Source organism: Paenibacillus diazotrophicus (assembly GCF_042610465.1).
Map to the genome: position 1 here is coordinate 115,344 of NZ_JBGJZN010000007.1, position 115,343 is coordinate 230,686.

101 protein-coding genes, 1 other RNA gene and 1 other annotated feature (2 of these 103 cut by a window edge) are annotated in these 115,343 nt (G+C 50.7%); of the genes, 93 read left to right on the forward strand and 9 right to left on the reverse strand.

Translation table 11 applies throughout. The features are described 5' to 3' along the window. The 3 genes from mtaB to ACAN54_RS23200 all read left to right on the forward strand — a co-directional run. On the forward strand, positions 1–306 hold the 3' end of the coding sequence (mtaB, locus tag ACAN54_RS23190; RefSeq protein WP_379161110.1) for a tRNA (N(6)-L-threonylcarbamoyladenosine(37)-C(2))-methylthiotransferase MtaB. It extends 1,038 nt beyond the left edge of the window; 306 of the gene's 1,344 nt are visible here — the last part of the coding sequence; its start codon lies off the left edge, out of view; it ends in the stop codon at positions 304–306. A 209-nt stretch (positions 307–515) separates the two neighbouring features. Continuing rightward, positions 516–953: an NUDIX hydrolase gene (locus ACAN54_RS23195; RefSeq protein ID WP_379161112.1), complete on the forward strand. Its 438-nt coding sequence runs from the start codon at positions 516–518 to the stop codon at positions 951–953. Between the two features lie 129 nt (positions 954–1,082). Then, the gene (locus tag ACAN54_RS23200; RefSeq protein WP_379161114.1) at positions 1,083–3,326 is read left to right on the forward strand and encodes an Ig-like domain-containing protein; all 2,244 of its coding nucleotides are present in this window, start codon (positions 1,083–1,085) and stop codon (positions 3,324–3,326) included. A gap of 164 nt (positions 3,327–3,490) precedes the next feature. Here the strand turns inward: ACAN54_RS23200 and ACAN54_RS23205 are convergent, their stop codons facing one another. Next, positions 3,491–4,480, reverse strand: a complete 990-nt coding sequence (locus ACAN54_RS23205; RefSeq protein WP_379161116.1) for a Na/Pi cotransporter family protein — start codon at positions 4,478–4,480, stop codon at positions 3,491–3,493. 98 nt (positions 4,481–4,578) lie between these two features. Here ACAN54_RS23205 and ACAN54_RS23210 point away from each other — a divergent pair, with 98 nt between their 5' ends. The 30 genes from ACAN54_RS23210 to rnpB all read left to right on the forward strand — a co-directional run bounded on the left by ACAN54_RS23210 (position 4,579) and on the right by rnpB (position 42,824). After that, positions 4,579–5,976, forward strand: coding sequence for a class I SAM-dependent rRNA methyltransferase (locus ACAN54_RS23210; RefSeq protein ID WP_379161118.1), 1,398 nt, complete (start codon positions 4,579–4,581; stop codon positions 5,974–5,976). 234 nt (positions 5,977–6,210) lie between these two features. After that, positions 6,211–9,747, forward strand: coding sequence for a helicase-exonuclease AddAB subunit AddB (gene addB, locus ACAN54_RS23215; protein ID WP_379161121.1), 3,537 nt, complete (start codon positions 6,211–6,213; stop codon positions 9,745–9,747). Further along, a complete protein-coding gene (locus tag ACAN54_RS23220; protein WP_379161124.1) occupies positions 9,744–13,913 on the forward strand; it encodes a UvrD-helicase domain-containing protein in 4,170 nt (1,389 codons plus the stop codon). Before addB ends, ACAN54_RS23220 begins: the two co-directional genes overlap by 4 nt. Before the next feature lie 89 nt (positions 13,914–14,002). Further along, the gene (locus tag ACAN54_RS23225; RefSeq protein ID WP_379161126.1) at positions 14,003–15,184 is read left to right on the forward strand and encodes an exonuclease SbcCD subunit D; all 1,182 of its coding nucleotides are present in this window, start codon (positions 14,003–14,005) and stop codon (positions 15,182–15,184) included. 1 nt (position 15,185) lies between these two features. Further along, entirely contained in the window at positions 15,186–18,869 is a 3,684-nt protein-coding gene (locus ACAN54_RS23230) for an AAA family ATPase (RefSeq protein WP_379161128.1), read from the forward strand. A gap of 575 nt (positions 18,870–19,444) precedes the next feature. After that, positions 19,445–19,804 carry a histidine triad nucleotide-binding protein gene (locus ACAN54_RS23235; RefSeq protein WP_379161130.1) on the forward strand — a complete coding sequence of 120 codons (360 nt, stop codon included), beginning with the start codon at positions 19,445–19,447 and terminating at the stop codon, positions 19,802–19,804. 141 nt (positions 19,805–19,945) lie between these two features. Then, positions 19,946–20,119: a 30S ribosomal protein S21 gene (rpsU, locus tag ACAN54_RS23240; protein ID WP_005547957.1), complete on the forward strand. Its 174-nt coding sequence runs from the start codon at positions 19,946–19,948 to the stop codon at positions 20,117–20,119. 15 nt (positions 20,120–20,134) lie between these two features. Continuing rightward, the gene (locus ACAN54_RS23245; protein WP_379161132.1) at positions 20,135–20,578 is read left to right on the forward strand and encodes a GatB/YqeY domain-containing protein; all 444 of its coding nucleotides are present in this window, start codon (positions 20,135–20,137) and stop codon (positions 20,576–20,578) included. Positions 20,579–20,839: 261 nt separating this feature from the next. Further along, positions 20,840–22,165: an NfeD family protein gene (locus tag ACAN54_RS23250; RefSeq protein ID WP_379161590.1), complete on the forward strand. Its 1,326-nt coding sequence runs from the start codon at positions 20,840–20,842 to the stop codon at positions 22,163–22,165. Positions 22,166–22,204: 39 nt separating this feature from the next. Beyond that, a complete protein-coding gene (floA, locus tag ACAN54_RS23255; protein ID WP_379161134.1) occupies positions 22,205–23,206 on the forward strand; it encodes a flotillin-like protein FloA in 1,002 nt (333 codons plus the stop codon). A gap of 15 nt (positions 23,207–23,221) precedes the next feature. Next, positions 23,222–23,800, forward strand: a complete 579-nt coding sequence (locus tag ACAN54_RS23260) for a hypothetical protein (protein WP_379161136.1) — start codon at positions 23,222–23,224, stop codon at positions 23,798–23,800. 182 nt (positions 23,801–23,982) lie between these two features. After that, a complete protein-coding gene (yqfC, locus tag ACAN54_RS23265) occupies positions 23,983–24,276 on the forward strand; it encodes a sporulation protein YqfC (RefSeq protein WP_379161138.1) in 294 nt (97 codons plus the stop codon). After that, positions 24,273–25,454: a sporulation protein YqfD gene (gene yqfD, locus ACAN54_RS23270; protein WP_379161140.1), complete on the forward strand. Its 1,182-nt coding sequence runs from the start codon at positions 24,273–24,275 to the stop codon at positions 25,452–25,454. The genes yqfC and yqfD overlap by 4 nt, the downstream gene beginning before the upstream one ends. Before the next feature lie 15 nt (positions 25,455–25,469). Beyond that, positions 25,470–26,441, forward strand: a complete 972-nt coding sequence (locus tag ACAN54_RS23275) for a PhoH family protein (RefSeq protein WP_379161142.1) — start codon at positions 25,470–25,472, stop codon at positions 26,439–26,441. 17 nt (positions 26,442–26,458) lie between these two features. Beyond that, positions 26,459–28,714, forward strand: a complete 2,256-nt coding sequence (locus tag ACAN54_RS23280; protein ID WP_379161144.1) for an HD family phosphohydrolase — start codon at positions 26,459–26,461, stop codon at positions 28,712–28,714. Next, positions 28,711–29,208 (forward strand): rRNA maturation RNase YbeY, encoded by a 498-nt coding sequence (gene ybeY / locus ACAN54_RS23285; RefSeq protein WP_379161146.1) that lies wholly within the window; start codon positions 28,711–28,713, stop codon positions 29,206–29,208. The genes ACAN54_RS23280 and ybeY overlap by 4 nt, the downstream gene beginning before the upstream one ends. Next, positions 29,208–29,603 carry a diacylglycerol kinase family protein gene (locus ACAN54_RS23290; RefSeq protein WP_379161148.1) on the forward strand — a complete coding sequence of 132 codons (396 nt, stop codon included), beginning with the start codon at positions 29,208–29,210 and terminating at the stop codon, positions 29,601–29,603. The genes ybeY and ACAN54_RS23290 overlap by 1 nt, the downstream gene beginning before the upstream one ends. A 164-nt stretch (positions 29,604–29,767) precedes the next feature. Continuing rightward, positions 29,768–30,217: a cytidine deaminase gene (gene cdd / locus ACAN54_RS23295; protein WP_379161592.1), complete on the forward strand. Its 450-nt coding sequence runs from the start codon at positions 29,768–29,770 to the stop codon at positions 30,215–30,217. 284 nt (positions 30,218–30,501) lie between these two features. Beyond that, positions 30,502–31,395, forward strand: coding sequence for a GTPase Era (era, locus tag ACAN54_RS23300; protein WP_074112500.1), 894 nt, complete (start codon positions 30,502–30,504; stop codon positions 31,393–31,395). A gap of 118 nt (positions 31,396–31,513) precedes the next feature. Next, positions 31,514–31,657 carry a YqzL family protein gene (locus ACAN54_RS23305; protein ID WP_074085694.1) on the forward strand — a complete coding sequence of 48 codons (144 nt, stop codon included), beginning with the start codon at positions 31,514–31,516 and terminating at the stop codon, positions 31,655–31,657. Between the two features lie 36 nt (positions 31,658–31,693). Continuing rightward, on the forward strand, positions 31,694–32,449 hold the full coding sequence (gene recO, locus ACAN54_RS23310) for a DNA repair protein RecO (RefSeq protein WP_379161151.1): 756 nt from the start codon (positions 31,694–31,696) through the stop codon (positions 32,447–32,449). A 437-nt stretch (positions 32,450–32,886) separates the two neighbouring features. After that, positions 32,887–33,774: a glycine--tRNA ligase subunit alpha gene (gene glyQ / locus ACAN54_RS23315; RefSeq protein WP_074112497.1), complete on the forward strand. Its 888-nt coding sequence runs from the start codon at positions 32,887–32,889 to the stop codon at positions 33,772–33,774. After that, positions 33,767–35,845, forward strand: a complete 2,079-nt coding sequence (gene glyS / locus ACAN54_RS23320) for a glycine--tRNA ligase subunit beta (protein WP_379161153.1) — start codon at positions 33,767–33,769, stop codon at positions 35,843–35,845. The genes glyQ and glyS overlap by 8 nt, the downstream gene beginning before the upstream one ends. A 200-nt stretch (positions 35,846–36,045) precedes the next feature. Then, on the forward strand, positions 36,046–36,525 hold the full coding sequence (locus tag ACAN54_RS23325) for a YaiI/YqxD family protein (RefSeq protein WP_379161155.1): 480 nt from the start codon (positions 36,046–36,048) through the stop codon (positions 36,523–36,525). Between the two features lie 24 nt (positions 36,526–36,549). Next, entirely contained in the window at positions 36,550–38,385 is a 1,836-nt protein-coding gene (gene dnaG, locus ACAN54_RS23330) for a DNA primase (protein ID WP_379161157.1), read from the forward strand. Between the two features lie 40 nt (positions 38,386–38,425). Further along, complete coding sequence (rpoD, locus tag ACAN54_RS23335) at positions 38,426–39,559, forward strand: RNA polymerase sigma factor RpoD (RefSeq protein WP_036683799.1); 1,134 nt, start codon at positions 38,426–38,428, stop codon at positions 39,557–39,559. Positions 39,560–39,606: 47 nt separating this feature from the next. Then, on the forward strand, positions 39,607–40,485 hold the full coding sequence (locus tag ACAN54_RS23340) for a hypothetical protein (protein ID WP_379161160.1): 879 nt from the start codon (positions 39,607–39,609) through the stop codon (positions 40,483–40,485). Beyond that, positions 40,482–41,258 (forward strand): tRNA (adenine(22)-N(1))-methyltransferase, encoded by a 777-nt coding sequence (locus tag ACAN54_RS23345; RefSeq protein WP_379161162.1) that lies wholly within the window; start codon positions 40,482–40,484, stop codon positions 41,256–41,258. The genes ACAN54_RS23340 and ACAN54_RS23345 overlap by 4 nt, the downstream gene beginning before the upstream one ends. Next, a complete protein-coding gene (locus ACAN54_RS23350; protein ID WP_379161164.1) occupies positions 41,234–42,349 on the forward strand; it encodes a Nif3-like dinuclear metal center hexameric protein in 1,116 nt (371 codons plus the stop codon). Before ACAN54_RS23345 ends, ACAN54_RS23350 begins: the two co-directional genes overlap by 25 nt. Positions 42,350–42,410: 61 nt before the next feature. Continuing rightward, an RNA gene (gene rnpB, locus ACAN54_RS23355) (RNase P RNA component class A) lies at positions 42,411–42,824 on the forward strand. Between the two features lie 115 nt (positions 42,825–42,939). Here rnpB and ACAN54_RS23360 read toward each other — a convergent pair. Further along, the gene (locus ACAN54_RS23360; protein ID WP_379161166.1) at positions 42,940–44,175 is read right to left on the reverse strand and encodes an aminotransferase-like domain-containing protein; all 1,236 of its coding nucleotides are present in this window, start codon (positions 44,173–44,175) and stop codon (positions 42,940–42,942) included. Between the two features lie 97 nt (positions 44,176–44,272). Between ACAN54_RS23360 and pdxR the strand changes: the two genes are divergently transcribed. Further along, complete coding sequence (gene pdxR / locus ACAN54_RS23365; RefSeq protein WP_379161168.1) at positions 44,273–45,712, forward strand: MocR-like pyridoxine biosynthesis transcription factor PdxR; 1,440 nt, start codon at positions 44,273–44,275, stop codon at positions 45,710–45,712. Here pdxR and ACAN54_RS23370 read toward each other — a convergent pair. Further along, complete coding sequence (locus ACAN54_RS23370) at positions 45,709–47,592, reverse strand: S8 family peptidase (RefSeq protein ID WP_379161170.1); 1,884 nt, start codon at positions 47,590–47,592, stop codon at positions 45,709–45,711. The genes pdxR and ACAN54_RS23370 overlap by 4 nt on opposite strands. A 210-nt stretch (positions 47,593–47,802) precedes the next feature. Between ACAN54_RS23370 and ACAN54_RS23375 the strand changes: the two genes are divergently transcribed. The 6 genes from ACAN54_RS23375 to thiI all read left to right on the forward strand — a co-directional run bounded on the left by ACAN54_RS23375 (position 47,803) and on the right by thiI (position 52,590). Further along, positions 47,803–48,300, forward strand: coding sequence for a YpuI family protein (locus ACAN54_RS23375; protein ID WP_379161172.1), 498 nt, complete (start codon positions 47,803–47,805; stop codon positions 48,298–48,300). Positions 48,301–48,464: 164 nt separating this feature from the next. Further along, entirely contained in the window at positions 48,465–48,689 is a 225-nt protein-coding gene (locus ACAN54_RS23380; RefSeq protein WP_379161594.1) for a DUF1540 domain-containing protein, read from the forward strand. Between the two features lie 12 nt (positions 48,690–48,701). Beyond that, entirely contained in the window at positions 48,702–49,103 is a 402-nt protein-coding gene (locus ACAN54_RS23385; RefSeq protein ID WP_379161174.1) for a hypothetical protein, read from the forward strand. A 186-nt stretch (positions 49,104–49,289) separates the two neighbouring features. Beyond that, entirely contained in the window at positions 49,290–50,000 is a 711-nt protein-coding gene (locus tag ACAN54_RS23390) for a lytic transglycosylase domain-containing protein (RefSeq protein WP_379161596.1), read from the forward strand. A 136-nt stretch (positions 50,001–50,136) separates the two neighbouring features. Next, positions 50,137–51,288: a cysteine desulfurase family protein gene (locus tag ACAN54_RS23395; protein WP_379161176.1), complete on the forward strand. Its 1,152-nt coding sequence runs from the start codon at positions 50,137–50,139 to the stop codon at positions 51,286–51,288. Positions 51,289–51,336: 48 nt separating this feature from the next. Then, a complete protein-coding gene (thiI, locus tag ACAN54_RS23400) occupies positions 51,337–52,590 on the forward strand; it encodes a tRNA uracil 4-sulfurtransferase ThiI (protein WP_379161598.1) in 1,254 nt (417 codons plus the stop codon). On the opposite strand, the gene ACAN54_RS23405 is transcribed toward thiI, so the two are convergent. Then, positions 52,587–53,267: a TerC family protein gene (locus ACAN54_RS23405; RefSeq protein ID WP_379161179.1), complete on the reverse strand. Its 681-nt coding sequence runs from the start codon at positions 53,265–53,267 to the stop codon at positions 52,587–52,589. The genes thiI and ACAN54_RS23405 overlap by 4 nt on opposite strands. A 195-nt stretch (positions 53,268–53,462) precedes the next feature. Between ACAN54_RS23405 and ACAN54_RS23410 the strand changes: the two genes are divergently transcribed. The 6 genes from ACAN54_RS23410 (at position 53,463) to ACAN54_RS23435 (ending at position 59,113) form a co-directional block, all read left to right on the forward strand. Beyond that, complete coding sequence (locus ACAN54_RS23410; RefSeq protein WP_379161181.1) at positions 53,463–54,122, forward strand: TerC family protein; 660 nt, start codon at positions 53,463–53,465, stop codon at positions 54,120–54,122. 205 nt (positions 54,123–54,327) lie between these two features. Beyond that, positions 54,328–54,840 (forward strand): hypothetical protein, encoded by a 513-nt coding sequence (locus ACAN54_RS23415; RefSeq protein ID WP_379161183.1) that lies wholly within the window; start codon positions 54,328–54,330, stop codon positions 54,838–54,840. A gap of 251 nt (positions 54,841–55,091) precedes the next feature. Beyond that, on the forward strand, positions 55,092–56,936 hold the full coding sequence (gene typA / locus ACAN54_RS23420; protein ID WP_379161185.1) for a translational GTPase TypA: 1,845 nt from the start codon (positions 55,092–55,094) through the stop codon (positions 56,934–56,936). A gap of 196 nt (positions 56,937–57,132) precedes the next feature. Further along, a complete protein-coding gene (locus tag ACAN54_RS23425) occupies positions 57,133–57,432 on the forward strand; it encodes a YlaH-like family protein (protein ID WP_379161187.1) in 300 nt (99 codons plus the stop codon). Between the two features lie 81 nt (positions 57,433–57,513). Next, entirely contained in the window at positions 57,514–58,587 is a 1,074-nt protein-coding gene (locus tag ACAN54_RS23430; RefSeq protein WP_379161189.1) for an LCP family protein, read from the forward strand. A 70-nt stretch (positions 58,588–58,657) separates the two neighbouring features. Further along, positions 58,658–59,113, forward strand: coding sequence for a pyridoxamine 5'-phosphate oxidase family protein (locus ACAN54_RS23435; RefSeq protein ID WP_379161191.1), 456 nt, complete (start codon positions 58,658–58,660; stop codon positions 59,111–59,113). Positions 59,114–59,161: 48 nt separating this feature from the next. Here ACAN54_RS23435 and ACAN54_RS23440 read toward each other — a convergent pair whose 3' ends face one another. After that, positions 59,162–59,752 carry a YhcN/YlaJ family sporulation lipoprotein gene (locus ACAN54_RS23440; RefSeq protein WP_379161193.1) on the reverse strand — a complete coding sequence of 197 codons (591 nt, stop codon included), beginning with the start codon at positions 59,750–59,752 and terminating at the stop codon, positions 59,162–59,164. Between the two features lie 105 nt (positions 59,753–59,857). Here ACAN54_RS23440 and ACAN54_RS23445 point away from each other — a divergent pair, with 105 nt between their 5' ends. From ACAN54_RS23445 to ACAN54_RS23455, 3 genes are all read left to right on the forward strand, one after another. After that, entirely contained in the window at positions 59,858–61,189 is a 1,332-nt protein-coding gene (locus ACAN54_RS23445; RefSeq protein ID WP_379161195.1) for a PhoH family protein, read from the forward strand. Between the two features lie 12 nt (positions 61,190–61,201). Further along, positions 61,202–61,492, forward strand: a complete 291-nt coding sequence (locus tag ACAN54_RS23450; protein WP_379161198.1) for a hypothetical protein — start codon at positions 61,202–61,204, stop codon at positions 61,490–61,492. A gap of 184 nt (positions 61,493–61,676) precedes the next feature. Next, positions 61,677–62,909: an extracellular solute-binding protein gene (locus ACAN54_RS23455; RefSeq protein ID WP_379161200.1), complete on the forward strand. Its 1,233-nt coding sequence runs from the start codon at positions 61,677–61,679 to the stop codon at positions 62,907–62,909. Here the strand turns inward: ACAN54_RS23455 and ACAN54_RS23460 are convergent. After that, the gene (locus ACAN54_RS23460) at positions 62,901–64,037 is read right to left on the reverse strand and encodes a coiled-coil domain-containing protein (RefSeq protein WP_379161202.1); all 1,137 of its coding nucleotides are present in this window, start codon (positions 64,035–64,037) and stop codon (positions 62,901–62,903) included. The genes ACAN54_RS23455 and ACAN54_RS23460 overlap by 9 nt on opposite strands. Positions 64,038–64,213: 176 nt before the next feature. Next, positions 64,214–64,450, reverse strand: coding sequence for a DUF2626 family protein (locus ACAN54_RS23465; protein ID WP_074112261.1), 237 nt, complete (start codon positions 64,448–64,450; stop codon positions 64,214–64,216). Positions 64,451–64,796: 346 nt separating this feature from the next. On the opposite strand from ACAN54_RS23465, the gene ACAN54_RS23470 reads away from it, so the two are divergent. The 21 genes from ACAN54_RS23470 (at position 64,797) to murG (ending at position 90,024) form a co-directional block, all read left to right on the forward strand. Beyond that, positions 64,797–65,447 (forward strand): RsfA family transcriptional regulator, encoded by a 651-nt coding sequence (locus ACAN54_RS23470; protein ID WP_379161204.1) that lies wholly within the window; start codon positions 64,797–64,799, stop codon positions 65,445–65,447. A gap of 104 nt (positions 65,448–65,551) precedes the next feature. Next, positions 65,552–66,568, forward strand: coding sequence for a ketopantoate reductase family protein (locus ACAN54_RS23475; protein ID WP_379161206.1), 1,017 nt, complete (start codon positions 65,552–65,554; stop codon positions 66,566–66,568). Positions 66,569–66,580: 12 nt separating this feature from the next. Next, the gene (locus tag ACAN54_RS23480; RefSeq protein ID WP_379161600.1) at positions 66,581–66,961 is read left to right on the forward strand and encodes a DUF3397 domain-containing protein; all 381 of its coding nucleotides are present in this window, start codon (positions 66,581–66,583) and stop codon (positions 66,959–66,961) included. Positions 66,962–67,111: 150 nt separating this feature from the next. Then, positions 67,112–68,836 carry a peptide ABC transporter substrate-binding protein gene (locus ACAN54_RS23485; protein WP_379161208.1) on the forward strand — a complete coding sequence of 575 codons (1,725 nt, stop codon included), beginning with the start codon at positions 67,112–67,114 and terminating at the stop codon, positions 68,834–68,836. A 222-nt stretch (positions 68,837–69,058) separates the two neighbouring features. Then, a complete protein-coding gene (locus ACAN54_RS23490) occupies positions 69,059–69,991 on the forward strand; it encodes an ABC transporter permease (protein WP_379161602.1) in 933 nt (310 codons plus the stop codon). Between the two features lie 21 nt (positions 69,992–70,012). Continuing rightward, positions 70,013–70,942 (forward strand): ABC transporter permease, encoded by a 930-nt coding sequence (locus tag ACAN54_RS23495; RefSeq protein ID WP_379161604.1) that lies wholly within the window; start codon positions 70,013–70,015, stop codon positions 70,940–70,942. Positions 70,943–70,954: 12 nt separating this feature from the next. Continuing rightward, the gene (locus ACAN54_RS23500) at positions 70,955–71,950 is read left to right on the forward strand and encodes an ABC transporter ATP-binding protein (RefSeq protein ID WP_379161210.1); all 996 of its coding nucleotides are present in this window, start codon (positions 70,955–70,957) and stop codon (positions 71,948–71,950) included. After that, entirely contained in the window at positions 71,947–72,867 is a 921-nt protein-coding gene (locus ACAN54_RS23505; RefSeq protein ID WP_379161212.1) for an ABC transporter ATP-binding protein, read from the forward strand. Before ACAN54_RS23500 ends, ACAN54_RS23505 begins: the two co-directional genes overlap by 4 nt. 217 nt (positions 72,868–73,084) lie before the next feature. Then, positions 73,085–74,716: a bacillithiol biosynthesis cysteine-adding enzyme BshC gene (bshC, locus tag ACAN54_RS23510; protein ID WP_379161214.1), complete on the forward strand. Its 1,632-nt coding sequence runs from the start codon at positions 73,085–73,087 to the stop codon at positions 74,714–74,716. A gap of 46 nt (positions 74,717–74,762) precedes the next feature. Further along, the gene (locus tag ACAN54_RS23515) at positions 74,763–76,034 is read left to right on the forward strand and encodes an adenosylhomocysteinase (RefSeq protein WP_379161217.1); all 1,272 of its coding nucleotides are present in this window, start codon (positions 74,763–74,765) and stop codon (positions 76,032–76,034) included. 227 nt (positions 76,035–76,261) lie between these two features. Further along, positions 76,262–76,699 carry a division/cell wall cluster transcriptional repressor MraZ gene (gene mraZ, locus ACAN54_RS23520; protein WP_020427850.1) on the forward strand — a complete coding sequence of 146 codons (438 nt, stop codon included), beginning with the start codon at positions 76,262–76,264 and terminating at the stop codon, positions 76,697–76,699. Between the two features lie 39 nt (positions 76,700–76,738). Further along, positions 76,739–77,692: a 16S rRNA (cytosine(1402)-N(4))-methyltransferase RsmH gene (gene rsmH, locus ACAN54_RS23525; protein WP_379161220.1), complete on the forward strand. Its 954-nt coding sequence runs from the start codon at positions 76,739–76,741 to the stop codon at positions 77,690–77,692. A gap of 23 nt (positions 77,693–77,715) precedes the next feature. Continuing rightward, positions 77,716–78,108 carry a cell division protein FtsL gene (locus tag ACAN54_RS23530; RefSeq protein WP_379161222.1) on the forward strand — a complete coding sequence of 131 codons (393 nt, stop codon included), beginning with the start codon at positions 77,716–77,718 and terminating at the stop codon, positions 78,106–78,108. 47 nt (positions 78,109–78,155) lie between these two features. Then, positions 78,156–80,384, forward strand: coding sequence for a penicillin-binding transpeptidase domain-containing protein (locus ACAN54_RS23535; RefSeq protein ID WP_379161224.1), 2,229 nt, complete (start codon positions 78,156–78,158; stop codon positions 80,382–80,384). Positions 80,385–80,477: 93 nt separating this feature from the next. Beyond that, positions 80,478–82,406 carry a stage V sporulation protein D gene (locus ACAN54_RS23540; protein ID WP_379161226.1) on the forward strand — a complete coding sequence of 643 codons (1,929 nt, stop codon included), beginning with the start codon at positions 80,478–80,480 and terminating at the stop codon, positions 82,404–82,406. A 48-nt stretch (positions 82,407–82,454) separates the two neighbouring features. Beyond that, the gene (locus ACAN54_RS23545; protein WP_379161606.1) at positions 82,455–83,942 is read left to right on the forward strand and encodes a UDP-N-acetylmuramoyl-L-alanyl-D-glutamate--2,6-diaminopimelate ligase; all 1,488 of its coding nucleotides are present in this window, start codon (positions 82,455–82,457) and stop codon (positions 83,940–83,942) included. Then, positions 83,939–85,354, forward strand: coding sequence for a UDP-N-acetylmuramoyl-tripeptide--D-alanyl-D-alanine ligase (locus ACAN54_RS23550; RefSeq protein ID WP_379161229.1), 1,416 nt, complete (start codon positions 83,939–83,941; stop codon positions 85,352–85,354). Before ACAN54_RS23545 ends, ACAN54_RS23550 begins: the two co-directional genes overlap by 4 nt. A 14-nt stretch (positions 85,355–85,368) precedes the next feature. Next, a complete protein-coding gene (mraY, locus tag ACAN54_RS23555) occupies positions 85,369–86,334 on the forward strand; it encodes a phospho-N-acetylmuramoyl-pentapeptide-transferase (RefSeq protein ID WP_379161231.1) in 966 nt (321 codons plus the stop codon). A 3-nt stretch (positions 86,335–86,337) separates the two neighbouring features. Further along, positions 86,338–87,756 carry a UDP-N-acetylmuramoyl-L-alanine--D-glutamate ligase gene (gene murD, locus ACAN54_RS23560; protein WP_379161233.1) on the forward strand — a complete coding sequence of 473 codons (1,419 nt, stop codon included), beginning with the start codon at positions 86,338–86,340 and terminating at the stop codon, positions 87,754–87,756. A gap of 49 nt (positions 87,757–87,805) precedes the next feature. Beyond that, positions 87,806–88,903, forward strand: coding sequence for a stage V sporulation protein E (gene spoVE, locus ACAN54_RS23565; RefSeq protein ID WP_379161236.1), 1,098 nt, complete (start codon positions 87,806–87,808; stop codon positions 88,901–88,903). Between the two features lie 5 nt (positions 88,904–88,908). Then, positions 88,909–90,024, forward strand: coding sequence for an undecaprenyldiphospho-muramoylpentapeptide beta-N-acetylglucosaminyltransferase (murG, locus tag ACAN54_RS23570; protein ID WP_379161238.1), 1,116 nt, complete (start codon positions 88,909–88,911; stop codon positions 90,022–90,024). Between the two features lie 8 nt (positions 90,025–90,032). On the opposite strand, the gene ACAN54_RS23575 is transcribed toward murG, so the two are convergent. Beyond that, positions 90,033–90,245 (reverse strand): hypothetical protein, encoded by a 213-nt coding sequence (locus ACAN54_RS23575; RefSeq protein ID WP_379161240.1) that lies wholly within the window; start codon positions 90,243–90,245, stop codon positions 90,033–90,035. Here ACAN54_RS23575 and murA point away from each other — a divergent pair. The 17 genes from murA (at position 90,245) to ACAN54_RS23660 (ending at position 108,532) form a co-directional block, all read left to right on the forward strand. Next, a complete protein-coding gene (gene murA, locus ACAN54_RS23580; protein ID WP_379161242.1) occupies positions 90,245–91,528 on the forward strand; it encodes a UDP-N-acetylglucosamine 1-carboxyvinyltransferase in 1,284 nt (427 codons plus the stop codon). The two genes, ACAN54_RS23575 and murA, sit on opposite strands and share 1 nt — an antisense overlap. Positions 91,529–91,593: 65 nt before the next feature. Continuing rightward, on the forward strand, positions 91,594–92,358 hold the full coding sequence (locus ACAN54_RS23585; RefSeq protein ID WP_379161245.1) for a cell division protein FtsQ/DivIB: 765 nt from the start codon (positions 91,594–91,596) through the stop codon (positions 92,356–92,358). Between the two features lie 344 nt (positions 92,359–92,702). Then, entirely contained in the window at positions 92,703–93,968 is a 1,266-nt protein-coding gene (gene ftsA, locus ACAN54_RS23590; protein WP_379161247.1) for a cell division protein FtsA, read from the forward strand. Positions 93,969–94,031: 63 nt separating this feature from the next. Further along, positions 94,032–95,141 carry a cell division protein FtsZ gene (gene ftsZ / locus ACAN54_RS23595; protein WP_379161249.1) on the forward strand — a complete coding sequence of 370 codons (1,110 nt, stop codon included), beginning with the start codon at positions 94,032–94,034 and terminating at the stop codon, positions 95,139–95,141. 115 nt (positions 95,142–95,256) lie between these two features. Then, positions 95,257–96,165, forward strand: coding sequence for an Rpn family recombination-promoting nuclease/putative transposase (locus tag ACAN54_RS23600; RefSeq protein ID WP_379161251.1), 909 nt, complete (start codon positions 95,257–95,259; stop codon positions 96,163–96,165). Positions 96,166–96,419: 254 nt separating this feature from the next. After that, positions 96,420–97,376, forward strand: a complete 957-nt coding sequence (gene spoIIGA / locus ACAN54_RS23605) for a sigma-E processing peptidase SpoIIGA (protein ID WP_379161253.1) — start codon at positions 96,420–96,422, stop codon at positions 97,374–97,376. Between the two features lie 114 nt (positions 97,377–97,490). Continuing rightward, a complete protein-coding gene (sigE, locus tag ACAN54_RS23610; RefSeq protein ID WP_379161254.1) occupies positions 97,491–98,210 on the forward strand; it encodes an RNA polymerase sporulation sigma factor SigE in 720 nt (239 codons plus the stop codon). A 78-nt stretch (positions 98,211–98,288) separates the two neighbouring features. Then, positions 98,289–99,071: an RNA polymerase sporulation sigma factor SigG gene (gene sigG / locus ACAN54_RS23615; protein WP_019909334.1), complete on the forward strand. Its 783-nt coding sequence runs from the start codon at positions 98,289–98,291 to the stop codon at positions 99,069–99,071. A gap of 204 nt (positions 99,072–99,275) precedes the next feature. After that, on the forward strand, positions 99,276–99,587 hold the full coding sequence (locus ACAN54_RS23620; RefSeq protein WP_379161608.1) for a YlmC/YmxH family sporulation protein: 312 nt from the start codon (positions 99,276–99,278) through the stop codon (positions 99,585–99,587). Between the two features lie 166 nt (positions 99,588–99,753). Next, positions 99,754–100,611, forward strand: a complete 858-nt coding sequence (pgeF, locus tag ACAN54_RS23625) for a peptidoglycan editing factor PgeF (RefSeq protein ID WP_379161610.1) — start codon at positions 99,754–99,756, stop codon at positions 100,609–100,611. 2 nt (positions 100,612–100,613) lie between these two features. Then, on the forward strand, positions 100,614–101,306 hold the full coding sequence (locus tag ACAN54_RS23630; RefSeq protein WP_379161256.1) for a YggS family pyridoxal phosphate-dependent enzyme: 693 nt from the start codon (positions 100,614–100,616) through the stop codon (positions 101,304–101,306). Next, the gene (locus ACAN54_RS23635) at positions 101,306–101,749 is read left to right on the forward strand and encodes a cell division protein SepF (protein WP_379161261.1); all 444 of its coding nucleotides are present in this window, start codon (positions 101,306–101,308) and stop codon (positions 101,747–101,749) included. The genes ACAN54_RS23630 and ACAN54_RS23635 overlap by 1 nt, the downstream gene beginning before the upstream one ends. Positions 101,750–101,756: 7 nt before the next feature. Next, on the forward strand, positions 101,757–102,023 hold the full coding sequence (locus ACAN54_RS23640; RefSeq protein WP_379161264.1) for a YggT family protein: 267 nt from the start codon (positions 101,757–101,759) through the stop codon (positions 102,021–102,023). Positions 102,024–102,032: 9 nt separating this feature from the next. After that, on the forward strand, positions 102,033–102,815 hold the full coding sequence (locus ACAN54_RS23645) for a YlmH family RNA-binding protein (protein WP_379161266.1): 783 nt from the start codon (positions 102,033–102,035) through the stop codon (positions 102,813–102,815). Positions 102,816–103,137: 322 nt separating this feature from the next. Next, entirely contained in the window at positions 103,138–103,623 is a 486-nt protein-coding gene (locus ACAN54_RS23650; RefSeq protein WP_074085638.1) for a DivIVA domain-containing protein, read from the forward strand. Between the two features lie 125 nt (positions 103,624–103,748). Continuing rightward, positions 103,749–104,026, forward strand: a binding site (T-box leader). Positions 104,027–104,840: 814 nt separating this feature from the next. Then, the gene (gene ileS / locus ACAN54_RS23655; protein ID WP_379161268.1) at positions 104,841–107,933 is read left to right on the forward strand and encodes an isoleucine--tRNA ligase; all 3,093 of its coding nucleotides are present in this window, start codon (positions 104,841–104,843) and stop codon (positions 107,931–107,933) included. A 167-nt stretch (positions 107,934–108,100) separates the two neighbouring features. After that, positions 108,101–108,532 (forward strand): DUF5665 domain-containing protein, encoded by a 432-nt coding sequence (locus ACAN54_RS23660; RefSeq protein WP_379161271.1) that lies wholly within the window; start codon positions 108,101–108,103, stop codon positions 108,530–108,532. 41 nt (positions 108,533–108,573) lie between these two features. Here the strand turns inward: ACAN54_RS23660 and ACAN54_RS23665 are convergent, their stop codons facing one another. Continuing rightward, on the reverse strand, positions 108,574–109,302 hold the full coding sequence (locus ACAN54_RS23665; RefSeq protein WP_379161272.1) for a TraR/DksA C4-type zinc finger protein: 729 nt from the start codon (positions 109,300–109,302) through the stop codon (positions 108,574–108,576). Positions 109,303–109,544: 242 nt separating this feature from the next. Here ACAN54_RS23665 and lspA point away from each other — a divergent pair, with 242 nt between their 5' ends. From lspA to pyrC, 6 genes are all read left to right on the forward strand, one after another. Then, positions 109,545–110,048 carry a signal peptidase II gene (gene lspA, locus ACAN54_RS23670; RefSeq protein ID WP_379161612.1) on the forward strand — a complete coding sequence of 168 codons (504 nt, stop codon included), beginning with the start codon at positions 109,545–109,547 and terminating at the stop codon, positions 110,046–110,048. Further along, positions 110,041–111,015 carry an RluA family pseudouridine synthase gene (locus tag ACAN54_RS23675; RefSeq protein ID WP_379161274.1) on the forward strand — a complete coding sequence of 325 codons (975 nt, stop codon included), beginning with the start codon at positions 110,041–110,043 and terminating at the stop codon, positions 111,013–111,015. The genes lspA and ACAN54_RS23675 overlap by 8 nt, the downstream gene beginning before the upstream one ends. A 129-nt stretch (positions 111,016–111,144) precedes the next feature. Next, the gene (locus ACAN54_RS23680; protein ID WP_379161276.1) at positions 111,145–112,398 is read left to right on the forward strand and encodes an LL-diaminopimelate aminotransferase; all 1,254 of its coding nucleotides are present in this window, start codon (positions 111,145–111,147) and stop codon (positions 112,396–112,398) included. A 999-nt stretch (positions 112,399–113,397) separates the two neighbouring features. After that, positions 113,398–113,979, forward strand: a complete 582-nt coding sequence (gene pyrR / locus ACAN54_RS23685) for a bifunctional pyr operon transcriptional regulator/uracil phosphoribosyltransferase PyrR (protein ID WP_379161614.1) — start codon at positions 113,398–113,400, stop codon at positions 113,977–113,979. A gap of 2 nt (positions 113,980–113,981) precedes the next feature. Continuing rightward, the gene (locus ACAN54_RS23690) at positions 113,982–114,890 is read left to right on the forward strand and encodes an aspartate carbamoyltransferase catalytic subunit (protein WP_379161277.1); all 909 of its coding nucleotides are present in this window, start codon (positions 113,982–113,984) and stop codon (positions 114,888–114,890) included. Positions 114,891–114,993: 103 nt separating this feature from the next. Beyond that, positions 114,994–115,343: the beginning of a dihydroorotase gene (gene pyrC / locus ACAN54_RS23695; protein ID WP_379161616.1), read on the forward strand. The gene runs 931 nt beyond the window's last position; the window shows 350 of its 1,281 coding nt (coding positions 1–350); it begins with the start codon at positions 114,994–114,996; its stop codon lies beyond the right edge, outside the window.

Consider the following 115,343-nt stretch of genomic DNA (forward strand, 5'->3'; position numbering starts at 1 on the left):
GATGAAGAGATCAAGAATGTTCGCGTTCAGCAGCTGATTGACCTCTCTGAAGACATGCAGCTGGCTTACGCCCGCCAATTCGTAGGCAAGACGGTCTCCGTCATCGCCGAGAGATCGGCCAAAGATGCACCGGGCCGCAGCACCCAGCACGGCTTCAGCGATAACTACCTTCAGGTGTTCTTCGGCGGCGATGATTCGCTGCAGGGAGAGCTCTGCCAGGTGAAGATTACGGAAGCCGGAGTGAATGAGTGCAAGGGCGAGCTTGTCAGCGTGAACCGGAGCGGTCTGCACCAGATCGTGCAGTAAGATTAGCTGCGCAGCTTAACTCTACGCCCCACTTTGTGGGGCTGTTTTGCTATTTGGGTAATAAAGTCAGAGGGGCTTACGAAGTGAGTTTTGCCTGGAGAGTAATCGATGAGGTACCGCTGGCAAAACTAAGTTTACGCTTACGAAGTGAGTTTTGCGCGGAGAGTAATCGATGAAGTACCGCTGGCAAAACTTTTAGGAGGATGAATATGGCGCACAAGCAGATTTCAGCGGGCGGGGTAGTGTTCCGGACAGGTGCTGCTGGTCTTGAAATTCAGCTTATTGTGGACCGCTACGGCAAAATTTCGCTGCCCAAAGGGAAGATGGAGCCAGGAGAGACCGTGGAGGAGACGGCACTGCGTGAGATTTGTGAGGAGACAGGGACGGTCGGAGTGATCAGAGCGCCGATTGATGTCATTAAATATTCTTTTAAGCATGCGGTTCACGGTATAGTGAACAAGGAGGTTCATTACTTTCTTGTAGAATCTGTAGGCGGTGTAACCAAGGCGCAGACGGAAGAGATTAATGCAGTGGAGTGGCATGAGCCGGCGGCCGCATGGATCCGTGGAACCGGCAATTCATACACCAATAATATTCATATTTTACGCAAAGCCTTGTCTCTGCTGAATGTGAAAATGAATAGTTAGAAAGTCCTGAATTTGGCTGAAACTGAAAATAAACTGAAGATAAGGTAAAGACTCAGGCACTAATTGTCGATATAGTGGAAGAGTGTGGAAAATAGATACCGATAATTTCAATGCCTAAGGAGAGAACAAATGACTGTGTACAGGAAAATGACGAAAATGCTCTTTACTATGATCTTGCTGATTGTTGTAGCTTTTCCGGTAAACGTCTTTGCAGCAACTGGCGACACCACTTCTATTGAATTCGACAGTTCTGCAAAAGTAGAGCTTACCGTAGGCCAGACACCGAAGCAGCTTAAGGTATATGCCAACGTGGAAGGCTCCTCCTCCAAAAAAGATGTGACGGCTGCGGCCAAATGGAGTTCCTCTAATAGTAACGTAGTAAATGTATCCACCACCGGGCTACTGACAGCTGCAGACACCGGTACTGCAATCATAACTGCAATCTACAACAACTCTGTAGCTACCATTGAGGTATCTGTAAGCTATCCTTTTAAGGATTTAACACTGGAGCGCAGCTTCGATGGCATCTATAAGCTGGGTGACAGTGAAAGTTTACTGACGGTCAAGGCCAAAGTCACTGGCGGAGAATCAGCCACTTCTGTGAAAGATGTGACTGCCGATGCGGACTGGACCAGCTCCAGTACCAATGTGCTGACCATTGATGATGGTAAGATCACTCTTAAAGGTGAAGGGACTTCAACCATCACAGCTAAATACAAAGGATTGACTGCCACCTTCAAAGCCGTGGTACAACTGCCTTATTCGGCAATTATCCTGAAGGCGAAAGACACGGCTGTGAAAGAGCTGGAACTGCTGGTTGGGGATTCTCCGGTTCAATTAACCGCGATGACCAAAACATCGGAGAGCAGCCCCGAGATTAATATTGCTAAAGATGCCACCTGGACAACCTCTAATGAGAGTATTGCGAAGGTGGATGCCGGGAAGATTACAGTTCTGGGAACCGGTAAGGCTGTCATTACGGCAAGCTACCTGGGTGTTTCCAAATCGGTGGATGTCTATGTGCGTGCGCCTTATGAAGCGCTGCTCCTGACGCCGGATAGCGATCAATTCCTCTTCCTTGGAGAAAGCCTGAAGGTTAAATCTTCTGTACGGAATGCTGTGAATTCAACAGTCAATCAATCTGTAAATACGGTGTGGAGCTCCGACAACCTGCTGACAGCAACGGTTATAGCCGATACAGTGGCTTCAGATGATGCCGTAGCTACCATTACTGCCAAAGCAGTGGGAACTACAGTCATCAAAGGTGAATACCTTGGCGTAAGCAAATCGTTCAAGCTGACTGTATACCCTAGTCTTACAGATTTGACAGTAGAAAAAACCGAGCAGGAGCTATACACTGCGGACACTGCAAGCCTGCCAAAGGTTAGCGGAACGAAATACGATGGAACGAAGCTCGACATCAGTGATCAAATCGAGTGGACATCCGCTAACGGAGATATCGCTCTGGTCAAGGACGGCAAGCTTGTCGGTGGTAAAGCCGGCACGGTAACCCTGACTGGCAAGATTAAGGAAAATGCGGCAGTAGCATCTTCCTCAGCTGTCCGGGGTAAGAGTGTGGAACTGAAAGTGACCGTTCTGAATAAAGTGCTCGTGCTGATCGGGCCTGAGGATCCAATTGGACTGGTCATTGGTGAAGAGGATCCGCTGCCTGCTGTTCAGGCAGTGCTTGAGAACGGGGACGAGCTGGATGTCACTTCGGCGATCAAGTGGGAGCTTAGCGGCAGCAATGCTGTGATCAAGCAATCCGCAACGGGCAAAACCCTCAAGGGATTGGCGAAAGGCTCTGCAACTTTGAAGGGAACCTATTCGAATAAGACGATCAGCATCCCGGTGACTATTGAACAGAAAGTCGTGAAGCTGCTTGTAGAACCAAGCACACTTGAAATGAATATTAAAGCTTCTAAATCGATTAAAGTGACCGGAACCTTCTCGAACGGAAAAACAGCTAACTTCTCTAGCGCTATGAATTGGGTATCCTCCAATCCAGGTGTGGCTACAGTGAAAGGCTCATCTGTAAAAGCTGTCAGCGAAGGTACAGCGACCCTCACCGGTTCCTACCAGGGAATTACGGCAACGGTCAAAATCACCGTGGTTCCTAAGCTGACCAAGCTTACCGTTAGTGAAACCAAGCTGAATCTGGCACCGGGTGTTTCCAAGCCGGTGGTAGTAACTGCTTTGTATGATACAGGTAAGACTGTTATTGTTACTGGGAATACCGTTTGGACTAGCTCTAATTCTTCTGTGGCTAAGGTAAATGATTCCGGATTGATTACCGGAGTGGGTAAAGGGACAACCTCTATTAAAGGTAAGTTCAACAATAAAACAGTAACGGTATCTATTACAGTAAAATAGTAAGCATATCCGGTTGAATCTGATCATCGGATGTCTAACATCAAGACCTGTTAATCCGCCTATATGAGGGGTTACAGGTCTTTTTTTCTTGAAGCATGAACTAGCATTAGAACTGTAAGGCTGATTGAAGTATAATGGTACAGCGATAATGCCTTTTCGGACGGCTATACCTGCAGCCGTTTCTCCAGCCGGGTCCATACCGGCAGGTAGCACAGCGGCAGCACGCCAAGTGAACAGACGACATTGAAGATCGTCTGAGCATGGGCAAGCTGGGCGGCAGGACTGCCGCCCATCCAGGCAGACAAGGATTGCAACGGCTGAATGAAGGGCAGGAACAGCAGGGCGCCGCCCACATTTAGCATGACATGTGATCCGGCGACGAACTTGCCGGAAGCCGAACCGCCGATAGCGGCGATTACGGCGGTGACGCAGGTGCCGATGTTGGCACCCAGCACAACAGCGATGCCCAGCTCTGGCGGCATTACGCCGGAGCTGGCAAGGCCCATGGCCATACCGATGACCGCCGCGCTGCTGTGCAGCATCGCGGTCAGGCAGGCTCCGGCGGCCAGGCCCCAGAGCGCACTGGTAGCCGCATGGTCCAGGAACCAGCGGAACAGGCCGCTGGCCTGCAACGCGGGTCCGATAGACTGCATGACCGCAATGCCCCAGAGGACCATTGCGAACCCGGCCATTGCCAGGCAGATGAATTGCAGAGGTACGGCAATCCTGCGACTGGATTCCGCTATCCGTGAGCCTTGGGAGGGCAGCTCGCCGAGCATGACGGCAGCCGCCCATAGACAGAGCGACACGATAAGCAGCGGAGTGGCCATCGTACTGATCTGCAGGCCGATCAGCTCTGTTGTCAGGCAGGTACCAATGTTACTGCCCAGAATGATGCCCAGCGTCCGGGCATAAGTCAGCAGCCCGGCATTCACCATGCCGATGGTGAGCACTGTTACAGCGGTGCTGCTCTGCAGCAGCGCCGACAACAGGCTGCTTGCAATCAGGCCTTTTAGGGGCGTAGAGGTTGCTTGGTGCAGACTTCTCGTAAGCAGAGGGCCGGCGAGCCTCGCCAGTGCAGCTTCCATCAGCTTCATGCCGGCGAGAAAAATCACAAGACCATATAGGACAGGGAACAGCAGATCACGGATCATAGGGACAAGCTCCTTTGAACGGGGTTGTACACCAATATATGAATGCAGTGAAGTGGACATGTATACTAATCATTAACAAGAACAGGGAGTTGAAGGTATTGGCATCAGTTATACTGGAACGCAGCCGTAAAAAAAGACTGGAACAAGGTCATCCGTGGGTCTATGCAAGTGAAGTGGCATCCGTGGACGGAGATCCGCAGGCTGGCGGCTTGGTGGATGTGCTTAATCATCAAGGAAGATTCCTTGGAACAGGGTACTACAATCCTGCTTCGCAGATTCGGGTAAGAGTTCTAACACAGGGTCCGCTGGCCGCAATGGATATCCCTTTTTTTGCCGGACGGTTTGCGGATTGTCTGCGCCACAGAGAACGGTTTCTGCCGGGAGCGGATGCATACCGCCTGGTGTATGGGGAAGCGGATTTCCTCCCCGGTCTCATCATTGACCGCTTTGGTGATGTCCTGGTGGTGCAGCTGCTGACACTGGGCATGGACAAGTGCCGCGACCAGATCGTACAGGCGCTCGTAGAAGTTGTGGCACCGCGAGGTATTTATGAGCGCAGTGATGTGAGTGTCCGCGAGCTTGAAGGACTGGAACAGAGAACCGGCATACTGTACGGAGAGTGCCCGCGTCATATAACGGTTAGCGAGAACGGCCTCAAAGTGATTGTAGATATAGAAGAAGGGCAGAAGACAGGATACTTTTTTGACCAGCGGGAGAACCGGGCTTCCATTGCCCCGTTGATCCAGGGCTGGGGTGGACGCAGTGGTATTACTTTGCAGCAGGTTGCAGCAGAAGACGGATCCCTCCAGACTCTTCCGGTTAACAAAAGCGGCAAACCGGTTACCTTCCCTTATTGGGATGGTGCAACAGTACTGGAGTGCTTCGCGCATACTGGCAGCTTCACTCTTCATGCTTGCAAATACGGTGCCAAGAAGGTTACCTGCCTTGACGTATCCGCCCATGCGATCGAGAGCGCCAAAGCCAACGTAGAGCTAAATGGTTTCACCGACCGGGTGGAATTTGTGGTCGACGATGCTTTTGCTTTCCTGCGCAACCAGGTCAAAGGCCTGGAAGAACGCTCTGAGCGGGCCACCGGTAAAAGTGATGCCAATCCTGGCACTAAAGCTGCGGCTAAAGCGGATACCGCCAAACCGATGACAGCCGGGGGAGGGCGGACGTGGGATGTCGTTATTCTGGACCCGCCTGCTTTTGCCAAGACCAAAAGTGCGGTGGCAGGCGCCTGCCGCGGTTACAAGGATATCAACCTGCACGGCATGAAGCTGGTCAACGAGGGCGGCTACCTCGTAACGGCAAGCTGCTCCTATCACATGCAGCCGCAGCTGTTTCTGGACACCATCGCGGAGGCCGCCAAGGATGCCGGTAAAGTGCTGCGTCTGATTGAGTGGCGGGCTGCAGGCAAGGACCATCCGCAAATTCTCGGTGTGGAAGAAGGCCACTACTTGAAATTTGCCATTTTTGAAGTGCGCAGCAAATAGATCTGCATACAAAGAGTCCCTCCCCTGCCGGAGGGGCTCTTTTTGCAATATGAGAATCCAGAAAATGATAGATTGAGATATGCAAAGAATGGCAAACGTATGTTCTAGATGGAAGAGATGTGCTATAATGTTGGGACGGATTCATCTGAATTTTCACCTATAAAACTAGTGAATGATTGTATAGCATTTTTAATTATCCATACTATTTCTCTGCCACGGAAGGGGTCTACTGTGATGACAGTACACTTTTTGATTGGCCGCTCAGGCAGCGGCAAGACTACGAAGATATGGGAGGATGTCTCCTCCCGCCTCGAAGCAGACCCGCTGGGCCCTCCGATGATTGTGCTGGTGCCGGAGCAGGGCTCATTTGGCGCGGAGCAGGGATTGTTGAAGACGGGAAAGACGAAAGGAAGTATTCGTGCCCAGACACTGAGCTTCTCGCGGCTGGCGTACCGAGTGAAGCAGGAGACCGGAGGCAGTGCCAGTCTGCCTATCAGTGAGGAAGGCAAGAAGATGCTGATCTACAAGATCATCAGCCGCCATAAGGAAGAGTTAAAGCTGTTTGGTCAATCAAGCGACAGACCGGGTTTTGTAGAGCGGCTTAGCCAATTACACACGGAACTGAAACGCTGTTGCCTGGGCACTGCTGATCTGGAGGAGCAGATCGGCCGGATGAGAGATTCGATAGGACGAAGTCCCATTCTCGCAAGCAAGCTGGATGATGTGCATATGGTGTTCCGCGAGTTGGAACAGGAAATGTCCCAGCTGTACATGGATGACGAGGACCGGCTGGCTGAGCTGGCTGAACATATTCAGGATTCTACTTATATTCGCGGTGCGGAAATCTGGGTGGACGGTTTTCACGGCTTCACAACGCAGGAATTTGCCGTGCTGCGGGAGCTGATGCAATATGCCGCAAAAGTTACGGTTGCTCTGACACTTGACCGGATCTACCCTTCGGGGATACAGCCTCATGAGCTTGAGCTGTTTCATCCATCAGCTGTAACCTGTATCAAGCTGCGCGGAATGGCAGAGGAGATGGGTCTGACGGTATGGGATGAACTGCTGGCACCGCCGGTGCTGCCGCGTTTTGCCGGAAGTCCGGCTCTAGCCCATTTGGAGAAGGGGTTTGGCCGGCGAATCCGCTGGAGCGGTGCGGCTTCAGAGGTGGATGATGCCATTACCCTTACTGCGGCAGCATCGCGTAGAGCCGAAGTAGAAGGAAGTCTCAGGGAGATACTTCGTCTTGCCCGTGAGGAAGGTGCCGAATATAAGGAGATGGCAGTATTCATGCGCAATATTGCCGATTATGAGCAGCTTGTGGTTCCCCTGTTCCAGGACTACGGAATCCCCTTCTTCCTTGACCAAAAGATGAATGAGCTGCATCATCCGTTAATAGAATTTATCCGCTCTTCGTTTGATGTGGTGCGCAGACGTTGGCGGTATGAAGATGTGTTCCGCTGTGTGAAGACGGAGCTGCTGCTGCCGATGGACAACAGTGTGACGCGCGCAGATATGGATGCACTGGAGAATTATGTGCTGGCATGCGGTATTCAAGGCCACCGCTGGACGAATGGCCGGTCCTGGAAAGGCATTCCGAGTCTTTCGCTGGAAGGCGAGAGAATTGTGGATGAAGCACTGCTGGCAAGAATGGAAGCCTGCCGGGAGGTCATTACAGGTCCGCTTCAGGCTTTTGAGAAAAGGGTCAAAACAAGCCACAGCGGTCTGGAACTGTGCAAGGCGGTATATTTTCTTCTGCAGGATACGGATGCCGCACGCAAGCTGGAACAGATGAGTGCCAGAGCATTGGAGCTGGGGCGTCCTGAAGCGGCCCGTGAGCATACCCAGCTATGGGGAGCGGTGCTGGACCTGCTGGATCAGATTGCCGAGATGATGGGCAATGAAAGAATGGAGTTTGAGGTTTTTGCCGGGGTACTGGAGACGGGGCTGGCCGAACTGAAAATGGGACTGGTGCCTCCTGCGCTGGATCAGGTGCTGGTGGGGAATATGGACCGCACACGGGTATCTGGAGTGAAATACGCCTTTTTACTGGGATTCAATGAAGGGGTTGTTCCCGCCCAGTTCAAGGAAGACGGCATCCTCTCGGAAGGGGAACGACTGCTGCTGGAGAATGCAGGAATGGAGCTTGCTTCCGGTTCTTCCCGCAAGCTGCTGGACGAGCGTTTTCTGATTTACAATACACTCACAACGGCAAGCCGCAAGCTTTGGATCAGTTATGCGACAGCGGATGAAGAAGGCAAAGCCCTCCTGCCCTCCGAAATGATCCGACATCTGCATGGCATGTTTCCAGGGGCACTGCACGAGCGGTTTGTTTCTGGATTTCCTGCAGCTTCGGCAGGAGCGGCAGATGAAATCGGGACGGTAGAAGCGCTTGAAGCACTGCATATGGGCTTTGTGGGTCAGCCGGAGCAGACACTGCGCATGCTGATTTTGCAGCTTCGGCAGTGGCGGCAGGGCGTTAAGATTCCAGCACTCTGGTGGGATGTCTATAACTGGTTTATGGATGATGTGAATCACCGGCCAGAGCTGGAACGGCTGCTTGGATCCCTGTTCTACCGCAATGAAGGAATCCGGCTGAAGCGGAGAACCAGTCTGCACTTGTACGGAGGAACGACAGTGAGGGGGAGTGTGTCGCGTATGGAGAAATTCGTCGCCTGCGCCTTCTCGCATTTCGCTTCCTACGGGCTGAGGCTGAAAGAACGCCAGCTCTATAAGCTACAAGCCCCGGATATCGGGCAGCTGTTCCATGCTGCTCTCAGCGATATGGCTGTACGGCTGCAGAAGCAGGGGCGCAGCTGGGGCAGTATGACGGCAGAGGAATGCCGCCGGGAGGCAGGAGAGACTGTGGACCGGCTCTCTCCGCTTCTTCAAGGGGAAATCCTGATGAGCAGCAAACGCTACGGATATATTTCCCGTAAGCTTAAGAACATTGTAGGGCGCGCCTCCGTGATCCTTGGGGAACATGCCAGACGGGGCAGCTTTGAGCCAGTGGGGCTTGAGCTTGATTTTGGTCCGGGCAAGGACCTGCCGCCGCTTAGAATCACTCTGCCCAACGGCTGTGTGATGGAGGTGGTGGGCCGGATTGACCGTGTGGATATGGCTGAGGGTGAGCAAGGCATTCTGCTGCGGGTGATCGACTATAAATCCAGCCAGAAGGACCTCAAGCTGCACGAGGTCTATTACGGGCTGTCGCTACAGATGCTGACCTACCTGGATGTTCTGCTCACCTATTCGGAGCAATGGCTCGGGAAGACTGCTCTTCCGGCCGGAACGCTCTATTTCCATGTGCATGATCCGCTGCTGACTTCAGCGAACGGCATGAACCGCGAGCAGGCAGAGCAGGAGCTGATGAAGCGTTTCAAAATGAAAGGGCTGCTGACGGCGGACCGTGAAGTTGTCTCGCTTATGGATACTACGCTGGACAAGGGACATTCCTCGATTGTACCGGTGGCACTGAAGAGCGATGGAAGCTTTTACAGCAGCGCTTCGGTCGCTACTCCTGAGCAATGGGGACATCTGCTGTCCTCGGTACGCAGCACGATCACTGATATCGGGACACGTATTACCGAAGGCGATGTGGCGATTCAGCCTTACCGGATACAGCAGGAAACAGCCTGCACTTTCTGTTCCTACCGGCCGGTATGCCAGTTCGATGAGGCTGTGGAAGGCAATGCTTACAACATTCTTGGCAAGCCGGGCAAAGAAGCAATCTGGGACCTGCTGTCCCGCGAAGGAGGAGATAAGCCATGATTCGAAAAGCTGAAATAGAGCCCAAACCGGAAGGAAGCCTGTGGAGCGACGATCAGTGGCGTGCCATTGCGGAGAGTGGTGATGATATCCTGGTCGCGGCGGCGGCAGGCTCCGGCAAGACCGCAGTCCTGGTCGAACGGATTATCCGCAAGATCAGCAGCGAAGAGAACGGGTTCAGCGTGGACCGGCTTCTGGTGGCCACTTTCACAAAGGCAGCCGCTGCTGAGATGCGTCAGCGTATCCGCGAGGCACTGGAACGGAAGCTGGAGGAGGAGGACTCAGGGGATGAGGCAGGAAGCCAGGGCAATGAGCATCTGCGCCGCCAGCTTGCTCTGCTCGGCAAAGCTTCGATTACGACGCTGCATTCCTTTTGTCTGGAGGTCATACGGCGTTACTACCAGCTTATTCCCATTGATCCCGGGTTCCGGATTCTGAATGAGCATGAAGCAGAGATGATGCGCCAGGAATTGCTGGAGGAGCTGCTGGAAGAGAAATATGGAGAAGTGACCGAGGATGGGGAAGATACTGTTTTTGTTCGGCTGGCTGACTGGTTCAGTGGAGAGCGCAGTGATGATGCGGTGCATGCTCTGGTGCAGCGGCTGCATGATTTTGCGCGCAGCCATCCCTGGCCGGCGGAGTGGCTGCGGAGTACTGCGGCGGATTTCTCCCTGCCGGACACGGAAGCTTTAAGCCGCACGCCATGGGTGCAGAGCATTCTGGCGGAAGCGAAGCTGACGCTGGATGGGGCTGCGAGCCAGCTCCGCAGGGGCCGGGAGATTGCGCTGCAGCCTGGAGGCCCCGCTCCGTATGCCGATAATCTGGCTGCGGATCTGGAAATGGTGCGGTCGCTGCAGGAAGCCCTGGAATTCCGTCCTTGGGCCGAGCTGTATGATATTTTTATGGAAATATCGTTTGGAAAGCTGAAGGCCTGCAAGAAGGATTCGACTGATCCCGGGCTCCAGGAGACCGTTAAGGAGCTCCGGGACAATGTGAAGAAGAGCCTGCTGGAACTGCAGAAATCCCTCTTTGGGCGTCCCGCCGAGGCTTTTCTGGGTGAACTGCATGAGGCCGCCCCGCTAATGCGGGAGCTTGCGGAGACAGTCATCGAATTCGGTGAACGTTACCGGATCGAGAAAGCAGGCCGGGGCATGGTCGATTTCAGTGACCTGGAGCATTACTGTCTGAAAATCCTGCGCCACGAGGATTCTGTACCCGGTCATTCTGTGCCCTCAGATGCGGCGATGGAGTACCGCGACCAGTTCGACGAAGTGTTGCTGGATGAATATCAGGATACGAACAGCGTTCAGGAAGAAATTGTGCGGCTGATCTCCCGCGAATCCCCGGGCAACCGCTTTATGGTTGGAGATATGAAGCAGAGTATTTACCGTTTCCGTCTGGCGGAGCCGGGACTTTTTCTGGATAAATACCGGAAATTTGGCTCAGCCACAGACAACAGAGGCGATGGCATAGCTGGGAGCGGGGAGAATTCCGGGGATGATGAATTCCCAGATTCAGGAACGACAAGGGGCGGCTCTGTAATCGATCTGGCCCGTAATTTCCGCAGCCGTCTGGAGGTAGTCCATGCCGTGAATATGATTTTCCGGCAGATTATGGACAGTAAGGTTGCTGAAATAAGCTACGATGAGCGCGCGGAGCTGGTCTATGGGGCGAATTTCCCGGGGGCTGAGGAAAAAGGGCCGGATCTCTATTTTGCTCCTGAACTTTTGCTGATCGACCGGGGGGCATCGCCGTCTGTCCGTTCAGAGGAGCCGGCTGATGACGGGGAGCTTCCCGCTCAGGAGAATGAAGCTATTGAGAGTGAAACTGCACAGCTTGAGGCAAGGGCCATTGTCCGCCGCATCTCGCAGATGACAGGGATGAGTGGCGGTGAGCCGCTGCTGATTTATGATAAAGCAAGGAAGATTATGCGTCCGGTTGTATATGGCGATATTGTAATTTTGCTGCGGTCCGCGCGAATCTGGACACCTCTGATGATTGAGGAGCTGCGTATGGAAGGCATTCCTGCGTATGGCGACCAGAACAAAGGCTATTTTCAGGCAACCGAAGTTGAAATTGCCCTGTCGCTGCTGCAGATTGTGGACAATCCCCGTCAGGATATCCCTCTGGCCGGTGTGCTCCGGTCACCTGTGGTGAATCTGCGCGAAGAGGAGCTGGCTCTCATACGTCTCTGCAGTAATGGTTCGTTTTTTGATGCTGTACTTGCGGCTGCCGGTGAAGAGGATATAACAGACTCATATTCAAAGTCATTACATGCGGATATACAGCAGACAGTTGGACTCGCAGAGACTGTTCAAGCTGAGAGTGCTGCTTCTAACGAAGGAAGCCCGTCAGGAAGCGGCCGATTAGCGGAGAATACGGCAACCGATGGAGGAATACCGGAAATATCTGTGCAGCTTCAGATGAAGCTGCGAGCGTTTCTGAAGCGGCTTGAGGGCTGGAGAAATGCCGCCCGGGAGGGCAGTCTCAGTACATTAATCTGGCGGATCTATGGAGAGAGCGGCTATTTGGAATGGGTAGGCGGCCTGCCTGGAGGCTTTCAGCGTCAGAATAATCTGACGGCGCTGTATGACCGGGCTGTACAATTTGAAAATGACACTTCTGCACGAGGGTTGTTTCGCTTTCTGGTGTTCATTAACCGGCTGCGCGAAAACGGCGGGGACTTGGGAGTGGCTGGAGGAACGGGCGAAGAGACCGGTGGAGTAAGAATTATGACCATCCACAAATCCAAGGGTCTTGAGTTCCCGGTAGTGTTTCTGGCAGGAATGGCGAAGCCGTTCAACCGTCAGGATTTGTATTCCCCGTTCCTGATGCATAAAGAGCTTGGATTCGGCCCGCGTTTTGTAGAGCGGGAGACCAGGGTCAGCTATCCTACACTTCCTTATCTGGCCATTAACCGCCGTTCCCGGCTGGAACTCTTGGCAGAGGAGATGCGTGTGCTCTATGTTGGATTAACCCGGCCTCGTGACAAAATGATCCTTGTCGGCACCGTAAGGGATCTATCGCGTACCCTTGCAGGCTGGAGCAGTGTGCAGGCACGTGAAGAGTTGCTGCTTGAAGATCATTTGCTGGCCAGGGGCCGCAGCTATTTGGATTGGGTGGGACCGGCATTAATCCGCCATCCAGGCGCAGCTATTCTTCGCAAGCTGGCAGGAACAGAGGGAGCAGTATCTGCTGTACTGCATGGTGATTTATCCAATTGGAGCATCTCGGCGGTGAATGCTTCAGAACTCAGTTCCGGCTCATTTGGTGTAGCTGGAGCAGCGGATCCGAACGAAGAAAGGCAGACGATGCTCGAAGCCTTAAAGCGCGGCAACCGTGTGGCAGTTAAGAGTACGAGCAGAGAAGCTGATATTTCAGCAAGGCTGAAGTGGGCTTATCCCCATGCCTCCGCGTCCCGGATTCCTGCCAAAACTTCAGTCACCGAACTGAAATCGATGCTGTCCATGCAGGAGCAGCCTTCTTATGACCTGCTTGAAGAATCACGGGCCCAGGCTTCAGGGAACAGCCTGGCGCGTGGGGTGGCAGGATCGGATAGTCTCCATCTGCAGCGCCCGAAATTTATGGAGAAACGGGGCCTGTCGCCTTCCGAGCGGGGAACGGCCTATCATACGGTCATGCAGCATATTCCGTTGGAAGAGAATGTAGACCGTACTGTTCTGGAAGCCACAATAGCACGTCTTACCCGGCTTGCCATCCTCACAGACGAGCAGGCTCAGGCTGTCGATCTTGGTGACATTGAGGCGTTCTATATGGGTGAATTGGGCCGGAGGCTGATTGGGGCTCCCTGGAAAAGAAGAGAACAGCCTTTCAGCTATATGGTTCCGGCGGGCGAGGCTTACCAAGGACTTACATTTATTAATGATGCCGCTCCGGGACTTGAAGCTGTTGAAGAAACCCCGGATTCGGCAGAATCCGTTCTAATTCAGGGAGTCATCGACTGTCTTTTCCGGGAGGAGGGACGGCTGATTCTGCTGGATTATAAGACGGACGCTGTTCTGGAACATGAGGGCGGACTTGATTCGCTTAAAGAGAAATACCGTTTTCAGCTGGAACTCTACAGCAAGGCGCTGCTTGATATTCTCGGGGAGCCGGTCAGCGAGATTTGGCTGTACTTTTTTGACGGCGGACATGCTGTGAAGCTATGAATCCAGCGGAATTATTAACATTGAAACTATAAATCTATCAATCTATCAATCAAGAGGCACCGCATGTGGGCGGGGAAAAGAGGGTGACAATGCGCATATTGCATACGGGAGACTGGCATCTGGGGCGGACGCTGGAAGGAAGAAGCCGGCAGAAGGAGCAGGAGCAGTTCATCGATGAACTGGTGGAGATTGCGGATGCCTCCCAGGCGGATCTGATACTGATGGCAGGGGATGTCTATGATTCTGTGAATCCACCGGCAGCAGCCGAGCAGCTCTTCTACGATGCGGCCGCCAGACTTACGGCTAATGGACGGCCGCTTGTAGTCATTTCCGGCAATCATGATCAGCCTGAGCGTGTGGCATCCGTGTCGCCGCTTGTCCGCAGACAGGGCATCACACTTGTGGGCCTGCCTACCTCGGAACCGGTGACCGTTCATGCCGTGCGCACAGGCGAGATTGCCAAAATCGCAGCGCTGCCTTATCCCTCCGAAGCCCGGCTCGGCGAGCTTCTCGCCGGTGATGCGGGGGAAGATGAGCTTCGTCTTGCTTACAGTGCCAGGGTCGGCAGGCTGATGAAGCTGCTGGGCCGTGAATTCTCACCGAAGACAGTCAATCTGGCCATGAGTCATATCTATGTGCTGGGCGGAGTGGAGAGTGATTCAGAGCGGCCCATCCAGGTTGGCGGGGCTTATACCGTTGATCCTTCCGCGCTGTCATGCGGCGCACAATATACAGCGCTCGGCCATCTTCACCGCGCCCAGCGTGTGAAAGGCGACGGCATGATCCGTTACAGCGGATCGCCTCTGGCCTACAGCTTCTCTGAAGCAGGTCAGGCGAAGTCCGTGGCTTTGCTGGAGATCGCGCCTGGCGGGGAGCCTTCCTTTGAGGAGATCTATCTGCGCTGTGGCCGTCCTCTGGTGAACTGGAAGTCTTCCGGGGGGTTGCAGGAAGTCTACAACTGGCTGGATGAAGGCCGGGATGCAAATGCCTTTATTGATCTGGAGCTCCGCCTCACGAAAGCGATGTCGCTGAATGATATTCAGCGGCTGCGCAAATCCCGTGAGGGGATTATACATATCCGCCCGGTGTATCCGCAGATGGAGCAGGAGCTTGAGGAGATGGCCCGCTCGCGCATGCCCGTGCAGGAGCTGTTCCGCAGATTCTATCAGCGGCAGACCGGCGGGGCAGAGCCTGAGGACAGCCTGATTGAATTGTTCCTGGAGTTGGCGGAAGAAGAACGGCGCGAGCCTGCAGAAGGGGAGGAGAACTGAAGTGAAGCCAATTCTACTAAAAGTAGCCGGGTTGCAAAGCTATAGAGAGCAGCAGGAGATTGATTTTGCGAGTCTGACCGAGACCGGGCTGTTCGGTATTTTTGGGCCGACGGGAAGCGGTAAATCCAGTCTGCTGGACGCGATCACACTGGCCATGTATGGCAAAGTGGAACGTGCAGTGAATGGGACACAGGGAATTATGAATCATTCTGAGGACCAGCTCAGCGTGGCATTTACTTTTGAGCTTACCTCCTCTGCCGGCCCCCGCCGTTACAGGGTTGAACGTAAGTTCAAGCGGACAGGTGACCAGTCGGTAAGCAATACCATCAGCCGCTTTATTGAGGTTAACGCTGACGGCGATCATGTGATGGCTGACAAGCTGGCAGATGTTACACGCTGCGTGGAGGAACATATTGGACTTAAAATGGATGATTTCACCCGTGCTGTGGTGCTGCCGCAGGGGAAATTTGCCGAGTTCCTGTCACTGCGCGGCGTGGATCGCAGGCAAATGCTCCAGCGTCTTTTTCATCTGGAGCAGTATGGTGACGGACTGGCGCTTAAGCTTAGCCGCAGGGTCAAGGAGAACGAGGCCGCGCTGCGGGCGCTGGAGGCGGAGCAGCAGGGGCTGGGAAGTGCAGGCAAGGCGGATGTTGAGGCTGCTGCACAGCGCCTGCAGGAAGCAGTCCGCCAGGCGGCAGATTGCCGCAAGCGGCTGGATGAGGCAACGCAGCGGGCGGAACGCTATGCCCGCATCCGTGAGCTGCAGGAGGAGCGTTCCCGCCGCGAGGGACAGCGGCAGGCTCTGCTTGCGCAGGAGGCGGAGATTCTCCTGCTGGAGCAGAAGCTCGGCAAGGCTGACGAAGCCGAGAAGATGCTGCCCGCGCTGAAGGCCTGGCGCAGCGCGGAAGAGGCCTGGAAGAGCCGGCTGGCCCATGCGGAGGGCCAGGAGGCTCAGGCCGCCGCAGCCGAGCAGCAGGCGGCGGCGCATGCAGCAGCGGAAGCGGCGGCGCAGGCCGCGCTTTCCGCAGAAGAGCCCGCCCTCCGGCAGGGGGCGGACACCTACCGCCGCGCGCTCGAGCTGGAAGCTGAGCTTAGCGGTCTGCGGCGCGAGCGCACAGCGCTGCTGGAGCGCCGCGATGAGACTTCCCGCGGGCTCGCTGCCCGGCGGGAGAGCATGGCCCGGGAGCGTGAGCTTTTGGCCAAGGGCCAAAAGCGCCAGCACGAGCTGCAGCAGAGCCTGCAGCCGCTCGCGGTCCGCTCCCAGGAGCGGCAGTCGCTGCAGGAAGCCATGCAGCGTCTGCAGGGCCTGCGTTCCGCCTCCTCCCAGCGGGAGACGGCGGAACGGGAACGCGCCGAGCGCGCCGCGGTGCTCGCGGCGGCGGAGGCGCGGCTCGCCGCCGCCGGGGAACGGCGGCGCTCGCTTGAGGCGCAGCGCGGCACGGGCATCGCCGCCGCTGCGCTGCACCTGCAGGAGCTGCGCGCCGGAGAGGCCGCAGCGGGAGCCGCCGCCGATCAGCTGGAGCTTCACGGAAGCACGCTTGCGGCGGCGCTTAAGGGCCAAGAGCGGCACCGGCTCTCTCTGTCGCTCGCCAGTGAACTGCTGGACGGGCAGCCGTGTCCTGTCTGCGGCAGCCCGCACCACCCCGCACCTGCGCTGGCAGAGGACAGCGCCGAGCGGGAAGAACTGGAGCATCAGCTCGAGCAATCCCGCGCCTTAGGCAGACGGGCGCTTGAAGTGCGTCTTCAATTCCGCAGCCTGCTGGAGCAGGATATGATCTGGCTGGAACAGGTATATGGCGAAGGGGCGGCAGAGTCTTTCGCAGCACCCGCCGCTGCGGGCTTGGAGGAGGGCAGCGTAGCCAACCCTGCTCAGTCTAAGACTCCGGCTTCAACGGATCACCTGGCAGCTCCTTCTTCTTCGGATCCAGCTATAGCCCCGGCTCGAGCGGAACACCCGATAGGTCTGTCGTCTTCGGATCCAGCTAAGACCCCGGCTCCAACGAATCACCTAGCAGCCTTGTCTTCTTCCGATCCAACTATAGCCTCGGGTCCATCGGAACGCCCAACAAGTATTTCTTCTTCGAATTCAGCTGCGGTTCCGGACTCTGCCGGTGACTCCGCCGCTTCTGTATCATTCCGTACCAGTACAGTTCCGGGTGAGCAGGTTTTGTCCGGACTGGAGACAGGTTATTCTGAGCGTAAAGTCCGCTCCGGCGAGCTTCGCCGCATTGCGGCAGAGTGGCAGCGCGCCTGGCAGGATCAGCAGCAGCTGACCCACAAGGAAGCAGCGGCGGCGGAAGCTGAAGCCGCTTGGCTGCAAGGGATTACAGTCAAGACAGCAGATCTGGCCCGGCAGCTGGAGGATCTCAATAACGAATGGACGAGGCTCTTTCCGGAGCTTGCACCGGATGATGCGGAGCATGCCTACCGGGAAATGCTGAAGAAGGATGAGCAGGCTGAGGAAATCAGGGGACGGCTGGAGATCAGCGTCAAGTTCCTGGACGACAAGAGTGCCTCTGTCCAGATGCTGCAAGAGGAAATAGCCTCCCTGGATAAAGAGCTGGCCCAGTGGAACGCACAGCTGGAAGGCAAAGAGTCGCTGGAGCGCGAGAAAGAGCAACGCCTTCTTCAGTGGACTGACGGCCGCTCTGCTGGTGCTTTGCTGGCGGGATGTGAGAAGCGGCTTCAGGAGCTGCAGGCGGGGCTGGATAGCAGTAAGCAAGCTCACCGGGCAGCAGCCGATCAGGCACAGCATGCGGTGAAGGAAGCCGCAATCAGCCGCCAGGCGGCTGAGTCTGCCCGGGAGCATTATACGGCGGCTGACACGCATTGGAAGGATAGTCTGAACGCCTCGCTGTTTGCTTCAGCCTCTGAGGTGGAAGTTGCCGCGCTCACTCCTGAGGACCGGATGGAAGCTGGTGCACGTGTACGGGCTCACCGTGATGGGGAGGCTGAAGTTACACTGCAGCTGCGGAACATCGCAGAGAAGCTGGAAGGTGCGGTCTTAAGCGCAGAAGAATGGCAGGAGAGCCAGGCAGCCCTGCACAGCTGCAAGGAGGAAGATGAGGCCGCTTTACAGGGCCGTGCTCGTGCTGAACGTGACCTGGAGGACTTGCAGCATCGCCACATCCGCTGGGTGGAGCTGGAAGGGAGACGGGCGGAGCATGCTGCGCTTCAAGACCAGCTTTCCAAGCTGCAGACTGTCCTGCGGGGAAATGCCTTTGTAGAATATATAGCAGAGGAACAACTGATGCAGGTATGCCAGGCTGCTTCACAGCGGCTTCGTTTCCTGAGCAAGCAGCGCTATGCGCTTGAGGTGGATTCTGGCGGCGGGTTTGTGATCCGGGATGACGGAAATGGCGGCGTTAGACGACCGGTATCCACTTTATCCGGCGGAGAAACGTTCCTGACCTCTTTGTCCCTGGCACTGGCGCTTTCGGCGCAGATTCAGCTTAGGGGGCAATATCCGCTGCAATTCTTTTTCCTGGACGAGGGTTTCGGCACCTTGGACCCGGACCTGCTCGACACTGTCATCACATCGCTCGAAAGACTGCATAACGACCAGCTCTCCGTTGGGATCATTAGCCATGTTCCCGAGCTGAGGGCACGTCTGCCCCGCAAGCTGGTTATTGTTCCGGCAGAGCAGGGAGGCGGGGGATCGCGGATTCTTTTGGAAAAAATGTAATCCTTCACATACAATGTGATGATCGTCACAGATACAGTATCATCCCCTTGTTATAATACAGCTAAGCCGACATCATTTTGAAACACCTCGGCGGACGTATGACCGGGAGCTAACCTCCTTTTCATACGTCCGCCGCCGAATCAGCTTTCTAAGCTGATAGGGTGTTTCTTTTTTTTTGCCTTTTTTCATGCGGATTTCTTGGTTTGCCGAAAGCTTGTCATGCTTATATATTTTTCAAGAGCTAATCATCACCCTGTATCTATAACAGTAAGGTGGATCATCTTCATATCTTTCAATCAGTTATCCCCTGTCCGTTTAGATGTCTACATCGCAATCTGAATATTCTATTGCCTACCCCTTCTCCTTCCCATCTCTTACCCTTTCGCATTCTTACACAGCACGATCTCCGTTTCCACACCTCCTCCGGCGGCTGCCTTTCCCTATCCGTAATTATCCTGTATGATAAGAGACATATAATGATGATGCCGCGAAGCAAGCCATTCCCGAGCACGGATTAGTACAAGCCGGATTAACTTGCTGGCTTTTCACCAACACTAATAGGAGGAAACGTCCCCATGGAAACCGTGTTTAGCAAAATTATTGAAGGTTCGATACCATCCAATAAGGTATTCGAAAATGATCGGATTCTGGCATTTTATGATATTGAGCCTGCAGCTCCGGTACATGTGCTGATTATTCCGAAGAAATTCATAGCTTCCATGAATGACGTTGCACCTGAAGACCTGCCGCTGATCGGTGAGATTCACGCTGTGGCGCAGCAGATTGCTGTTAAGCTTGGAATTGCAGACAGCGGATACCGTCTGATTAACAATTGCGGACCGGACAGCGGACAGGCCGTGCCTCATCTTCACTATCACTTGCTTGGCGGGGCCAAATTAGGCGCTCTTGTCGGAAATTCGGCATCCCACGCCTGACAGATTTTAAATACGGAAGTACCCGGCCGAAAAAAAGAATAACACGAAGGTTGACACCTTATTTCGCTTTGACCTATAATGAAATTTGATGAACCGTGTTGTTATGCTCTTGGACGGTCTGGTCGGAGGGAGGGAAAACTGGTGTCTGAAACGAAAGTTCGCAAAAACGAGACAATTGATGCTGCACTTCGTCGCTTTAAACGTTCCATTGCTAAAGATGGTGTCTTGGCTGAGGTGAAGAAACGCAAGCATTATGAAAAGCCAAGCGTAAAGCGCAAGAAGAAGTCTGAGGCTGCTCGTAAGAGAAAGTTTTAGGAGGATTACCCACGCATGAATCTTAGCGAACGATTAAACGAAGATATGAAGCAAGCGATGAAGAGTAAGGACAAGTTCACACTCTCCACGATTCGAATGGTTCGTTCTACAATAAAGTATCTTGAAATAGATTTGAAGAGAACATTAGACGACAGCGAAGTGCTTGATATCCTAAGTCGTGAAATCAAACAGCGCAAAGATGCCCTCCAAGAATTTGAATCAGCGGGTCGCGACGAGCTTGCCGCGAGTACGAAGGCAGAAATCGAGATTATCATGAAATACCTTCCTGATCAGCTTTCCGAAGAAGAAATTAAAGTAATTGTACAGCAGACCATCCAGGAAACCGGTGCTTCTTCGAAAAGTGAAATGGGTAAGGTGATGAGCGCACTGATGCCTAAGGTAAAAGGTCGCGCCGATGGTAAACTCGTGAACCAGGCGGTTCTGCAATTTCTGCAATAATATAACGCTAGCACCCCTTTCTTAAGGGGTGTTTTTCATTTTCAGGGAAGTAAGCATTTTTGTTTAATAGGATTGCGTTAGGGACACGGTATAGGCATAGACTTATATCGTGTCCCTTTTTAGCGTTGTTTTGAAACGCAGATGACTAACAGGCGTACTAAGCACTATAAACTGGAATTTTGTGAAAGAGGAGGTAAGCCCTTGGACAGATTTCGTAAAATCGTGATGTCCAGTATTTCCGTTCTCCTATTGTTGCTGCTGATGATACCCATAGCGGGTGCGGCGAGCGCAGACAAGGCAACACCGCGTTCACCGTCAGGAACTGCACCGGCGTCCAAAAACGGGCCTGTATTTATCATTCCGGTAGATCAGGAGATTGAGCGGGGGCTGCAGAGCTTTCTGGAGCGGGGATTTCAGGAGGCTGCGAATTACGGCGCTGTGCTGATTCTGCTGGAAATTGACACGCCAGGCGGACTTGTGGATTCGGCAGAACAGATCGGCACGATGGTACGCGACAGTGAAATTCCGACGGCAGCTTATATTAGGGGGGATGCCGCTTCGGCAGGCAGCTATATTGCGCTCAACGCTGGAAGCATCATTATGAAGCCAGGCAGTATGATCGGCGCGGCTTCCCTGGTAGACGGCAGAGGGAATAGTGTGGATGACGCCAAGCTGGTGTCCTACTGGAAGGCTAAAATGGTTGGTGCCGCTGAACTGAATGGGCGTGATCCGGAAATAGCCGCCGGGATGATGGATAAGAATATTGTCGTCAACAAGCCCGAGCTGGGCGTGAAGAAGGAACTGGGCCAGATTATCGCACTGAGCAGCGATGAAGCGCTCAAAGCCGGTTACGCTGATAGCATCGCCGGTACACCTGAAGAAGCAATCACCTCACTGGGCTATTCAACAGACGACATCTTTCGCGTGGAGCATACAGGTGCGGAGAAAATGTCGCATTTTCTGACCAATCCGATTGTGATGACGCTTCTGCTCTTCATCGGAATTGCGGGGGTTGTCATCGAGATGCTGGTTCCGGGCTTTGGGGTTCCCGGGATTGTCGGCACACTGGCCTTTGCGCTGTATTTCTTCGGCAATTATGTGGCGGGCTTTGCGGGTGCCGAGACATGGCTGTTATTCATTCTGGGGCTTGTGATGCTGGTTCTGGAGCTGTTTGTTCCGAGCTTTGGCATACTGGGTATCCTCGGCTCTGTACTCCTCGTAGCGGGCGTAGTTAGGGCTGCATACAGCTATACTCATGCGTTATTCAGCCTGGGCATTGCTTTTGCGGCAGCGGCAGTCGTTATTATCATTGTAGCTGTCGTGTTCAAGGATCGGGGTATATGGAACCGATTTATTCTGAAAGACAGTCTCACCAAAGAGCAGGGATTTGTGCCTGTGCTGGAGAAACTTAGTTTGGTTGGAGCCTCCGGCGTCAGTATTACGCCGCTTCGTCCGGCTGGAACGGTGAATCTGAATGGGGAGCGGGTGGATGTGGTTACTGAGGGCTCTTTTATTGCCGCGGGCGCTTCCATCACGGTGATTAAGGTCGAGGGCGGACGTGTGGTTGTGAAGGAAGCCGAGAAGTGAGAATTATGAAATTACATTTTAACGGGGGTTGAAAGAGGTATGATTGAAGCGTCTACTATTACTATTTTGCTGATCGCGGTTGTTGTCATTATTGTGCTGAGTGTGTTTTTCAGCTTTTTCCCGGTCATGCTATGGGTTTCAGCTTGGGCTGCGGGTGTTCGAATCAGTATTATTACCCTTGTGGCGATGAGACTGCGGCGGGTTACGCCAAGCCGGATTGTTAATCCGCTGATCAAGGCGACCAAGGCCGGGCTTGGCGTGAATATCAATCAGCTCGAAAGCCATTACCTGGCAGGCGGGAACGTTGACCGGGTTGTGAATGCACTAATCGCTGCACAGCGCGCAGACATTCCATTGGAATTCACGCGTGCCGCTGCGATCGATTTGGCTGGACGTGATGTGCTGCTGGCAGTACAGATGAGCGTTAATCCGCGTGTCATTGAGACTCCGATTGTAGCCGCTGTTGCCAAGAATGGTATCGAGGTTAAGGTAAAAGCGAGAGTAACCGTACGCGCCAATATTGACCGTCTCGTCGGTGGTGCAGGCGAAGAAACCATTATCGCCCGTGTTGGTGAGGGGATTGTTACCACAGTCGGTTCAAGTGATTCCCATAAGGATGTACTGGAGAATCCAGATTCCATCTCCCGTACTGTATTATCCAAGGGGCTGGATTCGGGGACGGCTTTTGAAATTCTGTCCATAGATATCGCGGATATTGATGTGGGCAAGAACATCGGTGCCTATCTGCAGACCGAACAGGCTGAAGCAGACAAACGGATCGCCCAGGCCAAAGCAGAAGAGCGCAGAGCAATGGCTGTCGCCCATGAGCAGGAAATGAAGGCCCGCGTCGTCGAGATGAAGGCGCTTGTAGTCGAGTCCGAGTCCAAAGTGCCGCTGGCTATGGCGGAAGCGCTACGCTCAGGCAAGCTTGGAGTAATGGATTATATGAATCTCAAAAATATCGAAGCTGACACGCAAATGCGCGGTTCGCTAGGCAAATTAAACGATGGTGAAGACAACAGCCGTCCAACCAATAAATAAGGGGTTGAGAGTCCCATGGGCAGCTTGATTTATGTAGTGGCGATTATCATCATTGGAATCATTTCGAGTCTGAATAAGGCGGGGAAAAAGAAGGGTTCCGCTGTTCCGCGCGGAGGGATGCCTACATTTGGCGGCGGCGGAGGGAATCCGCTGCAGCCCTCCCGGCGAACGCAGGGCAGACTTGGAAATGAGCGTAGCGGTTTTCCTGAACCTAGGGCAGATTCCACTACCCTAAGCCGTCCTTCATCTTCTTACCCGGAAACGGGGTATGATGCTTCTCCGGCATGGCCGGAATCTGCTGAATCACCATCTCCCGATTACCAGACCGGGGAAGGGGTTTCCTTAGAGTATATCCCGGAAGACAGCGTGCAGATCCGTGCAGAACGCATGGAGCGTGAGCTGAAGCGCCTGGAATCGCAATTTGGCGGGAACGGCGCCACCCCAAACACCGGGAGCGCTGGGACACGGCCAGAAGCCGCCCAGGAGATTGGTCGGGAATTCACTGCAGACCGTAAGGCCCTGCGGGAAGGTCTCTTATGGGCGGAAATACTGGGCCCGCCGCGGTCACGTCAGCCCCGCACTTTTCGCAGATAATCTGTACGGACCACAAACTGTATATGTCAACGCTTCACTAAGCTTCGGGTTCCGATCAGGAATCCGGAGCTTTTTTTGCCAACCTAAGCATGTACAAGGGCTACACTTCGCCAGTTCTTCTCATAAACAAAAGCGATCCCGCATAAGGTGTACAGAAGGCAGGAAGGGGGAGAAGTCTACTTATGACCCGTATTGGCCGCAGGCTGCGGGGATGGACAAACGGGGTGCTGGATCTTCCGCAGGATGTACTGCAGGAGCTGCCCCGTATCACCCTGATCGGCAATAAAGAACTGTATATCGAAAACCACCGCGGCGTGCTGCATTTTTCCTCCGGGCAGTTGAAGCTGGCGTTAGTAAACGGTTCGCTGGAGATTTCCGGCGAGGGGCTGATGATTCGTAATATTCTGGGCCAGGAGCTGACCGTAGAGGGGATTATCGGAGAAATCAGATATAAGGGAAGCGAGGAGAAATCATGAAGGAACCGCCTCTGTCATCACTGCGGGGGTTCGTTACACTGCATGTGACGGGACCGCAGGTGGAAAAGTTTATCAACGCAGTAACCGAAGCAGACATTGTGATCTGGAACGTCAGGCCTGCCGACAACGGTGCTACCCTAAATCTGCTGCTGGATGATTTTTTTGTCCTTCGGCCGCTCTTGAAAAAGACAGGCTGCCGTTCGCGGATCATAGCCCGAAATGGACTGCCTTTCCGGGCGGCCAGATTGTGGAAACGGAAGTTTTTTGCCGCAGGTATACTCCTGTTTGGAATTAGTCTTCTGCTGCTGTCCTCGATGATATGGACCATCCGCATAGAAGGCAACAACAGGATTGCCTCCGAGGATATCCTGCAGGCCGCACGTCAGGAGGGGGTATACCCTTTCCAGTGGATATGGCGCATGGATGATCCGGACAAGCTCTCTAAGGCACTGACTTCAGAGCTCCCAGGCGTCTCCTGGGTAGGCGTACAGCGGACAGGGACTAGCGTCAAAATCCAGATTGTCGAGTCTGACCAGCCGGAGAACAAGCCTTTGCTCAGTCCGCGTCATCTGGTCAGCAGGACCGATGCAGTGGTCAGTGAAATCTACGCGGAGCAGGGCAGGCCTGTAGTAAGCCGCAACATGCGTGTGAAAAAGGGCCAGATATTAATCTCCGGTACGCTTGGTGATGAAGAAAACATGCAATCTGTGGTTGCCAAAGGCGAGGTGAAGGGGCTCGTCTGGCACGAATATAATATAGAAGTGCCGCTGAAAAGGACAGGAAGCTCATTTACAGGGGAACGGAAGGACCGCACCTATCTGGTGCTTGGCAAATGGGCGATTCAGCTGTGGGGCTACGGGGTATCAGGCTTTACTGAATCACGTACGCTCACGGAGCATGATCCGCTGACATGGCGGTCATTCCAGCTGCCGCTGGGACTGATGACTGAGAAGGAGATGGAGGTGCGCAGCACGGCTGAGACGCTGACACCCGAAGCTGCGCGGTTAGAGGGAATAACCCGGGCGAAGAATGATATTTTGGCCCGTTACGGCACAGACAGCACCATAAAAAGTCAAAAAATTTTGCATGAGAAGAAAGACAATGGTAAAGTTTATATGAAAGTGCTCTTTGAAGTGGAAGAGAGAATTACGGAAGAACTTCCGCTAGTAAACAACTGAGGAGAATGAGGCTACTTGTCAGAACAGACTGCAAGCATTCGTATATCTTTGCAAAATGCGGGAGAAGCGCAATCCCTGTTCGGCCCGCAGGATGGTTTTCTGAAAATTATCGAAAGTGAAATTCCTGCCGTTATTGACTCGCGTGAAGCTGAAATTACGATTCGCGGAGCGGAACGGGAAGTGGACATGCTGGGACAACTGCTTACTGTACTGCTCTCGCTGATTCGCAGCGGCTACATACTCAGTGAACGGGATATTCAGTATGCGGTGGAGCTGGCCAAGGATTTCCGTGCCGACCAGCTGCTTGATTTGTTCAAGGGTGAAATCACGACAACCTTCCGCGGCAAGCCTATCCGTGTCAAAACCATTGGTCAGAAGCATTACGTAACTACCATCAAAAAGCGGGACATCGTCTTCGGCATCGGGCCTGCAGGTACCGGCAAAACCTATCTTGCCGTTGTGCTGGCCGTTACAGCGCTGAAGGAAGGTTCCGTCAAACGTATAGTTCTAACTCGTCCGGCTGTGGAAGCTGGCGAGAGCCTGGGTTTCCTCCCTGGTGATCTGCAGGAGAAGGTGGATCCCTATCTCCGTCCGCTTTACGACGCGCTGTACGACGTTATGGGTCCTGATCAGGTCGCCAAGGCGCTTGAACGCGGCCTGATTGAGATTGCTCCGCTTGCTTACATGCGCGGACGCACGCTTGATGATTCTTTTATCATTCTAGACGAAGCCCAGAATACCACCCCGGAACAAATGAAAATGTTCCTGACCCGCCTTGGATTCGGCTCCAAGATGGTGATTACGGGGGATGTCACCCAGATCGACTTGCCGCGCGGCAAGAAATCCGGTCTGATTGAAGCCAAAGCCATTTTATCCGGCATTGATGAGCTGGGTTTTGTCTATTTTGCTGAACAGGACGTTGTCCGGCATTCCCTGGTACAGAAAATTATCGTCGCCTATGAACGCTCTGCCGAAAACCTCGAATAAAAAAGGGGACTGTCTTCATGGCCTCAAAGCAACCATCAAAATTAAGCGGATTTGTATACAGCAATAATGGCTGGAAGTATAGCGCGGCAACGCGCTATGCTCTTTTCCTGTTATTGGGGCTTGTTTTCTACTTCAGCCTATCCCCTGACCTGGTACCTAAGAAATATGATATCAAAGAGGGAACCCGCAGCGCCAAAGAGATCACTGCACCCAAACAAATCCTAGACACCAAAGCCAAGCTGAAAGCCCAGGAAGAAGCGGCTGAGAACGTAACCAACCGTTATGCGATCATTCCGATGAGAGCGGACAATCTAGTAACCTCTCTGCTTGACCGGATAGACCGCCTGAATCAGGATGATCTTATCTCGCAGTCCGACAAAACGGCAATTTACCGCGAGGAGATTCCTCAGCGGGCGAATGATTTTATACTGAACTTTGTGACCTCCAGCCGTAATTCCGGTGCCTATTCTGAGCATTTGCTGGATGAAATGCAGTCGGTGATTAAGGATCAGACCTATGTTATCCCGGAAGAGACGTTTATCAAGATTCCGCGTCTGACCTCGCAGGATATTATCGAGATGAAGCCGGTCGCCAGGGATATCGTTACCAAGCTGATGAATGACCAGATTACCGATGCCCAGACCGCACGTGCCAAAGTGGCTGAGCAGGTCAGTGTCAGCTCGCTGAGTCAGCGCACGGCCCGTGAGGTTGTACAGGAACTGGTACGGCTCGTCATTACAAGTAACAAGTTCTATGATGAGGATGCGACCAAAGAAGCCAAGGTACAGGCCCGGGAGAATACACCTGATGTGTTCATCGAGCAAGGCGATGTGCTTGTGGCAAAAGGGGAGCTGATCACTCCCGAGTTATATGCACTTCTGGATGATAACGGTCTGCTGAGCAATGAGGTTAATTACTGGCCGCAATTCGGTCTGCTGCTGCTGGCGGCAATGCTGTCCTTCGGCCTGCTGACATTCATCCGTTATACCGGAGGCACCTCAGGCTTTAAGTATAATAATTCCCAGCTGCTGATGCTGGTGCTGGTATTTATCATTACGATTATTACCATGAAGCTGGCTGCGTTTCTGCAGACGGATGTCCGTTCTTATGTCGGTTTTCTGGCCCCGGTTGCTATTGGTGCAATGCTGATCACCATGCTGCTGGATATGACCTTGGCCTATTTTTGTTCCATTTTATTCAGTGTACTCGCTAGTATTATTCTGAATGTACAGCAGAACACTGTATTTGATTTCACTTTCGGGTTCTTTGCACTTATTGTTTGTTATGTGGCCATCTTCGCTACCCACCGTGCAGGACAGCGTTCCACGCTCCTAAAAGGCGGGATCATGGTATCACTATTCGGCTGCCTGACGGTGTTTATGCTTACCCTGCTTGGCGGAGGAGGCTGGAATCAGACGCAGACTCTCTATGCCATCGGCTTTTCTTTTGCCGGCGGTCTGCTGACTGCAGTACTGGTTATTGGTCTGATGCCCTTCTTCGAGGCGACCTTTGGCATTCTGTCAGCGCTGAAGCTTGTGGAGTTGTCGAATCCGAATCACCCTCTGCTGCGCAAGCTGCTTACCGAAACGCCGGGTACCTATCATCATAGTGTGATGGTCGGCAATCTCTCTGAAGCTGCTGCGGAAGCGATTGGTGCGGACGGACTACTCTGCAGGGTCGGATCCTATTATCACGATGTGGGTAAGACCAAACGGCCGTTTTATTTCATCGAGAACCAGAACAATATGGAGAATCCACATGATTCGATTGAGCCGATGCTCAGTAAGTCGATCATTGTGTCGCATGCCCGGGATGGGGTGGAAATGCAGAAAGAGTACAAGCTGCCCAAGCCTATCCGCGATATTGCCGAGCAGCATCATGGCACGACATTCCTGCATTATTTTTATCATAAGGCACTTAAGCTTGCTGAAGAAAAAGGGGTAGAGCCCGATTTCACCGAAGATGACTTCAGATACCCCGGACCGAAAGCGCAGTCCAAAGAATCCGCGGTGGTCGGAATCGCAGACAGTGTGGAAGCCGCCGTCCGTTCGCTCCGCAAACCCACAGTGGTGCAGGTAGAGACGATGATTGAGAAAATCATCAAAAGCCGTCTGGATGATCATCAGTTCGATGAATGCGACCTGACGATCAAAGAGTTAGACATTATCGCACGGACGCTGAAAGAGACGATAATGGGGATTTTTCACTCGCGGATCGAATATCCCGAGGATGTGAAGAAACCGAAAAAAGAGGAAGGGGCCGTAACCACATGAGCCTAGCAATCGTTTGGAACAACGAACAGGATGAGCATCTAATAAGCGATGAGCTGATTGCCCTGCTGGAGAGTATTTTGCAAAAGGCAGGTCAAATGGAAGGGATTGACGAAGGCGAAGTGGACCTCACTTTTGTCAATAATGAGCGTATCCACGAATTGAATATGGAGTACAGGGGGATAGACCGTCCGACGGATGTACTCTCCTTTGCCATGAACGAGACCGGAGAAGACGAGCCGGAGATTATATATGCTTCACAGGATGATGGAGAAGGAGAAGAAGTTCCCTATGTTCTGGGCGACATCATTATCTCCGTGACCCGGGCGCAGGAGCAGGCGCAGGAATATGGACATTCCCTGGAACGCGAGCTGGGCTTCCTGTTTGTCCACGGCTTCCTGCATCTACTGGGTTATGATCATCAGGATGCGGCTTCGGAAGCTGAAATGATGTCCAAGCAGGAGCAGGTGCTGGCACAGGTCGGGTTGACCCGCTAATGGTCAAGAATACGGCGGTGGGCCACAAAAAGTTCTGGCACTCCTTTCGGTTTGCTGCGCATGGCATTGCTTCAGCGTTCCGATCCGAGCTGAATATGAAGGTGCACAGCACTTTAGCTGTGCTGGTGCTTGTTGCTGCTGTCATTTTCAGGCTTCCCCTGTCCAGCTGGATGCTGCTGTTGCTTGTGATTACGCTCGTCCTGACTGCTGAATTGCTGAATACCGCTATTGAAGCGACGATTGATCTGGTTTCCCCGGAGATTCATCCCTTGGCTAAAAAGGCGAAGGATACCGCCGCAGGTGCTGTATTGCTGACGGCAGTCTTTGCTGTCATCGCTGGGATCTATGTATTTTATCATCCTGTGATGGACTGGATCACCGGACTTATGTCATAATCAGTGTACAACTAAAGCTTATGGGAGAGGCGGACCCGCGTTTTGCGCTCCGTCTTTCATTGTCTTCACCCATGGGAATTCATGCGGTGTAGCTTCACATAATCAGACGGAAGTTTCAAGTATCAGAACTTCATGATTTGTACGAAGTGAATTCAAGGGAGCATATGCTTACACAAATCCTTAGGAGGACAACTATGGAATCTGCCCTACTCTTACAAGAAGCGATCAAAGCACGGGCCAATGCCTATATCCCCTACTCCCGTTTCGGTGTCGGTGCGGCATTGCTGGACCAGGACGGCCACGTTCATCATGGCTGCAATGTGGAGAATGCCGCATACGGGCCGACGAACTGTGCCGAACGGACTGCGCTTTTCCGCGCCATAGCGGACGGCCATAAGGCCGGAAGCTTCAAGGCGATCGCAGTCATTGCTGATACAGACGGACCCGTATCACCTTGCGGCGTCTGCCGCCAAGTCATGGTAGAGTTATGCCCTCCGGATATGAAGGTCATTCTCGGCAACCTGAGGGGGGATATTCAGGAGACTACTGTCCGGGATTTACTCCCAGGCGCGTTTGGACCATCCGATCTGGAGCAGGGTCAAGCTCCTGAGTAAGCTGAAGTCGAAGTTTGATACAGGGACTCACTAAGTTAAACAGCCTTTTATATGCGAATTCTAAATGTATAAAGTACAACATCACAGTTAAGCGTGTTCCCGCAGGGAACGAAAGCGCTCAGTCCTCTATTCCTCCTTCCCATGTGCCACAAAGCCACTCCTTCGCCCAATTCCGGGTGTCCAGAGGGCCGGGGCCCTTGGGGTCCCCCTTGGCTAAGGGGGATTTAGGGGGATCGAAACACCCTTAGAGGGATCAAGAAGGAAGTAGGAAGGAAGAAGATTATATGAAATTCAAATCAGGCTTTGTTGCCATTATCGGCAGACCGAACGTAGGCAAATCGACACTCATGAATCAGGTGATTGGACAGAAGATCGCCATCATGTCGGACAAGCCGCAGACAACCCGAAACAAAATTCACGGGGTATACACTGCTAACAATTCGCAGATTGTATTCCTGGACACGCCGGGTATCCATAAAAGACAGTCCAAGCTGGGTGATTACATGAACCAGACGGCGATGAGCACGCTGCATGAGGTGGAAGCCGTACTGTTCCTGGTGGATGCTTCCGAAGGTATGGGCGGCGGTGACCGCTATATCGCCGAGCAGCTGAACGGAATCAAGACACCGGTCATTCTTGTGATGAACAAAATTGATAAGATCGAGCCCGAAGCGCTGCTTCCGCTGATCACCGAATACAACAAGCTGCATGAATTCGCTGAAATTGTACCGATCTCTGCCAAGCTTGGCAGCAACGTAAATACGCTGCTAGACCAGGTAGCGAAATATCTGCCGGAAGGCCCGCAGTATTATCCCGATGACCAGATTACCGACCATCCGGAACAGTTCGTCTGTGCGGAATTGATCCGTGAGAAAATTCTGCATCTGACCCGCGAAGAGGTGCCGCATTCCATTGCGGTTGCTATTGAGGACATGCGTGTTGAATCCAATGGTGTTGTCCATGTTTCGGCTGTTATTTTTGTGGAGCGGGATTCCCAGAAAGGGATTATTATTGGCAAGCAGGGTGCGCTATTGAAAGAGGTTGGCCGACGGGCCCGTACGGATATTGAGAACCTGCTGGGTTCGAAGATTTTTTTGGAGCTGTGGGTAAAAGTGAAAAAAGACTGGCGTAACCAGGACCGCGTTCTGCGTGATTTGGGCTTCCACAAAGATCTTTAATATCCGTATTTGCGGCTTTCTGAAATACACCTGGCAGGAATTGCAAGGATAGATCCTGGCCCATCGCACATCCTATTTCTGAAGAGACATCGTGTTTCCGAAGAAAGGATGAATACGAATGCGAGACTTTTCGTGGAAGTATTTTGCAATGACTGGAGATGTCGATGCTTATCTGTTGTACAAAGAAGCCGCAGATCCGCTCAGTGGCAGCATAGAGCTGCCTGCGGAGGAAGAGAAGGTCCTGGATGAAGAAGCGCAATAAGGACTGGTTGCTTGCCGAGTGGTTGGGGGAAGAGGCATGCTATACAGGGTGGAAGGGATCGTCATCCGCAGCATGGACTACGGCGAGGGGAACGCGATTATTACGCTTTGCACCGAGAACGCCGGCAAAGTAGGCGTTCTTGTGCGCGGGGCCAAAAAGGTCAAAAGCCGTCATGCTGCCTTGATCCAGTTGTTCACTGCCGGGGAATTTGTATTTTTTCGCAACAATGGGGGACTCGGCACACTGAATGCCGGAGAAATTACACAGTCCCACCATCCGCTTCGCGAGGATCTGGTCAAGGCGGCTTATGCTTCATACGCCTGCGAGCTGCTTGACCGTGTGCTCCATGATGAGGAGACCGGCAGCTTCTGGTACCGGCAGCTCTCTGCCTGCCTGAATGCGCTCGAGGAAGACAAGGAGCCTGGCATCATTACTAATGTCTTTGAAATGAAAATCCTGCAGGCAGCAGGCTACGGTCCACAGCTGGACCATTGTATCGTCTGCGGCTTGGACAAGCCTGATGAGGAATTGCGGGTAAGCCCCCGCTTCGGCGGGGTACTCTGCCGCAGCTGCAGGCATAATGATCCTCCGGCTATGGAGGTCTCCCCCCGTGCTCTCAAGCTGCTGCGTTTATTTGCTGCCCTTGATCTGACAAGGCTTGGCAGCGTAGATGTGAAGGAAGAGACGAGGGCTGAACTCAAAAAGATCATGCGGGCCTTTATGGATCATCAGCTGGGGCTGAAGCTGAAGTCACAGAATTTCCTGGACCAGCTGGATCGATACCATATTTGACGAATTGCAAAAAATCCGTTACTATAGGTTCAGTTTCTTTTATAGTTGTGCCGTTATAGCTCCTAACATGGAGAAACGTGCATTGATCGGGAAAGTAATGAACATCATTGTCGCTTAAGCGAGCCGGGGATAGTGGAAGCCTGGCGGGACAACGTTCATGAACATGGCACCCGGGAGTACGCAAGCGGCTTGAATGAAAGTGGATTTCGTCGTTATCGATGAGATCAAGTAGGGTGGAACCGCGGGAGTAACTTCAAGCTCTCGTCCCTATGTCTGTATATCAGGCATGGGGGCGGGAGCTTTTTTGCCTTGTGGTAAGGGTGCGAATGGCATCCGGCAACACACAAGGATAGGACTTAGCCGCCTCCATCGCACATCAGGCAAATGAACCATGGCAAGAGGCGCAGTTAAACTTGTGAAGCGAAGGAGTCGGTAGTATGAATTTTCAGCAGATGATTTTGACGCTGCAGCAGTTCTGGTCTGCACAGAACTGTATTCTCGTCCAGCCGTATGATACGGAAAAAGGGGCAGGAACCATGAATCCCATGACCTTCCTGCGTTCGCTCGGACCGGAGCCGTGGAAGGTAGCTTATGTGGAGCCTTCACGCCGCCCGTCAGACGGACGTTACGGGGAGAACCCGAACCGCCTGTATCAGCATCACCAGTTCCAGGTGATCATCAAGCCGTCCCCGGACAATATCCAGGAGCTGTATCTCGACAGTCTGAAGGCGCTTGGGGTAGACCCGCTTTTACATGACATCCGGTTTGTCGAAGACAACTGGGAGAATCCATCCCTGGGCTGCGCGGGTCTCGGTTGGGAAGTGTGGCTGGATGGTATGGAAATCACACAATTTACGTATTTCCAGCAAGTCGGCGGTATTGAGACCAGTCCGGTAGCTGTCGAAATCACTTACGGTATGGAACGTCTGGCTTCCTATATTCAGGACAAGGAAAATGTATTTGATCTGGAATGGGTAGATGGCATGACCTATGGCGATGTATTCCACCAGCCGGAAGTGGAGCATTCTACCTATACCTTTGAAGTATCCGATGTCAAAATGCTGTTCACACTCTTCAACACGTATGAAGAGGAAGCACGCAGAGCCATGGAGAAGCACCTTGTGTTCCCGGCTTACGATTATGTGCTGAAATGCTCGCACACTTTCAACCTTCTGGATGCGCGCGGAGCGATCAGTGTGACCGAACGTACGGGCTTTATTACTAGAGTCCGCAATCTTGCCCGCACCGTAGCGGCAACATATCTGGAGGAACGCGAGAAGCTAGGCTTCCCGCTGCTGAAGAAAGAAGGTGCTGACCTTGTCTAAGGATATATTGTTTGAGATCGGACTTGAAGAGGTTCCTGCCCGCTTCATCCGTGCTGCGATGGAACAGCTGCAGGATAGAACCTCTAAATGGCTGGAAGCTTCGCGCATCTCCCATGGCGGAGTAAGCGCCTATGCCACGCCGCGCCGTCTTACAGTTCTGGTGAAGGATGCGGCGGAAAGACAAGAGGATGTAAGTGAAGAAGTGAAGGGCCCTTCCCGCAAAATCGCGCTGGATGCAAACGGCGATTGGAGTAAGGCTGCACTCGGCTTTGCCCGCAGCCAAGGGGTTTCACCGGAACAGTTCACGTTTAAAGAGCTGGCTGGAGTGGAATATATCTATGCTACCAAGAACAGTGACGGGGTGAACACCTCCTCCCTGTTATCTGAAGGACTAAGTGGTATTGTAAACTCGATGACCTTCCCGAAAAATATGCGCTGGGGGGCGTATGATTTCAAATTTGTCCGTCCAATCCGCTGGCTTGTAGCTTTATTCGGCCAAGAGATTGTGGATCTTGAAATTACCGGCGTCAAAGCCGGAAATGTAAGCCGTGGACACCGGTTCCTGGGAACCGAAGCGGTCATCGCTGAGCCGGCACAGTATGTGGAAACTATGCGCAGCCAGCATGTACTGGTAGATGTGAAGGAACGCGAAGAGCTGATTTTGAACCAGATCAACAAGCTTGCTGAAGAAAAGAACTGGACCATAGCGGTCAAAGAGGATCTGCTGGAGGAAGTATTGTTCCTGGTGGAAACTCCGACCGTGCTGTTTGGCACCTTTGACGCTTCATTCTTGAACATTCCGCAGGATGTGCTGATCACCTCGATGCGTGAGCATCAGCGTTATTTCCCGGTGTTCGATGCAGCGGGTGCACTTCTGCCTTTCTTCGTTACCGTTCGCAACGGCAATGCACAGTCGCTGGACGTGATCGCCAAAGGTAATGAGAAGGTGCTGCGTGCACGCCTGTCGGATGCGAAGTTCTTTTATGAAGAGGACCAGAAGCTGCAGATCAGCGATGCGCTAGCTAAGCTTGAGAATATCGTGTATCACGAAGAGCTGGGCAGCGTAGGTGATAAGGTTCGCCGGATTCGTGCAGTAGCTGACCGGCTGGCGGCTAAGCTGGGGCTATCCGATAGTACGGCTGCTGAAGTTAGCCGGACTGCTGATATTTGCAAATTCGATCTGGTTACCCAAATGGTTAATGAGTTTTCGGAACTGCAGGGAACCATGGGTGAGGATTATGCGCGCAAGGCCGGGGAACCTGAAGCGGTTGCCAAAGGGATCTTCGAGCACTATCAGCCGCGGTTCGCAGGAGATGCGGTCCCTGCTTCGGAAGTGGGAATGGTTGTCAGTCTTGCGGATAAAATAGACACCATTGTCGGCTGCTTCTCCATCGGCATTATCCCGACAGGCTCACAGGACCCTTATGCCCTTCGCCGTCAGGCGGCAGGTATTGTGCAGATTGTTCTTGAGCATAAGCTTACCATCTCTTTACAGGATATTTTTGACGCAGCGGTGGAAGTGCATGAAAGTTTACGGACAGAGAAACATTTAACCCCGGACCTGCGTATTAATCTTTACGAGTTCTTCGGACTGCGCGTAAAACGCTTGTTATCCGACAACGTTCGCTATGATGTTGTGGATGCAGTGATTGCGGCAGGCTTCGATGATATCGTGGCTGTAGTAGGCAGAAGCCGTGCGCTTATGGATACTGTAAATGATCAGGCGGATTTCAAAATTACTGTGGATTCACTGACACGGGTGAGCAATTTGGCAACCAAAGCGGCTCCAGGCAGTACCGTAGAACCTTCTTTACTGAAGGAAGAGGCAGAGCAGAAGCTGTATGAAACCTGGCAGGCTATTCACACACCTTATCAGGAGGCTCTGAAAGCCAGAGATGCAGCGGAAGCGCTGCGGATTCTGTCGGGTCTGAAGGATGCGGTTACCGGATTTTTTGATTCTGTAATGGTCATGGCCGAAGACGAGCAGATTCGTACGAACCGTTTGGCTCTGCTGGCCGGAATTGATGCGGATTCCAAAGCCTTTGCCGACTTTGGCAAGCTGGTGTGGTAGTCACTTTCTGAGCAGACCCTGATGTCTGTATCCGACCCCAAAATGTACAACTTTGTGCAGTTATGGTATAGATCGATGGTTTGGGGTATAAATATACGGAACGGTGCCAATGCGTAAGTTGTCATTCGTTCCGTATTTATGCTTTTCAAAGAAGGATTTCTGTCCGGCAAAGCGTATATATATTAAACGGGAAATTGGTGATGTTCATGGAAGGTTCCCAGGAAAGAAAGATCGTAGTCGACGGGGATGCTTGTCCGGTGAAGCAAGAAATTATTACGGTCGCCCGGAGGTTCGGTATCCCGGTAATCATGGTCTCTTCCTACGATCATGTGCTTAAGGGCGAAGCAGGCGTTTCAATCGTTCAAGTGGACCGGGGAGCAGACAGCGCCGACCTGTACATCGCCAATCATATTTCTGCAGGAGACATTGTTGTTACCCAGGATTATGGCCTTGCTGCACTGGCGCTTGGCAAACGTTGCCGGGTATTGTCTAACCGTGGGCAGGAATATGAAGATTCCACAATGGATTTTATGCTGGAGGGCAGGCATGCCAGAGCCGTGGAGCGCAGAAGGGGCCATTATTCCAAGGGACCTAAAGCGATCACTGCGGAAGAAAAAAATTATTTTCAACATAAACTGACAAAACTTTTAACAATTTTGCAGGAGAATGTACAGCTATAGCGAATTATATTTACTTGTTAAGAGATGAAGGTGGTTGAAGTGGCTAGCGGACAAGGTAATATTCCGGAAGAGGTTATCGAGAATGTGCTTGCACGGCATGACATTGTCGATACAGTCGGTAAGGTTGTCCATTTGTCCAAGCAGGGGAAATATTTATGGGGCCTCTGCCCGTTTCATTCGGAGAAAACTCCTTCCTTCACTGTAACCCCTGACAGGGGTGTCTTTCATTGCTTTGGCTGCGGTATGGGTGGAAATGCCATCAAATTCAGGATGGAAATCGAAGGGTTATCCTTCCCCGAAGCAGTCCGAATCATGGCTGAAGAAAGCGATATATCTATTCCAGAAGGAGCGGGGGGGATTCAGTCTCCTCCTGATCCTGAGCGTGACCGGCTGATTCAAGCCTATGAGCTGTCGGCAAAATTTTATCATTTTCTGCTGAAGAATACGGAATACGGCACTGCCGCCATGGATTATTTGAGATCCCGGGGCTTCAGCGACAAAATGATCGACCAGTTCCAAATCGGCTTCGCACCGGACCGCTGGGATACACTTCTGCAGTTCCTTGAGAAAAGGAATTTTGATCTCGGCGAGATGGAGAAGGGCGGATTGCTGTCAGCCAGAGGCGAAGGCAAAGGGTACCTTGACCGCTTCCGCGGGCGTGTGATTTTCCCGATTGCGAACCGCACCGGAAAGGTGATTGCTTTTGCCGGAAGAATTCTGGGGGATGGCCAGCCGAAATATTTGAATTCTCCTGAGAGCAGATTGTTTAACAAAAGCCGTATTCTGTACAATTTGCACCAATCCAAAGCATCCATCCGCAAAACGCGGCAAATCGTCCTTTTTGAAGGCTATGGTGATGTCATTTCGGCTTGGGAAGCAGGTGTGCATAACGGTGTTGCTACCATGGGAACCTCACTTACAGATGGACATGTGGCGCTGATGAAGAGCCTGGGGGATGAGATTGTTCTGGCTTATGACGGTGACAAGGCGGGACAAGCTGCTGCGATTAAAGCTATCCCGATGCTGGAGGACAATGGCCTGCGGGTCAAGGTTGCCATGCTTCCGAGCGGGCTCGATCCCGATGAGTTCATCTCCCGTTATGGCGGAGAGCGCTTCAAGGATCAAGTCATTGATTCAGCGGTCTCATCGATTAAATTTAAGCTTATATATCTGAAAAAAAACCATATACTCCTAGAGGAAGACGGTAAAATCGCCTATGTCAAGGAGGCGCTGGAGATTATCGCATCCCTGCATTCCTCCACAGAGCGGGAGGTCTACCTTCGTGAAATCGCCTCGGAGCTGGAGCTGTCATATGATAGCTTGAAGCAGGACTGCAATTTACTTCGGGCGTCGATGCAAAAAAACATCCCCGAAGGGGATAATAACGACAAAAGGTGGAATAATGGTAGGCATAAAAAAGGGCAGGTGCAAACACCGACTTTGCTGCCGGCTTACCATGTTGCCGAAAGGCGCCTGCTGTCCTTGATGATACAGGACCCGGAAGTCGCAGCATATGTAGGAGAACGCCTCGGAGAAGAGTTCAACATCGATGATCATGCGGCAATAGCCGCTTATCTATATGCCTATTACGCACAAGGCAAACCACCCGGCATCAGCCGGTTTCTATCATCGCTTCAGGATGACCGTCTGGAAAAGACTGCCACAGCCATTTCCATGATGGACACTCCTCCGGACTGGAATACGCAGGTTCTGGATGATTGTATCCGTGAAGTACGGAAATACCCCGTAAAGCGCGGGATGGAACTGAAACGCGAAGAGATGATTCAAGCAGAGAAGTCAGGCGACTTTTTGCGTGCGGCACAAATAGCAAGTGAGATTATAGCCCTAGAGAGACAATGAGCAGTTGACAGGATGTACCTAGGGAGGAGGGAGTCGAATTATGGCGAACGATCAGCACACTGAACTGGAAGCGGAATTTACTCTGGATCAGGTTAAGGACCAGCTTATTGAGCAAGGCAAGAAAAGATCATCATTGAACTACAAAGATATTATGGAGAAATTGTCGCCGTTTGATCAAGACCCCGAACAAATGGAGGAATTCTACGAGCAGCTGAGCGATCTGGGGATCGAAGTTGTCAACGAGAATGACGAAGAGGTTAACAGCCTTCGGCCAAGTGAGGACAATGAGGACAAAGACAGCGATGATTTCAGCTTCGACGACGATTTGTCACTCCCGCCCGGAATTAAGATTAATGACCCTGTCCGGATGTATCTGAAGGAAATTGGACGGGTGCCGCTGTTGTCAGCTGACGACGAGGTAGAACTGGCGATGAGAATCAAGAACGGTGATGAGGAAGCAAAACGCCGTCTGGCTGAAGCGAACCTTCGTCTCGTGGTCAGTATCGCCAAACGTTACGTCGGACGCGGCATGTTGTTCTTGGACTTGATTCAGGAAGGCAACATGGGTCTGATCAAAGCGGTGGAGAAATTTGACCACAACAAAGGATTCAAATTCAGTACGTACGCAACCTGGTGGATTCGTCAAGCTATCACACGGGCGATTGCAGATCAGGCGCGGACGATCCGGATTCCTGTACACATGGTGGAAACCATTAACAAGCTGATCCGGGTATCCCGCCAACTTCTGCAGGAGCTTGGACGTGAACCGTCGCCGGAAGAAATCGCCGCCGAGATGGAGCTGACTGTAGAAAAGGTCAGAGAGATCATGAAGATTGCCCAGGAGCCGGTATCGCTGGAAACACCGATCGGTGAAGAGGATGATTCGCATTTGGGTGACTTTATCGAGGATCAGGAAGCTCTTGCGCCTGCGGATGCGGCTGCTTATGAGCTGTTGAAGGAACAGTTGGAGGATGTACTGGACACGCTCACCGAGCGTGAAGAGAATGTGCTTCGTCTGCGCTTTGGCCTGGATGACGGGCGGACGAGAACGCTTGAGGAAGTAGGCAAAGTGTTCGGGGTTACCCGTGAACGGATTCGCCAGATCGAGGCTAAGGCTCTACGCAAGCTTCGCCACCCAAGCCGGAGCAAACGTCTCAAGGATTTCCTCGAATAGTTGTGTTGAACCGGACCTTCTGCTGCACGGTGGCAGGAGGTTCTTTTATGCATGAAATAGTAGTAAGTGCCAGAGTCAAGGTCCGAAAGAGGGATGAACCGTTGAACTTGGAAAAACGTGAAATTATTTTAAGAGAAATTCAGTACTGGAGAAGAAGTAAATTGTTACCGGAGCAATATTGTGATTTCTTGACCAATCTCTACGATGATGAGACAGAGGTGAAGGACAGCAATCCAATTTCGTTCCGTAATCTTCAGCAGGGAAGCATCAAAATTTGGCTGTTTGGTTTTGGAATTATTTCCTTGATTTTCTTGATTAGTCTTTATTTTAGCGTTTTTCCCTGGCCTTTGCAACTTGCAACAGCACTCTGTGTCCTTATTGTTTGTTATGGCTACTCGGCGGTTTACAGGGACCGGAACAACATGATCAGTCTTATGCTAGCAGGGATAGGCAGCATACTGACCCTGGGATTCGGATTATGGCTTATTGCACTGCATGACCTGGACCCGGACTTCTGGAGGCCTGTGCTGATTGCCGGCTGCGGACTGCTGTGGGTCGTTCTTGGTTTTCTTCTCCGGCTTAGTCTTTTGCATTTTTGCGGCTTTGCTTTCTGGACACTGCTCTATGCCGGATTCTTCAGCCACATGCGCCCGGATGCCTCTATTCTCGAGCTGGAGCTATTGTATTTACCGCCATGCGTACTTATGGTATGGCTGAGCTGGTTGCTGCATCACCGGGTGAATGGTGTTTCAGGAGTTTACCTTGGCGTAGGTGTAGGTCTGTGGATTATGCCTGAGATTGATGCTTTACTCTTGAGACCGGATTTTCCGCAGTGGGTTTCGTTAATACTGATACTAAAGATTGCGGCAGGTCTTGCTCTGCTGTTTATTTTCCGTAAAAAATGGATAATGTGGGTGACCTCATGAATAACAATAAATTATCAAACCGGCTTCAGCTTGTACTGGAGCAAATTCCGCAGGGCAGCGTGGTTGCCGATATCGGCTCTGACCATGCGCTTTTGCCTGTAGCGGCTGTAGGGAGCGGGCGGGTACGATCTGCTATCGCAGGAGAAGTAAATCCGGGTCCGTATGAAGCTGCCCGAAGAGGGGTGGCAGAGGCCGGACTGGGAAAGTCGATCGACGTACGACGCGGAGACGGGCTTGAGGTGCTGGAGCCTGGAGAGGCCGATTGCATTACCATTGCAGGTATGGGAGGCTCCCTTATTGCATCCATCCTGGATCGCGGATTGAACCTTGGAAAGCTTGAGGGTGTCAAGACCCTTGCGCTGCAGCCGAATGTGGGGGAGGATATCCTCCGCCGCTGGCTTTTGAACCATGGATGGGTGCTTACCGCTGAGCATATTCTGGAAGAGGACGGCAAGATCTATGAAATTCTGACGGCAGTTAGAGAAGAGGCTGCTGGAGGGATTACGAATGAACAGCTGTACCAGGAGCGCAGACTGTCTTCCAGTGTGGTATGTGAACGTGAGTTGCTGCTGGCGATGGGACCTTGGCTGCTCCAGGCACCGAATGAAGCCTTCTTTGACAAATGGCAAGGGGAGATTGCGAAGCTCGAAGGCATTCTTACCTCTCTGTCACGTTCGGAGCTGGAATCTGCAGAAGAAAAACGCGGCAAGATCAATGAACAGATCAGACGAATTACGGAGGTGCTGGAATGTTTGCCAAAGGCCAGACTGTAATCGGATATATGGAGCAGCTTGCGCCCAAGCATCTGGCGGAAGAATGGGATAACGTAGGCCTCCAGCTGGGATCTCTGCAGAAGGAGATAACCGGTATCCTTGTGGCGCTTGATGTTAATGATACTATTGTGGATGAGGCAATATCTCTGGGCTGTAACCTGATTATCGCCCACCATGCAATTATCTTCCGCCCGATCAAGGGAATTCAGACGGATACTCCAATGGGCAGGCTCTATGAGAAGCTGATTAAGAATGATATTGCTGTCTATATCAGCCATACGAATCTTGATGTGGCCGAGGGCGGCATGAATGATTGGATGGCTGAAGCTCTCGGCATTCAGGAAGGTGCTCCAATTAAGGACATCCATACCGAGCAGTTGTCCAAACTGGTGGTATTTGTGCCGAAGGATCATCATCAGAAGGTGCTGGATGCCATCCTGAATGCAGGTGCGGGCTGGATTGGCAATTACAGTCACTGCAGCTTCAATATTGAAGGGTATGGCACATTCATCCCGAGAGAAGGCTCTGATTCGTTTCTTGGGGAACAGGGCAAGCTGGAGCGCGCGGAGGAAATCCGCATAGAGACGATTGTGCCCCAGCCCATCCGTAACAAAGTCGTGCAGGCGATGCTGAAAGCCCACCCTTACGAGGAGGTGGCATATGATCTGTATTCTATGGATCTTAAGGGCCGCAGCTTCGGACTGGGGCGGGTAGGGAAGCTCAAGGAGCCGACCACGCTGGGCCAGTTCATTGAAACGGTCAAAAGCGGACTGCAGGTGGAGCATGTTCGTGTCGTTGGGGATTTGAACCGTCCCATCCGCAAAGCTGCCGTAATGGGAGGCTCTGGCGCTAAGTATTATAACAGCGCCATCTTCAAAGGAGCTGATGTGCTGGTGACAGGAGACATTGATTATCACACTGCCCAGGATGCTGCTCTGGCAGGCATCGCTCTGATTGATCCAGGACATAACGCAGAGAAAATTATGAAAGTGAAAGTAGCCGAGTGGATGACGGACAAGCTGACTGAGCATAAGTATGATACAGTGGTGCATGTCTCTCAAGTGAATACGGAGCCTTTTGCCTTCCTGTAAACCACATATTTACACTTGTGCGTCAAGGTTCAAGTCTGTATAATATACAATGTTGTTCAGGAAAGTTTGACAGACAATCGCCGGTGCGCGTGAAGACGCCACGGGAGGAAAGTCCGGGCTCCACAAGGCAGGGTGCTGGATAACGTCCAGTCGGCGCGAGCCGAAGGATAGTGCCACAGAAATGGACCGCCGATGGCCGCTTTCGGGCGGCACAGGCAAGGATGGAACCGAGGTGTAAGAGACCCCGAGGAACGCTGGTGACTTCGTTCCTGGTAAACCCCATCTGGAGCAAGACCTAATGAGACGCAGCTTCTCCTAACGGAAGAAGCAGCCTTCGCCTGAGGCGTGTCTAGGTTGGTCGCTGGAGCTGTGCAGTAATGTACGGCCTAGATAGATGATTGTCGCTTATGGTGGGAGGGTAGTTCCCGTTTGAACCACGACGAGCACAGAACCCGGCTTACGGCAAACTTTCCCAACTGACAACTTATAGATTGTACTGATCGCTAATCATAAGACAGCGGCCCTCATCGAGGGCCGCTTTTTGTTACATATATGCTGTGCGCTATAAAGAATCCTTTTTGGAATACAGATTAATCTGCTTGAGGAATCAGCCGCGAGATTTGTGTACTTTGCGCGTAAATATTCAGGGCTTCGTCCAGCCGCTGCACGGCAACCTGTATAAGCTCAGGCGGCGTATGGGTGAAATTGAGACGCATCGTATTCTTTAGCGGCTGTTCGGAATAGAACACCTCCCCGGGTACGAAGGCTACACCTTGCTCAACAGCATAAGGGAGTAGCTGTGCGGCCTCAATGTGCTTGGACAGTGTCAGCCATAGGAACATGCCGCCTCGCGGTTCAAGGAAGTGAATTCCTTCCCAGTTACGGGATCTCAGCTCGCCGGAGAGCAGCTTCATCCGGGAGTGGTATTCGCGGGAAACCAGCCGGATATGCCCTTCAAGGTCGAAGGTTTGCAGCAGTTCAGACAGCGCCCTCTGGTCAATTACGCTGGAATGCAAATCCGCTGCCTGCTTGGCCTTGGTGATGACTTGGATCAGTTCAGGAGGTCCGATGATCCAGCCGGTACGCAGTCCCGGTGCAACAATTTTGGAGAAGGTACCCGTGTAGACCACGCAGGATTCACCCCCGCCGCTTCTGTCAATGGCAGCCAGCGTAGGCGGATAAGCATCAGGAGCATCGTCAAAGGTGATATCACCATAAGGATTGTCTTCGAGAATAAGCACATTATATCGTCTGCATAATTCCACAGTCTGTTCACGGCGTTCTTTGCTCCAGGTGGCACCTGAAGGATTGTTGAACGTTGGAACGGCGTACAGCAGCTTAGGCCTCTGTGTACGAAGCTGCTCCTCCAGATGATCGGGAAGCATACCCTGCTCGTCACTCTTGACGGTGTGGATGTCCGCACGGTAAGAGCCGAGTACTTGAAGGGCGGCCAGATAAGTAGGCGCTTCTACAAGCACACGGTCGCCAGGGTCGAGCATGATTTTGCAGAGCAGATCCAGAGCCTGCTGCGAGCCTGTAGTCAGAATCATATCGGAAGCAGATACTGCAATTCCCTGCCCGCTGAGTCTGGCTGCGATTTGTTCACGAAGGGGCAGATAGCCCTCGGTTAAGCCATACTGAAGGGCTGAAGTATCCGCAGCAAGTGCCTTGTTGTAAGCATCACGAACCGCTTGCATCGGGAATAATTCTTCCCCGGGCAGCCCTCCAGCCAGGGAGATAATATTTCTTCCTTGCGTTACCTTGAGAATTTCACGGACTGCTGAGGAACCCAGATGTTCTGCGGCTGTTGAATAATGAATCTTCATAAAAAAATACGCCCCCGCTGCTTGGATTTTGTTGTATCATAACGGCATAGCGGTATAACAGTAAAGCACTGAATATAACAGTTGGGAGGACGGAAGAATGCATATCGATTTGCTCCGCAGCGGCAGCAAAGCCTTGCCGCAGCAAATCAGTGATACACTGGCTCAGCGGATCACTTCCGGGCTCCTGCAGCCGGGAACCCGGCTGCCCTCCATAAGAAGACTGGCAGTTACCCTGAAGGTAAGCCAAGTTACTGTGAGCAAAGCATACACCGATTTGGAAAAGAGGGGCCACATTGTATGCACCCAGGGAAAAGGCTGCTTTGTAGCTGAGCATGAGGCAAGCGGATCCGGGAACGGGACACGCTGGCAGGATAAATATGATGATTATTTGCCGCGTGCACAGCTGTGGCGCAACTTTGACTACTCCAGGGTGGAATTCCCATTCCATCTGGCTGCGATTCATAGTGACCTGCTTCCGCTGGAGCCAATTGGCTCAACCATGGCGTCACTGGTAACGGAGCAGCCCGAGTTGATGGCTTCCTATGGGAATTTCCAGGGGGATCCGGAGCTGCGGGAGATTATGCGCAGGCATTTGCAGCCACGTGGCATTCACCTAAGCTCCGCTGATCTGATGATTACCAGTGGAACCCAGCAGGGGATTGACCTTGTGGCACGCACCTTTGTGGGCCCGGGAGACACTGTATATCTGGAAGCGCCTAGCTATACAGGGGCAATTGATGTTTTTGCCGGAAGGGGAGCGGAGATGATCTTCGTGCCTATGGACCATGAGGGGATGCGGGTGGATGTGCTGACCCGGCTCTGTGATACCAGGCCGCCCAAACTGATCTATACGAATCCTACTTTTCAGAATCCGAGCGGTGTCACTATGAGCTTAACAAGAAGACAGCGGCTGCTGGAGCTTGCCCGCAGCTACCGCTGTCTCATAGTGGAGGACGATCCGTTCAGCGACCTGTATTTTCATACCCCACCGCCTCCTTCGATCAAATCCATGGACGAAGATGGGCATGTGGTATATATGAAAAGCTTCAGCAAAGTCATTGCTCCAGGCTGCAGAATTGCCTGTGTAGCCGCTGAGGGTAATATCCTGTCAAGGCTCATCGCTGCCAAGTCGGCCAGTGATCTGGGGAGTCCATTGCTTACGCAGGGAGCAGTACTCCCGTTCATTGCCCGTAACTACGACGGCTATGCCAGCAAGCTCCGGACTGCTCTGCGTGGACGGATGGAGAAGGCAGCTAAGCTGCTGAAACAGTATGCCCCTTCTGGGGTTACATGGGTTCTTCCCGAAGGCGGATTGAACCTTTGGCTGCAGCTTCCTTCCGCGACCGGTATCGAGAAGCTCCATGAGCTGGCGGAGCAGGAAGGTATTTCTTTTCTGCCTGGCGATGTGTGTTATGCCGGTGATCTGCCTTCAAGACATATCCGCCTGTGCTATTCGCAAATGAAGGAAGCCGACATGGAACGTGGCCTGAAGCTGTTCCTTATTTTGCTGGACAAGCATCTCCGTTCACAGGGTTAATTATTTCCGAGACTCTGCCGAAGGCTATTGAGCTGCCGTTCAACTTGCTGCGGGAACAGCTGAAGCGGGGCCTCTCCTCCCCCTGCCGCCTGCAATGTCTTATAGATATCCACCTGACCCCATCCATAATATTTATCGTGGCCGGGATCGCCCAGATCTACGGCGCTTGAAGTCATGATTGTCATCACTTCCTTATTGGTTAGAGCCGGGTTCAGTGAACGGACCAGTCCGGCAAGTGCCGCTACATGCGGGCTGGCCATCGAGGTTCCGGACAATGCCGCATACTGGTTGTCGGGATATGTGCTCGCGATGCTCTCGCCGGGAGCGGCGACATCAATATAATCCCCGTAATTGGAGAAGGAAGCTTTTTCACCTGTAGCATTTGTTGCCGCAACTGCAAGGACTTCGGGATAGGCAGCAGGATAGCCTGGACGTTCGGTGTTGTCATTTCCTGCGGCGGATACAATAACCACATCGCGGTCGTAGGCATATTTAATCGCATCGTGCAGAAACTGCGAATCGGCATAATTGCCCAGACTGAGGTTGATCACTTTGGCCCCTTTGTCTGCAGCCCAGATGATTCCTTCAGCTACGGAATACGTGGTGCCTGCACCCGAGTTGTCCAGCGCTTTAACCGGGAGAATCTTGTTGTACCAGCTGATGCCGGCCACACCTTCTTTATTATTCGTCAAAGCCCCGATAATTCCCGCAACATGTGTGCCATGACCTACATCATCGTCAGGAGGGGAAGTATTCGTTATGGTATTATAACCGGCAAGCAGTTGGCCTTTGAGGTCCGGATGATTCGCCTGAACCCCTGTATCCACTACCGCGACAATAATATTTTTGCTGCCTTTTGTCAGATTCCAGCCCTGTTCGGTTTCAATCGCCGGCAGATTCCACTGGTAGGTTGAAAAGAGCAAATCATTCGGTGTAATGACTGTGGCTGTATTTTCGCTGACGGTATCATTGGTTAAATACATATAGTGAGGTTCCGTATATTGCGGATGCCACTTCCCGGAGAAATAGGTTTTCAGTTGGGTGTAGTTCATTGTCCCTGAGCGGAAAATGTAGGCATAACCCAGCTTCCGCGGCTCCTTGCAGCGTATATCGGCGGCAATGGTCTGCAGCTGTCCTGCTGTTGGGTGGCCATTTTTAAACCGGACGACAATTTCATTTTCGTAATAGTGACTGGCATTCTCGTTATCGTGGCCGGTTTTGACCGTAAGTTCCTTCAGGGTATCGGCATGGACCGATTCAACGCGGTATTTGCCTTCCTTCGGATACGGAATCAGCCGCAGATTCTTGAGCTGGTGCTCAGCCACCCGGTCCAGTATTCTTTGATGGATCAGGGCGATGACCCCATAATGGCCTTCCTGGTCACGCTGGGCGGTGAAATAATACTTTTTATTGCCGATAATAAAAGAAGGGGATTCATAGGCTTGATGTCCCTTGATAGCGGCTTTTGCCGTGTTCAGGTACTTCAGGAGCTGTTTGTTCTCCTGTTCGCTTCCTTCGGGAAGAGACGATTTGAAAGTCTGGGTCTGCTGCGTGCGGAAATCAATCCACATCAGCATAGTAATATGGCCGTGTCCCTGCTGCAGTCGTTTGGCATATGCTGAAATATCCCCGGGCATTTTACCATGGGTCTCGGAGAGCATCGTTCTCAGGTGTCTGTTGACATCTACTCTGTTCAAACGGTCGGTAGCGATGACATCCTGCGTAAGTGCTGTTTTTTTAATCGTCTTTTCCTGTGCAGGGTTGGGTACGGAGGCTTGTCTCAGCTTGGGCTCTCCATCAGAACGAAAGGTGAATGTTAGAACTGCTATGGTGAAAGCAGCGGTGACCAGACCGGCTAGTATTGCATTTTTACGTAACATATTTTCCGCTCCTTCATGGCATTGTAATAGGTATAGGTTTCGGAGTGGACAGAGGTTTTATGCATTGCAGAAAAGGATACCGTCGTCCAAAGATTTATGTTAATATCAGAAAGTAAGTGCTTACTAAGTAAAACACTTGGAAAAACCTCGCTATGATTGTTAATTTATTTCAACTACATGAGCCAGGACTAATAAGGGGGAGCAATCGCCATGTCAGCAGCCAATGTGCAGAATTTGTGTGAAACGACGAGAGAAAAGCTTAAATCCGTAATCGGAAAAATGGAATTATTCCTGAATCAGCATGCGCTGCCGCAACTGGCTACAGAGGAAGATGAGGAAACGCTGCTCTTTTATCAAGGCTTTTTGTCCGATCTCCGCCATTTGCTGGTGTTCTCGGAAATGTCCTATGAGAAGCTTGGGGTTGCCTTACGGCGTGCCACCTTTGATGAAGCCTTTGCGCAAAAGGCGTTATATAACGTATATCATTTTGGGGTGAACAATTTCTTTTATCCCAAAAATGAAAGCTATTCCGAAGATGGACGTTATGCCTATACAGGACAAGATGCCATCCGTTTCCGCAAAAAGCCGGTACGTCCGGCCCGCGACATTATCATGGATATTACCAAGGTCTATGAAGAACTGCGGGATGATCTAAGTTATTATGAAAATGACTATTTGACCGAGAAACGCATGCAGAATCAGGTGTAGCCTGAACGAAAGTGGAATACCGTTACAACTGGATCGCACTGGCCATGGATATGGCTGATGCGGTCTTTTTTTGATTTTTAACTGAGGTAGGTGCATGGGTTCAATTGGAAACCCTTTGCTGGATAGCGGCAGATTTCTACGGACATAATGTAACCGAGGTGATAATGATGACAACCGCCAAACCACTTGTGAAATGCAGTGTGAGCAACTGTAATTATTGGGGAGAGCAGAACCTTTGCCGTGCAGATCAGATTGTGATCGAAATCGACAAACACTCGGGCAGCGGATATATGGAAGAATATGCCGAAGAAATGACGAATCAGGGCCATCACGATCATGCGGCTACTTCTTCTGCTACCTGTTGCCTAACGTTCAAGCCGAAGGATTAGGAGGACACCGCTATGGATAAGCGCAGTGAAGATTCCAATCTGGACCAAGATTCCCGCAAAAAAATAATTCTGCGTCCGAGGAGAATAGATTACCCCCGCCGGGACAGAAACCTTAATGAGGAATATGCCGCTGAGATCAGCCCGTTGCCGGCTCATGTGCATAGAGGGCTGATCAAAGGGACAGAAGCCAAAAAAGAAGACGGGACAAACACGGATAGCCGGACCACCGGGTATGTGGGCTTGGGGTTTGGAATAGTCTCCTTGTTTGTCTGGTCCATTATTTTGGGACCCATTGCAGCAGTGCTTGGTTATTATGCGTATGCCAAGGGACAAAAAACTGCAGGGGCGTGGGCCATGGGACTAGGGATTGTATCTACACTCAGCTATTTTATTATGATTCCTTTTGCCCGTTAGCCGTATAATCCAGCATAAGCCCGATTCGAAACAGGCTTTAAGACCTAACTATGCAGGTCTTAAGTCTGTTTTTTCGTGTCTACATATAGCAATTATAGCGTGGAAATTGTAAAATAAAGGCGTATTTTAAATTTGAAATGAGAACCTTAACATATATTAACGACTGTGAAAGAAGGAATGCTCAGAATGGTGATTAATGCCGTAACTAGCGGCGGAACCGGCCAGCTAAAATGGATCGATTTAAGAAGCTCTTCCCAGGTTAAAGATACAAGGGCCGCCCACAAATCGGAAGTTTCGGGAAGCTCGTCAGCAGAATTTGCTGCCCTACTCCAGGAGAACGCACTCCAGAATAACAGCGGGGATACCAGAAGAGTATTACCATCAATGGACAGCTCCTCCTTAAGCGGACTGTTATGGCAGCAGTTTGGCGGGGTGGATGAAGCCTATAATTCCATTTCCGGGGAAATAACGCAGACGAAACCTACGGATTATGAAGATCTTATTCAGACGGCAAGCACGAAATACGGGGTTCCCGTAGATCTGATTAAAGCGGTTATTGATACAGAGTCTTCTTTTAATCCTAATGTTGTATCTTCGGCCGGAGCCAAAGGTCTGATGCAGCTAATGGATGGAACGGCGAATGGCCTGGGTGTATCGGATCCCTTTGACCCGGCTCAGAGCATCGACGGAGGGGTACGTTACCTATCCTATCAATTGAAACGGTATAACGGGCAGGAGAATATGGCGCTTGCCGCTTATAATGCTGGTCCGGGACGGGTGAACAAACTGGGAGTAAGTAATGACATGGAGCTGATGGCCAATTTGTCGCAGCTTCCGAAGGAAACCCAGGCTTACATCACCAAAATAGAACGCGCCCGCGAGAAATACGCGGTATAATAAAAAGGATCAAACGGGTTACCCTTAAGCCACAGAGGTGGCGAGGGCCGTTTGATCCTTTTTCGCCCTTTATAGGTTTGCGGGAGATTCTTGCATGTTTTGCTTAAGAACGAGATACAAAGGAGACCTTCGATATATGCTGTACTGGGATTATGCCGCTGCAGCACCTCCTTATGATGAGGTGGTGCAGACCGTGGAACAAATTATGAGAGTTCATTATGCCAATCCTTCATCCCTGCACCGGGCGGGGGTGGAAGCTGAGCGGCTTATTACACGCGCGAGAGAAGTATGTGCAGCCTCACTTTCTGTACAGCCGGGCGAAATTCTGTTCACCTCCGGGGCTACCGAGAGCAACAATCTGGCTATAAAAGGCGCCGCCTTGCAGTATCAGGGCAGAGGGAGACATATCGTTACGACACAGTTGGAGCACCCTTCAGTGTTTGAGAGTTGCCTGCAGCTGCAGACTCTGGGCTGGGAGGTTACTTATATCGCGCCGCAAAGCTCGGGGATCGTGGATCCGGCGGATATTTCCGCTGCCGTTCGTCCAGATACGGTGCTTGTCAGTGTGATGCATGTCAATAATGAGATTGGAACCGTACAGCCGCTGCGGGAGATTGGACAGAGGATCAAGGCTGCAAACCGCCGGACCTTATTCCATGTGGACGGGGTGCAGGGATATGGTAAGCTTGAGACTCGGCTATCGGAGTGGCAGGCTGATCTCTACAGCCTGTCTCCGCATAAAATCCGTGGACCACGGGGTACAGGCATTCTGGTCGTCAGAGAAGGAGTAACGCTGTTTCCGCTTCTGACGGGAGGCTCGCATGAGAATGGAACCCGTGCCGGAACTGAGAATGTAGCTGGAATAGTGGCTTCGGCCAAGGCTCTGCGAATGAGCGGTGAGAGACGGGAAGAACTAAGCAAACGGCTGATTCCGCTTCGTAACCGGCTGCTGCATTTTATCTCGGATATCCCAGAGCTAGTTCTGAACAGCAGAGAGGACGGAGCACCTCATATTGTCCATTTCTCTTACCCTGGCATGAAGGGAGAGGTTCTTGCACGCAAGCTGGAGGAGCTAGGGATGACTGTCTCGACCCGTTCAGCCTGCTCTTCGCGTCTTGCCGAACCGAGCAGGATATTGTTGTCCATGGGCAAGGACGTGCCTGCGGCACTTGGAGGTATCCGGATCAGCCTGGGGGACAGTCATACGGAAGCTGATGTTGCCATGCTTGAACAAGCGCTGTTGACTGCAGTACAGTCATTGAAGAAAGTTGAAGGAGGCATGAAATAAAGCATGAAAGAGATAGAAAGTGGATGTGCAACTGAATCCGGTACCGCTATGATAAGAAGTAGTGAATATGCAGATATGCTGATGCTGCGGTTCGGTGAATTTATCCTAAAAGGCAAAAACCGCACGCGGTTTGAGAAAACAGTGCTCCGCCATGTGCGGGAATTGGTCAAGCCCTTTCCGAAGGTGAGCTTAAGCAAGGAGTTCGGGCGCATTTATGTGCAATTGAACGGGGAACCCGCAGGGGAATTGATCGCTGTGCTTCGCAATGTTTTTGGTATTGCTTCGATAAGCCCGGTAAAAGTTTCTTTATCGGAGTTTGATGATATTTTGTCAGTCAGCCGGAATTTCTTGCAAATTGCTGCTCCGGCAGCAGGCACAACCTTCAAGGTGAATGCACGCCGGGTATGGAAAGGATTTCCCTTTGGCTCAATAGAAATGAACAAGCTGATTTCGACGCCGCTTCTTCAAGGCTATCCAGGTCTGGTTGTGGATGTGAAGTCACCCCAGATGGAGCTGAGGATTGAAATCCGGGAAGGCCATACCTTTATTTTCTGTGAAAATATTGCCGGTGTTGGAGGGTTCCCTCTGGGCACCAACGGGAAAGCCATGCTGCTGCTGTCCGGCGGTATTGACAGTCCTGCCGCGGGCTGGTCATCCATGCGCCGGGGCCTCGAAATCGAATGTGTCCATTTCTACAGCTTTCCCTATACCAGCGAGCTGGCCAGGCAAAAAGTCGTAGATCTGACGCGGGTGCTGTCAAGATATGCAGGGGTCATCAAGCTGCATCTTGTTCCGTTCACGGAGGTGCAGACCTCTTTTACAGGTATCGGGCAGGATAACCTGATTGTTACCTTGATGCGCCGGGCCATGCTGAAGATTGCATCTAGGCTGGCTGAGCAGGAGGGAGCACTGGCCCTCGTTACGGGAGAAAGTCTGGGCCAAGTTGCCAGCCAGACGCTTTCCAGCATGAATGTAATCGGCCGGGCAACCCAGCTACCACTGCTGCGTCCTCTTGTGATGATGGATAAGAGTGAGATTGTGGACATCTCCAAAACCATCGGCACCTATGAACTCTCCATCCTTCCCTACGAGGATTGCTGCACGCTGTTTGTCCCCAAATCGCCGACGACTAATCCCAACCTGCGGATCGTGGACAAAATTGAAGCCACCCTTCCAGGCTACAGTGCGCTTCTAGATACGGCGGTAGCGGGAACAGAGACAATTACTATAACCCCCTACGGAGATGAAAAGCCAACGGATGTAGTTCCTGCGGAAGCAGGGCTTCAGGAGGAATGGTTCTAGTCTGAAGGAAGGGGGTGCTCCCTGACCCGTTTCCAATGCCCGGCCGCAAGGATTCCCCCAATCACCAATAGGATAAAAAGAACCCTCAGCAGCGGATGCTTCTCTACAAAAGGACCGATCCGCTGCTCTTCGGTGATCATGCTTGAGGCAGTCAGGCCCAGGACAGCAGAACCGATATAAATAATCCAGGGATACCGGCCCATCAGCTTAATGAAAAGAGTACTGCCCCAGACTACAATCGGAACGCTAATGAGCAGCCCCAGTACTACCAGCACGATATTATGATTGGCCGCTCCGGCAATCGCAATTACATTGTCCAGACCCATGGCAGCATCTGCGATTATGATAGTCCGCACCGCCGACCAGAGTGTTCCTCCTGCCTGGATTTTTGGATCCTCGTTATCTCCGGTGAGCAGTTTATAAGCAATTAGAATAAGCAGTAGGCCCCCGAACAGCAACAGCCAGGGAATCTTTAGCAGCCAGACTACAAGAACGGTGGCGATAATCCGCAGTGCCACAGCTCCTGCTGTACCCAGCAATATCGCCTTTTTCTGTGTTGCGCCTTGTAAATTCCGTGCAGCCAGGCCAATGACAATGGCATTATCACCCGCCAGAATCAGATCCAGAAAAATAATATTCAGCAGCGGCAATATGAAATCCAAAGCGGATGTGTTCAAGAGCGTGTCACTCCTATTGTTTTGTTTGTTACAGCTTAAGCAGGTAATAGGCATTTACCATCGGAACAGTATAGTGTTGTATACGCTAAAAAAACGCCGGACATTCATAACTTACAAAAAAGCCCGCCCATGAAGCATAGCTTGCCCGCCTTGGACATACATGTAAATACATGCAGTTCGGGGAGGCTGAAGTGAATGGATTCTTTATTGCTGCTTGGTGAAATACTGATGATCAATCTCGTGTTGAGCGGAGATAATGCAATGGTCATCGCAATGGCCAGTAAAAATTTGCCTGAGCAGCACCGCAAGCTGGCAGTTTGGTGGGGGGCTGCAGGTGCTGTTGTGCTGCGTTGTCTACTGACTTTTGCTGCAGTGTTGCTGTTGAAGATCCCTTATATTGAGGCCGGCGGGGGTATATTGCTGCTTTGGATCTCGTTCAAGCTGCTGCTGGAGGAGGAAGAGGACGTCCGGGTTGCGGAGAGCTCATCCGTATGGAAATCCATCCGCACTATCCTGCTTGCTGATTTTATTATGAGTCTGGACAACGTACTGGCCATTGCAGGTGTGGCTAAGGGGGATCTAGCGCTGATTGTGATCGGTATCGCTCTCAGCATTCCGATTGTAGTATGGGGCAGCGGAATTATCGTGGGCTGGTTACACCGGTTCCCTGTGCTGATCTACATCGGGGCGTATATCCTCGCCTATACGGCAGGAGATATGCTGCTTCAGGATGCCAAATTTGGTGCGGTGATTTCCTTCCTGCTGCCATCTTTACACTCTCTGCTACCGTTATTGCTCGGAGTCACTGTTGTGATGTCGGGCTTGCTCAGGCGCGTAATCTTATCGGCTAAGTAGAACTTCCGTAATCATTGGAGGCTGAGTCAGAGCTGTGCAACAGCTTTGGCCCAGTCTCTTTGCCGTGGGAACCCATAATAAGAAGAATGATGGTGTTTTGTTATTTTTTCAGATAAAATATAAAGAGAATCCTGTCACATACTTAGGTATCTTAGTGGCGGCTCTGAGAGAAAAAAACATGAATTTTTGAAGGGATGGGTGGATAATGTCTTCCAAAAACGATGCGAAACTGGGTATATTTATATTCGCCGCGGGCATTGTGATATTGTTCGGAAAGCTGGGAGTGTTCGGTTTTCTCGGGCGAACCTTATGGCCACTCGTAATTCTGGTACCCGGCCTGTTCCTTCATGTGCTTTTCTTCAGCCGCCGGGCTCCAGCATCAGTGCTGCTGCCAGCTGGGATTCTGACCGTGTACGGACTGCTGCTGGGCTTATGCAATACCTGGGGCTGGGGACTGATGGCTCATCTGTGGCCGCTGCTGCTGCTGGGTATTGCTGTCGGACTGTATGAGTATTCACTCTATTCCTCTGGACGGAACGGCGGACTTACAACTACAGCTGTCATTTTGGGGCTGCTAAGCCTGGTGCTGCTGATTTTCAGTATGTTGGGTACGGGAGCACTTTATTTGCTGGGAGCTATACTGGTTGCGGCTGGTGCCTGGCTAATCTTTGGACGGGGCAAACCGGGAGGACGCAAAAAGTGGAACGGAGGCTGGTAAGACGGATTTCCGGCCAAACAGGTTCCAAGAAGGAACGGGGAAATTGCCCGAATGCAACTTTAGCAAAATTAAACGGAGATGGAAACCGTTTTTTCATAAAAAGACTTGCTTTTCATGGTGCTTTCACTATAATATTAAGGATATGTTGAAGCGTCGGCTTTCTGCCTGGCGCTTCTTTTGTGAGATTGCCGCGACAAGCTATAAATTTAAACATTTTTAATTTGATAAATGAGAGGATTTGGATACAAATCATGCATTCAAGAAAAGATATCCGCAATATTGCGATCATTGCCCACGTAGACCATGGTAAAACAACACTCGTCGATCAGCTTCTGCAGCAGTCAGGGATTTTCAGCGCGCACGAGCACCTTCAAGAACGGGCCATGGACTCGAACGATCTGGAGCGGGAACGCGGAATTACCATCCTAGCCAAAAATACAGCAATCACCTATAAAGAGTTCCTGATCAACATCGTAGATACCCCTGGACACGCCGACTTTGGCGGTGAAGTAGAACGTATCATGAAGATGGTTGACGGTGTACTGTTGGTTGTTGATGCATATGAAGGTTGCATGCCGCAGACCAAATTCGTTCTGCGCAAAGCACTGGAACAACACCTGACACCTATCGTTGTCGTGAACAAGATTGACCGTCCGGCTGCACGTCCGAAGGAAGTTATTGATGAAGTCCTGGATCTGTTCATTGAGCTTGAAGCCAGTGACGACCAATTAGAATTCCCGGTTGTTTATGCTTCTGCAATTAACGGTACATCCAGCATGGACCCTGAGAAGCAGGATGAAACCATGCTTGCACTGTACGAAACAATTACCCAGCATATCCCGGCTCCAACTGAAAAGGTTGAAGAACCTCTGCAGTTCCTTGTAACCTTGATGGACTACAATGAATATCTGGGACGTATCGCTATCGGACGCGTGAACCGTGGCATAATTAAACAAGGGCAATCCGTTACTGTCATCATGCGCGACGGCAAGAGCAAAACAGCCCGTATCGAGAAATTGTTCGGATTCCAGGGTCTTAAGCGTGTCGAAACAGAAGAAGCGGGCGCAGGCGACATCGTGGCTATTGCCGGCATCAAGGATATCAACATCGGTGAGACTATTGCCGATCCGGCGAACCCTGAAGCGCTGCCTGTCCTGAAGATTGATGAACCAACTATGCAAATGACGTTCCTCGTGAACAACAGTCCTTTTGCAGGCAGAGAAGGTAAATGGGTGACTTCCCGTAAGCTGCGTGAACGCCTCTTCAAAGAGCTGGAAACCGACGTGAGCTTGCGCGTACTGGAAACCGACAGCCCCGATGCCTTTATCGTCTCCGGACGCGGTGAGCTTCACCTGGGGATTCTGATCGAGAATATGCGCCGTGAAGGCTATGAAATGCAGGTATCCAAACCTGAGGTTATCGTTAAGGAAATTGACGGTGCCAAAATGGAGCCGCTTGAGCGTCTGATGATCGATATCCCGGAAGAAAGCATGGGAGCCGTAATGGAGAGTCTGGGTACTCGCAAAGCGGAAATGGTCAACATGATCAATCACGGAACCGGACAGGTTCGTCTGGAATTCCTGATTCCTGCACGCGGTCTGATCGGTTACAATACGTATTTCCTGACGCTGACACGCGGCTATGGTGTAATGAACCATGCGTTTGACAGCTACGCTCCACTGATCGGTGGCCAGGTTGGCGGACGCCATCAGGGCGTGCTTGTATCCAGTGAGACTGGAAATACTACTCTTTACGGCATGATGGGCGTGGAAGACCGTGGTATTCTCTTCCTGGAGCCAGGTACTGAAATTTATGAAGGCATGATCGTAGGTGAACATACCCGCGATAACGATATCATCGTCAACATCTGCAAAGAAAAGCAGTTGACCAACGTCCGTTCGGCAACGAAGGATGAAACAGTGAAGATGAAGACCCCTCGTCTGTTCTCACTGGAAGGTGCACTTGAGTATCTGAACGATGATGAATATTGTGAAATCACACCTAAATCTGTCCGTTTGCGTAAAAAGATCCTGAATAAGGGCGAACGCGAACGTGTGGAAAAACAGCGTAAAGCGGCGCAAGCCAGCCAAGCCTAACTTGATCTGAACGAATGGTTGTTTGTTCTGCCAAAGTACAGCACTCCGTTCTTCTTATAAGCCGCCGGAATATTCCGGCGGTTTTTGATTTGGCAATGCTGTTATGAATTCCCTCAAATTCTTAGGATTATTGCGGTATAAAAGCCTGTTGAATGTTATAATGTAAGCGAACTTATCCCGGAGGGAGTGACGAGCTTTGCAGATCTGGTTCGCTGAGCATCCAATGATCGCTTATATCGTGATTTTTATTTTACTGACGTATGTGTATAACCGTGTTTTCCGTGTGAATCAGAAGCTTTCTATCGGCAAGGAAATTATGCTGTATCTGATGATGGCTGTGGGCTCGGGCATGCTACTCATCTTCCAGCACGACAAGCTGCCAATTATACAGTGTCTGCTTGTGGCTGTAGGGCTTATGCTGCTAGTTCGGGTCCGCTACATGGTAGAGGCCCGGCAAAGACGTAAAGCGGCTGCAGCAGCGGGCAAACGCCAGTAACCGCAACTTTTGCCGCTTGAATTCGTCTATTAAGAGTGAGCAATCGAATACCAGATGATATGAAAAGGACCTTATTCTATTATGAGTACAAATAAAGGCAGTTTGCCTCCTAGATCGAGCGGGAATCAGAGAAACGGCAGACCGCAGCCGAACAGCGCGGCTAGACCCGTGCCAAAGAAGAATGTCAAGAAACGCGGAGCGTTGGCAAGAATGGGAAGATTATTGTTGATTCTTCTCATTGTTGTCATCCTGGCTGCACTCGGATATGGCGGTTATCTGTATTGGAAGTTTGAACAAGGAAGCTTTGGTGTGGACCAGCCGGTTCAGGCGGGACATTCCGCTTCAGAGAAACCGATCACAATGCTGCTGCTGGGAACAGATAATCGTCCGAAACATCCTTCCAATTTGACTGATGTGATTATGGTTGTGACGCTTAATCCCAAAACGGAGTCTGCTACTGTAGTATCGCTTCCAAGGGATACATATGTTGAGCTTAGCGGGTATAAGAAGACCAAGATTAATGAATTTTATGCCCGGTTCAAAAGTAAGGAGAAGACTTCAGGTATTCTTGCAGAAGACGAGATGAAGACCATGATGGGTAAATACCTTGACGTTGATGTGGATTATGTGACTGTACTTGACTTCCAGGGCTTCCGTGATGTCGTCGATGAATTGGGCGGTGTGGACGTAAATATCAGTGAAAACATGTGCTACACGGACAGCGTGGATGGTACGGACATTAACCTGACTAAGGGGCCGGCACAGTTGAATGGCGATGATGCTCTCGATTACGTGCGTTACCGTAAATCGAATTGCAGCCCGAAGACCAAGGCGTCAGATGACTTTGACCGCAACAAGCGCCAGAACGAAGTTCTGCATTCACTAGTTGGACAGATGCAATCCCTGGGCGGTGTTCTGAAGATAGGTAAGGTGCTCGATGCTGTGGATGATAACATGAAGACGGATATCGAGAATGCACAGATCAAAAATTTGATCTCAACCTATTGGAAAATTTCCAAGGAGAACATTGAATTCAAACCGGTGACCGGAACATGGCGCAGTCCCTATGTATATATTAACGATGAAGAGCTGGACGCCGCCAAGAAAAGTCTGCAGGACCGTATTGCCGGTATTACACCAGCCTCACAAAATTGAATGCAAGTTCGGGCATGTGCTATAATATAATAAATTGAATGCATCCAAGCTGCATAGGGGGCCTGTACTTATGTCTGAAGCCGTTGCACAGCTTAATGAAACATTGCTTACCATGCTGCAATCGGAAACTTTTGTTCTACTGAACACTGTAGATGCGGAATCCGGGGGACCAACGTCCACCGCCATTTCCTGGATCTATGCAGTGAGCCCTTCCATTGTGCGGCTTGCAGTTGACCACCGTTCCAGACTTGTGAACAACATGAAGGTGAATCCGCTGGTTACTATTACTGTCTTTGGTGAGGGTACTGTTCATGCCATTAACGGCCGTGCATCCGTTAGGCAGGATCCGCTCTCTGATGTTCCATTCAAGATGTGTTGTTTTGATATTGAAATTGAAGCGGTCCGCAATGCGTTATTCTATGGCGCACAGCTGGAGTCCGCCCCAAAATATGCGAAGGTATACGATGAACGTGCGGCTGATAAGCTGGACGGACAGGTATTTGCCGCCATGCAAAAAGCCCAGTGATGATCTCACTAGGCTTTTTTTGTCCAAATCCGCGAAGCAAGATAGCTTCTATTGATTGCCTTTGGTCTTGGTATCTTCGGGAAGCTGCGGAATAATACGTCCGATGATATCTGCCATCTCGGCGGCAAAACCGGATACCGGATGCCCTTTACTGATGTGGCGGCCCATTTCTGCAAGTCTGCTGGATACATCCATATCAGCAGTGACGAACGCTTTTACGCTTCTTGGATCCTTGCTTCTCGGATCCTTACGGATGGCTTCTGCCACGGAATATTTAATGCTTCCGACGCGTGAGCGGGTAAGATTTCCATCCACATCAATACCTACCACAGCGACATTATTCATCACAACGCAGTGAGCGCCTTTTACACCGGGAACTCTTTTGGCGAGTCGCTCATAATGGTCCTTCAGGGCAACATCGCTTTCACCTCTGGTGCCAGAAGGTTGCCCGGCCTGCGAGGTAGGTACAGGAGAAATAGTTCTTCCTGTATCCGATAATTTCTGTACTTTTCGGTTCCCCTGGCTGCTCAAATCATTTGCCGATTGTTTATCCTGAGGAGAGGGTGATGACTCTTTATTAGCGATACCGCAGCTTGTCAGCAGCAGCAGTACCAGCAACAGACACATTGATTTTCTCATATGTGCGTACTCCTTTCAGCGAAAGATCAAGTCTTTACCTTAGCTTACCCTTGCTGAAAAGAGTTATGTATGACCAATCAAACCAGGCGCTGTGGAGGGGATAACATGAAAAAGATATTTGTACTAGACACCAACGTGCTCTTGCACGACCCCAATTCGATTTTTGCTTTCAAGGAGCATGAAGTTGTCATTCCGGCAGTAGTCCTGGAAGAAATCGACTCCAAGAAGCGTAATGCCGATGAAATCGGCCGCAACGCCCGCACCGTGTCACGCTTATTAGACGGACTTCGTGAACTCGGCCACCTGCACAGCGGCGTGGTACTGGAGCATGGAGGCACGCTGAAGGTAGAACTTAACCACCGCAGCTTCGTAAAGGTACAAGAAATGTTCGGTGAAGTCTCCAATGACAACCGGATATTGGCTGTCGCACTTAATTATCTCCATGAGGAGAATGAAAAAGCTGAACCGAGTCCTGTGGTGCTCGTGAGTAAAGATGTGCTCGTCCGCATTAAAGCGGATGTACTTGGTATTACACCGGAGGATTATTTATCTGACCGTACGGGTGATTTGAATGAGCTGTATTCTGGCTCTCAATCGCTGATGGTTCATCCTTCACTAATTGATGAATATTACAGCCACCGTTCCTTGTCCGTCAAACAGTTGTCCTTGTCCTATTCCTTGTATCCGAATGAATTTGTGATTCTTAAGGATGAGATTGGCAGCGGCAAGTCGGCCCTGCTCAAAGTCAACAACGATGCTTCCCGTCTGGAGCCGCTATATCTAGGGAATGATGCGGTATGGGGAATCAGTGCCCGCAATGCGCAACAGCGGATGGCGCTGGAGCTGCTCCTCAATGACGATATCCCGCTGGTTACTATCACTGGTAAAGCTGGAACAGGGAAAACTTTGCTGGCTCTGGCTGCCGGATTATTTAAAGTGGAAGACGAGCATAAGTATAAGAAACTGCTGATCGCCCGTCCGGTGGTGCCGATGGGTAAGGATATCGGATACCTGCCAGGTGAGAAGGACGAAAAGCTGCGTCCGTGGATGCAGCCGATTTATGATAATCTGGAATTTTTGTTCGATACGAAAAAGTCCGGCGATATCGATAAAATATTGATGGGCCTAGGCAGTATTCAAGTGGAGGCTCTAACCTATATTCGCGGACGTTCGATCCCGTCTCAATTTATTATCATTGATGAGGCACAGAATCTGTCCCGCCACGAGGTGAAGACGATCGTATCCAGAGCCGGGGAGGGCAGTAAAGTCATCCTCATGGGCGACCCGGAGCAGATTGACCATCCGTATCTGGATGCGGCAAGCAACGGACTCAGCTATATCGTGGAGAAGTTCAAGCAACAAGGCATAAGCGGACATATTACCCTTGAAAAGGGCGAGCGTTCACACCTGGCCCAGTTGGCTGCCGACTTGCTGTGATGTTTTGGACTTATGTTAGAACCAAGGCCCATATTGCACTTTGTGAAATCCATTGTTTCCTGTACGCATATTAGTGTGCGTGCAAGTGACAGTGCCCTTCAGCAGCCCCGCTGCTCCAGCAGGGCTGCAATTTACAGCAAACAGCCGGGAGGTCATTCCCGGCTGTTTGCCATTCTGCCCCCAAAGGAACGGCGGGGAATTTTTGTGTCAGTAGAACCGTTAGCGGAGAGAGCGGAATTGTTCTGGAGAAACGGAGTGTTCGCCTTTGTCCCCGGATTTGCACCGCGAAATCAGATTCAATAATTCCGGTGACAACAGCGATCGGAAGAATAATCCGCACGCGGAGCGTTCAGGCTCGTCAAGAGAATCAATGGCTCTTGCCGTTCTCACCTATATAATAGAAGAGAACGTTTTCAACGCGGCAGACAAGAAGTGAAGCATCTGGTAAAATGGGGGAGAAGAGTCATAGGGCTGGAGGAGAAAACACGTGCTGAGAAGGAGAAACTACTGGCTATTGTTTGCTATTTTATTGTTGTCGCTGACAAGCCTATCCCCCAGCATGGAGCTGGATACCAGTGACGATACCTACCCGATGAAGCAGCCGCTCAATCCGTTGGAGCATTCCGAAGCTGGAAATAAAGATCTTATTCAAACTTTGAGCATCCAGGTATCCATGAGCAGTGAGGAATTTAACGAACTGCAGCGGATCAGCAATAACTATAGCTTGTCCAACCGCACCCGGGTAATCCTGAGCAATGTGGATAGTGATAAGGCTGATGATATTCTGAAGCAGGATCTGACGATTGGCCAGAGCCCTGATATTATTATGACCGATGGCCGCAGAATCATAGAATTGGCGACGCAAGGTTACTTGCTGCCAATAGATATATATCAGAGTGTACCTGGAAGTGCGCCACTGACCACTCTGATTCCTCAAATGCAGTGGAATGGTTATGACTGGGGTGTTCCTCTTGATATTGACCCCTATGTGCTTGTGTATTCACCGCAACGGCTCAGGGAACTGGGGATTACAGAGTTGCCCGGAAGTCTGGAGCAGTGGAATGAGCTGCTTAAGGTGATTCGTGAGCACCCCGATAAACAGCGCTATCTGCTAGCGATGGATACGCGTAACCCCTACGGCTATTCAGCAGTTCTGGCGAGCATGGGCGGGAGTCTTCGATCGGTTAGTCCTGCTCTGCTGGAATGGACCCATTACGCAGGCAGCTATTTTTTTCTCACCAGCCGTACAAACACTGATATTTGGGGTATGCTTCAAGAAGGCAAACTTGCAGTTGCAGCCCTCCCGCTCTCGGAGTGGCAGAAGCACGGGAATTCTTCACTATCCGCGGAAGCGCCGCTAACTACAGGCAGCGGGTCAGGGTATGAAGCGATCTACAGCCGTTTCTTTGCACTCCCAGCACAATCCGGTAATCCGGAGGAAGCAGTTAATTGGCTGTCCTATGTGACCTCCAGCATGGAGCAACTGGATTGGCTGGAGAATACAGGACGTCTTCCGGCACTCGATGAGATATACCGTACCGGACTGCCAGAGCGTGTAAAGCTTCCGTTTGACCCCGGGTTGCTGCTGGGAGACGAAACAAATCTGAAGAGTGAATCAGCAGGCGATTGGACAGCATTGTCGCTGGCAGTAACACAACTACTGACAGGCGAGATTGATCCGGCAGGATACGCTGCTGCGGTGGCACAGTCCTCAGAATGAGAGCGAGAGCTTCACATGCAGCACACCGTCCTGGCTGCTCACCTCAGTTGCACGGAGGAAAGAGACGATTTTGGCCGGATAGAACCCCAGGTCGAATTCTTCCTCCAAGGCCTTTCGCGTAGTATCGGGTAACTCGAGGCCATTGAATACGACATGATCGACATGGAACATCAATCCGTTAACCGGTTCCTCCTGAATGGTGTAATGGCCGGTCAGCGTGAGCGATAATCCGCCGCTTTTACCGGAAGCTATTACTTCATTGTCATTGAACTGGAAGGCAAAATCCTTGAAAAGTTCATTCTGCGAGATGAGGAATTCATTCAGATCTGCTTCCTTTAAGGCCAGATTATAAGTCATTCCTTTACGGGTCATGATCCCGTCACGGCTTTGAACGAACTCAGGCAACTGCTTCATAGCAGAAGACAAGGCTTTGAAATAAGTTTTGACTTCGTGAACCCCGATATTTTCCCAATATTTGGTGAACTCCTCCAATAAGGCGCTCATACTAGCCGGATCACTGCTGGATTGAATGCCCTTGTCAATATCTTCATGCAGTGCCGCGATGCGTTCCTTCTGCTGCTCCAAAGCTGTTTTGAGCGTTGCAAGCTCCTCTGAACTGCTCTGTGCTGCGGTAAGTGTTGCTTTTAACTTCTTATACTCCGCTTCATATTGAGACAAAATGTCACGGTCTCTTCCTATAATAATCTCATAATAATCATATAAGGCCAGTAATCTGCCAATACTTTTAGCGGAAAGAACCGCTGCCAGGAGTCCATCTCTATCTCCCATATAATAAGATCGGATTATAGCGCCGGCTTGTTCCCGCTGATTCTGTATTGCGCTTTGCTGAGAAACAGCCCTTTTTTCCAGAAGTGATGCCTTTTCCTCAAGAGCCTTCTGCTCAGCAGTGATCCGCGAGATTTCCTGCTCAATTTCTGCCGAGGATAACGTCTGTTCCAGTAGCTTACGGGTGACCTCGTTGTCAGGCATGACAGGAGGAGAAACGCCGGACAGTCCAGTTCCAGGATCAGCACTCAAAAAATGAGGGGGCATCAGCGGCAGCACAGTGAAGCAGAGAAGGATAAGGAGTACACAAGTAAACCGGCTTCGATTGTTGCGGGATTTCACCACTCCACCACCTTATTAAGATATCAGGATATGTATGTACTATTATTATGATTAGCCCTGCTAAAATATCATACCCTCTTTTCTGTCCAAGACCTACTGCGTATGCACAAAAAAACGGAAGCGCTCCATAAAAAAAGGAACAGCCTCCGTTACTATATTTAATAAATTAGTGGAACTTACAGCGGCAATCCCATTTCGAAGATCGTCCAGTAGCTGAAGCCCGTAAATGTAAGAATCATATATCCCCAAAAAAGCAGAATATAGGTCTTCTCCGTAAACTTCATATATCCTAGGATCACGAAAAAAGCGGTTTGCAGAAAAAAGAGTAGAGCCATCTCCGTTAAATTCCCGGCAAAAGCCATAAGTCCAATCACAAGCGTAAAAAAACCCAAGACTCGAAACATGCGGTCCAAGAGAACATCTCCCTCCTGTATGTATCCGGCAATTTCTTATTTGTAGTTATATTATAACGGCTGAAGCAAACGGTGTAAACGAATTCATTAAAAAAATGCCGTTTTTTTGAGATAATTATGATTTTTGTTATAGACTCGGCCCGGATATTTTGAAAGTGGATATTTTATAGTACAGCAAGTATGAGGTTTAGCCAAAATGGAAATACAATTTAGTATCAAATAGATTCTATGAACTCTAATAGAGGCATAGAAATGGAGTAAGCAGCTTTTATCCTATTCACTATCCGGCGGAGCTGCCGGTTATGAAGATGGTTATTTCATGATGTTGTTAGGAGGGTTTGGCTTTATGACAGCCGTTAGACAGGATGCTTGGAGCGCGGAAGATGATTTGATATTGGCCGAAATAACGCTGCGTCATATCCGTGAAGGCAGCACACAGCTTGCTGCTTTTGAAGAGGTAGGCGAAAAAATCGGCAGAACCTCGGCCGCATGCGGATTTCGCTGGAACAGCTGTGTTCGCAAGAGCTATGAAGATGCAATTGGTATTGCCAAGAGCCAACGCCAGAAGCGGAATTATTTGAAGAAACAGCCTTCCGCCAGGGGCGCACAGGTAGCAAGTCTCATTCTTGGAGACATGGAAGAGGAATACAGCCGCAGTGAGGGGCTAGGCGAGAACTCTTTGTCCATTGATGCCGTAATCCGCTTCTTAAGGCAATGGAAGGGCAGCTTTCAGGAGGCAGGCCGCCAGCTGAAAATGCTTGAGAGGGATTTACGCGAGAAAGAAGATGAATTAACAGAGCTGAGGGTAGAAAATGAAAGATTGTCCAAAGAGGTCAATCTGGCCCAAAGTGACTACCGAGTAGTCAATGATGATTACAAGGCATTAATTCAGATTATGGACCGGGCGCGGAGACTTGCTTTCCTTAATGAAGAAGAAGAAGAAATGAAGACAAGATTCAAAATGGATGCCAACGGTAATTTGGAACGGATTGAATAAACATAAATATTTCTCTAAATCCCGCATGCAGAGGCTAACCGCCAGCGTTTGCGGGTTTTTTGCATGTTTTATGCTTGTTTTTCTTTTTCGGAAGAAAGGATATAATGAGGGAAATTGTGTACAAGATGGCAGGTGACAGCATGAAAATAGATGTGATCGGTGCAGGCTCACTCGGTCTTTTACTGGCCGGCAAGCTGATTCTCTCCGGCGCAGAGGTCAGATTATGGTGCCGGAGCGAGGCTCAGGCGGAAGAATTGTCCAGGTCAGGAATCACCGTAAGTTACGAGAACGGGAATCTATCCCAACATCTCCAAGGCACTAGCTTTCAGGTTGGACCCATTAGCGGTTACGCGGATACGATACTCCGGCAGCCTGGTGAATGGACAGCAATAATGCTCAAACAGAATGCGTTTCACAATATGCTGCCAAAGATTCTGGCGCCTCTTCGGCATACAAGACTCCAGGTCGTTTGCTTTCAGAACGGTATTGGACATGTGGAGCTTCTCCAGGAGCTTTTGCCGGAGGCTTCACTCTGGGCTGCAGTGACGACCGAAGCAGCCAAGAGGAAAACATTAACAGAGGTTATTCATACAGGACTTGGGGAAACATTTATAGGGAAACGAGGAAACAAAATCTCAAATGAACCAAAGGTTACCCTAAAGGAGGACGATATAGCGGCAATACGTTTGACTCATGCTCTTACAGCAGCAGGATTCCGCGCTTTGATGTCGAAAGAAGTGGATACCATGATTTACCGGAAGCTGCTATTCAATGCTGTGATTAACCCGCTTACAGCGATCTGGCGCATTCAGAACGGGGAGCTGATTGTCTCCGAGGAACGAATACAGTTAATGAAAGAACTGTACCTGGAAGCCACCTCCGTATATGAAGCCAGCGGTATCAAGGTTGATGTTCAAGCATGGGAGGGCATAATTGACGTTTGCCGGGCAACATCTGGCAACATCTCATCTATGCTCGCTGATGTTCTAGCGTCCAGAGATACAGAAATCCGCTGGATTAATGGGAGTATTGTGGCAATGGCGGATAGAGCTGGTATTGCGGTCCCTTTACACCGCTGGATTTGCCGGATGGTAGAAGGCATGAATGTGAAGGAGAGGTGAGGCTGTTTGGAATTGCTGCGGAATTCGTTCATTTCTTTAAGCGTTATTCCGGTTGTTCCTTTTTTGATCGTATATTTCATAGGAATTGGCCTCAGAAAAGAAAAAAGAAATACTTTTTTACTGGCAATGGATATTACAACAGTATTTTTATTTTTTTCAGTATCTGCCTTATTCAATAACATCTTTGGCTTACGGTTCGGGTTATACTTTATACTACTTATTGTATTAATATCCGCTGGACTGCTTGGAGGCGCCCAAAACCGCCTAAAGGGAAATGTCGACGGAAAACGGTTACTTCGGGCAGTTTGGAGACTTTCATTCTTTTTTATGGGTACCATGTATGTACTATTTATGGTCGTAGGCCTTATCCGTTACATATCACAAGCCATGTAATGTTCCATTGCTCCGGTGAAGCGTCAATGTCACAAAATTTTTAACTTTTCAAAAAAAAGTGTTTTCAGAAAATATTGCTCTAGATTTTTTTGACCACTGGTTGTATAATCATAAACCATATACCACATTCTATTTAGGGGGAACTGCTAGATGAAGAAGAGTAAAAGTCTATTGCTCATGATTGCAATGGTTCTTGTTATCGGCACAGTGCTTGCTGGCTGCGGCGGAAACAACAATGCAAACAAAGGCAACAACGCTGCGGCAACAAACGCAGCAGGCAATGAAGGCAGCACGAACACAGGCACCGCAACTGGTGACGAGAAATTGGCCGCTGATCAGACACTTAGAGTCAACCTGACTGCAGAACCACCTACATTTGATCCAGCACAAGCTCAAGACAGCCAAGCAAATACGCTGTTGAAAACTATGTATGAAGGTTTGACCCGCATGAATGACGAAACTGGTCAAGCTGAGCCGGGTATTGCTGAGAAGTGGGACATTTCCGCTGACGGTCTGGTATATACCTTCCACCTGCGTGATGCTCAATGGAACAATGGCGACCCTGTAGAAGCTGCAGACTTCGTTCGCGCATGGAAAATCGTGCTCGACCCTAACACAGACCCTACTGCACCATATGCATACCAATTGTACTACCTGAAGAACGCTGAAGAATATTACACAAAGAAAGTTACAGATTTCAATCAAGTGGGCGTAAAAGCTATTGATGCAAAAACTCTTGAAGTTACGCTGAAAGCTCCAACACCTTACTTCCTTGGCCTTCTGTCCTTCTATACTTATTACCCAGTACACAAATCCGTTGAGGGTAATCCTAAATGGGCAACTAACAAAGACACTATGGTTACCAATGGTGCCTTCACACTGACTGGCTGGACTACTGGTCAATCTATCGAAGTTACTAAGAATGATAAATATTGGGATGCAGCTTCCATTAAACTTAGCAAAATCGATTTCTCCATTGTTAACAGTGGTGCAACTGAATTGCTGAGCTACAAAAACGGAGAACTTGACCGTGCAGGCGCACCTCATGGTGAAATTCCGCAAGAACAGCTTCCTATCGTCAAAAAAGAGCTTCCTAACGAGTTTGTCTCCAAGGGAATCGCTGCTACTTACTACTATGAATTCAACACTACTGAAAAACCTTTCAGCAACGCTAAGATCCGTAAAGCACTCGCAATGTCGATTAACCGTCAAGCTCTTATCGACAATGTAACTTTGGGCGGACAGCTTCCAGCTTTCGGTTATGTGCCACCAGGTATCGCTGGCGCTGACGGTGAATACCGTAACGCAGTTAAAGATGATTACTTCAAAGAAGATGTTGAACAAGCTAAAACATTGCTTGCAGAAGGTCTGAAAGAAGAAGGTCTGACTACACTGCCTCCAGTAGAACTGTCTTACAACACAAGTGAAGGCCACAAGAAAATTGCCCTGGCTATCGCTGATATGTGGAAACAAGCTCTGGGTATTACTGTAAACACAGTGAACCAAGAATGGGCTGTATTTATTGACAACCGTCAAAACCTGAACTACCAGGTTGCTCGTGCCGGCTGGACTGCGGATTACAATGATCCAATGACTTTCCTGGATATGTGGGTAACAGGCGGCGGTAACAATGATACTGGTTACGCTAACCCTGAATATGACAAACTGATTGCTGATGCAAAAGCAAGCTCCGACCTGGCAAAACGCCAAGAAGACTTTGCTGCAGCTGAAAAAATGCTGATCCAGGATGATATGGTCCTGATGCCTATCTACTACTACACAAACAACTCCCTGACTAAAGAATACCTCAAAGGCGTATCTCTTGACTTCAGTGGTGCAATTGACTTCACCCGTTCTTACCTGCTTGAACACTAAGATTCAAACTTCAGAAAATTAATTAAATAGTTAGTCGTCTGAAGTTAGCAGTACACTTCGGGATATATATGTGGAATTCCATATATATCCCTTTTTTTTGTATTTGCGGCTTTTTGTTAATGTTTTCACAAGTTTGCAATAATAGAAAATGGACAAAAGGTCATTTTTTGAATAGAATTCTATTGTATGTCCATAAAAAAGTCGAAGGAGGTGTTGATGGGGATGGTTCGTTATGTAGCCAATAAATTTTTCTATATGATCGTATCGCTGTTTGTACTTATTTCAGCGACTTTTTTTCTGATGAAAGCAATTCCGGGAGATCCGTTTACTGCCGAGAAAAAAGTTCCGCCGGAAATTAAAGCGCGTTTATACGAGCAATATGGTCTGGACAAGCCGCTCTATCATCAGTATTTTAAGTATTTGGGTGAAGTTGCCCGAGGAGACCTGGGTGTTTCCATGAAACGTCTGAATCAGGATGTAACGCATTTGATTGGTCAGACTTTTTCATCATCCCTGAAGCTAGGGATTTTTGCGATTATTGTGTCAGTTATTGTCGGCGTAATACTAGGTATGCTGGCAGCATTGTATCACCGGAAGTTCATTGATAGCGCTGCGATGGTGCTAGCGGTACTCGGGATTGCGGTCCCGAGCTTTGTAGTCGCATCCCTGCTGCAGTATATGTTCGCTTATAAGTTTCATATGTTTCCGGTTTCAGGATTTAAGGGCCCCATGTATTATTTCCTTCCGGTAGCCGCGCTCTCGGCACAGCCGATAGCCTTTATTGCGCGTCTGACCCGTTCCAGTATGCTTGAGGTGCTGCATGCAGACTACATCAAGACGGCTAAGGCTAAAGGTCTAAGCTGGTTCGCTATTTTGAGCCGTCACGTTCTCCGCAACGGAATTCTGCCTGTCGTTACATACATGGGACCAATGACAGCCAACATCGTTACCGGTTCTGTGGTTATCGAGCAGATTTTTGGTGTGGGCGGTATCGGGAAACAGTTTGTGGAAGCGATCGGTGTCCGTGATTATACCGTAATTATGGGGATTACTATTTTTTATGGTGTACTGCTCATGTTAGCCCGCTTTATTACAGACATTGCTTATGTATTTGTAGATCCGCGTATCAAACTAACTGGAGGAAAGGAGGGCTAAAGATTGGTATCTGACAAAAATATGAGTTCGCTGGATGCGAACCTGAAACCAGAGGACTTCCAAAAAATCGGTATTGATGAGAAACAGGCGGAAGTCATTCAACGTGAAAGTCTTTCAGCTTGGAGGGATTCCTGGGAACGTCTTCGTCAGAACAAAATGGCGATGACTGCTCTTGGTATTCTTGCCTTGATTATTTTGGCAGCACTGATTGGGCCATTGTTCTCAAAATACAACTACTACTCTAATGATTTGCTCAGCACCAATAAGCCCCCTTCATCCGACCACTGGTTTGGAACTGATGATCTGGGCCGTGACATTTTTGTCCGTACATGGTACGGAGCACGTATTTCACTGATTGTTGGTTTGGCCGCAGCGGCAATTGATTTGCTGATCGGTGTTATTTATGGCGGAATCATGGGCTTCTTTGGCGGCCGCGTGGATAACATTATGAATAAGGTTTCTGAAGTATTGTACTCCATTCCTTATTTGCTGGTGGTTATTTTGCTGCTCGTGGTAATGGAACCAAGCTTGTTTACGATTATCGTTGCGTTGACCATTACAGGCTGGATCACCATGTCCTGGATTGTGCGCGGGGAGATTATGCAGCTTAAAAACCGTGAGTTTGTTCTGGCTTCGCGTTCCATGGGTGCAGGCTCCAAACGACTCTTGTTCCGTCATTTGCTGCCAAATGCCGTAGGACCCATTATCGTAACGATTACTTTGTCCGTACCAAATGCCATTTTTGCTGAAGCTTTCTTAAGCTTCCTCGGTCTGGGTGTACAGGCTCCAATCGCTTCCCTGGGTTCAATGATCAGTGATTCACTGACAGGCTGGATGTATTATCCGTGGCGCTTCCTGTTCCCGGCTATCCTGATCAGCTTGACCATGCTTTCCTTTAACATTTTTGGTGACGGTCTACGTGATGCACTGGATCCTAAGCTGAAGAAATAGGAGGTGAATATGATGGAACCCATTCTGCAAGTCAAGGATCTGCATGTTTCCTTTTTTGTTAAAGGCGGAGAAGTACAAGCTGTCCGTGGTATGAATTTTGAAGTAGGCAAAGGTGAAACAGTAGCCATTGTTGGTGAATCCGGCAGCGGCAAGAGTGTTACCGCACAATCAATTATGCGGCTTATTCCTACGCCCCCTTCCAAAGTGAAAAAAGGCGAGATTATTTTTCAGGGACAGAATCTGCTGGACAAAAGCATGAAGCAAATGGAAACGATTCGCGGCAAAGATATTGGCATGATCTTTCAAGACCCGATGACTTCTTTGAACCCAACGATCAAGGTGGGCAAACAGATAACCGAAGTTTTGATCAAACATCAGAAAATGTCAGCGGCCGAAGCGAAAGAGCAAGGTATTGAGATGCTGAAGCTCGTAGGCATCAAAAATGCGGAGGCTCGCTTTAACCAATATCCCCACGAATTCTCCGGCGGTATGCGCCAGCGTGTAATGATCGCCATTGCACTGGCTTGCCGCCCGGCCCTGCTGATTGCAGATGAGCCGACAACGGCGCTTGATGTAACGATTCAGGCGCAGATCATGGAAGTCATGCAAGATATGCAGCAAAAGCTCGGGACCTCCATCATACTGATTACACATGACCTCGGCGTTGTTGCCGGAATGTGTGACCGGGTCATCGTCATGTATGCTGGTGAAGTAGTGGAAACCGGAACCAGATGGGAAATCTTTAAAAATCCGCAGCATCCGTATACCAAGGGGTTACTGCGGTCGATGCCGCGTCTGGACCAAAAGAAGGGCGAGCCGCTGATCCCGATCATCGGTACTCCCCCGGATCTGATCAAACCGCCGGTCGGCTGTCCGTTCACGGCACGCTGCAGTGAAGCGATGCATGTCTGCGAACAAATCGATCCCGGTGCAACAGAATTCAGTGAAACGCACATGGCGCGTTGCTGGAATCTGCATTCGATGGCCAAGGAGGTGCAGTTCGTTTGAGTAAGAACCTGATTGAAGTTGAAGGTCTTAAGAAGTATTTTAATGTAGGTAAGGGAAGAGTTCTTAAGGCTGTTGACAATATTAATTTCACGATTCGCGAAGGCGAAACCCTGGGAATGGTAGGGGAATCCGGATGTGGTAAAACAACTGCCGGCCGGACAGTGCTTCGTCTTTACGAACCCACTGCTGGCAGTGTGAAATATAACGGAACGGATATCTACAAATTGTCTCCGGGCAAAATGAAAGCTATGCGCCGTGATATGCAAATGATCTTCCAGGATCCGTATGCATCGCTGAATCCGCGTTTTACGGTTTCGGATATCATTGGTGAAGCACTGGATATCCACGGTATGGCTGGAAGCCGTGCAGAACGCAAAAAACGGATTGAAGAGCTGTTGGATATGGTTGGACTCAACCATGACCATGCAACCCGCTATCCGCATGAATTCTCCGGTGGACAACGTCAGCGTATCGGAATCGCACGTTCACTAGCGGTTAATCCTAAATTCATCGTCTGCGATGAGCCGATCTCCGCGCTGGACGTATCTATTCAGGCGCAAGTGGTCAACCTGCTGAAGGAACTGCAGGACCGTCTTGGACTAACCTATCTGTTTATTGCACATGACCTGTCCATGGTTAAGCATATCAGTGACCGTGTGGCTGTTATGTATCTGGGCAAAATGGTTGAGCTGGCAGAGAGTGAAGAGCTGTATGCCAATCCTATCCATCCTTATACGAAGTCGCTGCTGTCCGCGATTCCAGTACCGGATCCGGATGTGGAAGCGAACAAGAAACGTATTCATCTGCATGATGAACTGGGTACTCCAATCTACGCGGCTGGGGAAAAAACCAATGACAGTGATTTTGAATTGGTTGAAGTTTCGAAGGGCCACTTTGTAGCCAAGCAATTCGCATAGGAATATACAATTAATATTACCTCGATATATTATTTGACGAAGTATACCTTAGGCGGGAGCATTCAGCTCTCGCCTATTGTTTCGTTAGTAACCGGCTGCTAATTAAAGGAACAGCGGGTTTCTTTGACGGCGCCCTTAACTTTGGATACAATCATAAAGAGTTTATCCGACCCATTGATTACATATAGCAGCATAGTAGAACAGGAGGCAATTGCACATGAATGTAGTACCTGAGCCCGTTCCGGGCGGGTCGGCACTAGCCCGCGACTATATACATCATTATGAAAAAGTAGGTCATTTGTACGGCGGGGATTTCCGCAGTGAGGCCAGCAGAGCCGAGCGTGCAAAGTGGCTGGACAGTACTGAAGAACTGCGTGCTGACCGTTCCGGGATTGCTGAATGTTTAAGACAATATAATCTTAAATTCAATTCTCATTCTGCGGTGATGGATTCCCTGGCACTTCTGGAGCAAAAAGGGACTTTGGTCGTTACTGGCGGCCAGCAGAGCGGTTTGTTCACGGGTCCGCTTTTTGTTATATATAAGGCAATTACAACGATTCAGGCGGCAAAAGAAGCGGCAGCACAGCTCGGACGACCCGTGGTTCCGTTGTTTTGGATTGCAGGCGAGGATCATGATTGGGATGAGGTCAATCACACCTATGTCTTGAACCGTACAGGGGAGATCACTAGACTTAAGCTGGACAAGGCCGATGAACTCCGGTCTTCGGTAAGTGCGATCCAGGTTGAGGAAGAAAGCTGGCTGCAAATGATCGGGCAATTGGACAACCTGCTGCAGGAAAGTGAGTTCAAGCCACAGATTATGGAAGTGATCCGCGATTCCTCGGCTGCAGGATGCAGCATGAGTGATGCTTTTGCTAAGCTGATGGGTTCGCTGTTCGGCAGATTCGGCCTGATTCTGCTGGATTCCGCAGACCCCGGGCTGCGGAAGCTGGAAGTCCCGATGTTCAAATCTATGATTGAACAGAACGATGAACTGGAGACCGCATATCATAAGTCTGCTGCAAGGATAGCGGATAGCGGATATGAGCTTCAGGCTGCTGTAACTGCTGGCGGGGCCAATCTTTTCTATATACATCAAGGTGCACGCCTGTTGCTTCACAAAGAGGAAGGTCGCTTCACTGACCGAAAAGGCGCGGTCTCCTTTTCCCGACAGGAGTTACTGGAGCAGCTCGAGAAACATCCTGAACGGTTTAGCAACAATGTACTCACCAGACCGCTCATGCAGGATTATGTGCTGCCGGTACTGGCAACAGTGCTTGGACAAGGTGAAATCGCTTATTGGGCTATTCCGCAGCCAGCGTTTGAGGTGGTGGGGGAACGGATGCCGTTAATCATTCCGCGTATGTCCTTCACGGTTGTGGAAGGGACACTTCACAAGCATATGGACAAGTACCAGCTTGTTTTTGGCGATGTTCTTCAGGGCTTGGAGGAGAAAAGAAAGAAATGGCTCGCCGCTCAGGATGAGCTGGAGCTGGAGCGCCGGTTCGAGGAGACAAAGACTGCTTTTACTGCAATGTACGAACCGCTGATTGAACAGCTAGGCTCGATACAAGCGGGACTTCTGAAACTCGGTGCAAACAATAAAGACAAGATTCTGGATCAGATTACGTTCCTTCAGACCAAAGCCCAGGATGCTATGGAGAAGCAGAACGAAGCTGCGATCCGCCAGTGGGAACGGATTGAACTGTCGCTAATGCCGCTGGGCAAGCTGCAGGAGAGAGTATATAATGTAACTTACTATCTGAACCGATACGGTCCGGAATGGCTGGATGAGCTGATGAACATCCCTGCAGATTACAGCGGGAACCACCGCTTGATATATATGTAAAATTCAAAGAAGCGGTTTTTCCGCAAAACTTTCAGGAGGTTTTACAATGAGTTCAATGTCGAAAGAAAATAGTATTGTCGCAGATATGTCGCTGGCTCCGGAAGGACATCTCAAAATCGACTGGGTTCGCCAGCATATGCCTGTATTGAACCGTATCCGGGAGCAGTTCGAAGCCGAGCAGCCGTTCAAGGGTTTGAAGGTGTCGATTACGCTTCATCTGGAAGCCAAAACGGCTTATCTGGCTAAGGTTGTTCAAGCCGGCGGTGCCGAGGTAACAATTACCGGTTCCAATCCATTATCCACTCAAGATGATGTCTGCGCAGCACTGGTTGAAGACGGCATAACGGTATTCGCCAAATACAACCCTTCCCCTGAAGAGTTCAAGGCTCTGAATATCAAAGCTTTGGAGAGCAAGCCGGATCTGATTATTGATGACGGCGGTGATTTTGCTACACTGCTGCATTCCGAGCGTCCCGACCTGATGGAGAATATCCGGGGCGGCGCAGAAGAGACCACTACCGGGATCATCCGGTTAAAAGCACTGCAGAAGCAGGGTATTCTCAAGTTCCCTATGGTCGCTGTAAATGATGCCTATTGTAAATATTTGTTCGACAACCGTTATGGTACGGGCCAGTCAGCCTGGGACGGGATTGTCCGCACTACTAATCTGATTGTAGCCGGTAAAACAGTTGTAGTAGTGGGTTACGGCTGGTGCGGTAAAGGTGTGGCCATGCGGGCCAAAGGCCTCGGTGCCAACGTGATCGTTACTGAAGTGGACGCGATTAAAGCTGTAGAAGCCCATATGGATGGATTTCACGTAATGCCGATGCTGGAAGCAGCAAAACGCGGCGATTTCTTTGTTACCGTGACAGGTAACCGCTATGTGATCCGCGGGGAGCATTACGATGTGATGAAGGATGGGGCGATCATGTGCAATGCGGGCCATTTTGACGTTGAAGTGAATAAGCCTGAACTGTCCGAGCGTTCCGTATCCCAGCGAACGGTACGCAAGAATATTGAAGAATACCAGTTGAAAGACGGTCGCAAACTGTATCTGCTTGCCGAAGGCCGCCTGGTGAACTTGGGAGCTGCTGACGGACATCCTGCCGAGATTATGGATACCACTTTTGCACTGCAGGCACTTTCACTTAAATATGTAAATGATAATTACAAGAGCATTGGCGTCAAAGTAGAGAATGTTCCTTACGATCTGGACGAGCAGGTAGCCCGCTATAAGCTGGAGAGTCTGGGGATTTCCATTGACAGCCTGACTCCGGCACAGGTCGAATACCTCGACAGCTGGAATCTCGATGCATAACCTATAGAACGGAATACAAGGTGTCCGGGCCATGTAAATGGTTCGGGCACTTTTTTTTGAAATATAAGCTGTATATGCCCGGCGGTTTCTGCTTGCCCCCTTGACAAAAAGAAAAAATTACCTCCCTTGTGAAAAAGGATTTTGATTTTTAATGGCGAATCTATTATGCTTAGGTGGTGTAAAGTGGGGCAAAGTGGGGAATTAGAAGTTAGAGGTGGGGAATAATTATGTTTATGGGGGAATATCAGCATAGCATTGACGACAAAGGCCGAATCATTATCCCGGCCAAGTTTCGTGACATGCTCGGAACCTCCTTCGTAGCAACCCGCGGCCTCGACACTTGTCTATTTGTTTATCCCATGGAAGAATGGGGCATCATGGAGCAAAAGCTCAAAAGCCTTTCACTGATGAAATCGGATGCTCGTGCCTTCAGCCGCTTTTTTTTCTCGGGAGCGACCGAATGTGTATGGGACAAGCAAGGCAGAGTGAATCTGCCGGGGAATTTGCGGCAATATGCCAAGCTGGATAAGGACTGTGTGATTCTGGGCGTTTCGAACCGGGTGGAGATCTGGAACAAAGAGCTATGGGAGCAGTACTTCGAACAGTCAGAGGAAACGTTCAACGAGATTGCCGAGAAATTGGTTGATTTCAACTTCGATCTATAACACATATATTATTCGAATACTGCCCTGGAGGGATGCAGCTTGTTTCACCACATCACGGTGCTTAAGGAAGAAGCGACAGAAGGGCTGCACATCAAGAAGGATGGCATCTACGTGGATTGCACACTCGGCGGAGCGGGACATAGTGCTCTAATTGCCGGTAAGCTCAGCGGCGAAGGCCGGCTGATCTGTCTGGATCAGGATGACTGGGCGCTTCAGAATGCAAGGGAGCGTCTCGCTGAATATGGAGACAGGGTGGTTTTGGTGAAAACCAACTTCCGCGATCTTGAACAAGTGCTTAAGGAACTCCCTTTTGTTCCGCAAAAGGATGGCGTTCCCCAGGTAGATGGAATTCTATACGATCTTGGTGTGTCCTCGCCCCAGTTTGATGAAGGGGAACGGGGATTCAGCTATAATCACGATGCTCCGCTGGACATGCGGATGGATCAGTCCGCTGAGCTGACTGCAGCCGACATTGTGAATACCTGGCCTGAACAGGAGATTGCCCGTGTGCTTTTCCAGTATGGAGAAGAGAAATTCTCACGGCGGATTGCCCGCAAGATTGTGGAGCGGAGAGAAGAACATCCTGTGGAGAGCACGGGAGAATTGGCGGAGTTGATTAAGGAAGGTATCCCGGCGGCCGCACGCCGCACGGGTGGGCATCCCGCCAAACGCAGCTTTCAGGGACTCCGGATTGCGGTGAACGATGAACTTGGTGCTTTTGAAGAAGGGCTTCACGCAGCGGTACGCTGCCTGGCACCCGGAGGAAGAGTATCCGTGATCACCTTTCACTCCCTGGAGGACCGGATTTGCAAACAGATTTTCAGCAGCTACTTAAGCAGATGCACATGTCCGCCAGACTTCCCATATTGCGTATGCGGTGCAGAAGGCACCTTGAAGCTAATTAACCGCAAACCGCTTGTTCCTTCAGAAGAAGAGCTTGAGCAGAACACACGTGCACGTTCAGCGAAGCTGCGGATCGCAGAGAAATTGTAAATAACGATAAAGGAGAGTCAGAGATGGCCTATACCCGCGGCAACTTAGCAGTTCAACCCAAAAGAAAAGAAGAGGCAGACAGGCTTTACCGTGAGAAAACAAAAGTAGTCACGCGACGCATGGTACTTCCACTGCAGGAGAAACTTCTCTACATGCTGACACTAGGTGTGTTCGTTCTGGTTGCTGTCACCCTGATTTGGCGATATGTCCATATTTACGATTTGAATCTGCAGGCGCAGAAACTGGATGCCAAAATTGCTTCAACCAAAAAAGATATCGCAACGTTTCAGATGGAGAAGCAGAGTCTTGAACAGACAGTGGCCAAGAGGGCTGCTGAGCTTGGATACGTCAAGCCATCTGATGATTCGACCATCTATATACCACTGAGCAGCACGGCCACTGACGGAGACCATTAATCAGCGATTGGCAGCAATCGCAATAATAGAGTTGGTGAGGTTGGCTTATGGTAAAAAGAATAAAACTTCGCACGCTGTTTATAGGAGGGTGTATTACCCTCTTTTTTCTTGTTTTAGTAGGTCGGGTGTTTTGGCTTCAGGTTATGGACGGTGAGTATTGGCAGGATAAGGCAGCCAAACAGTGGGCTCACTCTGCAACCATCAGAGCGGTGCGCGGTGAGATTGAAGACCGCAACGGCAATATCCTCGCCAGTGATGTTCCTGCTTACACTATTGTCGTCAATCCTGAGGTCATTGCAGAGCAGGGGATTGGCCAGGAAGTGATAGATGGGCTGCATGAGCTGCTGGGCAAACCCGTAGACGAGCTCAAGCCATTGATCGAGGCCAAGGATGAGAAGGGCAACTATCTCAAAAACCGTGAGATCCGTAATGAAGGCTGGAAGATTGACAAGGAGCTCAAGGATAAGGTAGTGGCCTTTTACGAGGAACTGGGCAAAAAACATGATATCCGGGAAACCGGTGTCGGATACGTTACGGAGCAGAAACGATATTATCCCAAAGATACACTAGCCGCGCACATCTTGGGCTATACCGACAGAGACGGCAAGGCGATCATGGGGCTGGAGAAGTATTTTGACAAGCAGCTGAAGGGTACGGACGGCAAACTTCTCTATCAAAGTGATGGCAAAGGCGTCAAGCTTCCGGATTCCAAGGATACTTATCAGCCTGTGGTTAACGGGAGCAATTTCAGGCTGACTATAGACAGCACAATTCAATTCTATATTGAGCAAGCTATGCAGAAGGCATATGCCCAATACAAGCCTAAAAGCATCAGTGTTATAGCTGCTGATCCAAACACAATGGAGATTCTGGGCATGGCGAATATGCCTACCTTTAATCCTAATGAGTACTGGGACCCTAATCAGGATGCTGCTGGCTTCTATAATCACGCGATCAAATCCAGGTATGAGCCAGGTTCAACCTTTAAAATTGTTACACTGGCCGGAGTGGTGCAAGAAAAATTGTTTAATCCTGAAGCCACTTTTCAATCGGGCCAAATTCGGATTAAGGGGTATAGCAAGCCGCTGCACGACATCAACAGAGTGGGCTGGGGTGAAATCTCGTTCCTGGAGGGCGTGAAGCGTTCAAGTAACGTAGCTTTTGTTAAGCTGGGGTATGAAATGCTTGGCCAGGAGAGATTGCTGCAATACATTAATGATTTTGGATTCAATGAAAAAACCGGAATCGACCTGCCGGGTGAAACCATCGGTATCGTCAATCCTGATCCGAATAAATCAGTCGAGAATGCAACTTTGGCTTATGGGCACGGTAAGGTACTGGTTACACCGATTCAGCAACTGACTGCAGTGTCCGCAATCGCTAATGGCGGCAAACTGATGGTTCCGCATGTGGTCAAGGAAATCACCGACCCGAATACCGGCAAGAAGACCATTACCCAGCCTGAAGTGGTACGCCAGGTGATATCGAAGGAGAGTGCACGTGAAACTGGCGGCTACCTGGAACAGGTTGTTGCGGATCAGGTGAAGGGAACCGGACGGCATGCCTACATTGAGGGCTATCGTGTAGCAGGTAAGACGGGTACGGCAATCAAAGTAAACGGTACGGATTATGACCGAAACAAGGTATTGTCTTCCTTTATCGGATATGCACCAGTGAATGATCCCAAGATTGCGGTGATTGTGATTATTGATGAGCCGCAGGGTGAAGATGGCGGGAATGGCGGCGGGGCGGTTGCTGCCCCAGTGTTCCAGGAAATTGTGTCGCAGGCGCTGCCTTATATGGGAGTGCCCAAGGTGAGTGAGGATTCTGCAGACAGTACTTCCAAAACCGTTAAGACTGCTGTTGCCCCGTTGCGATCCACTCCGGATCTCACCGGCAAAACGGTACAGGCAGCCCGAAAGCTGCTGATTGATCAGGGCTTTGACTTTGAAGCTGTGGGAGAAGGAGCTACAGTGGTCAGCCAATATCCTGAGAAAGGGACGACACTCGCTTCGGGTCAGCGCATCTATCTGCTGAGCCAGCAGGGAGAGAAGCCCGTTATACCGGATTTGCGCGGACAGTCGCTTCGTGATGCGTTGGAAATCCTTAGCCTGTTGAAGGTAGGCATTGCAGTGGATGGCGAGGGTTATGTGTCTGCGCAAACGGAAGGGATCAAGAACGGTAAGACACAGGTTACGCTGTCGCTGAAACCGATCAATGAATATGGAGAGGATATTCCTCCCCCTCCTGACGAGGAAGAACCACCTGAAGAATAAGGCCATCGCATAGGCTTGTTCTAACCCCTGTTTGTCCTGAATAGTCATGAAGATAAGAGCTCATGTCTAGAACAGCGAAAGCGGGGGGACGGAATGAAGGTTTCAAAAGTCGTAACGCGCCGGAGAATGCTGTGGACGCTGCTGGGACTGGCCGTGTTGTTTGGCGCTCTGGCTGTGCGTCTGGCATATGTACAGCTATCTGAAGGAGAGAAGCTGAGTGCCAGAGCGGAAAGCCAGTGGCGCCGCAATATTCCTTTTACCGCTAAACGTGGTGAAATATTGGACCGGGAAGGGATACCGCTGGCATATAATATCAGCTCGCCGACTGTGTATGCAGTGCCCGTGCAGGTGAAAGAAAAGCAAAAGACAGCACAGACGCTGGCTCCACTGCTCGGTATGAGTGAGATGAAGCTTGTGACTTTATTGTCCAAAAGTCAGTCATCGGTGAAGCTACAGCCCGGCGGCCGCAAAATTACGATGGAGCTGGCCGCGAGCATCCGTGATTTGCAGCTGCCGGGCATCGTTGTGGCTGAGGACAACAAGCGGTTTTATCCTTACGGAGATTTAGCGGCACATATTCTTGGCTTCACCGGTATCGATAATCAAGGCATTACCGGGGTGGAGAGTATATACGACAAGCTGCTTCAGGGCAGCGCAGGCGATATCTCCTATTTGTCGGATGCCGGAGGCCGGCTGATGCCGGGTTCTTCAGAAAAATATTCTGCACCCCGGGACGGCCTTAATCTTCAGCTGACGATAGACAAGCAGATCCAGTCGATTATGGAGCGCGAGCTGGACCAGGCCATGGTGAAATATCAGGCACAGGGCAGTTGGGCTATAGCCATGAACCCGAAGAATGGTGAAATTCTGGCTATGGCCAGCAGACCCGGATATGAACCCGGAGCCTACAAGGAATATGATGCCGGGATCTATAACCGGAATCTTCCAATCTGGATGACTTATGAACCGGGTTCCACCTTCAAAATCATTACCTTGGCCGCTGCGCTCCAGGAAGGTAAAGTGGATTTGCAGAATGACCGTTTTTTTGATCCTGGCTATATCGAAGTAAGCGGGGCCAAACTGCGCTGCTGGAAGAAGGGCGGGCATGGCAGCCAGACCTTTCTTGAGGTGGTGGAGAACTCCTGCAATCCCGGATTTGTGGCGCTGGGACAACGGCTCGGCAAAGACACCTTGTTCAAATATATCCGTGAGTTTGGATTTGGCTCCAAGACCGGTATTGATCTGAACGGTGAAGCAAGCGGAATTCTCTTTAAGCCTGCACAAGTCGGACCCGTAGAGCTGGCGACTACCGCTTTTGGCCAAGGGGTATCCGTCACGCCGATTCAGCAGATCGCTGCTGTCTCGGCGGCCATTAACGGCGGCAAGCTCTACACACCGCATGTTGCCAAGGCCTGGATCAATCCGGATACCGGAGAGACTGTATCAGATGTGCAGCCGGATATGGTACGTCAGGTCATCTCGGAGGAAACCTCGAAGAAGGTGCGCGCTGCCCTTGAGAGCGTAGTTGCCAAAGGCACAGGCCGGCCGGCTTTTATTGACGGCTACCGTGTGGGAGGCAAGACAGGGACGGCACAAAAGGTCATTAACGGCCGGTATTCGCCTACAGAGCATATTGTATCGTTTATCGGCTTTGCGCCTGCGGATGATCCGCAGATCGTAGTGTATACGGCAGTGGATAATCCGAAGGGTATTCAGTTCGGGGGAGTGGTGGCAGCACCTATCGTGCAGAATATCCTGGAGGACTCCTTGCATTACTTGAAGGTTCCGGAACGTAAAGATCAGCTTCCCAAAACCTATAAATATGGTGAGACTCCGATTGTAACCGTTCCTGATCTTACGGGGGCTACAGTCCAGGATATTTATGAGGATCTGAACATGAACTTCACACTCGCCCGTTCCGGAACAGGCAATACCGTAATTAATCAGGCGCCCAAAGCCGGAGCAAGAGTCGAGCAGGGTTCGACAATCCGGATTTATATGGGGACTGAGGATGGGAAATAATGTTGGATGAATTCTTCTATTCCGAAAAATGCAGAGTGAGGGATGGCTATGAAAGTATATGAATTATCATCTTGTCTCGCGGCTTCGCGGGTATATGGAGATGGAGAGACAGAAATTACGGGACTCCAAGCAGATTCCCGCCGCGTTAAGCCTGGCGACTTGTTCATCTGCCTGCCTGGTTTTACGGTGGATGGGCATGAGTTCGCCCCCCAGGCTGCTGCGAACGGGGCTTCTGCCCTTGTCTGTGAGCGGAAGCTTGAGATTGATCTGCCTCAGATTGTTGTGGATGACTGCCGGTTTGCCATGGCTGTGTTGACAAATGCCTTTTTCGGCTCGCCTAGCAGCCGGATGAGAATGATCGGTGTGACCGGCACGAACGGAAAAACAACGACAACCTACCTGATAGAGCGTATTATGCAGGACCAGAACATCAAGACAGGACTGATCGGAACCATTCAGCTGCGCTATGACGGACAGACCTATCCGGCATCCGGCACAACACAGGAATCCCTTGAGCTGCAGCGTACGCTAAATGATATGGTTCAGAAAGGCGTACAGTGCTGTGTGATGGAAGTCTCCTCGCATGCATTGGAGCAGGGACGTGTAAAGGGAACAGATTTCCGGACGGCCATATTTACCAATTTGACTCAGGATCATCTGGATTATCATCATACGATGGAAGAGTACAGAGCGGCTAAAGGGCTATTCTTTTCCCGGATGGGGAATGTGATTTCGCCATGGAAGGAAGAACGTAAATATGCTGTGCTGAATGCGGACGACGAGGCAAGTGCTTACTTTGCTGCACAGACTGCCGCAGAGGTGATTACATATGGCATTGACACTGCAGCGAATGTCCGGGCCTCGCAAATTTCCATCACTTCTAAAGGAACATTCTTCCATGTAGATACGTTTAAGGGAGAGACTGACATCTCGCTGCGTATGGTAGGTAAATTCAATGTATATAATGCTCTGGCTGCAATTACAGCTGCGCTTCTGGAGAATGTTCCGCTTGCGGACATCAAGGCCAGTCTCGAATCTGTGGCCGGTGTGGCTGGACGCGTGGAGTCCGTAGATGAAGGCCAGGATTTTGCGGTAATCGTAGACTATGCCCATACCCCGGATGGATTGGAAAATGTGCTGCGGGCCGTATGTGAATTTGCTACAGGTAAGGTCCTTACCGTCTTCGGGTGCGGAGGAGACAGAGACACGACCAAGCGCCCGCTGATGGGCAAAATTGCTGCAAAATACAGTGATCATGTTTTTGTAACCTCGGATAATCCCCGCACGGAGGATCCTCTGCTTATTCTTCGGGATATTGAAGCAGGATTGATGGAGGACGGAGTCGCGCAGGACCATTATGAAATGATTGTGGACCGCAGGGAAGCGATCAGAAAAGCTATTGAAATGGCAAGCCCCAGCGATGTAGTATTGATTGCGGGGAAAGGTCACGAGACCTACCAACTGATCGGCGGAGTGGTTCATGATTTCGATGACCGCGTCGTCGCCAAAGAAGTTATAAGGGGCCGAAGCTATTGATTACAAGAACGCTGCAAAACATCGCTGACATGTGCGGGGGAGAACTGTCCTCTGCTAACGATATGGATAAGAGAATTGCGGGAGTCGTTACCGACTCCCGCAAAATTACGCCTGCCTGCCTGTTCGTTCCGCTGGTTGGGGAACATTTTGACGGGCATGACTATAGTGCTGCCTCTTTGGCTGCGGGTGCCGCCGCAACCTTGTGGCAGAAGGATCGGGGAGCCGCTCCTGCGGGGGACGGAGTGATCCTGGTGGAGGATACTCTCTCTGCACTGCAAAAGCTGTCTTCTGCTTATTTAGGCCAAGTCGCTCCGCAGGTGGTTGCCGTCACCGGCAGCAACGGGAAGACAACCACGAAGGATATGATTACAGCTCTGCTGGAAAGAGAATACAAAGTCCACAAGACTGCTGGGAACTTCAACAACCATATTGGTCTGCCGCTGACGATTCTCTCCATGAGTGAGGATATCCAGATTGCTGTGCTGGAGATGGGGATGAGCTCGAGGGGAGAGATTGCACTTCTTGCTTCACTCGCACCGCCTGATGTGGCGGTCATTACCAATGTAGGGGAGTCCCATTTGCTGCAACTGGGGTCCCGCAAGGAAATTGCCCGTGCCAAGCTGGAAATTGCCGAAGGGCTGAAACCTGGAGGTCTCCTGGTTTATAACGGCGATGAACCGCTGCTCTCCGAAGTTATGGCGGAGCCAGGATTTCCTGCACCAGAGGGGATGCGAAGCTTCCGCTTTGGCTTAAACACTGACAACGACGATTATCCTTCGGGAATGATGACACATATCGGTGGAATGACTTTTACTTCCCGTCTACATGCGCAGCGTGCCTTCACGCTGCCGCTGCCGGGCCGTCATAATGTCGTGAATGCTTTGGCTGCGCTGGCGGTTGCCAGCCACTTCAGGGTGTCCGAGGACAATCTTGCAGAAGGCCTCAGCAAGCTTAAACTGACAGGGATGCGGATTGAAATGATGCAGACAGCTTCAGGCATTACCATGTTGAACGATGCCTATAATGCCAGTCCTACCTCGATGAGAGCAGCCATTGATGTGCTGCAAAGCATGAAATGCAGCGGCAAAAAAATCGCTGTACTGGGGGACATGCTGGAACTTGGGCCGGATGAGGCATTGTTCCATCAGGAGATCGGCGCTTACCTGGATCCATCTCTGACAGATCTGGTCTTTACCTATGGTCCTCTTTCTGCGCATATCGCCCGCAAGGCTGAGGCGCGCTTTGGGCCTGAACGGGTATTTGCTTTTACGGATAAAAAGGAGCTTACCGCTGCCTTGATCAGTCTAATTGACCCTAAGGATGTTCTGCTCTTCAAAGCTTCCAGGGGAATGCGGCTGGAGGAAGTGTTGCACAGCTTGAATGAATATTCTCAGACAGATATTAACGAATAGGAGGGGATGTACCCATGGATTATCAATTACTTCTGCTGACAATTGCTGTATCCTTTATCCTTGCGGTCATTGCCGCTCCGCTCATCATTCCGCTGCTGCGGAGGTTGAAATTCGGACAGCAGGTTCGGGATGACGGACCCCAGACTCACTTGAAAAAAGCCGGAACGCCTACGATGGGCGGAATTATCATCATGGTGGCGTTCACGCTGTCTTTTTTGAAATTTTCGGTGGTAGATTCAGACTTTTATGTCCTCTTGGTAGCTACGCTTGGCTATGGGCTGATCGGCTTCCTGGACGACTATATCAAAATTGCGTTCAAGCGTTCCCTGGGACTGACTCCTCGCCAGAAGCTGCTGGGCCAGCTGTTGGTCGGTGCCGTAATGTGCGGGCTGCTGATTAACGCGGGGCACAATACCGGAATCAGTATCCCGGGAACTTCGGTCAGCTTTGACTGGGGGAACTGGTTTTACTATCCGTTCATTATCATTATGATGATGGCTGTAACGAATGCGGTGAATTTTACCGATGGAGTAGATGGGCTGCTGTCAGGTGTCAGTGCGATTGCCCTTGCTGCTTTTGCCGTGGTGGCTATGCAGGCTACCTCGATTGCGGCAGGTGTCTGTGCGGCGGCGATGATCGGAGCGGTACTTGGTTTTCTGGTCTTCAATGCGCATCCGGCGAAGGTATTTATGGGTGATTTCGGATCCTTCGGCATTGGTGGAGCCATTGGTGCGATTGCCATTGTTACCAAAAGCGAGCTTCTTTTTATTGTAATCGGCGGCGTGTTTGTTATTGAAATGCTGTCTGTCGTGCTGCAGGTGGCCTCATTCAAAACCCGCGGCAAACGCATCTTCCGCATGAGCCCGATCCATCATCATTTTGAGCTTGGCGGCTGGTCGGAATGGCGGGTAGTCGTCTCCTTCTGGGCGGTGAGCCTGGTGCTGGCGGCAGTAGGACTAATCTTGAGCAAGGGGTTGTAAAGAATGAAGCATCCGGATGAGTACCGTGGTGAAAAAGTGGTCGTCCTGGGCCTTGCCAAAAGCGGTGTCCAGGTGGCCAAGGTGCTGCATGAGCATGGCGCCATTGTAACGGTCAATGACAAAAAGGAAAGAGATCAAAGTCCCGAAGCTTCCGAACTGGAATCTTTGGGAATTTCTGTTATATGCGGAGGGCATCCCGAAGGATTAATTCATTCAGGGGTAAGCCTGGTAGTGAAGAATCCGGGAATTCCCTATTCCGTGCCCCCGGTTCAAAAAGCAATGGAGCTGGGAATCGAGATCGTGACCGAAGTAGAGGTAGCCTATCACCTTTGTGCAGCGCCTATGATTGGGATTACCGGTTCCAATGGTAAGACGACTACGACCACCTGGGTAGGGCGTATGCTGGACGCTGCGGGAATGAAGCCTATTGTGGCCGGGAATATCGGTACGCCGCTCTGCCAGGCCGCACAAGAGGCTCATGATGATAACTGGATGGTAGTGGAGCTTAGCAGCTTTCAGCTAAAAGGGACCCGGGAGTTCCGTCCCAAGATAGGCTGTCTGCTGAATGTGGCTGAGACCCATCTGGACTATCATGGCGGTATGGAGGACTATATAGCCTCCAAAGCTAAGCTGTTTGAGAGACAAGGGCCAAGTGATACCGCGGTGCTGAACTGGGATGATCCTGTGTGCAGGGAACTGGTGCCTTATATCCAGGCAGGGATTTTGCCTTTTTCAATGACCGAAGAGCTGGTTCAGGGTGTCTTTGTCCGTCCATCTTATGTCCAGGGTACTGATGATGACCTTAAGCGGGTGATTATCTATCGGGATCATTCGGAGAGTGAGACAGAGATTGCCGCTGTTGATACCATCGGCCTGCCGGGCCGCTTCAATGTGGAGAATGCACTGGCAGCCTGCGGGATTGCCATCGCTGCTGGTGCAGACCCTGGCGGGCTAGCTGAAGTACTGGCAAATTTCAGAGGTGTAGAGCACCGGCTGGAATATGTAGCGGATAAAGCGGGAGCTGCCTATTACAACAACTCCAAAGCCACCAACTCCAAAGCTACCTCCATGGCGCTGGCCTCCTTCCGGAAGCCCGTGGTTCTGATTGCCGGCGGCTTGGACCGGGGGTCCGACTATATGGAGCTAATGCCTGTCCTCGGCGGCGTCAAAGCGCTTGTGGCACTGGGACAGACTAAGGACAAGCTGGCGGCCGTTGCAGGTATGGCAGGAGTAAAGCGCATCATCTCCGTCGATAATGGGGAGAGCGCCGCCGCCGTGCTGCAACAAGCCGTGCGGGAGGCTTCCGCTCTGGCGGAAGCGGGAGATATTGTTCTCCTGTCTCCCGCCTGCGCCAGTTGGGATATGTTTACATCCTATGAGGAGCGCGGGCGTATTTTTAAAGAGGCGGTGCATAACCTTTAAGTAGGGGGGTGGATAAGCCCCTACTACGGATGCAAGAGGTGTGCTCCTGATGAACAAATCCCGTCATGCGCCCGATATCTGGATACTGATAGCGATTCTGTCCCTGCTGGCAATCGGTATGGTGATGGTTTACAGCGCAGGTTCTGTATTGGGCTTCCGCAATTATGGCGATTCGTTTTATTTTGTCAAAAGGCAGCTGTTGTTTGCGGGGCTTGGGCTTGGCGCAATGTTCGTTACCGCGAACACCGATTATCTGGTCCTGAAGAGATTGGCCAGGCCGGCGCTGATCATCTGCTTTATTCTGCTGGTCATGGTGCTGATTCCCGGCATCGGTGTTGTGCGCGGCGGGGCCCGTAGCTGGCTTGGCATCAGCTCTTTTGGGATTCAGCCTTCCGAATTTATGAAAATGGGGATGATCCTCTTTCTGGCCAACTGGCTGGGAAAGGATGAGTATGACATCTCTGTGTTCACAAAAGGACTGCTGCCCCCGCTCGCACTGATCGGTTCTGCATTTGCCCTGATTATGCTCCAGCCGGATCTGGGGACAGGCACCGTCATGTTCGGCGCTGCCCTTATGATGATTTTTACTGCCGGGGCCCGAATGAAACATCTGCTCTCTCTTGGTGCCTTGGGAGTAGTGGGGTTTGCTGGCCTCGTAGCTGCTGCTCCTTACCGCCTGCAGCGGATAACAGCATTCCTGGATCCTTGGTCCGATCCGCTGGGGAAGGGTTATCAGATTATCCAATCGCTCTATGCGATTGGTCCAGGCGGACTTGGCGGTCTGGGACTGGGCATGAGCCGGCAAAAGTACAGTTATGTGCCGGAGCCGCAGACTGATTTTATTTTTTCCATTTTGGCTGAGGAGCTTGGGTTTATCGGTGGGCTAATTGTACTGATTCTGTTCCTGATCCTGATCTGGCGAGGGATGAAGGTGGCAATGAGCCTGCCGGACAGATTCGGTAGCTATCTGGCAGTAGGCATAGTCTGTATGGTAGCCGTCCAGGTCATCATCAATATCGGCGTTGTCATCGGCCTTATGCCGGTTACAGGTATCACCCTTCCGCTGATCAGTTATGGCGGCTCATCGCTGACCCTGATGCTCACAGCACTCGGCATTTTACTCAACCTATCCCGTTATGCGAGGTGAAAGATATGCGTATCGTATTAAGCGGCGGCGGCACAGGGGGACATATCTATCCTGCTGTCGCTGTTGCCAGACAACTTGAAGCGGAAGAAGAAGGTTCGGCTTTCCTGTATATTGGCGGGAAACGGGGGCTTGAGAGCAAGCTGGTTCCCCAAGAGAATCTTCCGTTCAAATCGATTGATATCACTGGTTTCCGGCGCAAGCTTTCTATGGACAATGTGAAGACTATAATGCGTTTTCTAAAAGGGGTCAAAGCCTCCAAGGCAATGCTCAGAGAATTTAAGCCGGATGTCGTGATCGGTACAGGCGGTTATGTATGCGGTCCGGTTGTCTATGCTGCCTCTAAGCTTGGGATTCCAACCCTTATTCATGAACAGAATGCGATTCCCGGGCTGACCAACCGTTTTCTCAGCCGTTACGCGGATACGGTTGCCGTTAGCTTTGAAGGCACAGAGTCGGCGTTTCCGGGAGGGAAAAATGTAATCTTTACCGGGAATCCCCGGGCGACAACTGTAACGACGGCGAACCCGCAGCGCGGCTTTGCTTCACTCGGTATACCCGAAGGCAGCACGGTTGTTCTAATGGTGGGGGGCAGCGGCGGGGCACGAGCCATCAATCAGGCTATGATTGAGATGGCCCCTTTTGTGGGTAAGGGTAATGGTGTTCATTATGTTTATGTAACGGGTGAGTCCTATTTCGAGGAAACCCGCAAAGCTCTTCGTGAAAAGCTGGGGGGCGTGCCGAATTGGCTGCATCTGCTCCCTTACATCCATAATATGCCCGAGGTGCTAGCTTGTACTTCCCTTATCGTGAACCGGGCAGGCGCTTCATTTCTGGCTGAAATTACAGCACTTGGTATTCCCTCCGTTCTGATCCCGTCCCCTAACGTGACGAATAATCATCAGGAAGCGAATGCAAGACAATTGGAACGCGAAGGTGCAGCAGTCGTGCTGCTTGAGAAGGATTTGAACGGCCAGGCTCTGATGGAGGCTGTGCAGAAAATCATCAGTGTGGAGTCCGTGCGCAGGCAAATGTCAGAAGCCTCAAGGCGTTTGGGTAAAAGGGATTCTGCTGCAGTGGTCGTAAGCGAGTTGCGCAGGCTAGCCGCAATGCGGAAGCCTTAGGGAAGAGCTTAATGTAACATGGCTGGAAGCTGCTTCCTGTAATTGGTCTGTATTGTCACACACCCGAGTGCACGAACATAGGATAATCCTATAATCGTGACAATCACCCAGAGCACTTCCGGTCCATGAAATGCGGACGCGGGCAGCTTTTCCTGACCGTTATTGATTTGTGTACAGGAAGTGCTTGTGGTGGGTGAGCGGTAATCTCGGAGGTGATACATTGGACAAATTGGTGATTGAGGGTGGGAACCCCCTGTCAGGCACCATACGTATCCATGGAGCAAAAAATGCGGCACTGCCGATTCTGGCGGCTAGCCTGCTGGCCGAAGGAGTTCACTCACTGCATAATGTGCCGAAGCTGCTGGACATTGAGACCATGCTGCACATTCTGGAACGGCTGGGGTGCAGTTGCACACACGAGGACGAGACCGTAACGATGGATACTTCGTCTGTGGATACTTCCCATGTTCCAGAAGATCTGATGCGGCAGATGAGATCCTCAATTTTTCTGATGGGGCCGTTGTTATGCAGATTTGGCGAGGTGACGATTTACCAGCCGGGAGGGTGTGCGATCGGCGAACGCAAGATTGATCTTCACCTCCAGGGGCTCAAACAGCTTGGTGCGGAGATTGAGGAAGTCAACGGGCGGATTTCCTGTAGGGCTGTTAAGCTGAGGGGCAGCGATATTCATCTGGATTATCCGAGTGTAGGGGCTACAGAGAATATTATGATGGCAGCTGCCATGGCAGAGGGCACAACAACGATATCAGGCGCGGCCAGAGAACCTGAAATTCAGGATTTACAGAATTATCTGAACCAAATGGGGGCTCAGATCATCGGTGCAGGTACGGATACGATTACGATTCAAGGGGTGAAAAAACTGCAGCCCTGCAGCTACGAGGTGATCCCGGATAGGATTGTTGCCGGAACAGTGATGATCGCTGCAGCTGCGACACGCGGCAATGTGACGTTGACCCATACCAACGCCGGGCATCTAACCTCGCTTATTCACGTGCTCAGACGGGCTGGTGTTCAAATTACAGTGTGCAATGATATAATTAATATCAGCTGTATGGGACGCCCACGCGCAGTTGAGAGAATCGTAACGTCTCCCTACCCCTCCTTTCCCACAGACCTGCAGTCTCAAGTCATGGTGCTGCTGTCGCTGGCCGACGGATTCAGTGTGATCAAAGAAACTGTGTTTGAGGGCCGCTTCAAGCATGTAGAGGAAATGGGCCGAATGGGTGCCGATATCTCTATTGATCTTAACCGTGCATTTATACGCGGGGTACAGAGATTATACGGAGCTACGGTGGAGGCTACCGACCTGAGGGCAGGAGCTGCCCTGGTGATCGCCGGACTCGCAGCTCAAGGAACCACTGTGGTTGAGCAGGCGCACCATATTGACCGCGGATATGATGGCATTGAGAAGCTCTTTCAGAAGCTTGGAGCACACATCAGCCGCAAAGTACCTGTGCCGGGTCCGCTAGATTTGGCCAATTAAAGCTCCCTGTCTCCTTCAGCCTCAGGTGTTGGAAGGAGACAGGGCCTTATTACGGAGATATGAGAATGCCTAAAACCCGTTTACCTCTGCTTAAAGAGGACAAGCCAAGCAAAAAAATGAGCCGGAAAGTCACATTGATCCTGCTGCTGCTGTTCATCGCGCTGCTGGCCGTGATTTTTTTTCGTTCGTCGCTCAGCCGTATTACAGAAATTCATTTTGAGGGCAACAAATATACGACCCGGGAAGAGCTGGTGTCTCACAGCGGAATTTCGGTTGGAGGACAGTTCTTTGCCGTCTCCAAGTCATCTGTAGCAGATTCGCTGAAGGAGCTTAAGACCATCCAGGAAGCAGTGGTAGACAAAAAATTCCCGGGTATAGTCACCATAAGCATTAAGGAGTACCCTGCAGTTGCTTATGAATTGGACCAGGCTGGCATCCTTCAAGCCATTCTGTCCAGCGGAGCGGCCGTAGCTGTAAGTGAATCCGGAATTGCGGTGGAGAAGCCGATACTTACGGGCTGGGACGCTAAGGACCCTTATAAGGCCAAGCTGTGTCAGGTGCTCAACAGCATTCCCAATGAACTGACAGGTGATATTTCCGAGATCGTCCCTTCACCGACGCTGTCTTTTCCGGACCGGATTAAGCTTTACACACGGTCGCATTTTGAAGTTATAACTGCGATTTCCCTGCTTAAGGATAAGGTGGAATATTTGAACCAGGTCATAGAGACTGAGGAACCAGGACTGATTAAGATGCTGGAAGCCGATTCGTATGTTCCTTTTCAAACCCCGGCAGATACAAATCAGGATAAAGAAGACACACAAGAGTAAATAGTCCCTACTAATAGAGCGGGAAAAATGCTACAATCGGATTTACGGGCAATAAGCTGGATCCCTCTTTTTTCTCCGGATTTTTTGGACAGAGCCTTAAATATGGATGACATTTCTTGATTACACTAATTTTAACTTTATAGTCTTCTAGTATTACGAATTTCATGAAGCATCTATGTTTATGCGGAATGCCTGTTATATTATTCCATTCAAAAAAAATGTAGAAAAAAGAGGGAAAGGGTTAGGTATGTTGAATATGTACAGAGAAGTTTCCCAGGACCGGGAGCAAAATGTTTTACAGACTTCACCATCTATTTTGATCATAACAGGAGGTGCCATAGAGCTTGAGCAACAATGACATCATTGTTAGTTTGGACATCGGTACATCCAAAGTTCGGGCAATCATTGGGGAAGTTACCAATGGAACCTTTAATATTATTGGCGTTGGATCTGCTGATTCAGAAGGAATACGCAAAGGTGCGATAGTCGATATTGACCAGACTGTCCAGTCGATCAAGAGTGCGGTAGACCATGCAGAACAAATGGTAGGCATTCAGATTTCCGAGGTCTACGTCGGCATATCCGGCAATCATATCGGGCTGCAGTCCAGTCACGGTGTTGTAGCCGTTCAGAATGAGGACCGTGAGATTGGTGAAGATGACATTGACCGGGTAATCAAAGCTGCCGAAGTCATCGCACTGCCTCCTGAACGCGAAGTGATTGATGTTGTCGCCAAACAATATATCGTAGACGGTCTTGAAGGTATCCAGGACCCGCGCGGAATGATCGGTGTGCGTCTCGAGGTGGAGGCGACGATCATTACCGGAGCCAAAACGCCAATACATAATCTGCTTCGCTGTGTAGAGAAATCAGGGCTGAAAGTTAAAGATCTTGTGCTGATGTCTCTTGGAGCCGGTGGATTAGCGCTTTCCAAAGATGAGAAATCAATGGGCGCTGTACTGGTAGACATTGGCGCAGGTTCAACGACGATAGCCGTATATGAAGAAGGTTCCCTTTGTGCAACATCCACGATTCCGATCGGCGGAGAATTTGTAACCAATGATATTGCCTACGGACTTCGGACGCTTACCGACCAGGCAGAAAAGGTGAAGCTGAAATATGGCTGCGCCTGGGTGGACGATGCTGCCTCAGATGTAGTGTTCAAGGTTTTACGTATTGGAAGCAATGTTGAAAAAGAGTTCAACCAGGAAGATTTGGCTGCAATAATCGAGCCGAGGGTGCAGGAGATTTTTCATCTGATTCGCCAGGAAGTGAAACGGCTTGGTTACACGGAGCTCCCCGGAGGTTATATACTAACGGGTGGAACTGTATCCATGCCAGGTGTACTGAAGGCAGCGCAAACAGAACTATCTGCCTCTGTACGCATTGCTGTGCCTGATTATATCGGTGTCCGGGATCCCGGCTTCACCGGTGGTGTAGGCATTCTGCACAATGTTGTCCGCAGTTACCGCGGTCGCAACAGCGGCGGAGGAAGCAGCAACAAGAAGACGGTCAACCGAAACAAGCAGAACGCCGTTCCAAGCCAAGATACCGCGAAGAAGCCCGGTTTGGTGGAACGTCTTAAGAATATGTTCAGCGAGTTCATATAAGTGTAAGTCCAGATATACTTGGACCGGCCATCCAAGCACTATTCTAGGGGGAGATGGAACAATATGTTGGAATTTGATTTTGAAATGGAGAGCTTGGCGCAAATAAAAGTCATCGGCGTCGGCGGCGGCGGAAGCAATGCTGTCAACCGGATGATTGAAAATGGCGTTCAGGGTGTAGAATTCATCACAGTTAATACAGATGCCCAAGCGCTGCATATGGCCAAATCGGAGCATAAACTGCAAATCGGGGACAAGCTTACCCGTGGACTGGGTGCTGGTGCCAATCCGGAGGTTGGCAAGAAAGCGGCCGAAGAATCCCGCGATCTGATTTCCAATACGCTAAAAGGTGCGGATATGGTATTTGTAACTGCAGGCATGGGTGGGGGTACCGGTACTGGTGCAGCACCTGTGATTGCTGAAATTGCCAGAGAATGCGGAGCGCTGACGGTTGGCGTTGTGACGCGTCCGTTTACTTTTGAAGGCAGAAAACGTTCAAACCAGGCAGAGCTTGGAATTGAAGCGTTGAAGGAAAAGGTAGATACGCTTATCGTCATTCCGAATGACCGTTTGCTTGAAATTGTTGACAAGAAAACACCGATGCTGGAAGCGTTCCGCGAAGCGGATAACGTGCTCCGTCAAGCGGTTCAGGGTATCTCAGATCTGATTGCTGTACCGGGTCTGATCAACCTTGACTTTGCTGATGTGAAGACCATTATGACAGAACGCGGTTCGGCCCTGATGGGTATCGGAATTGCTACAGGCGAGAACCGTGCGTCTGAGGCCGCCCGTAAGGCGATCATGAGCCCTTTGCTGGAAACGTCCATAGAAGGTGCCCGGGGCGTCATCATGAACATTACAGGTGGTTCTAACCTCTCTTTGTATGAAGTTAATGAAGCGGCTGAGATCGTTACCTCCGCTTCCGATCCTGAAGTGAATATGATCTTCGGAGCCATTATTGAGGAGAGTATGAAGGATGAAATTAAAGTTACGGTGATTGCCACCGGCTTTGAGCATAAGCCATCCCCTGTAGCGCCTAACCGCCGTCCTGCTGCGAGCAGTGAGCCTGCCGCTGACAAGAACGCCAACCTGCGTCCTTTTGGCAATCAGACAACCTCTGACCAGCTCGACATCCCGACATTCCTGCGCAATCGTACACGCGGCAACAACGATTAGTCTGCAAGACACATACACATTTACGGAAGCACCGTATCCGCATAGCTGAATGCTATGGCCGGATACGGTGTTTTTTGCTTTTTGAGCTGATATAATATGAATAACGGGAGTTGAAATGATGGAGCTGCTGGACCCCCGCGTGGATTTTGTATTCAAAAGAATTTTTGCAAGCGAGAGTAACAAGGATGTGCTGCTGGCTTTTTTAAACCGTATTCTTATGGATGCTGGAGGCGGTCCCTTGAATGAAGTGGTGCTTCTGAACCCTTATACAGATAAAGATGATCCGCTGGATAAGCAGTCGATCTTTGATATCTGGGCAAAGACAGAAGACGGAAAGCTAATCAATATCGAAATGCAGTTGTTCAACAGATATGACATGGAGAAGCGGACCTTATATTACTGGAGCAAACGCTATTCTGGACAGCTGCAGACTAGCGGCAGGTACGCTGAGCTCAAAAAGTGTGTAACGATTAATATTTTGAATTATAAGGTATTGCCTAATGAACACACTCATAGTGTCTTTCATCTGCGGGAGGATTTCAGCGGATCACGACTGACAGATGACATAGAGATTCATTTTCTGGAATTGCCTAAGCTGAATCAGCAGGCTGTTCCGGGTGAGAGCGGTTTGATCAATTGGCTGCTTTTTTTGAAAGGGAGCGACAATTCGAATTGGGAGGTATTGCGGATGAATGAACCGGCTTTGATAAAGGCGATGGAAACGTTGGAATTTTTGAGTCAGGATTCTGAAGCCCGGCGTAAATATGAAGACCGCCAAAAGTTTCTGCATGACGAAGCCTCGCAAAGAGACGGTGCTCAAAGAGAAGGCTTTGCTAAAGGAATGCTAAAAGGTAAACAAGAAGGTATCAAAGAAGGTATCAAGGAAGGGATCAAGGAAGGCAAGAGAGAAGGCTTAAAGGAAGGTAAGCTCGAGGTCGCTAAGAAATTGCTGGCTATGGGACTTGACCGCTCATCTATTCGGGATGCTACGGGGCTGACAGAAGAAGAACTACAATCTATCTAATGCTAACCAATGATTTAAAACGGAGTCAGCCCTGCGTAGGCTGGCTTTTTTGTGTTCAGGAGGTGAATTGGTAAAAGCGAGATCCAGCCGCCTCTTTTTATAACGGGCAGGATGCTATAAACCGACAAAAAAACCTCAGGAATGCCCCCCAAGTTTAGACAGACTTTGGATGCGAGTCTTTCTATACTAATCATATCGTCCAAATTGAGAGCCGGAGCCTTGGTCTTTCGGATAGATATCCCGATTACAGGCAGGTGAATCCACTGGTTGTTTATATTGACTTGATTTTCACAGCCAATTTGCTGATCGACGGCATACTTTTATGGCTTACAGGCTGGCTGGTCAAGCAAAAAGTCTCTTGGTGGCGGCTCATTATTTCGGCGCTGGTTGGCGCCCTCTATGTGGTGATGATGTTTGTACCGGAGCTTTCGTTCCTGTACACCTTTTTCATCAAGTTTGGATTGTCGGTAGTCATGTTGTGGATCGCTTTTGGCTTCACAAGTCTGCAAAGCTACCTTCGTGCACTAGGGGCTTTCTATATCATTAATTTTGCGGCTGCTGGCGGTATTGTCGGCGTTCACTATTTGCTGCAGAGCTCGGGCGACATCTGGAACGGGATTCTTTTCACCTCCTCGGGGGGCCAAGCTTACCGGCTGAAAATCGGGTTGTGGTTCGTGCTTGCAATGCTGCCTCTGGTGTTGCTTCTCTTCAAGATGATCCACACCTCCAGAATCCGGAGGGAACAGCTGGAGACGTATATGGGTGAAGTCTGTGTAGAGATCGAGGGAGTGAGTGTGTCATGCCGCGGGCTGCTGGACACCGGCAATCGTCTGAACGACCCATTGACACGGGTTCCGGTGATGGTGATGGAAGCTTCACTATGGGATGGCCATTTGCCGGCCTCATGGAAAGGAAGACTGACCCAGATTAGTGCCGACAAGCTTCTTCTGGAAGCGGACGGGCAGTCTTTTGCCTGGCAAGACAGATTGCGGCTTGTGCCCTATAGGGGAATCAACCGCGGAGCATCGTTTATGCTTGCGCTGAAGCCGGATCTGGTGACGATAAAGCTTGGGGAGGAGACTTTTTTCAGCAAAAGGGTCCTCATCGGGCTGGATGGCGGAATACTGTCGGGAGACGGTGCGTACCGGGCGGTCATACATCCTGACTTGACCCAAAGAGAGTCCCTTGCAGAGGCGGCGGTGCCTTCTTGAGTTAGAACAGAGTGTGTATGCAGTACCTCCGCCGTTTGAATAGATGTAACGTAGGGGCAAGGGAACAAAGAACGATCTCAGGGCAACTGTGTACTTCTTGAAGGAGGAACAAGAATGGTCAAATGGAAGATTACGCTGCAGCTTCAATATTACCGCATGCTTTTTCTGCTGGGGCTGAAGAGCCAAGAAATCTATTATATCGGTGGAAGCGAGGCATTGCCCCCACCTCTTACTAGAGAGGAAGAGGAGTTTCTGCTGCAGCGGCTTTCAAGCGGTGACGCGGCTGTACGCGCCATGCTGATTGAACGCAATCTACGGCTGGTAGTCTACATTGCCCGCAAATTTGAGAACACCGGCATCAACATTGAAGATCTTGTATCCATTGGGGCGATTGGCTTGATCAAGGCCGTCAACACTTTTGATCCGGAGAAGAAAATCAAGCTGGCTACCTATGCCTCGCGCTGCATTGAAAATGAGATTCTGATGTATTTGCGGCGCAACAGCAAAACCCGGAGCGAGGTTTCTTTTGATGAACCGCTGAATATCGACTGGGACGGTAATGAACTGCTGCTCTCGGATGTGCTGGGTACTGAGAATGACACCATCTACCGCAATATTGAAGAACAGGTCGACCGCAAGCTGCTGCAGAAGGCGCTGGAGAAGCTCAGTGAGCGAGAAAGACTGATCATGGAGCTGCGTTTCGGGCTGCGCGGCGGGGAAGAAAAAACGCAAAAGGACGTTGCCGATCTGCTGGGAATCTCCCAATCCTACATTTCACGACTCGAAAAAAGAATTATCAAGCGGCTGCGTAAAGAGTTCAACAAGATGGTGTAAGCCGAAGATGCCAAGGAATAAAATGCCGGACCGGGGAGATAATGTACAGTAATGTTTCTCCTTGGGAGGTAAATCATCATGACCCGAAATAAAGTCGAGATTTGCGGTGTGGACACCGCAAAACTACCCGTTCTAACGAATGTGGAAATGCGGGAGTTGTTCACTTCGCTGCAGCAGCAGGGCGAGCGATCCGCCAGAGAGAAATTGGTAAACGGTAACCTTAGACTTGTGCTTAGTGTGATTCAAAGGTTCAATAACCGGGGGGAGTTCGTTGATGATCTGTTCCAGGTAGGTTGCATTGGGCTAATGAAAGCCATCGATAACTTTGATCTATCGCAGAATGTAAAGTTTTCCACCTACGCAGTACCGATGATCATTGGTGAAATCCGCCGGTATTTGCGCGACAACAACCCGATCCGGGTTTCGCGCTCCTTGAGGGACATTGCTTACAAAGCTTTGCAGGTGCGTGACAGTCTGACCAATCAGAATTCAAGGGAACCGACGATTTTTGAAATCTCTGAGGCGCTTGGCGTTCCCAAAGAAGATGTGGTTTTTGCTCTTGATGCCATTCAGGACCCGGTCTCTTTGTTCGAACCTATATACCATGACGGTGGAGATCCCATTTATGTAATGGACCAGATCAGCGATGACAAGAATAAGGATGTGTCGTGGATCGAGGAAATTGCACTTCGTGAAGCTATGCAGCGGCTAGGGCAGCGGGAGAAACGGATTCTGTCGATGCGGTTTTTTGAAGGGAAAACCCAAATGGAGGTTGCGGACGAAATCGGCATCTCCCAGGCCCAGGTGTCCCGTCTTGAAAAGTCGGCCATTCAGCAGATGCAGAAGCATGTTAAGTCATAGACAAACATAGCAGGCTTGTACCTAGGGTGTTCTGGATGCGGAAAATGCCGCTTCCGGAGCATCCCTTTTTATTGTGTGTACCTGGAGTCACGTCTTAAGGAATCCTAAGCATGTTGCCAAGCCCGCCCGACATATATTGGACTATACATCTGAATGTACAGGGGTGACGAGGTGAACGAAGATTCGATAGGCAGCAGCAAAAAAATGAAAATCTCCGATTTTCAGGCGAAAGATGTGATTAATATTGTCGACGGGAAGCGGCTCGGGCAGATCAGTGATCTCGAGTTGGACCTCCGTCGCGGCGTGATTGATGCGATCATTATCCCAGGGTATACACGTTTTATGGGCCTCTTTGGGGGAGGCACGGATCTGATCATTCCCTGGCGGAATATCGTGAAGATCGGCGCTGATGTCGTGCTCGTCAAGATGGAGGAAATCCGGATGCCGCAAAATCAGGAAGAGCGGGAGACTATGTATCTGGAACGGGGGGACCGCAGCGACCGGCGCACTTATTGAATGGGTGCGTCTTATTTAGCGTAGTCTATCAAAAGGACGGCAATACTGTTTCTAGATGGTTATTTTGGGGATGTATGAAGTAGGAGAGGTACCACAGCAGGTTAACCGGCAGTTTGCCCCCACTCTGAGCGAGCATCTTGTGGTACACTTAGGCGGAGGTGAAGAGATGGAACCGTTTATTCAAAAGGGCGGCAGGCCTATGCTGCTTCATCTGGAACCCTGGTGTGCGGAGTATGCTGAATTAACAGCAGGCTTCACTGGCAGACAGGGTGGCATAGGCAAGGCGCCTTATGACAGCTTAAATTGTGCCTTTCATGTTGGGGACGAGCCGGAAGATGTGCTCAGGAACCGCATGCTGCTTGCCGGGAGCGTCGGGTTTACACTAGAGGATTGGACCTGTGGAGAGCAGACTCATGGAAAAGATATAGCAGTGATCAGAGAGGAAGACCGCGGTCGGGGAAGCTTGGACAGAACATCGGCTTTTCAAGCAACGGATGGTTTGCTTACCAATGTACCAGGTTTGCTGTTAACCTCTTTTTATGCCGATTGTGTTCCCCTTTATTTCTATGATCCCCGCTTGCGCGTGGCAGGACTTGCACATGCTGGATGGAAAGGGACCGTGGCGGAGATCGCCGCCGCAATGGTGGCCCGTATGGAGGAAGTATACGGCAGCCAACCCGAGGATATTCTTGCGGGAATTGGTCCTTCGATTGGCGACTGCTGCTATGAAGTGGACGATTATGTAATGGATCATATCCACCGGCTTGAGGGGGGACTGAAGCCAGTGAACCCTTCCGACACTCCGCAGGATCTCTACAAAACTTCGGAGGCGGATAGCCGCAAAAGTATGCTGAACTTGAAAGAAATGAATCGACGCATTATGATGAAAGCAGGAATATTGCCGACTCATATCGAATGTACATCATGGTGTACAAGCTGTAATCAGGATCTTTTCTTTTCCTACCGGAAGGAAAACGGGGTTACAGGAAGAATGACGAGCTGGATCGGAATAAAGGAGAGTTGAACTTGACACTGCAGGATAGAATAGCCGGGGTAGAGGAACGTGTAGCACGTGCCTGTGCGGCAAGTGGCCGGGATGCGGCGGACGTCAAGGTTATCGCAGTGACGAAATATGTGTCTCTGGAAACAGTGTCCGCTGTGCTGGATGCAGGTCTAGAGGATATCGCCGAGAGCCGCTGGCAGGATGCCGAAGCGAAATGGAATGCGCTGGGACATAAGGGCACCTGGCATTTCATCGGACATTTGCAGACGAATAAGGTTAAGGATGTTATCGGTAAATTTCAATATATACACTCGCTTGACCGCTTGTCACTGGCGCGTGAACTGCACAAAAAGGCTGAAGCGGCAGGACTTACCGTCAACGTTTTTCTGCAGGTGAATATCTCAGGAGAAGATACGAAGTTCGGTCTTGCGCCTGGGGAAGTGGCGGAGTTTCTACGTGATATCGCCAGTCTGCACCGCGTTAAGGTTATCGGACTGATGACTATGGCACCTTATGAAGCGGAGCCGGAGCAGACCCGTCCTGTATTTCGCGGACTAAGGGACCTTCGTGATGAGCTGAATCTGCTCGCTTTGACACCTGAGCCTATACAAGAACTGTCGATGGGAATGTCGAATGATTTTGAAGTGGCGATAGAGGAAGGAGCCACCCTGGTGCGTCTGGGGACGGTATTAGTAGGTCATAAGGAGGGAGATTGATGGGCGTGATGAACCGTTTTATGAGTTTTTTGGGCTTGCAGGAGGAAGAGGAAATTGTGGAGCGGGAGCAAATATCCCGCGAGGAAGATGACTATGAGCCCGCCCCTGTAGAAACCCGCAAAAATCAGCGGGCGAACGTCGTCAGTATTCATTCTCAAAAAAATGTGAAAGTCGTATTGTATGAGCCCCGTTCTTATGAGGAAGCTCAGGAAATTGCCGACCATCTCCGGGCCCACCGTACGGTGGTAATTAATCTGCAGCGTGTCAGAAATGACCAGGCGATGCGTATCATTGATTTTCTCAGTGGAACCGTCTATGCCCTTGGAGGAGGAATCTCCAAAATTGGGGGCAATATATTCATGTGTACCCCGGATACTGTTGAAATTCAAGGCACCATTTCGGAGATTCTGGGTGAGGATCAAGACTACAACAGAATGAGGTGAACGGGCTTTGTCCCAGATCAATCTAATTATTGAAATCCTATACAACATCTACTTTGTAATGATTCTTATCTATGTCCTCATGTCCTGGTTGCCGAATGTGCGTGACAGCTTCATCGGTGAACTGCTTGGTAAGCTGGTGGAGCCATATCTGTCACCATTCCGGCGGTTCATCCCGGCGTTGTTCGGCACAATCGACATCTCCCCGATTATTGCATTGTTCGTGCTGGAATTTGCCAAAAACGGATTGCAGTACATTGTGGCATATGTATTTTAGGCGGCTGCAATGAAGAACGAAATTTATGGACATTTCCACCCCGATGAACGGCAATTTGTGGACAAGGCCTGGGAATGGGTAACCTCTGCCGGAGATTATCATGAAACCAAGCTGACTGAATTTCTCGATCCCCGTCAAGGTTTTATTCTCCAGACGCTAGTGAATCGTCATCCCGATGTAACCGTAAGGTGGGAGGGCGGAACTGAAGAAGCTGAGCGGAAGCGCGCATTGGTAGCTCCTGATTACAGAGACCTTGAGGAAGAAGATATGGGGCTAAGGGTGCTCGCCATTTCCTCTGGAGAACAGAAATTCCTCGAATTAGAGCATGGCGATTATATGGGAGCGATCCTAGGCCTAGGAATCAAAAGAGGTAAAATCGGCGATATCCATGTGCTCCCGGATGGTTGCCATGTAGTTGTTGCTGAGGATATTGCTGATTACTTAGCGATGAATCTGACCGGTGTGCACCGGATCAGTGTCAGTACGGAGATTTTACCGTTGTCCAGTCTGCGCAGCAGCAGTGTAAAGCTTGAGAAGCTGGAGCTTACGGTAGCTTCGCTGCGGCTTGATGGTATTGCTGCAGATGTGACCCGTCTTAGCCGGAGCAAAATTCTGGCTCCCATCAAAGCCGGTCGCGTCCGCGTGAACTGGAAGGTAGAGGAAGACCCTTCCTGCGGGCTCAAGGATGGAGATATGGTTTCCATTCAGGGTTTTGGACGCTTCAAGGTTCTGGAGATCGGGAGTCTGACCAAAAAGGGCCGTTACCGGGTGCAGGTTGGCAAATTTGTCTGAATTTCATGCAGGAATCCGGCAGGCCTTGTCGAAATTGAATATCTCTATAGGGAGACAAACATTTTCTGAGCTGTACGCCGATACTTGTAAAAGAGGAAAACCCTAATTATGCATCGGATGAAACAGGCAATCCGTGTATACTTGAGCTACAAAAGGACATATAGTAATATCCTGATCCCTAATTTATAGTTCCTGCTAAAGCGGATACCCTCTTTTTGGAGGACTAAGCCGTTTCTTCTTCAAATACAGTTTTTCTGCTTTGTCTGGGACAAAGTAAGGTTCAGGGGCACATGAGGTCCGAAATTTCTAGGAGGTGCACAGCATGCCATTAACACCGCTCGATATACATAACAAGGAATTCTCCCGGAGAATCCGCGGTTATGATGAGGACGAGGTCAACGAATTTCTGGATCAGGTGATCAAGGATTATGAGAGCGTCATCCGCGAGAACAAGGAGCTGCACAATCAGCTGTTGTCCATTCAGGAGCGGCTCGATCATTTTGTGAATATCGAAGAAAGTTTATCCAAGACCATCCTTGTTGCTCAGGAAGCTGCAGATGATGTGAAGAATAACTCCAAGAAGGAATCACAGCTGATTATCAAGGAAGCAGAGAAAAACGCCGACCGTATTATTAACGAAGCCCTCTCCAAATCCCGTAAGGTTGCGATCGAGACGGAAGAATTGCGCAAGCAGGCGTCTATCTACCGTACCCGTTTTCGTACACTGCTCGAAGCACAGCTGGAATTGCTGTCTACGGATGATTGGAATGCTCTGGAGAGTCGTGAAGTGAGTGAGAACACACTCTGAATAACAGACTGTTCAGGTCACATACTTCATGTAGCAGGAACGTCTGCTCCGGAGAACAGAGGTCTGCAAGATTGACATTTACAATTAAAACGTCTATAACTAGAACATATCTGTAATCTTTTCATATCTATTCGATGACGGGACAAGTACGATAAGGTAACGTTCTCCAGAGAGTCGGCGATTGCTGCGAGCCGATGTTCATGCCTTGCTCGGAAGATCTTCCCCTAGAAGCTAAGCTGAAGCGTTCCATGCGTGCGTAAGCTTAAGCCGTCTGCCGGACGTTATCCCGGACCTGCGTGGCTATCATTACGCAGAACTGAGATTGTACTGAATACACTCCCCCTTAGGATGTGCATGAGGTGCAGAATTAGGGTGGTATCGCGAGCGTCGTCTCGCCCCTTTTGGGGCGGGGCGACGCTTTATTTATGTTTAGGGGCGGACATCCCCCTAAATCCCCCTTCTAAGGGGGACCCCAAGGGCTGGCCGCCCTCTGGACACCCGCAACAAGGGATTATCGTGGATTAGATGGACGTCCGCGGAAGGGGAAGGATTTGTTCGGCGGGGGAACGGCCCTTCTTAGGCTCCCCTGGTGGGGACGCCTGCAGGGCCTTACATGCGACAAGAGCAAAATGCAAGAACAAAGAGCTAGAGCAAAGAGTAAACAAAGGGCTCCCGGCCTAGCGCTGCCCTGACGGGTTCGCGGGCCGGAACGCCAAGGGCGGGCTCCCAGCCCAGCGCTGCCCTACGGGTTCGCGGGCCGGAACGCCAAGGGCGGGCTCCCGGCCTAGCGTTGCCCTGACGGGTTCGCGGGCCGGAACGCCCAGGGCAGGCTCCCAGCCCCGCGCTGCCCTACGGGTTCGCGGGCCGGAACGCCAAGGGCGGGCTCCCAGCCCAGCGCTGCCCTACGGGTTCGCGGGCCGGAACGCCAAGGGCGGGCTCCCAGCCCAGCGCTGCCCTGACGGGTTCGCGGGCCGGAACGCCAAGGGCGGGCTCCCGGCCTAGCGCTGCCCTACGGGTTCGCGGGCCGGGACGCCTGAGGAAGAGCGTGCCGCTTGCGGTGACATGCGGGCACTACAGCCACAATAGATCAAAACCTGCCACTCCCTCGGATGTAGACAACATTCCAGGTGTCCAGAGGGGGAAACCCTTGGAACCCTCCCTTGGCTAAGGGAGGGTTTGGTAGGGATCGAAATATATTACGAAAGGATTGACCTATGATGCAAAAAGTAGATGTCAAAGAAAAAGCGCGGGCCAGAGACGTCCGTATTTTGAAGAAATGGAGCGACGAAAATACGTTCCGCAGATCAATGGAGAACCGCGAAGGCCGTCCGAATTATGTGTTCTATGAAGGTCCGCCGACGGCAAACGGTGTGCCGCATATCGGGCACGTGCTGGGCCGGGTCATCAAGGACTTTGTTGGTCGTTATCAGACGATGAAGGGTTTCCGGGTGGTGCGTAAGGCAGGCTGGGATACTCACGGCCTTCCGGTAGAACTCGGTGTACAGAAGAAGCTGGGAATCTCCGGGAAGCAGGAGATTGAAGAATATGGTGTGGAGAAGTTTATCAAAGAGTGTAAGGATAGTGTCTTCGGATATGAGAAGCAATGGCGCGAGTTCACGGAAGCCATCGGCTACTGGACCGATCTTGATAATCCTTATGTCACTTTGGACAATACCTACATTGAAAGTGTATGGAACATCCTCGCTACGGTCCATGAGAAAGGTCTGTTGTACCGTGGTCACCGTGTAAGCCCGTATTGCCCAAGTTGCCAGACCACACTCAGCTCGCATGAAGTGGCGCAAGGCTATAAGACGGTCAAAGACCTCAGTGCAACAGCTAAGTTCAAGCTGGAGGGCAGCGGGGACTATGTATTGGCCTGGACGACTACACCTTGGACCCTTCCGGCACACATGGCGCTGGCGATGAACCCGGATATGGAATATGTACGTGCCCAGCAGGAAGATGGCGTATATGTGTTAGCGAAGAATCTGGTTGAAGAAGTACTGAAGGGTGATTACACCATCCTGTCTACCCATAAGGGCACGGATTTCATCGGTCAGAGCTACACACCGCCGTTCAATTACATCAAGGCGGAGAAACACAATGTAATTGTAGGGGCATCTTTTGTTACGGATTCCAGCGGTACCGGGATCGTACACATGGCGCCGGCACATGGGGAAGATGACTATAAGAGCTGCCGCGAGAATGGCATCAGCTTCGTAAATGTGGTGGATACCTCCGGGAAATATACGGATGTGGTATCTGATTTTGCCGGACGGTTTGTGAAGGATTGTGATCTTGATATTGTGAAGGTGCTCTCCGAAAAAGGACTGCTGTACAACAAGGAGAAATACGAGCACAGCTACCCGTTCTGCTGGCGCTGCGATACTCCTCTGCTCTACTATGCGACAGACAGCTGGTTCATCCAGACTACTGCCATCAAGGACCAGCTCATCGCAAATAATAATTCTGTGGATTGGTACCCGGATCATGTGCGTGATGGCCGTTTCGGTAAATTTCTGGAGGAACTGGTCGACTGGAACATCAGCCGTAACCGCTATTGGGGAACTCCACTGAATATCTGGGTCTGCCAGGATACGGGTAAAGAGTTCGCACCGCACAGCATTGCTGAGCTGAGATCGATGGCTATAGGCGAAGTGGCAGAGGATATTGAACTGCACAAGCCTTACGTGGATAATATTAAGCTGCGCAGTCCGTTCAGCGAAGGCGGAGTCATGGTGCGGACCTCCGAGGTGATTGACGTATGGTTCGACAGCGGCTCGATGCCGTTCGCCCAGAGCCACTATCCGTTTGAGAATGAAGACAGATTCGAGGATCAGTATCCGGCGGATATGATCTGCGAAGGGATTGACCAGACACGCGGATGGTTCTACAGCTTGCTCGCTGTGTCGACGTTGTTTACGGGCAAAGCACCTTACAAAGCAGTCATTGCCCACGGCCACATCTTCGATGAGAATGGTCAAAAAATGTCCAAATCCAAAGGCAATGTCATCGATCCTTGGGAGATCATGAACGAATACGGTACAGATGCATTCCGCTGGGCAATTCTTTCCGACAGCGCGCCATGGAACAACAAACGCTTCTCGCGCGGCTTGGTGGGAGAGACCAAATCCAAAGTTGTGGATACGCTGGTCAATACCCATGCATTCCTTACGCTGTATGCGGGAATCGACGGTTACGATCCGGCGGATCACCCGTTCAAAGTATCGGAGCATAAGCTGGACCGCTGGATTCTTTCCCGTTTGAACAGCTTGATTCTGGTTGTAGATAAGGGCTTGGCCGTTAACGATTTCGTCAATACGTCCAAGGCGGTTGAGAATTTTGTGGATGAGCTGAGCAACTGGTATATCCGCCGTTCCCGTGACCGTTTCTGGGGTAGCGGTTTGGGTGAAGAGAAGCTTGACGCTTACCGCACACTGACGCATGTCCTGCTGACCACAGCTACACTGATGGCGCCATTTACACCGATGCTGTCCGAGGATATCTTTACGAACCTGGGCGGGGGCGAAAGCGTGCATTTAGTTGACTATCCAGTGGCAGATAAGAGTCTAATTGATCTGGAACTGGAACAGGACATGGAGAACGCAAGACAAATCGTTGAGCTGGCCCGTAACGTCCGTAACGAGTCGGGCATCAAGACGCGTCAGCCGTTGTCCGAGCTGATTGTATCCATCGACCGCAGCTTCCATGTGGCGGATTATGAAGAGATCATCAAGGAAGAGATCAACGTAAAAGAGATTGTGGTGGAGCACAGCGACAGCGGATTTGTAGATTTTACCTTGAAGCTTAACCTTAAGGTGGCGGGGAAAAAATACGGTAAAAACGTCGGCTTCCTCCAGGGCTTCCTGAAAGCACTCGACAGCGAGGCTACTCGTAAAACGGTTCAGGATGGCGTTATCGCCATGGTCTCTCCGGAAGGGGAAGAACTTCAGATTACCGCTGAAGAGCTGCTTGTGGAGAAACAGGCCAAACCAGGCTTTGCTTCGGCATCCGGATACGGGCTCACTGTAGCGCTGAATACAGAGATCACGCCTGAACTGGTGCAGGAAGGCTGGGTACGCGAGATCGTGCGTGCAGTGCAGGATTACCGCAAACGCCTCGATCTGCCGATCGAAAAACGGATCGCGCTGACACTCAAGGTAGACGACGAGCTCAAGGCTGCAGTCACGGCTTTTGAACATGTACTGCGTGAGAATGTGCTTGTGACTACGGTTGATTTTGATGGGGAATATACCTTTGAGACTGTAGATGCCGGCGGTAAATCGATCGGAATTCACCTCGAAATCTAAAGCCTTGCATTACCTGTCCTTAAATGGCATATACTAGCGGCAAAGGAAAAGGTTCTAGGGGTTAGCAGCACAATGACGAGCCCGGTACTTAAGGAGAGTCTTCTCTCTTTTGACCGGGCTCGTTTCGTGTGTTGACCCTTTAGTGACGCTAGGGAGGAGTCAATGCTATGGAGGGACGGCAAGAGGACAAGCACCGGTTCGGGAAGACCGGAAGAATCTCCATCAGAACATCAGGAACCGGTAGTAATACGAATGACATTAAGGATATTCCAGAATGGAAGCGGGACCCTCATGACCTTCCGCAGGAAGAAAAGCTGAATGCCGTATACCGGCTGACTTCGGGATTGGTCCAGCAGATGGAGAAGGCGCGCATTGCAGAGTATACGCAGCTCCTGAATTCACCCTGGCGTCTGATTTGGTTGAATATCCTCTCAGGAACGGCGCGGGGACTGGGGATCGCGCTTGGTTTTACTTTTTTTGCCGCGACCATTATTTATGTGCTTCAGGTTCTTGGAGCGCTAAATCTGCCGATTATCGGTGATTATATTGCAGATATCGTACGGATTGTTCAGCATCAGCTCGAACTGAAGACTTTCTAAGAAAGAATATGCCTGGAAAAGGAAAAAAGAGCAGCACGGGGCTACTCTCTTTCTTTTTTGCCTTGTGGATCAAGCAGATAGCTTCCTTCTTCACTGTCCATATAATGACGGTAGCTTGATCCCTTAATGACAGTCATATGATTCCCGGCAATATCAGTGGCGATGAAATTCTCCCAAGGCTCCACGAAGCCCTCGGTTTCATCTGCTTCAATCTCCATATCGTTATAAGAGGAAATGTCATTTCCCTCGGCCATGGCGGGTGAATTGGAGCTGCCCCAGCTCTCCACAATCTGCCAGGCATCTTCACCGTCGAACCCGTTCTGCTCACGTTCATCCAGACTGGTGCGCCCAAACGGGGGGGATAGAAATTCCTCTTCCGCAGGCCTAGTGAAAGGTGCGCTTTGGCGGGGATTATGCTCTTTGCAAAAGCGGGTAAGCGGTACGGCATTCAAACGTTCCAGAGGAATGTCTTCGCCGCAGACGGCACAGATTCCATAGGTTCCTTCGTCCATGGCAGCCAGGGCTGAATCGATGTCATCGAGTTCATGCTCATCACGCTCCAGAAGCGAAATATCCATAGAACGGTGGTACAGCTCCGTGGCGGCGTCGCCCGGGTGGTTGTCGATCTCCGTAAGGTCTCCCGTCATGTCACGCATGGAGTCCTGTAGCCCGTAGTGCGCATTATTTTTTAATCTATGTTCAATATCTTCCCGCTGCTGAATGACCGCAGCCCGCAGCTTCGAGAGCTGCTCCGCCGGCAGATGGCTCATGAGTGTTAGCTCCTTTCGTATCGCTTCCTTAGCATCGTCCGTTCTCAATCAAGCCGGATGCTTCTTGAATAGGTTGACCGGAGAGATGCTATTTTAACGATGGCAAATCCTCCCCGGTTTGGAGTACCCAGCCCTGTCCTGGCAATAGACGGCTTCTTGAGGCCTGTGCTACAATATACAAGTCTTTATACAGTATTCGTACCGCTTTCAGCGGGAAAAATAAGAACGGAGTGACAACTTCTGTGGTGTACTATCTGATAGCGCTAATCGTATTTTTGGTGGACCAGGGTACCAAGTATTTAATTGCTACCCGGCTGGAGCTCGCGGAGCAGATTCCGGTAATCAAGGATTTTTTCATCATTACCTCCCACCGCAATCAAGGAGCGGCTTTTGGTATTCTTCAGGGACAGCAATGGTTCTTTTTTCTGATTACCGTCATTGTGGTGGCCGGAATCGTCTGGTATTTGAACAAAGCCAGAGCGACCCGCAAGCTGCTGCCCACCGCACTTGCACTGGTGCTTGGCGGAGCTGTAGGCAATTTTTTGGACCGGCTGCTGAACGGAGAGGTTGTTGACTTCCTGATGTTCAATTTCGGCAGCTACACCTTTCCAATCTTTAACGTAGCCGACTCTTGCATTGTTGTAGGTGTGGCGCTGATTATTCTGGATACACTGCGGGATATGAAGAGCGGAGATGAAATCACCGAAGTGAAGGAATCCAAGGAAGTTAAGGAAGGGAATGAATGATTTGAATAAAGACGTCAATGAGCAGGCGGCAACCGGCGCCTTCGAGGAAGAAAAGGACGTCACCGAATGGACTGTTGCCGGCGAGAATGCCCGGGAACGGATTGATAAATATATAACAGAGTCCTGGGAAGAAGAAGTTTCCCGCTCACAGGTGCAGCTATGGATTAGCGGCGGACATGTAACGGTTAACGGTTCTCCGGTCAAAGCCAATTACAAGCTGAATGAGGGTGATGTGGTTGGCGTTACCGTACCGGAAGCGGAGGTCACAGACCTCATTGCTGAAGATATTCCGCTTGAAGTGGCGTATGAAGACAGTGATGTTATCGTTGTGAACAAACCGCGCGGAATGGTTGTCCATCCGGCAGTGGGTCATCCGTCAGGGACTCTGGTCAATGCGCTGATGTACCATTGCAAAGACCTGTCGGGTATTAACGGAGAGATTCGTCCGGGCATTGTGCACCGTATTGACAAGGATACCTCCGGACTCATTATGGCCGCCAAAAATGACGCCGCTCACGCTTCGCTAGCAGCCCAGCTTAAGGAACATACCGTAACCCGCCGCTACATAGCTGTAGTGCACGGGAATCTGTCCCATGACCAGGGTACGGTAGATGCTCCGATTGGCCGTGATCCGCATGACCGTAAGCTCTATACCGTAACCGAGAAGAACAGCAAACGTTCTGTGACCCATTTTACTGTATTGGAGCGTTTGGGGGATTATACACTGCTGGAGCTTCAGCTGGAGACCGGGCGGACACATCAGATTCGCGTGCATATGAAGTTTATCGGTCATCCGCTGGTCGGAGATCCGATCTATGGACGCAGCAAAGGGACTACCATGAACGGACAAGCTCTTCATGCCGCTATCCTGGGATTTGTGCATCCTTCTTCCGGTGAATATATGGAATATAGTGCGCCAATTCCGGCGGATATGGAAGAACTGCTTTTTGCATTACGGAGCAGATAAGTACAAATCAACTGACTATAAATCCATGGTTTTGATATCGGCTTTGCGGCATATTTAGAACATGGAATCAAGCAGGAACGGTTTCACTGTACTTATTTTAATAACCAGCCAGGAGATGAGATTAAGAATATGAGTATTGAACAATATCAGAATACCTTCATTCAGACTAATTTTGCGGACCGCATCGGCGGAGCGAACTACGGTAAAGATACAGCTATATACAAATTCGAGAAAATCAAACGCGCCAAGGCATCGGCGAAACAGGATTTTCCGAATATTGAGCTAATTGATATGGGTGTTGGTGAGCCGGACGAAATGGCAGACGAAGGCATTATTGCCAAGCTTGCTGTCGAAGCAGCCAAAGAAGAAAACCGCGGATATGCAGATAACGGAATTCCTGAGTTCAAAGCCGCAGCCGCAGCTTATCTTAAGGAAGTTTTCAGTGTAGACGGTATTGATCCTGTAACCGAAGTGGTCCACTCCATTGGTTCGAAGCCGGCGCTGGCCATGCTGCCGTCCTGCTTCATTAATCCGGGTGATATTACAATCATGACGGTTCCGGGCTATCCGGTACTGGGTACCCATACCAAGTATCTGGGTGGACAAGTATTCACGGTGGAGCTCAAGAAGGAGAACAACTTCCTGCCGGACCTGAACTCCATTCCTGAGGATGTTGCCCGCAAGGCAAAGCTGCTCTACCTGAACTATCCTAATAACCCTACGGGTGCTAGTGCGACCCCTGAGTTCTTCAGCGAGGTTGTAGCTTGGGCCAAGAAATATGATGTAGTTGTAATCCATGATGCTCCATACGCTGCATTGACCTATGACGGTGTGAAGCCGCTCAGCTTCTTGTCTGTACCAGGCGCTAAGGATGTCGGCGTTGAACTTCACTCCCTGTCCAAGTCGTACAACATGACCGGATGGAGAATCGGATTCGTTGCCGGGAATCCTCTGGTAGTCAAAGCCTTCAGTGATGTGAAGGATAATAATGACTCCGGCCAGTTCATCGCTATTCAAAAGGCAGCAGCCTACGGTCTCGCTCACCCTGAGATTACCGAAGCGATTGCCGCAAAGTATTCGCGCCGCCACAACATGCTGGTAGACGCCCTGAATAGCCTTGGCTTCTCCGCAGAGAAACCAAAAGGATCTTTCTTCCTTTATGTGGCGGCTCCAAAAGGGATCAAGGACGGACGCCGTTTTGAATCCGGCGAGGACTTCTCGCAGTTCCTCATCCGCGAGAAGCTGATTTCTACTGTGCCTTGGGATGATGCTGGCCCGTTCGTACGGTTCTCCGTAACCTTCATCGCCAAAGGCGAAGAAGAAGAGAAACGCGTTATCTCCGAAATTCAAAGACGCCTTAGCGACGTTGAATTTGAGTTTTAATTGAATGGATTTCTGTAAGCCGCTGCGGAGAAATCTGCGGCGGCTTTTTTGCGTCAGTTCAGACTTAATATGTTCCCGGGGGAAACTATACTTTGTGGATCAACTAAGTCTTCACTGAAACAGGCTCTGTTCATCTATTTTCTCGATGTGTGGCCCTGTTCAACTTTGGTAGAAATTCCTGCATAGAATACAACTTTGTTGCGCTGAGAGTGCCGATTATGTGCATATCCTGCACGTAATGCAACATTCTCAACGTATTTGTGTTTGAACAGCTGGTAATGCTGCATTTCATACAACAATTTTGATCTGAGCTCAACTTTTAGCAGTATATTATGTTTTATATGCAGCATTTTCAACCATTGACTATCCCAGCTACTAGGCCTTATCACAAATACGATCGCTCTCAGCATCTTTAAACACGGATATTGCCCCGAGCCATGGAAATGCTTAGATTATGCCAATCGTAGACAGCACTCCTGTTCGGCTTCTGCTGTTAATCACTGTCAGCTTCGTTAAATAAGAAGCTGGCGATTTTTTACCACTACTTATAAACTTTATTTTAAGGTGGGAGTAGCGAAGGGGAAGTTTGGAACTGTAGGAGCGAGAGCGTCCGCCTTTAGGTTTGGATTTCTAACGCAGACAGCGGAATCAAATCAGGAAATCCAAACCTAACAGCGGCGGAAAGTCCAAACATTCACCGTAGTTACGGCTGCCACCTTAATATAAATTTCTCCCATTTGACACCCGCCGTAACATCTGTCATAATTTCTTTAGTTGAATATGCGCCTTTAATTCAGTCCCGTGAGGCTGGCAAGGTAACGTGAATCGAGGTTCGCGACATGTAAAGAGGAATCCGTATGTGTACGGAGGGTCTTTATATACGCGCGGACACGCCATCTTTTTAAATCTGCGGATTTCACTCCTTGCCTGTTTCGGGCAAGGAGTTTTTTGTTATCCGGGAACTTGAACAGGCGATCAAGCAGGAGGATGGCAGAGATGATGGTTACTGAGAAAAATGTGATTATGGACGAAACGGCAATCCGCCGGGCGCTGTCGCGCATTGCCCATGAGATTTTGGAGAAGAACAAAGGGATTGAGAATTGCCTGCTGGTGGGAATCCGTACTCGCGGAGTGTACCTAGCGCAGCGAATCGCGGAACGCATCAAGGAGATTGAGGGGATCGAGATTCCTTATGGAGAGCTGGATATTACGCATTACCGCGATGACCGTGAAGGCGGCGGTGACAACCGCGAAGCCATGGACCGCACGGTGGTGAACAGTAATCTGACCCTCCCGGCCGGCTCCAGCGGCATCCACGACAAGAAAGTAATTTTGTTCGATGATGTGCTCTATACCGGCCGGACGATCCGGGCTGCGATGGATGCATTGATGGATTGCGGACGGCCCCGGATGATTCAGCTGGCAGTACTTGCAGACCGTGGACACCGCGAGCTTCCCATCCGGCCGGATTATATCGGCAAAAATGTACCAACCTCCAAACATGAGCAGATTGAAGTAGCGCTGACCGAATTTGATGGCAAGGATGAGGTTTACATTATTTCCAACCGGGAGGAACGATAACAATGATGACCGCAACCAAGGTGAAGGAACGCAGTCTGCTGGGAATTAAGGAGCTGGACCGGACAGAAATTATGCAGCTTTTGAACAGAACGGCGTACTGGGATAATCAAACCGAGAAGCTGACACCTGTGCTGAGATCGCATTTTGTGGCCAACATGTTTTTTGAGAACAGTACACGTACCCGGTTTTCCTTCGAAATGGCTGAGAAACGGCTGGGTGTCCAGGTGCTTAACTTCACGGCTGCGGCTTCCAGTGTGGAAAAAGGCGAATCGATCTACGACACTGTACGCACGCTTGAGTCCATGGGGATTGACGCTGGAGTTGTGCGTATGAAGCCTGCAGGGGTGCTGCAGCAACTGGCAGAGAAGGTATCCATCCCGCTGATCAATGCGGGGGACGGCAATAACGAGCATCCCACACAGGCGCTGCTGGATCTGTATACGATGAACAAAAATTTTGGCGAACTGAAGGGCCTTAAAGTATCGATTATCGGGGATATTATGCATAGCCGTGTGGCCCGCTCGAACCTCTGGGGATTGACGAAGATGGGCGCCAAGGTGCAGTTCTGCGCACCGGATAACATGAAGGCTCCTGAGCTTGCGGAGTATGCGCCTTATGTAACTATGGAAGAAGCACTCAAGGCGGATGTGGTCATGATGCTGCGTGTTCAGCTGGAACGCCATGCTTCAGGCATCCTGCTATCGCCGGAAGAATACCGGAGACAGTTCGGACTTACGGAAGAGCGTGCCGCGAAGCTGGACAAGAGTACCATCATCATGCACCCTGCACCGGTGAACCGGAATGTCGAAATTGATGATGCTGTCGTGGAGAGCGACAAGTCGCGGATTTTTCCTCAGATGGCGAATGGCGTGCCTGTACGTATGGCGGTTATGGAAAGAGCAATCCTCTAAAAAACCTGACATAATCTTATTAATAAATATACACAAAGATGAATTTTTATTATATAATAACTACAGAGCTCGGGGCCGATCGCCTGCGGGTAGAAGGAGAATCATAACCGTGATCATCAAGAACGCCAGTGTACTGAATGAGAAAGGCGTGCTAGAGCGCAAACATATCGTAGTCCAGGATGGACTCATCACAGCCATCAAGAACGACAACGAGGTCTTAGACGAAGCCGGTGAGATTATTGAGGCGGAAGGCAAGCTGCTGATTCCGGGATTGATCGATATGCATGTGCATCTGCGGGAACCTGGTTTTGAACATAAGGAGACTATTGAGACAGGGGCACGTTCGGCTGCCAAGGGCGGTTTTACCACCATTGCCTGCATGCCGAATACCCGTCCTGTAACGGATAGTCCTGAAGTTGTGAAGTTCGTGAAGGATAAAGCGGATGAAGCCGG

What these genes read in the sequence shown, in the direction of transcription:
- ACAN54_RS23195 (WP_379161112.1), top strand. Translation starts at nt 516, where the DNA reads ATGGCGCACAAGCAGATTTCAGCGGGCGGGGTAGTGTTCCGGACAGGT.
- ACAN54_RS23200 (WP_379161114.1), top strand. Translation starts at nt 1,083, where the DNA reads ATGACTGTGTACAGGAAAATGACGAAAATGCTCTTTACTATGATCTTG.
- ACAN54_RS23205 (WP_379161116.1), bottom strand. Translation starts at nt 4,480, where the DNA reads ATGATCCGTGATCTGCTGTTCCCTGTCCTATATGGTCTTGTGATTTTT.
- addB (WP_379161121.1), top strand. Translation starts at nt 6,211, where the DNA reads ATGACAGTACACTTTTTGATTGGCCGCTCAGGCAGCGGCAAGACTACG.
- ACAN54_RS23220 (WP_379161124.1), top strand. Translation starts at nt 9,744, where the DNA reads ATGATTCGAAAAGCTGAAATAGAGCCCAAACCGGAAGGAAGCCTGTGG.
- ACAN54_RS23225 (WP_379161126.1), top strand. Translation starts at nt 14,003, where the DNA reads ATGCGCATATTGCATACGGGAGACTGGCATCTGGGGCGGACGCTGGAA.
- ACAN54_RS23235 (WP_379161130.1), top strand. Translation starts at nt 19,445, where the DNA reads ATGGAAACCGTGTTTAGCAAAATTATTGAAGGTTCGATACCATCCAAT.
- ACAN54_RS23245 (WP_379161132.1), top strand. Translation starts at nt 20,135, where the DNA reads ATGAATCTTAGCGAACGATTAAACGAAGATATGAAGCAAGCGATGAAG.
- ACAN54_RS23250 (WP_379161590.1), top strand. Translation starts at nt 20,840, where the DNA reads ATGATACCCATAGCGGGTGCGGCGAGCGCAGACAAGGCAACACCGCGT.
- floA (WP_379161134.1), top strand. Translation starts at nt 22,205, where the DNA reads ATGATTGAAGCGTCTACTATTACTATTTTGCTGATCGCGGTTGTTGTC.
- ACAN54_RS23260 (WP_379161136.1), top strand. Translation starts at nt 23,222, where the DNA reads ATGGGCAGCTTGATTTATGTAGTGGCGATTATCATCATTGGAATCATT.
- yqfC (WP_379161138.1), top strand. Translation starts at nt 23,983, where the DNA reads ATGACCCGTATTGGCCGCAGGCTGCGGGGATGGACAAACGGGGTGCTG.
- yqfD (WP_379161140.1), top strand. Translation starts at nt 24,273, where the DNA reads ATGAAGGAACCGCCTCTGTCATCACTGCGGGGGTTCGTTACACTGCAT.
- ACAN54_RS23280 (WP_379161144.1), top strand. Translation starts at nt 26,459, where the DNA reads ATGGCCTCAAAGCAACCATCAAAATTAAGCGGATTTGTATACAGCAAT.
- ybeY (WP_379161146.1), top strand. Translation starts at nt 28,711, where the DNA reads ATGAGCCTAGCAATCGTTTGGAACAACGAACAGGATGAGCATCTAATA.
- ACAN54_RS23290 (WP_379161148.1), top strand. Translation starts at nt 29,208, where the DNA reads ATGGTCAAGAATACGGCGGTGGGCCACAAAAAGTTCTGGCACTCCTTT.
- cdd (WP_379161592.1), top strand. Translation starts at nt 29,768, where the DNA reads ATGCTTACACAAATCCTTAGGAGGACAACTATGGAATCTGCCCTACTC.
- era (WP_074112500.1), top strand. Translation starts at nt 30,502, where the DNA reads ATGAAATTCAAATCAGGCTTTGTTGCCATTATCGGCAGACCGAACGTA.
- ACAN54_RS23305 (WP_074085694.1), top strand. Translation starts at nt 31,514, where the DNA reads ATGCGAGACTTTTCGTGGAAGTATTTTGCAATGACTGGAGATGTCGAT.
- recO (WP_379161151.1), top strand. Translation starts at nt 31,694, where the DNA reads ATGCTATACAGGGTGGAAGGGATCGTCATCCGCAGCATGGACTACGGC.
- glyQ (WP_074112497.1), top strand. Translation starts at nt 32,887, where the DNA reads ATGAATTTTCAGCAGATGATTTTGACGCTGCAGCAGTTCTGGTCTGCA.
- ACAN54_RS23325 (WP_379161155.1), top strand. Translation starts at nt 36,046, where the DNA reads ATGTTCATGGAAGGTTCCCAGGAAAGAAAGATCGTAGTCGACGGGGAT.
- dnaG (WP_379161157.1), top strand. Translation starts at nt 36,550, where the DNA reads ATGAAGGTGGTTGAAGTGGCTAGCGGACAAGGTAATATTCCGGAAGAG.
- rpoD (WP_036683799.1), top strand. Translation starts at nt 38,426, where the DNA reads ATGGCGAACGATCAGCACACTGAACTGGAAGCGGAATTTACTCTGGAT.
- ACAN54_RS23340 (WP_379161160.1), top strand. Translation starts at nt 39,607, where the DNA reads ATGCATGAAATAGTAGTAAGTGCCAGAGTCAAGGTCCGAAAGAGGGAT.
- ACAN54_RS23345 (WP_379161162.1), top strand. Translation starts at nt 40,482, where the DNA reads ATGAATAACAATAAATTATCAAACCGGCTTCAGCTTGTACTGGAGCAA.
- ACAN54_RS23350 (WP_379161164.1), top strand. Translation starts at nt 41,234, where the DNA reads ATGTTTGCCAAAGGCCAGACTGTAATCGGATATATGGAGCAGCTTGCG.
- ACAN54_RS23360 (WP_379161166.1), bottom strand. Translation starts at nt 44,175, where the DNA reads ATGAAGATTCATTATTCAACAGCCGCAGAACATCTGGGTTCCTCAGCA.
- pdxR (WP_379161168.1), top strand. Translation starts at nt 44,273, where the DNA reads ATGCATATCGATTTGCTCCGCAGCGGCAGCAAAGCCTTGCCGCAGCAA.
- ACAN54_RS23370 (WP_379161170.1), bottom strand. Translation starts at nt 47,592, where the DNA reads ATGTTACGTAAAAATGCAATACTAGCCGGTCTGGTCACCGCTGCTTTC.
- ACAN54_RS23375 (WP_379161172.1), top strand. Translation starts at nt 47,803, where the DNA reads ATGTCAGCAGCCAATGTGCAGAATTTGTGTGAAACGACGAGAGAAAAG.
- ACAN54_RS23380 (WP_379161594.1), top strand. Translation starts at nt 48,465, where the DNA reads ATGATGACAACCGCCAAACCACTTGTGAAATGCAGTGTGAGCAACTGT.
- ACAN54_RS23385 (WP_379161174.1), top strand. Translation starts at nt 48,702, where the DNA reads ATGGATAAGCGCAGTGAAGATTCCAATCTGGACCAAGATTCCCGCAAA.
- ACAN54_RS23390 (WP_379161596.1), top strand. Translation starts at nt 49,290, where the DNA reads ATGGTGATTAATGCCGTAACTAGCGGCGGAACCGGCCAGCTAAAATGG.
- ACAN54_RS23395 (WP_379161176.1), top strand. Translation starts at nt 50,137, where the DNA reads ATGCTGTACTGGGATTATGCCGCTGCAGCACCTCCTTATGATGAGGTG.
- thiI (WP_379161598.1), top strand. Translation starts at nt 51,337, where the DNA reads ATGATAAGAAGTAGTGAATATGCAGATATGCTGATGCTGCGGTTCGGT.
- ACAN54_RS23410 (WP_379161181.1), top strand. Translation starts at nt 53,463, where the DNA reads ATGGATTCTTTATTGCTGCTTGGTGAAATACTGATGATCAATCTCGTG.
- ACAN54_RS23415 (WP_379161183.1), top strand. Translation starts at nt 54,328, where the DNA reads ATGTCTTCCAAAAACGATGCGAAACTGGGTATATTTATATTCGCCGCG.
- typA (WP_379161185.1), top strand. Translation starts at nt 55,092, where the DNA reads ATGCATTCAAGAAAAGATATCCGCAATATTGCGATCATTGCCCACGTA.
- ACAN54_RS23430 (WP_379161189.1), top strand. Translation starts at nt 57,514, where the DNA reads ATGAGTACAAATAAAGGCAGTTTGCCTCCTAGATCGAGCGGGAATCAG.
- ACAN54_RS23435 (WP_379161191.1), top strand. Translation starts at nt 58,658, where the DNA reads ATGTCTGAAGCCGTTGCACAGCTTAATGAAACATTGCTTACCATGCTG.
- ACAN54_RS23440 (WP_379161193.1), bottom strand. Translation starts at nt 59,752, where the DNA reads ATGAGAAAATCAATGTGTCTGTTGCTGGTACTGCTGCTGCTGACAAGC.
- ACAN54_RS23445 (WP_379161195.1), top strand. Translation starts at nt 59,858, where the DNA reads ATGAAAAAGATATTTGTACTAGACACCAACGTGCTCTTGCACGACCCC.
- ACAN54_RS23450 (WP_379161198.1), top strand. Translation starts at nt 61,202, where the DNA reads ATGTTAGAACCAAGGCCCATATTGCACTTTGTGAAATCCATTGTTTCC.
- ACAN54_RS23470 (WP_379161204.1), top strand. Translation starts at nt 64,797, where the DNA reads ATGACAGCCGTTAGACAGGATGCTTGGAGCGCGGAAGATGATTTGATA.
- ACAN54_RS23475 (WP_379161206.1), top strand. Translation starts at nt 65,552, where the DNA reads ATGAGGGAAATTGTGTACAAGATGGCAGGTGACAGCATGAAAATAGAT.
- ACAN54_RS23485 (WP_379161208.1), top strand. Translation starts at nt 67,112, where the DNA reads ATGAAGAAGAGTAAAAGTCTATTGCTCATGATTGCAATGGTTCTTGTT.
- ACAN54_RS23490 (WP_379161602.1), top strand. Translation starts at nt 69,059, where the DNA reads ATGGTTCGTTATGTAGCCAATAAATTTTTCTATATGATCGTATCGCTG.
- ACAN54_RS23495 (WP_379161604.1), top strand. Translation starts at nt 70,013, where the DNA reads ATGAGTTCGCTGGATGCGAACCTGAAACCAGAGGACTTCCAAAAAATC.
- ACAN54_RS23500 (WP_379161210.1), top strand. Translation starts at nt 70,955, where the DNA reads ATGGAACCCATTCTGCAAGTCAAGGATCTGCATGTTTCCTTTTTTGTT.
- bshC (WP_379161214.1), top strand. Translation starts at nt 73,085, where the DNA reads ATGAATGTAGTACCTGAGCCCGTTCCGGGCGGGTCGGCACTAGCCCGC.
- ACAN54_RS23515 (WP_379161217.1), top strand. Translation starts at nt 74,763, where the DNA reads ATGAGTTCAATGTCGAAAGAAAATAGTATTGTCGCAGATATGTCGCTG.
- mraZ (WP_020427850.1), top strand. Translation starts at nt 76,262, where the DNA reads ATGTTTATGGGGGAATATCAGCATAGCATTGACGACAAAGGCCGAATC.
- ACAN54_RS23530 (WP_379161222.1), top strand. Translation starts at nt 77,716, where the DNA reads ATGGCCTATACCCGCGGCAACTTAGCAGTTCAACCCAAAAGAAAAGAA.
- ACAN54_RS23535 (WP_379161224.1), top strand. Translation starts at nt 78,156, where the DNA reads ATGGTAAAAAGAATAAAACTTCGCACGCTGTTTATAGGAGGGTGTATT.
- ACAN54_RS23540 (WP_379161226.1), top strand. Translation starts at nt 80,478, where the DNA reads ATGAAGGTTTCAAAAGTCGTAACGCGCCGGAGAATGCTGTGGACGCTG.
- ACAN54_RS23545 (WP_379161606.1), top strand. Translation starts at nt 82,455, where the DNA reads ATGAAAGTATATGAATTATCATCTTGTCTCGCGGCTTCGCGGGTATAT.
- mraY (WP_379161231.1), top strand. Translation starts at nt 85,369, where the DNA reads ATGGATTATCAATTACTTCTGCTGACAATTGCTGTATCCTTTATCCTT.
- murD (WP_379161233.1), top strand. Translation starts at nt 86,338, where the DNA reads ATGAAGCATCCGGATGAGTACCGTGGTGAAAAAGTGGTCGTCCTGGGC.
- spoVE (WP_379161236.1), top strand. Translation starts at nt 87,806, where the DNA reads ATGAACAAATCCCGTCATGCGCCCGATATCTGGATACTGATAGCGATT.
- murG (WP_379161238.1), top strand. Translation starts at nt 88,909, where the DNA reads ATGCGTATCGTATTAAGCGGCGGCGGCACAGGGGGACATATCTATCCT.
- ACAN54_RS23575 (WP_379161240.1), bottom strand. Translation starts at nt 90,245, where the DNA reads ATGTATCACCTCCGAGATTACCGCTCACCCACCACAAGCACTTCCTGT.
- ACAN54_RS23585 (WP_379161245.1), top strand. Translation starts at nt 91,594, where the DNA reads ATGCCTAAAACCCGTTTACCTCTGCTTAAAGAGGACAAGCCAAGCAAA.
- ftsZ (WP_379161249.1), top strand. Translation starts at nt 94,032, where the DNA reads ATGTTGGAATTTGATTTTGAAATGGAGAGCTTGGCGCAAATAAAAGTC.
- ACAN54_RS23600 (WP_379161251.1), top strand. Translation starts at nt 95,257, where the DNA reads ATGATGGAGCTGCTGGACCCCCGCGTGGATTTTGTATTCAAAAGAATT.
- sigE (WP_379161254.1), top strand. Translation starts at nt 97,491, where the DNA reads ATGGTCAAATGGAAGATTACGCTGCAGCTTCAATATTACCGCATGCTT.
- sigG (WP_019909334.1), top strand. Translation starts at nt 98,289, where the DNA reads ATGACCCGAAATAAAGTCGAGATTTGCGGTGTGGACACCGCAAAACTA.
- ACAN54_RS23620 (WP_379161608.1), top strand. Translation starts at nt 99,276, where the DNA reads ATGAAAATCTCCGATTTTCAGGCGAAAGATGTGATTAATATTGTCGAC.
- pgeF (WP_379161610.1), top strand. Translation starts at nt 99,754, where the DNA reads ATGGAACCGTTTATTCAAAAGGGCGGCAGGCCTATGCTGCTTCATCTG.
- ACAN54_RS23635 (WP_379161261.1), top strand. Translation starts at nt 101,306, where the DNA reads ATGGGCGTGATGAACCGTTTTATGAGTTTTTTGGGCTTGCAGGAGGAA.
- ACAN54_RS23645 (WP_379161266.1), top strand. Translation starts at nt 102,033, where the DNA reads ATGAAGAACGAAATTTATGGACATTTCCACCCCGATGAACGGCAATTT.
- ACAN54_RS23650 (WP_074085638.1), top strand. Translation starts at nt 103,138, where the DNA reads ATGCCATTAACACCGCTCGATATACATAACAAGGAATTCTCCCGGAGA.
- ileS (WP_379161268.1), top strand. Translation starts at nt 104,841, where the DNA reads ATGCAAAAAGTAGATGTCAAAGAAAAAGCGCGGGCCAGAGACGTCCGT.
- ACAN54_RS23660 (WP_379161271.1), top strand. Translation starts at nt 108,101, where the DNA reads ATGGAGGGACGGCAAGAGGACAAGCACCGGTTCGGGAAGACCGGAAGA.
- ACAN54_RS23665 (WP_379161272.1), bottom strand. Translation starts at nt 109,302, where the DNA reads ATGAGCCATCTGCCGGCGGAGCAGCTCTCGAAGCTGCGGGCTGCGGTC.
- ACAN54_RS23675 (WP_379161274.1), top strand. Translation starts at nt 110,041, where the DNA reads ATGAATGATTTGAATAAAGACGTCAATGAGCAGGCGGCAACCGGCGCC.
- ACAN54_RS23680 (WP_379161276.1), top strand. Translation starts at nt 111,145, where the DNA reads ATGAGTATTGAACAATATCAGAATACCTTCATTCAGACTAATTTTGCG.
- pyrR (WP_379161614.1), top strand. Translation starts at nt 113,398, where the DNA reads ATGGTTACTGAGAAAAATGTGATTATGGACGAAACGGCAATCCGCCGG.
- ACAN54_RS23690 (WP_379161277.1), top strand. Translation starts at nt 113,982, where the DNA reads ATGATGACCGCAACCAAGGTGAAGGAACGCAGTCTGCTGGGAATTAAG.